Genomic DNA, 110,218 nt, shown 5'->3' with positions numbered 1-110,218 from the left:
CGCCGCATCAACATCGTCGGCAACACCCGCACGCGCGACGAAGTGGTGCGCCGCGAAATGCGTCAGCTCGAAAGCTCGTGGTTCGATTCGAGCCGCCTCGCGCTGTCGAAAGACCGTATCAACCGTCTGGGCTACTTCACGGACGTCGACGTGACGACCATCCCGGTCGAAGGCACGGCCGACCAGGTCGACGTGGACGTGAAGGTTACGGAAAAGCCGACCGGTTCGGTCACGCTGGGCCTGGGTTACGGCTCCGGCGAAGGCCCGATCATTTCGGCGGGCGTGTCGCAGGACAACGTGTTCGGCTCGGGGACGAGTCTTGCGGTCAACGTGAACACGGCCACGACCTTCCGCACGCTGACGGTCACGCAGGTGGATCCGTACTTCACGGTGGACGGCATCAAGCGTATTACCGATGTCTATTACCGGACCAGCGAGCCGCTGTATTACTCCAACGTCACGGACACGAGCTTTCGCATCATCACGCTCGGCGCCGACCTCAAGTTCGGCATCCCGTTCTCCGAATCGGACATGGTCTACTTCGGCACGGGTATCGAGCAGAACCGCCTGGACGTGGACGCCACCACGCCGCAAAGCTATATTGACTATGTGAACTCGTTCGGCCGCGTCTCGGACAACGTGCCGCTCACGCTCGGCTGGTCACGCGACAATCGCGACAGCGCGCTGGTGCCGAGCCGCGGCTACTTCACGCAGTTCAACGCCGAATACGGCACGCCGATCGCCCGCACCAATTACTACAAGGCGGATCTGCAGGCACAGTACTACTACTCGTTTGCGAAGGGCTTCGTGCTGGGCCTGAACTTCCAGGGCGGCTACGGTAATGGCCTGGGCGGCGAGCCGTATCCGATCTTCAAGAACTACTACGCAGGCGGGATCGGATCGGTGCGCGGCTACGAGCCGAGTTCGCTGGGTCCGCGTGACGCGTCGACGGGCGATCCGATCGGCGGCTCGAAGATGCTGGTGGGCAATGTCGAACTGACCTTTCCGCTGCCGGGCACCGGTTACGACCGCACGCTGCGGGTCTTCACCTTCGTCGACGGTGGCAACGTCTGGGGCACGGAAGGCAATAGCGTCGGCGCCAATGGTCTGCGCTACAGCTATGGCGCGGGTCTGGAATGGATCTCGCCGATCGGACCGCTCAAGCTGGATTTCGGCCTGCCGATCGTCAAGCATGCGGGCGATCAGTACCAGAAGTTCCAGTTCCAGATTGGCACCTCTTTCTGACAGCCCTGCCATATTCGACGGGCCGCAGCGCCGCGCTGCACGGCCTGTCGCATTCCTTACTATTTACCTTCATCACATTACGTTTAACCATTCCGACACAGCCTCGCCTTTCGTGGCCGCCTGAACCGTTACCGCTGATTACACAACACCCTCCCGGTAACTCCTCGCAATCACTTCGCCGTTCCCGAGGTGCGGAGAGTTCACCGCGGCACATTACACTCGCACGCATGGCTATTCAAATTCTGGTTGTCGATGACGACGCCGAGCTGCGCGACCTGCTGCGCAACTATCTGGGCGACGCGGGCTTCGAGGTTTCCGTTTTGCACGATGCCGCCTCGCTCGAACGCCGGCTCGAGCGCGAACGTCCCGATCTGATCGTGCTCGATCTGATGATGTCGGATATCGACGGCCTGACCGCGCTGCGCAAACTGCGCGCCACCGGCGACGATCTACCGGTTATCATCCTCACCGCGAAAGCCGACGACGTCGACCGGATCATCGGTCTCGAACTCGGCGCGGACGACTTCCTGGCCAAGCCCTTCAACCCGCGCGAACTGCTCGCCCGGATTCAGGCGGTGTTGCGGCGCCGCACGGCGCCGTCGGCAGCGGCGCCGGAGCAACGCGAGCCGTTCGCCTTCGGCAGCTTCCTGCTCGACTTCCAGTCGCGCACCTTGAGCCAGCGCGGCCGGCCGATCATGTTGCCGGACAGCGTGTTCGCCCTGCTGCGCATCTTCGTGGATCATCCGCGGCTTGCGCTGAACCGCGAACGCCTGCTTGAACTGCTGCATGGCCCGGAATACGACGGCACGGATCGCGGCATCGACGTGCAGGTGTGGCGCCTGCGCCGCATTCTCGAACCGGACCCGTCCGCGCCGCGTTTCATCCAGACCGTGCGCGGCCGCGGCTATGTGTTCGTGCCAGAGGGCAAGGCGCAGGAGCATGCGTCATGAACGCACGGCCATTTCGGTCGAACGCGGCGCGCGGTGTGTCGATGCGATGCGCCTCGTCAAACATTTGTCAAAGAGCGGCCCGATGGTGACAACAAGCTGTAAACGTGGCACTTTGCGCAGTTGCGGCAAATCCCGCTTTCCCGCCTCGGCCCGCCACCCCGAACCGGTCAGATGAACCGCGCCGGGGCAGCAGTGTCAGTAGTTCTTGCCGGTCCAGCCGGGTTGGGCTGGGCCAAATCAATTTTCAATAGCAATAAAAGTTTTCGGAGAAAAATATGAGCGAAGCCGTGTCCACGCAGCCGAAGCGCTCGCGCCTCAGGCTCGTCCTGATCGCGCTCGTCGTACTGGTGCTGATCGCGATCGTGGTGATACACGTGCTGGGCCGGAAAAAGCCCGTGCGTGGAGCGGCGCCGCAAGTGGTGACCACCGCAACCGCGACCCTCGGCTCGATGCCGGAAACCCTGAGCGAACTCGGCACGGTGACCCCCACCGCCACCGTCACGGTACTGCCGCAACTGAGCGGCTACCTGACCGCGGTCGGTTATCACGAAGGCCAGGACGTGCAGAAAGGCCAGTTCCTCGCCCAGATCGATCCGCGCCAGTATGAGATCGACAAACAGCAGGCCGAGGCCACGCTCGCCAAGGACCGCGCCGCGCTCGCCCAGGCCCGCTCCGATCTCGAACGCTTCACGCAGTTGAACGAACACAAGTCGATTGCCGAGCAGACCTTCGTCGACCAGCAGTTCCTCGTCCAGCAGGACGAAGCCGCGGTCAAGTCGGACCTCGCCAACATCGCCCAATTCGACCTCGACCTCGCCTATTGCCACATCACCGCGCCGGTATCCGGCCGCGTCGGCCTGCGCCTCGTGGACCCGGGCAATTACGTGACCGCCTCGTCCTCGCCGGGCATCGTCGTCATCACCACCATGAAGCCGACCACGGTGCAGTTCACCGTGCCGCAGGACTCGCTCGCCAAGGTGCTGCAACGCATGGGCACGGGCGCGAACCTCGCGGTCGCCGCCTTTAGCAGCGACAACTCGAAGCAGATCGCCACCGGCACGCTGTACGCCGTGAGCAACCAGATGGCAACGGCCACCGGCACGGTGACCCTGCGCGCCACCTTCGCCAACGACGACGAGGCGCTGTTCCCGAACGAGTTCGTCAACGTCAAGCTGCTGGTCGACACGCTGCAAAATGCCGTGCTGGTGCCCACTCCGGCCGTGCAGACCGGCGCGCCGGGCGACTATGTCTACCTCGTCAACGCCAACAACACGGTCTCCGTGCACAAGGTCACGCTCGGACCGAGCGACGGCAAGAACACGGTGATCACCTCGGGCCTGTCGGCCGGCAACATCGTCGTGACGGACGGCACCGACCGCCTGAGCGACGGCGCGCCGATCAAGGCCGCCGGCGCACGCCCGGCGGCGGGCGCCTCGGGTGCCGCGGCCGGTTCGGACGCTTCGGAAGCGGGCGCCGCGAGCGGCGCCCATGGCCATCACAAGCGAGCCCAGAACGGCGCATCGGACGCAGCGGGCGCCTCAGGGGCCTCGGGGGCCTCCGCCGCTTCTGTCGACGCCGCTTCGTAGCCGCGGATCCACTCGCCGATGAATATCTCCCGTCTGTTTATTCTTAGACCCGTAGCGACGCTGCTGCTGATGGTCGCCCTCGTGCTGGTGGGCCTCGTCGCGGTGCGCGTGCTACCGGTCTCTTCGCTGCCGAACGTCGACTATCCGACCATTCAGGTGCAGACCTTCTATCCGGGCGCGAGCCCGGACGTGATGGCTACCACGGTGACTGCGCCGCTCGAGGTGCAACTGGGCGAAATCCCCGGCTTGCAGCAAATGACCTCGTACAGCTCGGACGGCGCGTCGGTCATTACGCTGCAGTTCGACCTGTCGCTGAACCTCGACGTCGCCGAGCAGAACGTCCAGCAGGCCATCAACGCGGCCAACAGCTATCTGCCGACCGGCCTGCCCGCGCCGCCGACCTACGCCAAGGTCAACCCGGCCGACCAGCCGATCCTGACGCTCGCGGTCACCTCGAACTCGATGTCGCTCACGCAGCTCGAAGACGCCGCCAACAACCGCCTCGGCACCAAGATTTCCGAAGTGTCGGGCGTGGGCGTGGTGACGACGAGCGGCGGCAACGTGCCGGCGATCCGCGTCGAGGCCGACCCGCAAAAGCTGGCCGCCTACGGCCTGAACATCGACGACCTGCGCACCCTGCTCAGCTACGTCAACGTCAGCCAGCCGAAGGGCAATTTCGACGGCCCGGATCTCGACTACACGATCAACGGCAACGACCAGATCAGCGATCCGAAAGACTACCTGGACACGGTGGTCGCCTACCAGAACGGTGCGCCCGTGTTCATGCGCGACGTCGCCCGCGTCACCTCGGCCGCCCAGGACGTCGAACGCGGCGCCTGGTACAACGGCACGCCCGCGATCGTGCTGAACGTGCAGCGCCAGCCGGGCGCCAACGTGATCGCCACCGTGAACCAGATCATGAAGCAGTTGCCGCAGCTCGAATCGACGCTGCCGGCCGGCATGAAGGTCACGGTCGTCTCGGACAGCACGGGCGTGATCCGCTCGTCGGTGTCGGACGCGGCGTTCGAACTGGTGCTCGCCATCATCCTCGTGGTGGCGGTGATTTTCGTGTTCCTGCGCAACGTGCCGGCCACCATCATCCCGAGCGTGTCGGTGCCGGTTTCGCTGATCGGCACGCTGGCCGTGATGTATCAGCTGAACTACTCGATCGACAACCTCTCGCTGATGGCGCTGATCATCGCCACCGGCTTCGTGGTGGACGACTCGATCGTGATGATCGAGAACATCGTGCGCTATCTCGAGGAGGGCAAAACGCCGCTCGAGGCCGCGCTCGAAGGCGCCGGGCAGATCGGCTTCACGATTCTTTCGCTCACCATCTCGCTGATCGCCGTGCTGATTCCGCTACTCTTCATGGGCGGCGTGATCGGGCGTCTGTTCAGCGAATTCGCGGTGACGCTGGCGGTGACCATCGTGCTCTCCGCGGTGGTTTCGCTGACGGTGGTGCCGATGCTTTGCGCGCGGCTATTGCGCGCCCAGGCCGAGCGCCATCCGAGCCGCTTCGAGCGGATCAGCGAGGGCCTGTTCGAGAAAACGCTCAACGCCTACGAGAAGGGTTTGCGCTGGGTGCTCGATCACCAGATTCTGACGCTGGTGGTGTTCGTGCTCACCCTCGTGCTGACGGGCCTGCTGTACGTGGTGATTCCGAAGGGCCTGTTCCCGGTGCAGGACGTCGGCGTGATCGAAGGCATCAGCGTGGCCGACAACTCGGTGTCCTACAAGGCGATGGTGACGCGCCAGCGCGCGCTCGCCGACCAGATCCTGAAAGATCCGGACGTGGTCTCGCTCACCTCCTACGTGGGCATCGATGGCACCAATTCGACGCTCAACAACGGCCGCTTCCTGATCAACCTGCGCGATCACGACAAGCGCTCGGACACCGCGCAGGAGATCGCGCGGCGTCTGCAGAACGAAGTCGCCAACGTGCCCGGCATCAAGCTGTATATGCAGCCGGAGCAGGATCTGACGCTCGACACCACGGTCTCGCCGAACCAGTACAGCTTCGTGCTGCGCGGACCGAGCCAGCAGGCGTTCCAGAAGTACGTGCCTGAACTGATTGCACGCCTGCAGAAGATTCCGTCGCTCGCCGATGTGCAAAGCGATATGAATAGCGACGGCATGAGCGTGAACGTCGAAGTCAACCGGCAACTGGCGGCGCGCTTCGGCATCACGCCGGCGACCATCGACAACGCGCTCTACGACGCGCTCGGCCAACGGATCGTCTCGACCATCTTCCAGCAGTCGGACCAGTATCGGGTGATTCTCGTCGCCAAGCCGGAATCGCTGCCGAACGTGGGCTCGCTCGGCAACCTGTATCTGCCGAGCCAGACCAGCAGCAGCGGCCAGGTGCCGTTGTCGGCGATCGCCAAGATCCAGATCGTCAAGTCGCCGCTGGTGATCAGCCATCTGGCGCAATTCCCGTCCGTCACCATCTCGTTCAACCTCGCGAAAGACGCGTCGTTGAGCACGGCGGTGAAACAGATCCACGAGGCCGAACAGGCGGTCAATCTGCCGCCGTCGATCACCTCGTCGCTGCAGGGCGCGGCGCAGGCCTTCCAGGATTCGCTCTCGAGCGAGGTGTACCTGCTGATCGCCGCGCTGGTGGCCGTGTATATCGTGCTGGGCGTGCTGTACGAGAGCTTCATCCATCCGGTGACGATTCTTTCGACGCTGCCATCGGCGGGTATCGGCGCCCTGCTCGCGCTGATGATCGCCGGCAGCGACCTCGACGTGATCGGCATTATCGGCATCGTGCTGCTGATCGGTATCGTCAAGAAGAACGCCATCATGATGGTGGACTTCGCGCTCGACGCCGAACGCAATCACGGCAAGCCGGCGCGCGAGGCGATCTTCGAGGCGTCGCTGCTGCGGTTCCGGCCGATTCTGATGACGACGCTGGCCGCCATGCTCGGCGCCCTGCCGATGCTGCTCGGCACCGGCACCGGTTCGGAACTGCGCCGCCCGCTGGGTCTCGCCATCATCGGCGGCCTGACCTTGAGCCAGGTCCTCACGCTCTTCACCACGCCGGTCATCTATCTGTTCTTCGACCGCATGGCCGAGCGCACGCAGCGCTGGCGCAACCGCAACAAGCCGCAGGACCCGAATGAAGGCACGCCTGCAGGCACGGCGGAGGACACGCCTTGAACATTTCGGCGTTATTCATCCGGCGCCCGGTCGCGACGACCCTGCTGGCCGTCGCGATCCTCATCTCGGGGGCGCTCGCCTACTTCCGGCTGCCGGTCGCGCCGCTGCCCAACATCGCCTTCCCGGTGATCGTGGTGCAGGCGCAGATGGCCGGCGCAAGCCCGGACAACATGGCGTCGACCGTGGCCGAACCGCTCGAACGGCGCCTCGGCACGATCGCCGACGTCGAGGAGCTGACTTCGATCAGCTATGTCGGCTCGTCGATGATCGTGGTCGAGTTCGGTCTGAACCGCGACATCAACGGCGCGGCGCGCGACGTCGAAGCCGCCATCCAGGCCGCGCGCGCCGACCTGCCGACCACCTTGCGCGCCAACCCGACCTACCGCCAGTACAACCCGGCCGATTCGCCGATCATGGTGCTGGCGCTGACCTCGGACACGCTCACCAAGGCGCAGCTCTACGACTCCGCGGATTCGGTGATCCAGCAGCAGTTGTCGCAGGTCAACGGCGTGGGGCAGATCACGCTCGGCGGCGGCGCCTTGCCGTCGGTGCGGGTGGAGTTGCAGCCCGGCAAGCTGAATAGCTACGGCATCGGCCTCGAAGACGTGCGCGCGGCAATCGCCGCCGCCAATGCCGACAGCGCCAAGGGCCATCTCGACCAGGGCGAGCAACGCTACGTGGTGCTGTCCAACGACCAGATCAACAAGGCGGCGCCCTACCGCGACCTTGTGGTCGCGTACCGCAACGGCTCGCCGGTGCTGTTGCGCGACGTCGCCCAGGTGAGGGACTCCAACGAAAACATCCGCAACGCCGGGCTCTACAACGGTAAATCGGCGGTGCTGGTGATCGTGTATCCGATGCCGGGCAGCAACGTCGTCAGCACTGTCGCGCAGATCCGCAACGTCCTGCCCGCTATCGAAGCGACGTTGCCGCACAGCGTGCACGTACAGGTCGCCGTGGACCGCTCGGAGTCGGTGCGCTCCTCGGTGGCGGACACCGAACGCACGCTGTTCATCGCCGTGCTGCTGGTGGTGGGCGTGGTGTTCATCTTCCTGCAGTCGCCGCGCGCCACGCTGGTGCCGGCGGTCGCGCTGCCGCTGTCGATCGTCGGCACCTTCGGGCCGATGTACCTGCTCGGCTACAGCATCGACAACCTGTCGCTGATGGCGTTGACCATCGGCACCGGCTTCGTGGTCGACGACGCGGTGGTGGTGCTGGAAAACATCACGCGCCATCTGGAGCTGGGCTTAAGTCCCAGGGAAGCGGCGCTAAAAGGCAGCGGCGAAGTGGGCTTTACCGTGATCTCGATGAGCCTCTCGCTGATCGCGGTATTCCTGCCGATCCTGCTGATGCCGGGCATCGTCGGCCTGCTGTTCCACGAGTTCGCGGTCACGCTGTCGATCGCCATCCTGATCTCGCTCGTGATCTCGCTCACGGTCACGCCCGCCATGTGCGCCTACGTGCTGAGCCACGAGCGCGCCGGCCGTTCGCAGGCGCGCTGGGCCACGTGGATCGAGTCGATGTTCGAGCGCTTCAAGAATGCCTATTCGCGTTCGCTGACCGCCGCGCTCGACCACGCGCTGCTGGTCATCCTGCTGCTGATCGGCCTGCTGGTGGCCAACGTGTTTCTGCTCAAGCTGCTGCCGGGCACCTTCTTTCCGGAGCAGGACACCGGCATCCTGATCGGCCAGATCATCGCCGACCAGAGCATCTCCTTCACGGCAATGGAGAAGAAGCTCGCGCAGTTGCAGGAGATCGTGCAGAAGGATCCGGCGGTGCAGTCGGTGGCGGGCTTTACGGGCGGCCGGGCGTTGAACACGGCGAACGTGTTCGTCGAACTCAAGCCGCTCGCGCAGCGCCACGCCACCGCCACCGAGGTGGTCAACCGCCTGCGGCCCAAGCTGAACGCGGTCTCCGGCGCGCGGCTCTTCATGCAGGCGCAGCAGGATCTGCGCATCGGCGGACGGCAGTCGGCGGCCGAGTATCAGTACACGTTGACGAGCGAGGATTCCGCGGCGCTGTTCGCGTGGACGCCCAAGCTCGTGACCGCGCTCAGCAAGATGCGCGGCGAAGTGCTCGACGTGAACTCTGACCTGCAGCAAAACGGCCTGCAGACCTACATGAACTTCAACCGCGCGACGGCGGCGCGTTATGGCTTTGCACCGAACCAGATCGACAACGTACTGTACGACGCGTTTGGCCAGCGGACGGTGTCCACCATCTACAACGCGCTCAATCAGTATTTCGTGGTGATGGAGGTGGCGCCGGAGTATTGGCAGTATCCGCAGACGCTCAGCCAGATTTATCTGAGCACGGCAGCGGGTAATGCCCTCGGCACGGCGCAGACGCAAATGCCGGGCGGCACGGTATCGGGCGTAACGGCGGCCAGCGCGGTCAGTGCGACGACCAGCGCGTCGACCACCAACGCGCTGAACTCGAACGCGCAGGCCAACGCCACCACCAACAGCATCGCCAACAGCAAGGGCGGCAGTTCGAGCGGCAGCGCGGACAGTACCGCGGCCGAAACCATGGTGCCGTTGCCCGTGCTGTCGGGCTACGTCAACAACCATACGTCGACCCAGGTGAACCATCAGAGCGGCCTCGTGGCGGCGACGATCTCGTTCAACCTGCCGCCGAACGGTTCGTTGAGCACGGCGCAGACGGCCATCGACACGGCCTCCCGCGAGATCGGCATGCCGGCCAGCATCCACGGCGCGTTCGCCGGCGCGGCCCAGGCCTACGCGCAGTCGACCAGCACGATCCCGCTGCTGATCGTGGCGGCGCTCGGAGTGGTCTATATCGTGCTCGGGGTGCTCTATGAGAGCTCGATTCACCCGCTGACGATCCTGTCGACGCTGCCCTCGGCCGGTATCGGCGCCACCCTCGCGCTGCTGATCTTCGGCACGCCGTTCTCGGTGATCGCGCTGATCGGCATCATCCTGCTGATCGGCATTGTCAAAAAGAACGGCATCATGATGGTGGACGTGGCCATCCAGATGCAGCGTAATGACGGGATGTCGGCAAAAGATGCGATTCACGGCGCCGCTGTCGTGCGTCTGCGGCCGATCATGATGACCACCTTCGCCGCCGTGCTGGGCGCGGTGCCGCTCGCCATCGGCATTGGCCAGGGCGCGTCGCTGCGTCAGCCGCTCGGTATTACGGTGATGGGTGGCCTGATCCTGAGCCAGGTCTTTACGCTGTACACGACGCCGGTGATTTACCTGTACCTGGACCGCTTGCGCTCCAGGCTGGTCCAGTGGTCCTCGGGGCTGCCGTGGAACCGCCAGGCGGAACAAATGGGACCGCCGCGGCAATCGGGGCAAACGGATACGAAGGCATGAAGATGAAGATTGACTGCAAACCGCTGGCCAAACCCCTGGCCGCTTTGATCGCCGTGCTGCTGGGCGGCTGCATGGTCGGGCCGGATTACCACCGGCCGCAGGTCAGCGTTCCCGCGACCTACCACGAACTGCCGGGCTGGACCCAGGCGGAACCGGCCGCCACCGCGCCCAAGGGCGACTGGTGGACCGCCTTCAACGATCCGCTGCTCAACGAGCTCGAACCGCAGGTGGTGGTGTCCAACCAGACCGTGCGCCAGTCTTACGCCAACTATCAGGAGGCGTTGGCCGAGGTGAAGATCGCCCGCGCCGCGCTGTTTCCGACCATCGGCGTGACCGGCAGCGGGACTCGCGCCCGCAACGGCAGCGGTGCGTCGAGCCTCGCCGCGAGCCGCGCTTTTGGCGGCAATATTCAGACGGTGAGCAATTCGGCGTCGCTGGAAGCCAATGTGGACTGGACCATCGACCTGTGGGGCTCGGTGCGCCGCACGATCGAAGAGAATTCCGCCACTGCGCAGGCCAGCGAAGCCACACTCGCGAACGCCACGCTCTCCGAACAGGTGACGCTCGCCACCACGGTGATCCAGCTACGCACCAGCGACGCGAATATCGCCCTGCTGCAGGACACCGTGAAGGCGTACCAGCACTTCCTGGAAGTGGTATCGAATCAGGACAAGTACGGCACCGTGGCGCCGTCCGACGTGATCACCGCTCGCACCCAGCTCGAAAACGCCCAGTCCAGCCTGCTCTCGCTGGGCGTGGCGCGCGCGCAGTACGCGCATGCGATTGCCGTGCTGGTGGGCAAGAACCCCGAAGATCTGGATATTCCGTTTAACCCGACCTTGCCGAGCCTGCCGGACGTTCCGGCCGGCGTGCCGTCGACGCTCCTGCAACGCCGGCCCGACATCGCCACGGCCGAACGGCAGATGGCCGCGCAGAATGCGGCGATCGGCGTGGCGGTGGCGGCGTATTACCCGACGGTGTCCATCTCGGCGCTGGACGGCTTCACGCAATCGCCCTTGAGCGGGCTGCTGCATGTCGCCAATTACGTCTGGTCGCTGGGCGGCAACGCGACGGAGACCCTCTTCGACGGCGGCCTGCGCAGTGGTCAGGTGGCGGCGGCCAGGGCAGCTTACGATTCGGCGCTGGCGAACTACCGTGGCACGGTGCTGACCGCGTTCGAAGACGTCGAGAACGACCTCTCCGGCCTGCGCATTCTGGCGCAGCAGTCCAATACGCTGAACGACGCGGTGCGCGACGCGACCCGCGGCACGGAGATTGCCTTCAACGAATACCAGGCCGGCACGGTGGATTACACCACCGTGGCCACGGCCCAGGCCACCCAGTTGAGCAGCCAGCAAACGGCGTTGAACGTGCAGGAGACCCGGCTTGTGGACGCCGCTTCGCTGTTCGGCGATCTGGGCGGCGGCTGGTCGGATAGCGAGCTGCATGATCCGCGTCATCCAGATCAGGCGCCGGTGGCGTCGGGGACTTCGGCGGCTTCAGGTGCGGCGGCGGCTTCGGCGCCGGTCGCGGCAACGCAGGGTCAAAACCAGCGCGTGCAGGCTTCGGCTCAGTAATTCATATTGGTTGCTGATGGCTGGTATGCGGGCGTCATTTCTTGCGAGATGACGCCCGTTTTTCGTTTGATATTTCGGCTCATCCTTCCATTAGCGAAGACCATGGAACGGATCAAATTCGAGCGTCCGTTTTCCAGCCGCTTCAGAGTCTGCGCAACCAGATCACGTATGTGTCCGCCCTGCCGCGTTGGACGTCCTCGCGTGTCGCGCTGAGCGGCGATGCCGCACAGGTCCTTTCGCCATATTTTTAGGCGGACGCAGCCGAAAGACAGGTACGCGAAAATGCCAGAACGATCCGTGGAGATTGCCATAAATATATTATGGATAACGAATCAATCTACTTAAGATCCGCGTTCGGTTCCGCTTATTTATCGTTGCCTAAGGCATTCGGGAATGCCTCGCGTTGAACACTGGAACAGCTCTTGCTGAAACATCCGTCTCTCCACCCTGCACAGAGGCCCTCAGCATGAAACCCTATATTGTCGTTCACATGATGTCGTCGCTTGACGGCCGCAGTCTCACGGACGGTTGGAATCTCGACTTCGCAAGCGATCTGTATGAAAACACGGCGGCCACGTTTAAAGCCAATGCCTGGATCTGCGGGCGTGTGACCATGCAGGAAATCTCGCATGGCTCGGATTATCCGAAAGGTCTGGCCACGCGCCCCATACCTCGCACCGATCATTTCGCCGAACGCAAGGCGGATCAATACGCCATCTCGATCGACCCGCAGGGACGCGTGGCGTGGAAAAACAATACCGCGCTTAAATCGCACGTCATCGAAGTGTTGACCGAACAGGTTGCCGACGATTACCTCGCTTACCTGCAATCGATTGGCGTCTCTTACGTGTTCGGCGGCAAGTCCGAAATCGATCTCGACAAGGTCGTACAAACGCTCGCGCGTGAACTCGATTTAAAGAAGCTGATCGTCGAAGGCGGCTCGCATGTGAGCGGAGCGTTCGTCAATGCGGGACTCGTCGATGAAGTGAGTGTATTGGTCTTGCCCCTGGTGGATGGCCGTAGCGAACATCCATCGTCATTCGAAGTGGCGATGGACAAGTGGCAGGCACCTGCGTATCTCAAACTGACGTCGGTGGAAAAAATGGACCACGACGCGCTTTGGTTGCGGTACACGGCTAGCTGAATGACGCGCGGGCGGCAGCAAACCAGGCGTTCCGCCGGGAATTGCGAATTGCGAATCGAAAATTGCAATTGCGGGTCGCCCACCAATCGTTTTCGCATCGGCAAGAATACCGTTCAAGGACGCGGTCGCCGCACAATAGCCGCCTCGCTCCCTTATCTGTTACATCTTCATACACAATTTCAAAGCACGCACTTATTGCCTTGGCGGCGTGCCGCGCTAATATTCGTCTGACATTTTTTGACACCCTTTCACCGCATTCGCAGCGTCAAACTGCAGCGGGTCACGCGCGCAGAGCAATATCTCGCGCTGTGATCTGTGCTTTCTGCCATTGGTGCGTTAGTGGCAATCTCGCTAACGCATGAAAAATTGCTACGCAATCCTTTACTTCTCGTCGTACTGAGCGGGACATGCTCGCCTGTTCAACGCGAATATGGCTCTAATCAATACACTAATAAGGCAGAAAAATGACAATAAGACGATTCACGAGCGCCCGACCTGGTCGCGTGATACTCGGATGTGCCCTGGCAGCGGCATTGAGCGCCTGCGGCGGCGGGGGTTCAGGTACATCGAGCCAGACCAGTGCCGCCACCTCCGGCGCGACGACACCGGCTGCTGTACCACTGACGTCCACAGCGGACGGCCCGGCCATCTCCACCCAACCCGCGGCGCAGACCGTCTCGGTTGGACAACGAGCCTTCTTTAGCGTCGCCGCAAACGGCGCTACGGCCTACCAATGGTACAAAAACGGCGTGGCCATTTCGGGCGCGACTTCATCGACCTACGAGGCGCCCGCAGCGGCCAGCGGTGACTCGGGCGCGAGCTTCGCGGTCGCAGTGTCGAATGGCACCGGAACCACGGCATCGACGTCGGCAACCTTGACGCTCAACCCTGCCGCCGACGGCTCGCCGCCCGCCAGCTTCTGGGGAAATACCGCGAGCGTGCCCGCCGCGACGCAGGTGATGACGGTGGAATTTCTCAATCAGACAAACGGCAAATTCCCTAATAGCCAGATTTTCTGGCAGATCAGCGGCACGTCCGCGTCCGGCGCGCCGGTCAACGAATTTCACTCGATCGCGGATGCCCCGACGTACGATATGCCCGGCATCAATTCGGCCCGCATGTACTTTTACATTGCGCCGAATATCAACGTAGCGACGCAGACGCCCACCAGCTACTACGATTTCATCGAATTCAACCTCGGCCGAGCCAATGCGAGCGTGCCGTGGAATTTCAACGGCGACACCACGCGGGTCGACGCATTCGGAATCAAACTGGCCATCCGTCTGCAATGCGCGGATGGGACCGACGTCGTGCGCGGAGAGGATTACGGCACGTTTCTCGAAGACCGCTCGATTACCTTCCAGAAATATCAGGCCGAAGTGCCGGCGGAATTTCAATCGACCGCCACCCAATTCGCGCCTTACCGCATTATCGAACCAGGTACAGCGAGCAACTTTCAGACTGGCGGGGCTAATGCAAGCTATTTTGCCAACTATATCGATACCGTCTGGGCCGCCAACGGCATCGATACATCGATCGTGCCGAAACCCACGCCGTTCCTGAGTTTTGCCAACGGTTCGCTTCCTGATCTGATTGCTGCCGTCGAACGTCACGTCGCGGATAAGCCCGGCACCTTTAAATCGGACGGCACCCTCGTCGACCCCAACTTCTGGAGCACGGTGCCGAGCAGTTCCTTCTATGCCGCGTCGCCGGCGAATTACTACGCCCAATTCTGGCATACGCACGGTATTGCGAATCTGGCGTATGGGTTTTCCTATGATGACGTAGGCTCATACTCGTCGGATGTGAGTTGTAATAGTCCGAGCCGGCTTCTGGTGGCGATCGGGTGGTGAGGCAAGTCGATCAGGTTTATTTATTCATGGCTTTAGAACGCGATCAACCGGAGGCACCGGCTCACATCAGTTCGCCATAATGAAAAGAGGCGATTAATTGCAATTTTCATTGCAATTAATCGCCTCGTTAGCTAAATATTTTTAAAATAACCCCACCAACTTGGTCAGCCGAAGTCCGACCAGATTCACGCATTCGTGATCGCAAAGAGGGAAAGCGGGCCTCCCGGTCATCACGCAAGGCGCTATGTAAAACGCTTATCAAAGATACATTTGAAAAGCGCTGGTTGACTCGGGGGCGCGGTGAGATCTGCCCCGCTCGCCCGCACGTTTTCGAGGCTTGCGATATTCTTCAGGCTCAATCCCGCTGGCCGATGCGCGCCCCGAATCCCGCCGAGGCGCATCGCGCCGGCCTTCACCGAGGACTACCATGGCGATCGACTCTTCCGCTTCTCCCGTCTGGTTCATCACAGGCTGTTCGACCGGGTTCGGTCGGGAAATTGCCCAGGCGGTACTTGCGCGCGGCTGGCGTGCGGTCGTCACGGCGCGCGATCCCAGCGCTGTCGCCGACCTGGTGAGCGCGCACCCCGAGCACGCCCTGTCACTCAAACTCGACGTCACCTCTGCCGAGGCCGTGGACGCCGCCGTCGCGCAGGCGAAAGCCGCCTTTGGCCGGATCGACGTATTGGTCAATAACGCGGGCTACGGTTATCTGTCGGCGATCGAAGAAGGTGAAGACGACGAAGTGCGCGCCATGTTCGAGGTCAATTTCTATGGCGCGGTCAGCACGATCAAAGCCGTCTTGCCCTTGATGCGCGAGCAGCACGCGGGGCATATCGTCAATATCACGTCGGTCGGCGGCCTGGTGGGAAATCCGGGCAGCGGCTATTACGCCGCCACCAAGTTCGCGCTGGAGGGGCTCGGCGAAGCCCTTGCGCGCGAGACCGCCGAGTTGGGCATCAAGGTGACGACCGTCGAACCCGGCCCGTTCCGCACCGACTGGGCGGGCCGCTCGCTCAAGCAGACACGCCGTTCGATCGACGCCTACGCGACCATTGCCGGCAAGCGCCGCGCCCAGGTGGCGGCCGATAGCGGACGGCAACCCGGCGACCCGGCGCGCGCCGCCCAGGCGATCATCGCCGCGGTCGAAGCGAAGGCGCCGCCGTCGAATCTCGTGCTGGGCAAACCCGGGCTGGCAGCAGTGCGAGCCAAACTCGAGCGGCTTCAGAACGATTTGAATAGCTGGGAGGCGACGACGGTCGGCGCGGATTTTCCGGACTGATATCGCGTCGGGTGAGGCGCTGTGCGCCTCCCTGCGCAAGCAGGACCTGCGTCACTTCCATCTTGCCGCTCATCCGTCACTCACTTGCCGCCCGTGACATCGAGAAACGTGCCGGTGATAAAGGAAGCCTCGGCGCTTGCCAGCCACAGAATCGCCTGGGCGACCTCTTCAGGCTGGCCGCCTCTTCCCATGGGGATCGAGTCTTTGACGCGCTCCACCCGTCCCGGCTCTCCGCCGCTCGCATGCATCTCGGTATAGATGTGCCCGGGGCGAATGCAGTTCACGCGTATCCCGTCCCGCGCGACTTCTTTGGCGAAGCCGGTCGTGAATGTCTCAAGCGCACCCTTCGACGCGGCGTAGTCGACATATTCGTTAGGACTGCCGAGTCTGGCCGACGCCGACGAAATGTTGATCACCGAGCCGCCGCGCCCATTGTGGCGGTACGACATCCGCTTCACCGCCTGCTGTGCGCACAGAATCGGGCCGATCGAGTTGACCGCGAAAATACGCTGCATCCGCTCGAATTCGAGATCCTCCAGCCGGGACTGCCGGGCGATGATCGCGGCATTATTCACCAGCACGTCGATGCGGCCGAAGGTGCGGTCGATCGCCGCGAAAAGCTGCGCGACCTGCCGCGGATCGGCGCTGTCTGCGCGCATGGCCAAAGCCCGGCGGCCGGCCGCTTCCACGTCGGCCGCTACGGCGAGCGCGGCCGACTCGTTGGAGACGAAGCTGATCGCCACGTCATAACCTTTTGCGGCAGCGAGCCGCGCCGTCGCCGCGCCCACGCCACGGCCTGCGCCCGTTATCAGAATCAGCGGGGCCTGTGCAGCAGTATTCATCGAGTCAGCCTCTACATGAGTGATGGTGAAACATGCGCCAACGCGTCAGGCGCCATCCTTTCAGGCAATGTCAGAGCCCCAGACATACGGCTCCGGCCGCCACGATCACGCAGGCAATCCAGCGCCTGCCGCTGACCGCTTCCCGCAGAAACATGCGCCCGATCAGCACCGCGAACACCACGCTGGTCTCGCGCAACGCCGACACCGCGCCCATCGCGCCCGACTGCAGCGCCCAGATGACGATGCCATACGCGGCGATCGACACGAGGCCGCCGGCGAGCGACGAGCCAATCGCCATGGGCGCGGTCCGCACCGGCGCCCACAACGCCGTGAGCCCACGCGACGCGACGAACAGCACCGGCATCAGCCAGTAGAACAGGAACATCCACGCGGTGTAGGCAAGCGCCTCGCCACCGGATACGCGCACGCCGATGCCATCGAGCACGGTGTAGACGGCGATCGTCACGCCGGTCGTCAACGCCGCGAGCGTACCCGCGCGCGAGACGCGACGCCCCTCCAGCGCAATGGCGATGATGCCGCCCGAGATCATCACGATCCCGAGCGCATGCAAGACGCCGATTGCCTCATGCGCAAAAAGCGCCGCGCCGAGCGTAACGAGCAGCGGCGACGAGCCTCGCGCAATCGGATACGCCTGGGCGAGATCGTTGCGACGATACGATCGCACGAGGGTCACGTTGTAGACGATATGCGTCAACCCGGAGGCGGCGAGGTAGGGCCAGGCGGCACTGGCCGGCCTCGGTGCAACCAGCGCGACGCAGGTGGCGACCACCGAGATGGCGATACTCATCCAGGTCATGGATAGAAAACGGTCGCGGTTGCCGTGCAGCATCGCGTTCCAGCTCGCGTGGAGCACAGCGGCAAAAAGCACGACGCCGCCGGTATAGCTGAGCATCAGGATTCCGGAGAAATGGTGTAACGGAAAGGATAACTATCTTGTAGATCCACTACAAACCAGATAAATTCGTCATTCGTGTTAGATAAACTATTTCGAATGCAACGAACCTTGCCTCCCCTGAATGCCTTGCGCGCCTTCGAAGCCGCCGGCCGCCTCGGCAGCTTCAAGGAAGCCGCTGCGGAATTGCACGTGACGCACGGCGCGGTGAGCCAGCACGTGCGGCTGCTCGAAGAGTGGCTGGGCGCGCCGCTATTCGAACGGCACAACCGGCGCGTGGTGCTGACTCCGGCGGCGCAGACCTACCTGGCGGAGATCGGTCCGTTGTTCGAGCAGCTTTCGCTGGCCACCGCGAGATATGGCGTGTCCGCCTCGGCCTCCCGGACACTCTCCGTGAACGCGTCCGCAACCTTCACGCTGCGCTGGCTGGTGCCGAGACTCGCCAGATTCCGCGCCGGGCATCCTGACGTAGAAGTGCGGGTGGAGACGTCGAACGAGCCGGTGGAGAGTCTGAAGGAGACCTACGACGTCGTCATCCGTGGCGGTCCGGACACCTTCTATGGTTATTCGATGCGGCCTTTTCTGGCCGAGGAGCGACTCCCGGTCTGCAGTCCGGCGCTCCTGCAACGACTACCGCTTAGGATTCCAGACGATCTGCGGCAGCATACCTTGCTGCACACGTCGAGTCTGCCGCGGCTGTGGCCCGACTGGCTGGCAAGAGCTGAGATTCCCGCTCTGCGGCCGGCCGCCACCCTGACCTTCGATCACTTCTATCTGACCTTGCAGGCCGCCATTGACGGCATAGGCATCGCGATGGGACCGACGGCACTGGTCTCGGACGACCTGGCCGCCGGCCGGCTGGTCGCGCCATTTGCGGGCCCTCGCCTGCCCTCGCGCAGCTATTGCACTTACATCCCGGACGGAAAGTCAGCCGATGACGTGATCATGCTGTTCCGCGCGTGGCTTGAACACGAGGGAATGCATTCACAACGGGATTACGCCGGCTAAGGTAAACTACCTGGACTCGTAGGCCGCAGTGCATCTAACAGGCCTCTGTGCCGCTCCACATTAATTCCATTTCAAAACGCACCCATGTAATTCATCCGGACCCTCCTGCCGGTCTGTAACGGCTTTTCAACCGGGGGTTCTCCGGCATGCGCGCGCCCTGTTCGATCCGAACATCGCGATTCGCCATTCGAATCCTTTCGACGCCACGCTTTTCAAAGCGCCGCGTCATTATTCGCCGCATTTCGAGCGCGATGGCTCGTAAGCGCGGTGTGCTTTTTGTGACTGTGAAATACAACTCATGATGATTCAATCGATCCGGCAGCAGTGGCTATCGAACATTCCTGCCAATGTGCTCGCCGGCTTAACTTCGTCATTTGCGCTGGTTCCCGAGTGCATCGCCTTTGCGTTGGTCGCGCAGGTCAATCCGCTGATGGGTCTTTACGGCGCCTTCATCATTTGCGCATTGACTGCCATCTTTGGCGGCAGGCCCGGGATGATTTCGGGCGCGGCTGGCTCGATGGCGGTAGTAATTGTCGCGCTCGTTGTTCAGCACGGCGTTCAATATCTTCTGGCCACAGTGGTGCTGAGCGGCGCGCTGATGATGCTGTTTGGACTATTGCGCCTGGGTAAGCTGATTCGAATGGTGCCGCATCCGGTGATGATCGGATTTGTGAACGGCCTCGCCATTATCATCGCCATGGCGCAACTGGAGCATTTCAAACGCTCCACTCCGCAAGGCAATGTATGGCTGCAAGGAACGCCGCTACTGATCATGTGCGCGCTGGTTATCCTGACCATGCTGATCGTCTACCTTCTGCCGCGCGTGACCAAAGCGGTGCCGCCGGCGCTGGTTGCCATTGTCAGCGTCGGATTGCTCAGCCAGTTCATGCATTTGCCGACGCGAACCTTGGGCGACATGGCGCATATCGCGGGTGCCCTGCCGAGTTTTCATCTGCCGCAGATCCCGCTTGACCTTGCGAGTTTTCGAATTGTCTTCCCCTATGCGCTGCTTATGGCAATCGTGGGTTTGCTGGAAACCTTGCTGACCTTCAATCTCACGGACGAAGTCACCGAAACCCGCGGACGGCCGAATCGCGAATGTCTCGCGCTCGGCGTGTCAAATGTCGTTTCGGGCCTGTTTGGCGGCATGGGCGGTTGCGCCATGATCGGCCAGACCATGATCAACCTGAGTTCGGGAGGACGCAGCCGATTATCGGGCGCGACGAGCGGCGTGATGATCCTCATGTTCATCCTGTTCCTGTCGCCGCTTATCGAACGGATTCCACTGGCCGCATTGGTTGGGGTAATGTTCGTGGTCGCCCAGCAGACATTTGCATGGGGATCGCTGCGGGTGCTCGGTAAAGTTCCGCGTAATGATGCGCTGGTCGTTATTGCCGTGACCGTTATTACTGTATTTACCGACCTGGCGATTGCCGTACTCTGCGGCATTGTCATCGCCGCTTTGAATTTCGCCTGGCAGCACGCCCGCGAAATACGCGCCGAGGTGAGCAACGGCGATGACGGCGCGCAAATCTATTCGCTGCATGGCACATTATTCTTTGCGTCCACCGCTAATTTCCAGGACCTCTTTCAGCCACAGACGGACGCACAGGAAGTCATCGTGGACTGCCAGCACCTGCATGTCGCGGATCACTCCGCGATAGTCGCTTTCGAAACGCTGCGGGACCGTTACAAAAAGGCCGGCAGGCATTTGCGATTTGCGAATTTATCGACGCGCAATCAATCTATTCTTCGACGGGCCGGGGTTTCGCTGATTGGGGTTTGAACCGTTCGACACAACCGGCCGAATCGTCGACAATCCGCCTTCGAAACCCCTACTTCAGAGCGCCGAGGGAAAGATGCGACCAGCGTTGAATCGGATACTGCTGTATGCGAAAGACATGCAGGCGACCTGTACTTTCTATGAACGACACTTTGCGTTCGAATGTACATTCGATGCCGATCGTCGAATAGCCGAGTTGGTTTCGCCTTATGGAGGCGTCGTTATCATGGTTCACCAGGCCGCAAAGGGAATCCGGTCAGGGCAGGCCTCGGTCAAGCTGGTTTTCGACATTGAAGACATTGAGGGTTTCAAGGCTCATTGCGCGAAACAGGGGCTTGAATTCGGCGCATCGCATCGAGCGGACGGTTATAGTTTTGCAAATGCAAAAGACCCCGACGGGAATTCCATATCCATCTCAAGCCGGAGTTTCTCTGCCCGTCGCTAGCGGCAAACGTCGGATGCAGGCATCGTTCGATTGATTACCGGCGCAGAAGCCAACCTTGCCGCCCCTATCGTCACGCACGTCACGCACGTCACGCACGTCACGCACGTCACGCACCTGGATTCGCGTCGTGCCGATTCGTGCCGATGTCCGCGTTATGCCAACTCCCCGCCCCGTCCCCAAGCTCCCCAGCAATAAACTCCACAAACGCCCGAATCCGATTCGACATCTGATGGCGCTGCGAATAAACCGCGAACACATCCGCATTCGGCGTCTCGTGATCGGGCAGGACGCGCACAAGCGAGCCATCGGCCAGATACGGTTTGATATCCCACTCGGCCCGCATCAACACGCCGTGGCCTTCGAGCGCCCACTTCACGGCAATCTCGCCGTCGTTGGTCGTCAGGCTGCCGTTGATGCGCACCGCCTCCGTTTTGCGTGACGCGCCCCGCCCCGAGGTCAGGCGCCACACGCCATACGCCTCGTCGCCCTGGCGGATGCCGATGCAGTTGTGCCGCGTCAAATCATGCGCCGTCAGCGGCAGGCCGCGCGCCGCGAGATACGAAGGCGCCGCGCACAGCACCCGCCGGTTCGCCGCCAGCCGGCGCGCGATCACGCGCGCGTCCGGCGGCTCGCCGAAGCGGATGCAGACATCGAATGCGTCGTCGGTCAGCGGCGGCGGCGTGACCGACAACTGCAGTTGAACCGACATCTGCGGATAGCGCGCCACGAAACGCGAAATGGCCGGCGCGACGTGGCTGCGGCCAAAGCCTAACGTCGCGTTGACCCTCAGCAAGCCTTTGGGACTTTGCTGCGCGCTGCCGAGCAGGCCCGCCAGTTCGTCGATCTCATCGAGAATCCGCCGCGCGCGTTCCAGATACAGCTCGCCCTCGGGCGTGAGGGTCATGCGCCGCGTCGTCCGGTTGACGAGCGCCACGCCCGCGCGACGCTCCATCTGCGTCAAATGCTTGCTGACCGCCGCAGCCGTCAGCCCCATCTCACGCGCGGCGGCGCTCAGGCTGCCGGACGCGGCAAGAGTCGAGAAGAAACCTAGATCGGCTGCCAGGACGGCTTCGGACATGGCCTTCACTTGTGAATTGAAGTTAAGGATGCTTTGAGTTTAGCACCGGTTTTTGCATCCCAAGCGTGGGCAGAATTCACCCATATCGACTCGCGATACCCACGTCACCAAAGGACGCAAACATGAAGACCTACCGGATCGCCACCATTCCCGGCGATGGCATCGGCAAAGAAGTCGTACCGGCTGGCGCGCAGGTTCTGCAGACGCTCGCCCGGACCACGAAGTCGTTCGCGTTCGAGTTCGAAAATTTCGCGTGGGGCGGCGACTATTACCGTCAGCACGGCGTGATGATGCCGGCCGACGGCCTCGACGCCCTGCGCGGCAAGGACGCAATCCTGTTCGGCTCGGCCGGCGACCCGCACATTCCCGATCACGTCACGCTGTGGGGTTTGCGCCTGAAGATCTGCCAGGGCCTCGACCAATACGCGAACGTGCGGCCGACCCGCATCCTGCCCGGCATCGATGGCCCGTTGAAACGCTGCAAGCCGGAGGATCTCAACTGGGTCATCGTCCGCGAAAATTCCGAGGGGGAATATTCCGGGGTGGGCGGCCGCGTCCACCAGGGGCTCCCGCTGGAAGTGGCGACGGACGTCTCGATCCTGACGCGCGCCGGTGTCGAGCGCATCATGCGTTTCGCATTCCGTCTTGCGCAATCGCGGCCGCGCAAGTTGCTCACGGTGGTCACCAAGAGCAATGCGCAACGTCATGCCATGGTGATGTGGGACGAGATCGCGTTACAGATCTCGCGGGAATTTCCCGACGTCACGTGGGACAAGGAACTCGTCGATGCGGCGACCGCGCGCATGGTCAATCGCCCGGCCACGCTCGACACGATCGTCGCCACCAATCTGCACGCGGACATTCTCAGCGACCTCGCCGCCGCGCTCGCCGGCAGCCTGGGGATTGCGCCGACCGGCAACATCGATCCCGAACGCCGTTTCCCGTCGATGTTCGAACCAATCCACGGTTCGGCGTTCGACATCATGGGCCAGGGCCTCGCCAATCCGGTCGGCACATTCTGGTCGGTCGTGATGCTGCTCGAGCATCTCGGCGAAGCCGACGCCGCCGCGCGTGTCATGCAGGCGGTCGAAGCGGTCACCGCCGATGCGTCGCTGCACACGCGCGATCTGGGCGGCACCGCAACCACGGCGCAGGTGACGTCCGCCGTATGCGCGTTCATCGAGAAAACGGCCGTGGCCCCCGCCGACGCCGCATAAACACGAGGCCGCCAATCACGAGCCCGACCGGCTAAACCCCGCCGGCCGGGCTCGTCCGCATGCGCCATCGTCATGGAACGTTCTGAAATGTCAGGGATCGAACCGGTCAATAACGGGCGCCTACCAGCCGTGATTCACCCGCACCGGTCCGTCCGGGTCCAAAGCGTGCTCCCTCATGCAATCGTCAAACGCGCAATCGGCGCGCGGCGAAGGGGCTGACGAACGGTCGTGTGTCGCTCAAATACGGCATCGGCGCCTGGCGCAGTACACTTGACGTATTGAACGCATCGGATCTGGCCCGCACGGGCCTGGGTCCGGCAACCGGTTATCGAACGACGGAGTTATCCATGGCAAATGACAAGATGCTGGCGCAGGTAAGTAAAAAACCGGGGTTTTTTGCGGCGCTCGACCAGAGCGGCGGCTCGACGCCCGGCGCACTGAAGCTCTACGGCATTCCGGAGAGCGCCTACAGCGGCGACGCCGAAATGTTCAAACTGATCCACGAAATGCGGGTGCGCATCATCACGGCGCCCGCTTTCACCGGCGACAAGGTGATCGGCTCCATCCTGTTCGAGGCCACCATGGACGGCCAGGCCGAGGGCAAGCCGGTGCCGTCGTTCCTGTGGGAAGACCGCGGCGTGGTGCCGTTCCTGAAGGTCGATAAGGGACTCGAAGAGGAAGCCGACGGCGTGCAGCTGATGAAGCCGATCCCCGGTCTCGACTCACTGCTCGAACGGGCGGCGAAACTCGGCATCTTCGGCACCAAGATGCGCTCGGTCATCAAACTGAATTCGCAAGCCGGCATCGCGGCGATCGCGCAACAGCAATTCGCGCTGGGCAAGCAGATCGAAGCACACGGTCTCGTGCCGATCCTCGAACCCGAGGTGTCCATCAAGAGTCCGGACAAGGCCGGCGCCGAGGCGACCTTGCGCGCGGAACTGCTCAAGGGGCTCGACGCGCTGCCGGAAACCAGCCGCGTGATGCTCAAGCTGACCATTCCCGATGTGCCCGATTTCTACCAGCCGCTGATCGAGCACCCGCGCGTCGTGCGGGTGGTGGCGCTGTCCGGCGGCTACACCCGCGCCGATGCGTGCGAGCGCCTCTCGGAAAATCACGGCATGATCGCCAGCTTCTCGCGCGCGCTGATCAACGACCTCAAGGTGTCGATGAGCGACAGCGAATTCGACGCGACGCTCAGCGAAGCGATCGACGAGATTTACGAGGCTTCCGTCGACAAGGCCTGATGAAGGCCGTTTAGCTCGAAGCTCACCCGAAGCGCACGCGTGCCGGCGATTTTTTGCACGAGCCTGAATCCAACCGGCACGCGTCTGCGTAATTGGGAAATAGGCGCGCTGCGCAGAAACGAAAGAGCAGGCTCCGCCCGGCCATCGACGCCAACCGGGCGAGCCTCACCGCCGACGCGGTTGGCGCGCCGATGCGATAATGCAATCTCTCTCAGGTTCTGGCACGGCCCTCGGAATAGCCAGAATCTTTAGCCGACCCTAACCCGGTCGGCTTTTTTATGTTTTTCCGCAGGATGGCGGGCCGCTTTGAAACCCGGTTTCGCCACCCGCCGCCATTTTTATCGCATTTTTCCGCCATGCTTGACCGTGCGTCTCAATTTGCGAATTTTTCACTTGCCCATCGGACCTGCGGATTGCCGCGTTGACCGTGCCGGGCGCGATTGCGAAACCAAAACGCCTGCGGTACTGTTGAGCGCTATCACGCACACCGGATCGTCATCATGCGCCACACGCCCTCTTATTTCGCCTTGACCATGGCACTCGGCGCGGCGGCCTTGATGCCCGGAGCCGCTTCGGCCGCGCAGCCGCCTTCGGCGCCGCTGCCGCTCGACCAGTTGCGCCTGTTCGCCGAAGTCTTCGGCCAGATCAAACACGAATACGTCGAACCCGTCGACGACGACAAACTCCTGACCGCCGCCATCAAGGGCATGGTGTCGAGCCTCGATCCGCACTCGGCCTATCTCGACAAAAACGACTTCCAGGATATGCAGGAGCAGGTGACCGGCCGCTTTGCGGGCATCGGCATCGAAACCGGCGTGGAAGACGATCTCATCAAGGTGATTGCGCCCATCGACGACACGCCCGCGTTTCGGGCCGGCATCCGTTCGGGCGACCTGATCACCCGCATCGACGATAAAGCGGTCGAAGGCATGACGCCGGATCAGGCGTCGGCGCTGATGCGCGGCACGCCGGGCACCAAGGTCACGCTGACGATTTATCGCAAGAGCGAAGACCGCACCTTCCCGCTGACCATCACGCGCGCGACCATCAAACTGCAAAGCGTGAAGACGGCGGTGCCGGCGCCGGGCTACGCTTACGTGCGCATTACGAGTTTTCAGGAGCGCACGACGCCCGATCTGGCGGCCAAGCTCGGCGTCATCGCCCGCCAGCAGCCGGATCTGAAGGGCCTGATTCTCGACTTGCGCAACAACGGCGGCGGCCTCGTGGAAAGCTCGGTCGGCGTGGCGAGCGCGTTTCTGCCGCGCAACTCGGTGGTCGTGACCACCAATGGCCAGGTCGAATATTCGAAGCGCGCCTATCGCGACAGCTACGCGTATTACCGGCTGTCGTCCTTTGCGAGCGATCCGCTGCAAAACGAGCCAGCTATCTTCAAGACCGTGCCGATGATCGTGCTGACCAACGCCTATACCGCTTCGGCTTCGGAGATCGTGGCGGGCGCGTTGCAGGACGCGCATCGCGCGGTGATCCTCGGCAAGACCACCTTCGGCAAGGGCTCGGTGCAAACCTCGGTGCCGTTGACTTCGCGTTCCGCCTTGCGCCTGACCACGGCGTACTACTACACGCCGAGCGGCCGCTCGATCCAGGACATCGGAATTCGTCCGGACATCGCCGTCGACCAGTACGCCGACGGCGACCCCGACGACGCGCTGGTGACGCGCGAGGCCGATTATCCGAATCACCTCGCGAACATCCAGGACCCAAACGAGAAGAAGGAACTGGAAGCGCGCCAGCAGGACCGCATCGAACAGATGCGCCTGCTCGAGGAACACAGCGACAAGGAAACGCCCGAACAGCGCCAGAAGGATCGTGACCGCGCGCCGGTGGAATTCGGTTCGAGCGACGACTTCATGCTGCAGCAGGCACTGAATAAACTGCAGGGCAAACCCGTGCTGGAATCGAAAGCGCTGCTCGAACGCCGTCTCGCGCAGAGCGAGCCGCCGCCGTCGCAGGCGGCGTCGGTCGAGCATTGAACGGTTCGCTTCGCAGGTCTCTTTTCACCATCATTCGATGCTACGGGCGTGCGGCGCGCGTCCCGTTTATTGTTCGCCAGTTCCGGCCAATGAATTCGCCTCGCGGGGCATGATTTCGCACGGCCTATCCACTACAGTGCTTTCAGACCTTCCCGCAGCGTAGCGGTGGGAAACCTCCTACCGACGCTCCGACCCGTTCTCTGAAAGGATTCAATCGTGTCCAAACTCACTGGCAAAGTAGCTGTTGTAACCGGCGCATCGAAAGGCATCGGCGCGGCCATCGCCAAAGCGCTCGCCGCTGACGGCGCATCCGTGGTGGTCAACTATGCATCCAGCCAGGCCGGCGCCGACGCGGTCGTGGCCGCGATCACCCAAGCCGGCGGCAAGGCCATTGCCGTAGGCGGCGACGTCTCGAAGGCCGCCGATGCGCAAGGCATCATCAACGCCGCGATCGAAACGTATGGCCGTCTCGACGTGCTCGTGAACAACTCCGGGGTCTACGAATTCGCCGCCCTCGAAGAAATCACCGAAGAGCATTTCCACCGCCAGTTCAACATCAACGTGCTCGGCCTGCTGCTCGTGACCCAGGCGGCCGCCAAGCATCTCGGCGAAGGCGCCAGCATCATCAATATCGGTTCGGTCGTGGCCCGCATCACGCCGCCGGGCAGCGCCGTCTACACGGGCACCAAGGGCGCGGTGGACGCCATCACCGGCGTGCTGTCGCGCGAACTGGGCGCGCGCAAGATTCGCGTCAACACCCTCAACCCGGGCATGGTGGAAACCGAAGGCACGCATACGGCCGGCATCATCGGTTCGGAGATGGCAAGCGGCGTGGTCGCGCAGACGCCGCTCGGCCGCCTCGGCCAGCCTGACGACATCGCCAAAATCGCCGTTTTTCTCGCTTCGGACGATTCGGGCTGGCTCTCGGGCGAGCAACTGCTGGCAAGCGGCGGCTTGCGCTAAACAGTCGCGCCGCGCAATCACACGGCGGCGGGATGGATTGCAGCAGGCCATCCCGCCGTCCGCTCAGTGAGACGCCACGTAGATCGAGCCGGGCGCGGCTTGCGGCAGCGCAAAGCTGTGCTTCATCCGGTCAGCTTCCTCGACCGGGCTGCGTCCGAATAGCCGCTTGAATTCGCGGCTGAACTGCGACGCGCTTTCGTAACCCACCTGGGTACACGCAACCGCCGCCGTCACTTCGTTTCTGACCATCAAGAGGCGCGCCTGGTGCAGGCGCGTCGACTTCAGATATTGCATCGGCGAAGTATTGGTCACCGCCCTGAAGTGCGCGTGAAACGACGGCACGCTCATGTTCGCTTCCAGCGCCAGTTCTTCCACGCCAAGCGGTTCGCTGTAGCACTGATGGATTTTGCGCAGCGCCTTCGAAATCTTGCCGAATTGTCCGTGACGCGTGAGCGCCGCGCGCATCGAGCCGCCCTGCTCGCCGGTCAGGACCCGAAAGTAGATTTCGCGCACTAGTGCCGGGCCGAGTAATTCGGCTTCCAGCGGCACGCTCATCACCTCGAGAAACCGCAGCACGGATGCACTTAACCTCGCATCCAGCGGCGTCGACATCATGCCCTTCGGACGGGCCGCGGGCGCGCTGCCCTGACGCTCGTCGAGCTGTAGCATCAGGTCGGCGGCGACGTTGAAGTCGAGGCGGAAATAGATCGCCAGCATCGGCTCGGCCGCGCTCGCCTCCGTCTCCATCGAAAACGGCACAGGCACCGCCACGGCCAGGTAATGCTGCGCGTCGTACAGATACACCTCGTCACCGAGAAAACCGCGCTTGCGCCCCTGGCACACGATCACGATGCCCGGATCGTAGAGCACCGGCGTGCGGCTCAGCGGCCGGTTCGAGCGGAGAAAACGCACGTCCGGCAGCGCCGTCAGGTTGTATCCCTCCACCGGGGCCAACGCGTCGAGCAAAGCCACCATGCGTTGCTGCGTGGGGATGCGGTCATCATCGTCTGCGGGCGTCATGCGGATGTTTCCCACGTTTCCTGTCAGTCTGCAATGTGCCATCTGTACAGGCGGAAATCCAGCGGCTCATAGGATCAGGCAAGCAAGACAGAAAAACCGGCATTCGCGGCGGCGCCCGCGACTCCTACCATGCAAGCACAGGTTCAGGACGGCTGCGGCCATTGCGGCCGTAGCAGGACGAACCGCCGGCGCGGTTCCCGCCCGGGCCTGTCCCGAATCAGTCACGTTCCAAAGGACTCTCACGCCATGAGCCACACTCCCAGTAAAACCTTCCTCATCACCGGCGTCAGCTCCGGCTTCGGCCGCGCTTTCGCCGAGGCCTCCCTCAACGACGGCCATACCGTCATCGGCACCGTGCGCAACGACGCCGCGCGGCAAGCGTTCGAAGCGCTCGGCGCCGGCCGCGCCCATGCCCTGATGCTCGACCTCACCGACTTCGAGGCGATTGCCCCGGCGGTTGCCGCCATCACCGAACGGGTGGGGCCGATCGACGTGCTGGTCAACAATGCGGGCTACGGCCACGAAGGCACGCTCGAAGAATCGCCGCTCGACGATATGCGCCGCCAGTTCGACGTCAACGTGTTCGCCGCCGTCGCCATGATCAAGGCGGTGCTGCCCGCCATGCGCGTGCGCCGCACTGGCCACATCGTCAATATCACCTCGATGGGCGGCTTCATCACGATGCCCGGCATCGCGTATTACTGCGGCAGCAAGTTCGCGCTGGAAGGCATCTCCGAGGTGCTGGCCAAGGAAGTCGAAGGCTTCGGCATCAAGGTCACCGCGATTGCACCGGGCTCCTTTCGCACCGACTGGGCCGGCCGCTCGATGGTCCGCGCGGGCCGCAGCATCGCCGACTACGACGCGCTATTCGATCCGATCCGCGAGGCCCGCGAGGCCAAAAGCGGCAAGCAGGCCGGCGATCCGGCCAAGGCGGCGCAGGCGCTGCTGAAAATCGTCGAGGCGCAGGACCCGCCAGTGCATCTGCTGCTCGGCAATGACGCTCTCGCACTCGTCAAAGGGAAACTGGCCGCGCTCGGCGAGGAGATCGACGCCTGGAAGGACGTCACGCGTTCGACGGATTTCGTCTAGATTCTTCTGAGTTCCCGAGGCTTCGCTTTTTGCCGGTCGATTGGGCGGCGGCTTGCATGCTTGCCCCGCATTTGCCTTCACATGCACCTTCGCAATCGCCTTCGAGCACACCCGTTTGCCTGCCTGAAACCCCGCCTGCGCCGCTTGCCGGTAAACTATGCGGTTTGGTCGGACGGTTCCGCCACGCGCGCGTGGACCGTCCTTCAGCTAACCACGGGATTTTGGGAATGAAGCGAGTCGTCGTATCAGCAGTGCTTGCGGTTTGCCTCGCGCAGCCGGCCATGGAGGCGGCGGCGCAAACCGTCAGCGATAACTGTTCCGCGCTCGGCGATATCGCCGGGCAAGTCGCGTCGTGGCGCTTGCACAAGAAGACCAAAACCCAGGCGCTCGACCAGGCGGCCAAGTATTACAAGGACGACTCGGACCGTCAGGCCATCGACGCCATCATCGACAAGGTGTACAGCCCCGCCGGCCGGGGCATGACGCCCGACCAGGCCAGCATGATCGCCACCGCGGATTGCGCCAACCAGCAGAAGAAACCGGCGGCGGCTGGCCAGTAAGCCGCGCGCGATGTGGTGGCGCCGACCGGCGCGAACCGGCGCGAAGCCCACGCCGGACTGGAACCCATGCCCGCGCCGCCTGTGGCGCCGGCCACAATCGGCTAAGATTGATCTAACCGCAGTCCATCTCCGGCCGCCAGCAGCCCTTCGCGGCCAATCCTACCCATCAGAGGAACCCAGCATGGCTACATCGAGCTATACCGACACCCGACTCCTGATCAACAACGAGTGGTGCGACGCCGCCAGCGGCAAAACCCTCGACGTCCTCAATCCCGCCACCGGCAAGCCGATCGGCAAGGTTGCCCACGCCGGCATCGCCGACCTGGACCGCGCGCTGGCCGCCGCGCAAAAGGGCTTCGAAGCCTGGCGCAAGATTCCCGCCAACGAGCGCGCCGCCACCATGCGCAAGGCCGCGGCGCTGGTGCGCGAACGCGCCTCGGACATCGCCCGCCTGATGACGCTGGAGCAAGGCAAGCCGTTCGCCGAAGCGCGCATCGAAATGCTCTCGGCCGCCGACATCATCGAATGGTTCGCCGACGAAGGCCGCCGCATCTATGGCCGCGTCGTGCCGCCGCGCAATCTGGCGGCTCAGCAGCTGGTTCTGAAGGAGCCGATCGGTCCGGTCGCCGCCTTCACGCCGTGGAATTTCCCGGTCAACCAGGTGGTCCGCAAGCTGAGCGCCGCCCTGACGAGCGGCTGCTCGTTCCTCGTCAAGGCGCCGGAAGAAACCCCCGCCTCGCCGGCCGCACTGCTGCAGGCATTTGTCGAAGCCGGCGTGCCGCCCGGCACGGTGGGTCTGGTGTTCGGCGACCCCGCTGAAATCTCGAACTACCTGATTCCGCACCCGGTCATCCGCAAAGTCACCTTCACCGGTTCGACGCCGGTGGGCAAGCAGCTGGCCTCGCTGGCCGGCCAGTACATGAAGCGCGCCACCATGGAGCTGGGCGGCCACGCGCCGGTGATCGTGGCGCAAGACGCGGACGTGGCGCTGGCCGTCAAGGCCGCCGGCGGCGCGAAGTTCCGCAACGCCGGTCAGGTCTGCATTTCGCCGACGCGCTTCCTCGTGCACAACAGCATCCGCGAAGAGTTCGCCCAGGCGCTCGTCAAGCATGCCGAAGGCCTGAAACTCGGTGACGGTCTCGCCGAAGGCACCACGCTCGGGCCGCTCGCCAACTCGCGCCGTCTCACGGCAATGGCCAAGGTGCTCGACAACGCCCGCTCGACCGGCGCCACGGTTGCAACCGGCGGCGAACGCGTCGGCACGGAAGGCAACTTCTTCGCGCCGACGGTGCTGACCAACGTGTCGCTCGAAGCCGACGTGTTCAACAACGAGCCGTTCGGCCCGGTCGCGGCAATTCGCGGTTTCGACTCGCTCGAAGACGCGATTGCCGAAGCCAATCGTTTGCCGTACGGTCTGGCCGGCTACGCGTTCACGAAATCGTTCGCCAATGTGCATCTGCTCTCGCAACGGCTTGAAGTCGGCATGCTGTGGATCAACCAGCCGGCCACGCCGACGCCGGAAATGCCGTTCGGCGGCGTCAAGGATTCGGGTTACGGTTCCGAAGGCGGCCCTGAAGCACTGGAAGCGTACCTGGTCACCAAGTCCGTCACGGTGATGTCCTGAGTCCAACTAACTAGCTGAGGCGCGGCGGCGCATCGACACGCGTCGCGTCTCATTCGCTGAAGTCCGGGCGGCCCCGTTTGAAAAGACGGGGCCGTTTTTTTCGGCTTGTGTTTTTTCGGGCCACGGACGCCAGCTACGGGTTCGCGCCATGCGAAGCACAGCGCGTGATCAGATTCCGCAAGCCTCGCCGTCACTCATGCCTAAAGATCTCTGCGCCGCAGCCGTTATGCAGACGAGAGGCGCGCTCGCGTATTTCGAAGAAATGGATCCGGCCGGATTCAGATCGCGCAAACACCGTATCCGATAACAATCTTCGCAAAACGCGAACCGTGGATCGATCTTCGTTCGAACGCCCTCTCGCCTCGCGGCGTGGAGCGCCAGTCAGGACGTTCGACATCATCGTCATGCAAATGCCCGTATGCGGGTGCATGAGGCTGAGCGAAAATGATCCCGTGTACACGCTTGCTAAATGGACGATGACATGCACTGGGGCTTTCCATCCTTGCCGCCGCGGACGCCGCGACCCGTTAGGACACCGGCGCATTCGCAGCGCCCCGCCCGCCGTGCATTTCACGCTGTCTTCCTGCAGCCGCTCGTCATCGCCGCGCTGCTCGCGGGCTGCCTTGCCGCCGCGCCGGCCACGGCTGCGCAGAGCGTGTTACGCGTGCTGGCCTGGCCCGGCTACGCGGATCGCGATGTCGTCAAGGCGTTTGAAACGCGCTTTCATGCCAAGGTGGAAGTGACGCTGGTCGATTCCGACGAAGCACTCTGGGACAAGATGCACGAAGGCAACGCGCCGCAGTTCGACGTGCTCGCCGCCAACACGGCCGAAATCCAGCGCTACACCCAGGAGCACATGCTGGCGCCGCTCGACGTCACGCAGATTCCAAACACGCGTTTGCAATTGCCGCGCTTCCAGGACGTGGCGTCCATCGACGGCCTGACCGCCGCCGGCAAGGTCTACGCGATTCCGTTCACCTATTCGTCGATGGGCCTGATCTACGATCGCAAGCAGATTGCCGTGCCGCCGACTTCGATGACCGAACTATGGAATCCGCGTTATCGCGGCAAGGTGCTCGACTTCAACAGCGCGCAGCACAATTTCTCGTTCGCGGCGCTGGCGCTCGGCTATGCTGATCCGTTTCAGCTGAGCCCTACGCAGACCCGCACGATCGCCCTCAAGCTGATCGATCTGCGCCGCAATCTGCTCACGTACTACACGCTGCCCGAGGAGGCCACGGCATTCTTCGTCCACCACAAGGTCGCGTTGATGTTCGGCAACTACGGCACCCAGCAGCTCGAACAGTTGCGCCGCGCGGGCGCCGACGTGGGCTACGTGATCCCGGACGAAGGCGCGCTGGCGTGGCTCGACTGCTGGGCCATCACGAGCGCGTCGGCCAATCGTCCACTCGCGCAGGCGTGGATCAACTACATGCTTGAACCGGATGTCAGCGGCCTGCTGATCCAGCGCCAGGGCCTCGCCAATACGCTGACGCCGTCGCCCGAAAGCAATGTGAGCGCGCATCTGATCTGGATTCGCCCGGTGGCGAACGTCCGGCAGCGCGAAGCCCTGTGGAGCAAGATCGTCTCGGGCGATCTGCCGGACAGCTTCGGCCCGGAGACCTTCAAATGATGCGTCCAGGCCTGACGTTCAAGCTCTCGCTGCTGCTCGCCTGCATCGGCGTGGTCGCCTCCGGGGCGACCGGCTTCTATGCATATCACGCCAATCGCACCCTGCTCGTGAACGAGGCCGAGGAGAATCTGCTGACCTCCACGGAACTGCTCGGCCAGCGCTTTTCGGTCGCCATCGACGACGTGGCCGCCGACGCCCAGGTGCTCGCCACGCTGCCGTCGAGCGGACAGGTCGCGCGATCCGACGACGGCTCGGCCGCCAACCCCGCCCGCGAGCGCCTTGCCAAGGTGTTCGCCAGCTTCATGGCGAATCATGCCGAGTATCTGCAGATCCGCCTGATCGCGCGCCAGCACTTCGGCCTCGAACTGATCCGCTTCGACCGCAACGCGCAGAGCGCCGTGCGCGTGCAGGCGAGCGGCCTGCAGGAAAAAGGTCAGTTCCCCTACGTTTTCGACACGCTCGCACTGCCGCCGCGCGGCATCTATATTTCGCCGATCACGGTCAATCACGAGCACGGCGCGCATTCCGCCGAGGGCAAGCCCACCTTGCGCCTTGCCACGCCCGTGATCGACACGAACGGCAACGCCGCCGGCGTGGTCGTGATTGACGTGGACCTCGCGAGCCTGCTCAGGCGTCTGCAGGTGGATCTGCCGCGCGGCTACGAGGTGTATCTCGCTAACGAATGGGGCGATTTCCTGATCCACCCGGACCCGACCCAGACCTTCGGTTTCGACCGCGGCCGGCGCATCCTGATGCAGGACAGTTTTCCGGCGACCCTGCCGCTCTTCGAGCAAGCCAAAAACGAGGTGCTGTTGAACGGCCTGATGCGCCCGCAGCAGGCTTCCGGCCGCGTGCTGGCGTTTATCCGCCGGCCGTTCGGCGTGGCGGACGGCAACCGCTTCATCGTCCTCGGCCTCGCCAAGCCGCTCTCGGACGTGCTGGCGGGCGCGACGCTGCTCGGCGAGCGCATCGTGCGCATGGTGCTGATCTCGAGCATGCTCGCCTTCCTGCTCGCCATCCTGTTCGCGCGGGCGCTGACCCAGCCGCTGCATATCCTCGCGCACGCGGCCACCCATTTCTTCGCGGACCATGCGATGGGCGCGCTGCCGGTCAAACGGACCGACGAAATCGGCGTGCTGGCGCGCTGCTTCGACCGGATGCGCGGCGAGATCCGTCTGCAACTCGACGTTCTGCACAACAAGCAGCACGAACTCGTGCATCTGGCCAGCCACGACGCGCTGACCGGCCTGCCCAACCGCATGATGTTCGCCGACCGGCTCGAAGCGGCGATTCACGACGCCGCTGCGAAGGGCGAACGGCTCGCCGTGCTGTTCGTGGACCTCGACCGCTTCAAGCAGATCAACGACCGCTACGGCCATGCCGTCGGCGACCGCGTGCTGGCGACCGTGGCGCGGCGTCTGCAGGCGGTGCTCTCCGAGGGCGACCTGGTGGCGCGGCTCGGCGGCGACGAGTTCATCGTGCTGATCAAGGGCGCGCGCTCGACCGATGCGGCGCCGGTGGCCGCCATCAACATCATCCACGCCCTGAACGACACGCTGCTGATCGACGGCCAGCCGATGCTGGTCGGCGCGAGTATCGGCATCAGCCACTACCCGACCGACGGCACCTCCGCCGAAGCATTGCTGCTCAACGCCGACGCCGCCATGTACGCCGCCAAATCGGGCGAACACGCCTCGTGGCTGCATTACCAGGACGTGCTCGACGCGCGCCGGCGCTCGGCCTCCCGCCCGCCGGACGCGGACGAGCGGGACGGCGCGAACGCGAACGCCGACGGCCTCGAACCAGGCTCGGGACTCGGCAACCCGGACACGGTGCAGTAAGCCGCCTGGCGAGCCCGCGAGGCTCGCCGCGACAACCCATCAAATCAGCCTTGCGGCGAGCGTCGCACACTTCAGCTTGACTCGCACCCAACTACGAAGGTAACCTTATCAGGTAGCCTTTGTAGTTGCCCGGCATTTTTGGCGTCATCTCGCCGCGTTCCGTTTTCCGCACCCCACGTTCTCATCGACGAGCCGGACATGAGCTTCTTCCCCGCAGACCCCGAATCCGCCGAGGCCCTGGCGCTGGCCAGCGAGCTGGGCGCCGTCTTCGGCCAGTTGAAGCGGCGGCTGCGCGAACAGTCGCATTTCGGCGATCTGAGCTGGACGCAGATACGCGTCCTCGGCCGCCTCGAACGCAAGGGGCCTGCCACCGTCACCGCCCTGGCGCGCGACGAAGGCATGCGTCCGCAGTCGATGGGCGAAACGGTTGCCGCGCTGAAGGCGGCCGGCTACGTCAGCGGCGCGCCCGATCCGCGTGACGGGCGACAGACGGTCCTGTCGCTCACACCGTCCTGTGCGGAAGCGATCAGGAGCGGCCGGGCCGCGCGCGAAGACTGGCTGTTCCGCGCCATTCGCACGAAACTCACCGCCCCCGAACAGCGCGAACTGGCGAGCGCCGTCGAACTGCTCAAACGGCTCGTCGAGCCCTGACTTCACAGGCGCTTCCGGACGCCTCCACGCGTCGAACCGCAACCCTGCAAACCTCTGGCCGCCGCACGGCGCGGCCCGTCTCAACCCCACCTTCAAAGGGAATCCATCATGGCCATCACCACGCTCGACCCGAAGACCGCCCTTATCGTCATCGACCTGCAGAACGGCATCGTCGCGCTTCCCACCGCGCACCCCACCGCCGACGTCGTGAAACAAAGCCGCGTGCTGCTCGATGCCTTTCGCGCGCGCCAGTTGCCGGTCGTGCTCGTCAACGTGGCCGGCGTCGCTCCGGGCCGCGCCGACCAGGCGCGTCATAGCGGCGCGTTTCCGGCAGGCTGGACCGACCTCGTCTCCGAACTGAACCAGCAGCCCGGCGATCACCTGGTCACCAAGCACACCTGGGGCGCGTTCACGGGCACCGGGCTCGAACAGCACCTCAAGAGCCGCGCCGTCACGCAGGTGGTGATCGTCGGCGTGGCGACGGCGATTGGCGTCGAATCGACCGCGCGTCAGGCTTACGAACTGGGCTTTAACGTCACGCTCGCCGTCGACGCCATGACCGACCTCAGCGCCGAGACCCACGAAAACGCGGTCACGCGGATCTTCCCGCGGCTCGGCGAAACCGGCACGACGGCCGACATCCTCGCCGTGCTCGGCAAGACCCACGCGTGAACGTGCCGGCCATGCAGGCCGCGCGGCCGGACTCGTCTGCGCTGTCAGGGGGCCGCCCGGCTGCCGCGCGCCTGCAGCCGCTTTGGGATTTTCAGGGCTAGTCCGGTGAAAGGCACTTTCCGCTCGCTGAGCGGCTTTAACTATCGCGTCTGGGCGAGCGGCGCGCTGATCTCCAATGTCGGTACGTGGATGCAGCGCACCGCGCAGGATTGGCTCGTCCTCACCGAGCTGACCCACAAGAACGCGACCGCCGTCGGCATCGTGATGGCGTTGCAGTTCGGGCCCATGCTGCTCCTGCTGCCGCTGACCGGCTTCGCCGCCGACCATCTCGACCGCCGCAAGCTCCTGTTCGTGACTCAGGCGGTAATGGGCGGCCTCGCGCTCGGGCTGGGCCTGCTCACCCTTAGCGGACTCGTGCAGTTATGGCAGGTGTATCTGTTTGCGTTTCTGCTCGGCTGCGTGACGGCGTTCGACTCGCCCGCGCGGCAGACTTTCGTGGCCGAACTGGTGGGCGAGGAAGACCTGTCGAACGCGGTGGCGCTGAATTCAACCTCGTTCAACGCCGGGCGCATGATCGGCCCGGCGGTGGCCGGCGTGCTGATCGCTTCGGTCGGCACCGGCTGGGTGTTTCTGATCAACGCGGCCTCGTTTGCAGCGGTGCTGTGCTCGCTGAAAATCCTGCGGCTCGACGAACTGCATCGCAAGCTCAAGGCGCATCGCGCGCGCGGCAGTTTTGTCGACGGCTTCCGTTATGTCGCGAAGCGGCCCGATCTGAAAGCGCTGTTGCTGATGCTGTTTTTGATCGGCACCTTCGGGCTCAACTTCCCGATTTTCATTTCCACCATGTCGGTCAAGGTGTTTCATGCCGGTGCGAGTCAGTATGGACTCCTGACCTCGGCAATGGCGATCGGCTCGGTTAGCGGCGCATTGCTGGCGGCGCGCCGCGCGCGGCCACGTCTCGCGCTGTTGCTGGTGAGCGCGGCCCTCTTCGGCTTCGGCTGCACGCTGGCCGCCTGCATGCCCACTTACGCGCTATTCGGCGTGACGCTGGCCGTTATCGGCGTATGCACGCAAACTTTTACGACCTCGACCAATAGCCTCGTCCAGCTCTCCACCGAACCCGCCATGCGCGGCCGGGTGGTCGCCATTCTGCTGGCTATCGCGCTGGGCGGCACGCCGCTGGGCGCGCCGATCGTCGGCTGGGTGGCCGATCATTTTGGCCCGCGCTGGGCGCTGGGCGTGGGCGCCGCATCGGGTTTCGCGGCGGCGCTGGTCGGCATTCGCTACCTGCGGAAATACCGCAATCTACAGGTCCGCTTTGCCGGTGGACGCGTGCATGTGAGCGTGGATGAAATCGCGCCTGCCGGGGCGGTGCCGCCCGACGCGCAGGCTGCCCCGGCAGAGGAAGAGAAGGTGCAGTAAGGCTGCCGCTCTGCTTCGCTCAACCCTTGTAAAACTCCGCGCGACGCTGCGTCGTATTCACCACCCGCTGGGTCCACTCCGTCTTGCGGCGCAGAATCGGCGCTTCGATAAAGCGCCACGACAGCTTTGCTAGCAGCAGCGACACACCAAACGAAATCGCAATGCCGCCCACCCGCAGCCAGACCGGCTCGCCCGCGCCGTGAAACAGCGCCTTCACGCGATTGAGCCGCGCCGGGTCCGGCACGAAGTTGTGATACAGATAAAACCCGTAGCTGATGCGTCCAAGCGACGCCAGCCAGGGCGTTTCCAGCACACCCACCAGCGCGGCGCTGCCGCTACACGCCACCGCGCAGACCAGCGCGGCGATGCCGATGCCATAGAGCGCGCACAGCAGCGTATAGACGGCGGCGCTGATGGTGGTGTTCGCCCAGTCCGGTTCGGTGGCGCACAGCGCCATCACGCCGAGCAACAACAGCACGAAGCTCCACGGCCGCGCCAGCATTGCGCGCAAGCGCGAGCCTTCCATGCGCAACCAGGCCCCGCCGATGCCGCCCAGCGCCAGCATCCAGAAGTTCGTCAGCGGATGGGTATAGATGACAATCTCCGGCGTGCCGGTCACGCGCATCCACAGCAGCGACACCATGCCGGCGACGAATACCGCATAGCAAACCCGCAGATGCCAGCGCGCCGGCACTAGCAACAGCAGCGGCGCAAAGAACAGATAGAACTGCTCTTCAATCGACAGGCTCCACAGGTGCGACCACGGCCCTGGCCAGTAACGCAGCACCTCGCCGATCCAGATATTCGTCAGATAGGCGAAATGAAATGGCAAACCGCTTTTCAGTTGCGGACTGACGTGCCCCAGCATCATCAGGACGGCCATAATGACCAGCAGCAGGTAGTAAATCGGAAAAATGCGCAGCGTGCGGCGAAACAGAAAGCGTTTGAGTTCGGTAAAAAAATCGCTTGCACCCGTTTCAATGGTTCTGCGTTGCGCGCTCAAAATGCCGGTAATCAGAAAGCCGCTGAGCGCGAAAAATATCCATACGCCTAGATGGCCGGTCTCGTCACCGGCGCTCAGCACCCGATGCTGTAGAAACACCATGAGCACCGCGATAGCGCGTAGTCCGTCGAAACCTCGAATCCTGTTGTCCATATATGCCGTCGCCCGGTCGATATGCGCGCGGCCAAGCCGCCTTCGGGCCATGATAGGACGCGATGGACGAGAAAAAAACCTTACAGGTACGACGAATCAATTTAAAAAAAATGCTTCGTTTGGCGCGAAATACTTTGTTGTAAAAAAATAATTCCGGTGTATCTCGCGCCACGCCGCCCTATTTTTTATACGCGCTTTACGTAGCCGTTTTACATGCCCAGATCCGGATGCTGGGCCGCCAGTTGCGTAATCCATTCGGTGAATGCACGAACCCGCGAACTCATGCGCCGGTGCGGATAAAGAATGGACAGCGGCGTGGGCGGTATCCGGTACGAGGTGAGAATCTCCTGCAATTCGCCCCGCTCGATCATGTCCGCGACCATGAAGCGCGAGGGCTGGATGATGCCGTAACCGAGCGCGCCTGCGGTGATGTACACCGTGCCGTCGTTCACGGCGAGCGCGCCGTCCAGCGTCACCCTGACCACTTCGCCATTGATCTCGTACTCGAAGGGGAACACTTTGCCGCTGCGCGCGGACACGTAGTTGACGGCGCGATGCCCCTGCAATTCTTCCAGCGTGGTCGGCGCGCCGTGCTCGGCCAGATACGCGGGCGACGCGCAGGTGGTAATGCGCGAACTGCCGATGCGGCGCGCGACGAGACTCGACTCTTCGAGAAAGCCCATGCGGATCACGCAATCGACGCCGTCCTGGATCAGGTCGATATTGCGGTCGGCGAGGCCGAGACGCACTTCGATCTCCGGATACTGCTGGTAGAAATCGCCGAGCGCCGGCAGCAACAGGGCCTTGGCCAGCGTGCCGGAAGTATCGACGCGGATAGTGCCCGCCGGGCTCTGCCGCTTGTTCGACAGCGACGACTCCGCATCCGATATCTCCGTGAGGATGCCGACACACCGTTCGTAGTACAACGCACCATCTTCCGTGACGCTCACCTGGCGCGTGGTGCGGTTCAGCAGGCGGACCCCGACGTGCTGTTCGAGCGCCTGAATCAGGTTGCTCACCGAGCCACGCGGCAAGTCCAGCAGTTCTGCGGCCTTCGAAAAGCTGTTGGTCTCGACCACGCGGGTGAAGACTTCCATTGCCTGGAGGCGGTCCATACGGGGTAATCCTCTTCAGTCACAGTTGGGCGATTGCGGTTAAGCGGCTGGGCGGGCAATGGCGCGCCGTTGCCCGCCATTATGTCCGAGCGTCGGCCCGATGTGTGCTTCTGGAGGCGGGCGAGCAACCCGCTTGCGGCGCTGCTTCCGACGGCTAGACAATCAGCGCATTTGCTGGCACGATAAAAAAGCTGCGGCCCGGGCCGCGCATTCATCCGCATTCATCATTTCGATATCACCGTTTCGCATTCTCGATGAAAATTCAAGCTATTCAAGCCCACGCTCGTTCGATGCGCATGTTCCTGGCAGGTTCTCCCCCCAGGCGCTGAGGGCTTTTTTGCTTCTAAAAAGGGACGCCGCTGGCGTCCCTTTTCTTTTTTGGAGCGGCAATGACATACCGATACATCACCACGCCGATTTACTACGTGAACGACCGGCCCCACATGGGCCACGCCTACGCCAGCGTCCACGCGGACGTGATGGCGCGCTATCTGCGCGCGGCCGGCCATGAGGTCATGCTGCTCACCGGCGCCGACGAGCACGGTGAGAAAATCGCCCGGGCCGCGCAGCAGGCCAACGAGACGCCGCAAGCATCCGCCGAGCGCCACGCGCGGTCGTTCGAAGAGGCGTGGCGGGCTCTCGCGGTCGAGCCGGACCGCTTCGTTCGCACCAGCGCGCCGGATCACGCGCGCGTCGTGTCCCAGTGCCTCACGCGCCTCTTCGACGCCGGCGAGATTTATCTCGCGGATTACGAAGGGCTCTATTCGGTCGGCCAAGAGCGCTTCGTCACCGAAAAAGAGTTGGTGGACGGCAAGCTGCCGGAGGACAAGGAGCCGCCCGTTGTGCGGCGCGAGCCCAATTACTTTTTCCGCATGGAAGCGCACCGCGAATGGATGCGCCAGTTGCTGCTCGACACGCCCGAGCTGATCCAGCCCGCGCAATATCGCAACGAGGTGCTCAGGCTGCTGGAAGAACCGATAGGCGACCTGAGCATCTCACGGCCGGTGGAGCGCCTCGCATGGGGCATTCCGATTCCGTGGGACACGCGGCATGTCACCTATGTCTGGTTCGACGCCCTGCTGAGCTACGTGTCACCGCTGGGCTATCCCGATCGGCCGGAATTCGCGCGGTTCTGGCCGTCGGTGCGGCATGTGATCGGCAAGGACATCTTGCGCACCCACACCCTGTTCTGGCTGAGCATGACGCACGCGCTGGGCATCGCGCCTTATCGGCGCCTGCATGTGTCGGGCCATCTGCTGGGCGCCGACGGCCGCAAGATGAGCAAGTCGCTCGGCAACGGCGTCGATCCGCTCGCGGCGGCCGGCACCTATGGCGTCGACGCATTGCGCTACACGCTGATCCGCGAAGTGAGCTTCGGCTTTGACGGCATCATCAGCGAGGCGGTGATCGAACAGCGCCTGAATCGAGATCTCGCCGACGACCTGGGCAACCTCGCATCGCGGACGCTATCGATGGTGGTGAAGTATCGCGGCGGCCTCGTGCCCGCACCGAAAACATACGAAGCGGCCGAACACGCGCTGATGGCGCGAGCGCGTGAGCTACCGGCAGCCGTTCTCGCTCTCGTCGACGAGATGAAGCCCGGCCGCGCGGTCGAGCAGGTGATGGAGTTCGTGAAGCAGCTCAACGTCTACGTGGCGAACAGCGCGCCGTGGACGCTCGCCAGGGATGCGCGTGCCGCCGGGCGGCTGGATACCGTGCTGTACACCCTGCTGGAGGCACTCTACGGCGTCTCCAACCTGCTCTACCCGGTGATGCCGGGCAAGATGAAAGAACTGCAGACGTGGCTTGGCGTACCTAACGTTTCGGATGTGGCCAGCGGCGCAAGCTGGGATCGGCCGTGGGGTGAAGGCGTCAAACCCGGCACCGTCGTCAGCGAAGGGATTTTGTTCCCCAAGCTGGCGAACTAGCGTTGCGGGCGGAGAGCGAAGAGCGAAGCACAAACGGGCATGGCGAAAAATCGCGCCATGCCCGTTTGCATGTCAGGCCCCGCCTCTACTTAACGCGCGCAACGCTTCAGCACTTCGATCAAGGCCAGCGGATCATATGGCTTGCGTAGCGGGATTGCATGAGGCAGCCATTGCCGCTGTTCCGGCGTCAGCACGAGGTCGTAGCCGGTCAGGAAAATCACCTGCAGATGCGGATGCCCGCGGCAGGCATCGATGGCCAGATCGACGCCCGATTTGCCCTTCAGCCCGACGTCGGTCAGCAACACGTTGACCGGCTGGTCACGCAGCACGCGCAGCGCTTCGAGCTCGTCACCGGCGTCGACGATCTGCAGTCCGAACGTGCGCAGCAATTCGGTGGTCGCGAGCCGCACCAGTTCGTCGTCTTCCACGTACAGAATCCGCAGGCGATTGACGGCATCGGGGTCGTCAGCCGTGGAGCTCGCGCCCGCCTCGCGATTCGCCGCGCCGCCGAATTCCTCGCCGAATTCCTCACCCAGACCCCGGCCGAACGCGCCGAGATTCGCGCCCTGCATTTCCTGCACGCTGGCGCCGGCCTCGTCGAGCGTCAGCCAGCGCTGATTGCGCATCACATGCCGCACCTTGCGCGCCAGCGCCTCATACGTGTACGGCTTGCTGAGCAGTTCGATACCTTCGTCGAGCCGGCCGGCGTGCACGATCGCGTTATCGGTATAGCCCGACGTGAATAGCACCGCCACGGACGGCAAACGCTCGCGCGTCTTGCGCGCCAGCTCCGTGCTGCGCAGTGGGCCGGGCATCACCACGTCGGTGAACAGCAGATGGATCGGCACGCCGCTTTCCACGATCGCCAGCGCGCTTTGCGCGTCTTTGGCCTTGAGGACCGTGTAGCCGAGATCGCTCAGCATCTCGACCACCGTCGAGCGCACGTCTTCGTCGTCTTCGACCACCAGCACGGTTTCTGCGCCACCCTTGGCCGGTCCCGCGTCGACGTGCGTTTCGAGATCCTCTTCCTGACGCACGCGTGGCAGATAGATCCGCACGGTCGTACCGTGACCGGGCTCGCTGTAGATCTTCACGTGGCCGCCCGACTGCTTGACGAAACCGTACACCATGCTGAGTCCGAGCCCCGTGCCCTGACCTTCCGGCTTGGTGGTGAAGAACGGTTCGAAGGCACGCTCGCGCACTTCCGGCGGCATGCCCGCACCGGTATCGGTGAGCGCCACCATGACGTACTGGCCTGGCGTCACTTCCGCATTACGCTGCGCGTAGGCGTCGTCGAGCGAGGCGTTGCCCGCCTCCATCGTGAGCCTGCCATGGCCGTTCATGGCGTCGCGCGCATTGATGGCCAGATTCAGCAGCGCGTTTTCGACCTGAAACGGATCGACCAGCGTATTCCACAGACCGCCGGACACGACCGTCTCGATCTCGATGCCGTCGCCGAGCGCGCGGCGGAACATGTCGTCGAGGCCACGGATAAAGCGGCCCAGATTGACGACCTTGGGCGCGAGCGGCTGGCGCCGGCCGAACGCCAGCAATTGCGACGCGAGGTTGGCGCCGCGCGCCACGCCGGCCAGCGCGTTGCGCACGCGCTGCTCGGCCTTGTCGATGCCGGCCACGTCCTTCGCCAGCAGTTGCAGATTGCCGCCGATCACCTGCAGCAGGTTATTGAAGTCGTGCGCCACGCCGCCGGTCAGCTTGCCGATCGACTCCATCTTCTGCGCCATGCGCAGCGCTTCCTCGGCGTGCTGCAGGGCGTCGGCGGTTTCCTTGTCGGTTGTGACGTCGCGCCCTACGCCGTGGATGCGATCTGTCGGCCGGTCGAACGACAGGGTCCAGGCGATCCAGCGCCACGTGTCGTCGGTCCGTTTCAGACGGCTCTCGTAACGCGCCGGCACGCCGGTGCGTCGCAGGCGTTGCAGTTGATCGGTGACGAGCGCGATGTCGTCGGGATGCACCAGGTCCATGTACGAGTGCGTCATCAGCCAATGCACCGGGTAGCCCAGCACGGCTTGCCACGACGGACTGATCCGCTGCAGCGCGCCGTCGAAATCGGCCACCACCAGAAGATCCTCGCTCAGTTCCCAGAGCCGGTCGCGGTCAGCGACGGCCTCGCTCACGCGGCGCTCGAGTGTCTCGTTGAGCTCGCGCAGCGCGTGCTGGGCCTTGGCGCGCTCGGCGATTTCCGTCTGCGCCGCCTGATAAAGCCTTGCGTTATCAATGGCGATAGCGGCCTGCGCCGCGATGCCCACCACGAGGCGCTCGGCCCGCGCATTGAATACGCCCGCTTCCGGATGGCCGAACAGCAGGCCGCCGAGCACCTCGCCCGTGCGCGAGACCACCGGCGCGGCGAGATAGCTGCGCACCGGCGGATGACCCGGCGGCAAACCGTTGAACGGCGCGTTGCCGCCAAAGCGCGGATCTTGCGTGATGTCGTCGACGCGCACGATGCCTTCGCCTTTGAAGGTCGTCGCGAACAACGGGGTGCTGCGCGGCATCGGCAAGCCGGCGAAAGCCGCGTGCGGCACGCCGGAGAGGGAATAAAGACGGTAACCGCCGTTCTCTTCGTCGCGGCTGTCCGCGCGGTCCTCCGGCTGCGGCCGGTTGTAGAAGAACGAACCGAAAGCGGCGCCGATCAGCTCCGTCGCCGCGTCGGTCACCACCTGCACCGCGCGGCTCAGATCGAGTTCGGCGGCGACCGCCGTGCCGACCCGATTGAGGATTTCCAGCGTGCGCGATTCTTCGCGCAGATTGCGCTCGGTTTCGCGCCGCAGCCGCGCAAGCTGCAGATTGCCGGCCACGCGCGCGAGCAATTCGCGTGCGGAGAACGGCTTGGTCAGATAGTCGTCAGCGCCCGATTCCAGGCCGCCCACCCGCGCTTCCTCGCCGGCACGGGCCGAGAGCAGCAGCACCGGCGTCTCGCGCAACTCGGGGTCGCCGCGCAACTCGCGCAGCAGACCGAAGCCGTCCAGGCGCGGCATCATCACGTCCGAGACGATCAGATCGGGCACCTCGGTGCGCACCGCTTCGAGCGCATCCAGACCGTCGACGGCCACCGTGACCGCGTGTCCTGCCTGGCTGAGAATGCGGCGCATGTAGTCGCGCAGATCGGCGTTGTCGTCCACCACCAGCACGCGTGCGGCCACATGGCCGGCGCCCAGTGCCGCCGATGTTTCAGCGGACTCCAGCGAGGACTGCGGCTCGTCCGGTTCCATCTCGGCCAGCGGCTCGGCGGACGGAATCCAGCGCCGCGCGGCATCCACGTAAGCCAGCGCATCGCGGCTCAGCGCCGCCGGCGTGGCGCGCGCGGAATCCGCTGCGGCGAGTTGCACGGCGCCTGGCGGCAGCACCACCGTAAAGCAGCTGCCCGCGCCGGGCGTGCTTTCCACGTGGATGGTCCCGCCGTGCAGCTTGACCAGCTCCTGCACCATCGCGAGACCAATGCCGCTGCCTTCGACCGAGCGTCCCGGCGAACCGGCCACGCGGTGAAAGCGCTCAAAGAGACGCGGCACCTCGTCGGGCGGAATGCCGATGCCCGAGTCCGCGACGCTCATCTCGATGCTGCCGTCGCGCGTCTGCTTCACTGTCACCTTGATCGTGCCGGTAAAGGTGAACTTGAACGCGTTGGACAGCAGATTCATCACGACTTTTTCCCACATGTCGCGATCGATCGCTGCAATCAGCGGCGCAGATCCACAGTCCACTTCCAGGCGCAGGCCGACGGTCTCGATCGCCGAGCGGAATAGCGAAGCGAGTTCAGTGGTGAAGGCGGCGACGTCGGTCGGCTGGGTGCTGATCTGAAAGCGCCCGGCTTCGATGCGCGAAAAGTCGAGCAGCGCGTTGACCAGCTTGAGCAGACGCTGGCCGTTGCGATGCGTGATCTCGATCAGATTGCGATCTGCATCGCTGGTGGCGGCGGGCCTCGCGAGCAGTTCTTCGAGCGGCCCCAGCATCAATGTGAGCGGAGTGCGGAATTCGTGGCTGATGTTCGAGAAGAAAGTGGTCTTGGCGCGGTCGATTTCGGCGAGCGCTTCGGCGCGCCGCCTCTCTTCCTCGTAAGCATGGGCGTAGCCGATCGCCGCGCCGATCTGCCCCGCCACCAGATCGAGGAAGGCACGATAGCCGTCGTCGAACAGACGGCACGGATTGAGCGCGGCGATCAGCACGCCCGCGCGGGCACTTTCGCCGCCGGGCATGACCGGCAGCACGACCGCGTGGCTCGGTTCGAGGCTCCACGGCCCGCTCGGCAGGCCGCGTCCGAAGCGTTGCGCCAGATCGTTCACCATCACCGCGCTCTGGGTCTTCAGCACTTCCGCGAACGGCCAGGGTCCGGCTTCCGTGGCGTGCATGGAGACCGGTGCCGCAGCATGGCCAGCCGTAATGCCGCTGGCGCCCGCCAGCGTGACGTCGGTGCCGCCGGGTTCGGCCATGTACAGCAGGGCAAACGGGATATCGCGCGCATCGGTTTGCAACGAACGGGCGCTCAGCTCGCAGGCATCGCGCAACAGGCGCGCATCCGCCGTCGCGGCGCCCAGCTCGCGCAGCAGCATCAACTGACGTTCGCCGATCACGCGCGCGGTGTCGTCGCTGTTGGCGCAGATGATGCCGCCGGCGCTGCCGTCGTCGTTGGGAATCGGGCTGTACGAGAAGGTGTAGTACGTCTCTTCGGGAAAGCCGTTGCGCTCCATGATCAGGAGCTTCTGTTCGACGAAGGTGCCTTCGTCGCCCGTCAGCGCGGTGGCAAGCAATGGCGCGATCTCGCTCCAGATTTCGTGCCATACGACTTCGGTCGGCTGGCCGAGTGCGACCGGGTGCTTGCCGCCGACAATCGATTTGTAAGGATCGTTGTAGAAGAACAGCAACTCCGGCCCCCAGCCGATCCAGATCGGCTGGCGCGACGTGAGCATGATGCGGATGGCGGTCTTCAAACCCTGCGGCCAGTTTTCCGGCGCGCCCAGCGAGGTCGAGTTCCAGTCGTATGCGCGGATCAGCGCGCCCATTTCCCCGCCCCCGAGCAGGAAATTCGTCGTCAAACTGGCGCGCAACGCGTCGGCCGTTCGGCTATCCGGCTTCATTAACGCAATCTCCTCGGAGAGTGGTCTCGTTGGGTCTGTGGAAGTTCGCAATCCGGATGAGGACAGGCGCCATAATGGCTGGATGCGAACAGATCAGCTTGGCGAGATTCTCGCATGCACAGACGCAACGCGAACGCGAAAATGGCGGTTTACACGCATGAAAACGTCGTGTTTAGGGCCAACGGGCTCGTCAAATGCCGTGCCTGACTTTTTCCGCTACATTGAAACGGTTCTGCAGCAGATAGCAACGCCTTAAGTCCGGTAAATTGTGCGAGCCGCACCGATCGTTCAGGAGCAAAAATGACCACCGACAGCGCCGCTTCCCAAGCCTATTCCGCCGCCGCGCCGACGCGCGCCGAAGTCGACATGCTCGCAGGCGCAACTGTCCTTGAGTTTGGCACCGGCTGGTGCGGCTACTGCAAGGCGGCACAACCGCTGATCGGCGCGGCCCTCGAGGCGCATCCCGAGGTGCGGCATCTGAAGATCGAGGACGGACCCGGCCGGCCGCTGGGCCGCTCGTTCAGGGTCAAGCTGTGGCCGACGCTGATCTTTCTGCGCGACGGCGTGGAAGTCGCGCGGGTGGTGCGGCCGGCCGAGGCGCAGGAAGTGACGCAAGGACTGCGCGCGCTCGCTTGAGCGGCGCGCCAAAACACATGGCCCGCGCCTGATTGCTCAGGCGCGGGCCATGTCGAGACTGCTTACCGCGTGATACGAGCCGTTATATCAGTTCGTGCGCGCGCTGCCAGCCGTTGCCGGCAGACGGCTCTTCGACGGATGGCCGATGCCGCCTTCCTGCAGCCAGTAGCCGAGACCCATGAAGATTCCGCCGCCCGCCAGGTTGCCGAGCGTGACGAAAATTTCGTTGTGGACGGCACCGGCCAGCGTGATGGTGTCCGGATGCTCGCTCATCAGCGCGAGAGCGAACACGAACATGTTGGCGACGCTGTGCTCGAAGCCGCTTGCGACGAACGCGAACACCGGCCAGAAGATCAGACCGAGTTTGGCGCCGTCGTTATTGGTGCGTGCCGCCATCCAGATGGCGAGGCACACGAGCCAGTTGCACAGCAGGCCCTTCGAGAACAGCGCGAGACCCGGCGCGGACATCTTCGCCACCACCGCCTTGAAGAAGACCTCCGAACCGTCGGTCAACAACACGCCGCCGCCGGCCGCATGCAGGATCGCAGCGAGCACTACGGCACCGATCAGGTTGCCGATCCAGCACACGATCCACACCAGCACCATCCCACCCACGCCCGTCTCACCGCGCAGCACGGCGAACGGCATGTACATCGCCGTACCGGTGAACAGATCCGAACCGGCGAACACGACGATCGTCAGCGCGCAGGCAAACACGGCACCCATGATCAGGTGCACGTAGGCCGGATCGACGTGCGAACCGACCGAAAACATCAGGATGTCACCGAAGCCGATGTAGGCCCCAGCCATTGCCGCGCCGATCAGGAAAGCCAGCGGCGAGCGCAGGATCGCCGTCGCCTTGTGTGCGCCGACCTTGGCGAATTTATCGATACTCTCTGCGTACATCTGTTTGCTCCACGAGTTTAGTCTCCCCTCTTTATTCGCTCGGGGGTGCGTCAATCTGGCGCATATCATAGGGCGAGAGAAATCGATCTTCATCAACAAAGCGGCTCGAAATGGCCTGTTTACGGGCTCAACAAAACTGTGCTCCCGTGGTTAGCCGAGTTCTGTATCCCTTTTTGGCGAGGTTGCACTAAGACGGGGCAAGGCTTGGGCGGTCATGGCGAGTAGCAGACGCTCCGCACCGAGGCCAAAACCGGCGCCCTCACGGTATGCGCCGCCGCCCGCTACCTGTTGTTGCGCGCCAAGTTCGGCGCAGCGAATCTCGAAGCCCTGGCCATTCAGGTAGTAGCTGAGGCCGCGCTTCGCGGCGGGGTCGAGCGTGTAGCGCAGTCCTAGCGAATCGAGAAAACCTGCTGCGAGTTCGCGGCTGCGAAGCAGCGCGCGTGCGGAGTCCGAGGGGCACAGATATTCGAAGCCCAACTGCACGAACTCGCGGTATCTGCCGGCCTGCGGCCGTTCATAGCGGTAGCAGCGTGCAACGTAGAACAGCAGGCGCTCCTTGCGGCGTTCGAGCAGTTCCGCGCAGCGCTCCTGGAACAGCGCGGTAGCTTCAGGAATCAGGCAGCATGGCCGCCCCTTCTTGTCCGGGAAGGCCCACATCTGCCCGATGATTTCGCTGCCGCCGGCTTTTTCAATGAAGGTGTCCTGCGACCACAAGGCCGGGACGATGGCTTCTTCCGCGCCGGCATCAATGAAGGTAGCTCCGGAAACGGTTCTCCAGTGCACGGGCTTGCGCCGCTTCGTCGCCGACGATAAAACGTGTTCCGCGGATCATGGTCATACTGGCACTCCTTGTGAAGTAGCAATAAAAAAAGGCGCCTGAGGCGCCCTGGTCGTTGTGCTGGAAGCAGGAACTCAGTATGTTCCTGACCTCCATGCGATGAGACGTAACGAGCCACGGCGCAACAGACTGCTGCCGTGATGATGATGCGACCGGTTCGGGACGTTACGTGGACTCATGGCGTGGATAGTGACACAGGTATGGCGGTTTGTGAACGCCGCAGCCTAGCGCTCCAGATACTCGCGCAGGATCGCGCACATGCGCCAGCGATGGTCGCGGTCGTGGTCGGCGAGTTGCTCGGCTAGCTGGTACACGTCAATCTCGCTACCGTCCGCGCGAATTCCGACTCGCTCGAAATCCGGCTGTGCAGCGGTCCGCAAGAGGCCGATCAGCCGCTCGCGCAGTGCGACGAATTCTTCGATTGCCTGATCGCCGTTGCGCGCATGGTAGCCGCGTTCCAAGGGCCAGCCGCTGACGTCCATCGGCACGATGTGCGGCCGCGCCTCGCTCAGCACCCTCTCGATGCGCGGTCCATACAAATCGCTTTCACAATCCCGCAGATGCCACAGATGTTCGACGAGCGGCGCGTTGTCGTGCGTGGGCATGCGTGCCAATAATTCACTCGACATACCGGCGAACGAGTTCCGCAGAAACACCGGCATTTCGGCAAGCTGATTGAGCAAATGGCTGTGCTGCGTGTGGGACATAGGCGGCGCTCGCTAATCGTTATAGGGATATCCGGGCCGCCCGGCGGCGTGCGTCAATGCCGCGGTGTCCGTGCTGCACTTCCGCGTCACTTCGTCAAACGGGCCCGGATGGTGTATTCGTTGTCCAGCACGGCGTCGAAATCGGCATCTTCTTCGCCCGGCGCATGAAATTCCGCTGACAGCGGCTCGACAGGATAACCGCGCCGCTCCCACGCGTCGAGGCCGCCCTTGAGCGCCTGCACATGATGAATGTTCTTGGCGTGGAGTTGCGCCACGATCCGCTTGGCAGTGGCTTCGTTGGGACAGACGCAGTAGACCACGATAGGCCGCGACAGCAGTTCAGGATCCAGCGGCTCGGGCGAGTCGAGGTCGAGCGAACGCGCGCCCGGAATCCGATAGGCTTCCTTGGCGCGGATTTCAGGCGGCCGCGCGTCGAGGATGAGCGGCGGCGCGCTCGACTTCATCAGCTCGTCCAGTTGCTCGGGGCTGATGCGGATTTTCGCCAGCCAGCGGCGAAACTGCACGCGCCGCATCCAGCGATAGCCGATAAACAGCACGGCGAACACGCTGAACAGATCGAAGATGGTGCCGCCGTTGTGCCGCACCAGCAGCATGCCTTGCGCGATGTAGTCATGCAGCGCGGCGCCGCCCACCAACCACGCACCGGCCCACAACGAAGCCCCCAGCAAATCCCACAGCAGGAAGATGCGCGGATCGATACTTGTGGTGCCGAGCAGCGGCGCGGCAATCAGGCCGAGTCCGGGGACGAATTTGGATACCGCGAGAATCGGCGCGCCGTGGCGTTCGAAGATATTGCGTGCGGTGCGCACGGTGGCGTCGAACGACAGCGAGAAGCGCACCAGCGAATTCAACATGCGCCGGCCGCGCAGCCGGCCGGTGGTGAACCACAGCGTGTCGGCCAGCGAGGTGGCGCAAACCGCCGCGATGAACACGCTGGAATACGACACTTCGCCCACCGCAGCCATGGTGCCCGCCAGAACCAGCATCGGTGCAGCGGGCACGGGTGCGCCGAGCTGCGTGATCAGCACGCTCATGAAAACCGCCCACGCGCACAACGCCGGGGGAATCGCTGTCGGGAAATGCCACACCTTACCGCTCCTGTGGAAATCGTCGACGATGGTTCACTCACGCCCCCGCGTCCTCTCGGTATCCTCCCGGCATCCTGTTTTCCCTGCAATCTGCATGGAATCCGGTGCACCGGAGGCGCGATTGTGAGTTCGAACCGTCACACGCAGGCAAAGCCACCGCTCACGTGCGGACAGTGCCAAGCGTGTCGTCCAGGACCCGATTCTAAACAAAAACGGCGATTGGCATGGCCGGAGCGGGCACGCCATCACGCACAACGCGTTATTACGACGCGCTACGCGACCGCTTTGGATTGGCACGCAGCGCGTCGATCTCGTCCAGCAAATCGAGCACCAGCGCAATGCCTGGCGGATTGATCTCGAGATCGTGCGCGAGGCGCCGGGCGGTGCGCACGCGGCGCAGCGACGTGCCGCTAAAACGCCACTCGTGCGGCGCGCTTCCGCGTGGCGTAAAAGCGCCCTCGGCGACCCACAAGGTCACCTCGTCCTGCGATGCGCCGCTCACGCGGCACAATTCGACGAGCGTGAACTCCATCTCTTCATTGACAATCTGGCCTTCCAGATAGGTCGTCACGGACTCTTTCATGATGAGGGGTCATCCATAAAAATGCGCGCGCGGGTCGAAGTTGAACGCTTGCCGCATGACGTCATAGGCGGCAGCGGCGCGCTCCGTATCGGCCGGCGGCAAGACGATGTTCAGGATTACATACAGATCGCCCGGCGGCGTCCCCGGAATGCCTTTGCCTTTGAGACGCAGACGCCGGCCGCCTTGCGAACCCTTGGGGACCGTCATCTCGACAGAGCCATCCGGCGTCGGCACATTGATCTGCGCGCCGAGCGCCGCTTCCCATGGCGCGACCGGCAAGTCGAGCAGGACATCGCGGCCGTCGACGCGAAAGCGCGGATGCTCGCGAAACGCGATCTCCAGATACAGGTCGCCAGCCGGCGCGTCGCCCAGCGCGGGACCGCCCTGCCCGGCGAGCCGCAGATGCTGGCCGGCCCGAATGCCCTTGGGAATGGTGACGTCCAGCGTGCGGGTCTGCAGGGCGACGTGGCCTTGTGCATCGAGCACCGGCATCTGCAGCGAAATGGAACGCTGCGCACCGCGATAGGCGTCTTCAAGATCGATCAGCACTTTCGCGTGATGATCCTGGCCGGCCATCGCAGCCGCCGCCTGACGCTGTTGAGCGGCACGCGCCTGACCGAACATGGCCTCGAAGAAATCGTCGAGATTGGCCTCGCCAGCCGCGTCGCCATAAGCACCGCCCGAGCGGCCTGATCCACCCGCGCCGCGGAACTCGAAACCTTCATCCCAGTTCGGTGGCGGCTGGAATTCCTGGCCGCTCTGCCATTCGCTGCCCATCCGGTCGTAGGCGGCGCGCTTTTCAGGGTCTTTGAGCACTTCGTAGGCTTCGCCCACCTCCTTGAAGCGCTCCTCGCCGTCCGCCTCTTTGGTGACGTCTGGGTGATACTTGCGAGCCAGCTTGCGGTAGGCGCGCTTGATGTCGTCCTCGGTGGCGGTGCGCTCCAGTCCGAGGGTCGCGTAATAGTCCTTGTATTTCATGTGAAAGACAGCCCCATAAAAGGTGAGGACGGCACTCCGTTCAGATCCGGCTGCTTCATTACTCTATACGAGTCTGCCGCAACCGTGCCGCCCACGTGTCTTTCTATCTGCACATCACGCGCCTGGCGCGTGCACGGTTCAGGACCGCCAGTTGCTACTCATTGTTCAGATCTACCCAAGGAGCCCGTTATGAGCAAATCTGAAGACACCACGCCGCCGGATCTCAAGCATCCGCCGCAGGCCGTCCACAGCGACAATGAGAAGAGTAAATTGCCCGAGCGCGACGACGAAGCACGTAAGCAGTCGCCCGCAGACCATCCCGGCAAGAAGCCCGGCGAAGGCGAACCCTCGGCAAGTTAAGGCCCGCGGCCTCCCTGGACGGAAACCGTCCCGGGAGGCTGCCGGTTGATGCACCATACGCACGATTGATCAGCGTCATGCGACGCCCGCTGAGGGTCCCGTCCAATGCGGCGACACTGGACACCACGTGAACCCGGCGTTCAACCACCCGCGTAGATATTGCAGAAGCTGACCGGACCGACACAGGTGGACGGCACGACCGTGCGTCCACCGCCCGCAACCGACACCCCGCCCAGCGACGTCCCGCCCACCGCATCGTTAGTGAGGCGCGTATCGTCATTAGCGGCGACCTTGGCTTCGGCAGCCAGAACGTCCGCCGGGTAATTGGCGTTCGCGCCGCCGGACGGGCTATAACCGGCCTGCTCCAGGCGCACCAGATCCGCACGGACTTCGGCACGCGTCACCGGGCCGTCGCTGGTCTGCGCCAAAGCGAGAACCGGAGTGGCCAGAACGCTGGCCGCAAGAGTGAGGGTGGCGAGTAATTTCATGATTCGTTCTCCTTGATGAGCGGCGCCGTCGATCTGTCGACAAAAAACCGCCTGAAAAATCAGTAGATAGTGGCTTAGCTGCCGAAGTACGGTGTGCAGAAGCTGACCGGGCCGACGCAGACCGGCATTGCACCCGACGCCTGACCCGCAGTGTGCGCCGCAACTGCCCGACCCCAAGCGCCCGAGCCTGCCGCAGCGCCGCCGTAGCCGCCTGCATCGGCTGCGGTTTGCTGCATACGCGCCGCCTGTTGTGCAAAGATCGGATTGATGACCGGATACGACGTATCGGTCACGAAGGCCGAGCCGTTTTGTTCGGCCTGGATCAATTCCTGACGCACTTCGGCGCGGGTTCTTTCCTGCGCCGAGGCATTGCTCATGGCGCCCGCCGATGCCAGCACGATCATCGAAAGGGTGATTGCGAATTTGCTATTCATGTCGTACTCCTGAATGATTGGGAAGCCTTCCCGTTCAACTGCATAATTGAAAATTCATACCTGCCTGCTACCACTGTTCCTGCCACGGCGGCGGACGGTTTGCCGGGAAGCGCACAGGCCCTTCCCTTTACTTCACTCACCGCCTGCATCCCACCGCTTGTTTTGTGTCTACATGATGGCAAACACAACACGAGCCGGCTTATTCCAGATTTTTTTGGCGTGGCGCCGAATCGGGGTCAACCGGCCGTGCGCCGTGCCTGCGCGGCCAGCGCGCCGTTCGCTGCGGGCGGACTGGCGGCCGCTTTCGCCGCGCCGGTCAGGCTTTCGATCTGCTTCGCGACGAGTTTCGCCATCCGCGATGCGTCGGCGTCCACGGTCGTGCCCATCGCGCCCAGCGCGCCCACCGCCGTGCCCGCTATCTGCGAGTTGATACCCATGGTCGCTACCTTGCCGGGCGCGGCGCCGCTATTCGAATCCAGATCGAAAGCCAGCACGACAGTCGAGTGTCCCGCCGTGATCGACGAGACCGTCACGTGGGTCTTCAGATCGCTGGCGCCGCTGCCGAAGCCGATCAGCTTGCGCATGGTCTTGTTGCCTTCGTCGATGGCCGTGAATTCACCGTCTACCACCAGTTGCGGCCCGTTGCCTTCAGTCGCTACCGCGGCACCCTTCACTACCTGGGTAACGTGGTCCTTCTCGAGTTGATCGGTGAGCGCCTTTGCAAATACGGTTCGCACATGCTGGGCCAATACTTCGGATGTCGAATCATCGTCTTTCCCATGGCGCGCCTCCCGTTTTCTGTGCAGACGGCCGGCTAGCTAGTTGTCGATCGTGGCGAGATCGGTATGGACGGTGAAGTCGTGAATGACGACCGACTCGTTCGCTGCGATCGGCGCGGCGCCATCGTGCTCGACCCGTTCTATCGTCGCGCCGCCGGTCAAAAAATTGCCGACACTGCTGTTGCTCTGCGCCTGCGCGGATTGAATCTGCAGTGCCGTGGCAAGGAGAGCCACGCTGAGTTGCGTTTTCATCTTCGTTCCTTCGGGAAGCGGGAGTCACGTCGTCGGACAGCCTTGCAGGGCTCGACAACCCGATGCGGAGCGCCGAAGAGAATCTGTTTAGCTGCTGTGACGCTCATGTTCGCGGGTTGGCCCGTCAAGGACCACCGGTTTGCGACGAAGCGGCAAGAAGGAGCGCGAAGTGACGCAGGTCAGGCGCGAAATGAAGCGGTGGACGCGGCCGCTCACGCAAGCGGCCGGTGATGTGTAGAGGGGTGAAACGCTATTCGCCCGGCACGGGCCGCACCGCGGAATGCACAGCTGCCTGCGCGGCGCGCCCGCTGCGTGTCAGCAGGTACGTGGCAATCCGGTCGAGCGCCGTGCACAGCACCAGATACATGAAGCCGACGAACAGGAATATCTGGACGGGATACACCATCAGCCGGTTATTGATCTGAGTGGCGACGAACGACAACTCGCCGACGCCCACGATATAGGCCAGCGAAGTGTCCTTCACCAGCGTGACCCACTGGTTCACGAACGACGGCGTCATGATGCGGATGGCCTGCGGCAGCAGCACATAGCGCAAGGCCTGCATGCGCGTCAGCCCCAGCGACAGCCCCGCCTGCCACTGCCCCGCGCCGACCGCCAGAATGCCCGCATGCACCGAGTGCGCGAGGTACGCGCCGCTGATCAGCGATAACGCGCAGACCACCGCCGCGAGTCCGGGTACGTCCACATGAAACACCACCGGCAACAGGAAGAAGGTCCAGAAGATCAGCATCAGCACGGGGATCGCGCGAAAAAAGCCGATCACGAGCAGGAGCGGCACGCGCGTGAAGCGGCCGGCCATTGCCAGCGCGATACCGCCTGCCATGCCGAGTACAGCCGAAGCCAGCGCCGAGATCACCGCGAGCAGCAACGTTAATGCAGCGCCGCCGAGCGGCCCTTCCGGATAGCGGCCGACCAGCAGATACGGCAAATTATTCACAAACAGCGACCACGAGATCATCAGCGCCTCGCCAACGACAGATCGCGCCGATGCGCGACGGCGTGAGCGACAGCCTCGATCACCGCCACGGCCGCGATATACAGCACCGTTGCGACGCCGAAGGCCGCAAAGGTCTGGAACGTTTCGGTCTCCACCTGACGGGCCGCATACGACAACTCGGCAAGGCCGATCGCCATGGTCAGCGAGGAATTTTTCACGAGGTTCATGTATTGCCCAAACAGCGGCGGCAGCGAAATACGCACCGCCTGCGGCAACACGACATGACGAAACGCCTGCAACGGTGTGAGTCCGAGCGCGGCCGCCGCATGATGCTGACCCACCGGCACGCCGCGCAGCCCGGCCTGAAACTCCTCGGCGATAAACGCCGCCGAATAGCAGGTCAGTCCAAGCCAGCCGGCCACGAATTCGAACGACGGCCAGCGCAGCGCCCATCCTGCAACATGCACGCTGTGCACCGTGTTAAGCCATTGCATGACGGCATCCGGCAACAAAGTCGCGACGCCGAAGTACCAGAACAGCAACTGCACCAGCAAGGGCGTGTTACGAAACGCAACCACGTAGGCGCCCGCCGCATGGCGCAGCGGCCGATAGCGGGCGTGCCGCGCCATCGCCAGCACGAACCCCGCGGCCGTCGCCGCGATGGCCGCGGACAGCGCAAGGCCGACCGTCACGCCGAAGCCTTGCCATAACCACATCAGATACTTTGGAGCGAGCCATGCCTGCATCGTCGGACCTGCCGGATTTCATCGAGCTTTAAAACACCGATGGGCACGCCGTGGCATGCCCATGATCTGTCGATCGAAGCGAGGGCTTCGCGCCGCCCTCGCTCCAATCCCGTGCCGCATGGTTGCGGCGCGTTATACGTGGACCAGCGCCCCTCAGGTCTTGTCGCCGATCTTGAAGATGCGCACGAGCGGCGTCTTCGTCTGCGGACCGAACCAGTGGTTATAGATCTTGCCCGCCGAGCCGTCTGCTTCCAGACCCTTGAGCGTCTCGTTGACGAAGGCTGTCAGGCGCGCCTCGCCCTTCGGAATGCCCACGCCCATATAGTCGTTCGAGATCGTGAATGCGGGAATTTCGTAGTTCTGCTTATCAGGCACATTGGCCAGCAGGCCGACGAGTTTCGGACCGTCCTGGGTGATCGCCTGCACGTTGCCGGCGCGCAGCGCGGCGAAGGCGAACGGCGTGTCGTCATAGGCCACGATCGTCGCCTGCGGGAATTTCTCGCGCAGCGTGATCTCGTTGGTGGTGCCCTTGTCGGCGCCCACGCGCAGACCGTTGATCTGGTCCGGCGACTTCAGCACGCCCTTTTTGGCAAGGAACTGCTGGCCCGACGAAAAATAAGGAATACTAAAGTCGACCTGCTTCGCGCGCTCATCCGTGATGGTGAAGTTGGCGAGTACCAGATCGACCTTGTTCGAGGTCAGGAACGGAATCCGGTTGGCCGGATTGGTGGGCTGCAGTTCGAGTTTGACGCCGAGCTTGCTGGCCAGCGCTTTCGCGTAGTCCACGTCGAGTCCGACGATCTGGTTCGTCGCGGGATCGACGAAACCGAACGGCGGATTGCTGTCGAAGGTGGCGACGCGCAGAACGCCGGCTTTCTTGATGTCGTCGAGGCGGTCGGCGTGCGCGACGCCCGACACCGTGACCATCAACCCCAGGAGCCATGCGGCGAGAGTTCTGGATTTCATTTTTATAGAGACCTTGTTTCGTGTATGCCAATCGTAAATTGCGGCCGTGAATTGCAACCGTGCGTCGCAACCAGGCAGTGTTGCTATAGCAGCGGCATCGCTGCAACGATGCACGAACGCTACCTTAGCAGCCACCCCCGGCCGGGCAGAACCAACAAATGTTCCTGTAGTAAGCGCGATTTCTGCTAAGCGGCGCGCTGATTTGCAAACGTGTATTTGTCGTTTGTCGCGCCCCGTGCGCCTGATTAGCATCGAGGCTCGACATCCAGACAGGAGGGATTTGCCATGTCCGAGCGTGCCTCTTTCAAGCCGCGTGTAATCGAACCGGTAGCCGACAACCAGCCCGACGGTCGCGGGCTCGCGGTCGAGCTATGGCTCGCACACCCCGTCGACGGCATCGCCGGCCATGCCGTGCAAATTCATCTACGCGGCGACGCGCGCATGGCGCAGGCCGAAACGCTACGCGACCTGCTGCATCAATTGGGGACGGATATCGTCGTGACATGACCGACGGACCGGTTGGTCGCGCCGCGGTGCCGTCCGGTCACCGCTAAGCCTTATCCGGTAAGGCTGTCGGGATTGGCCGCCGTTTTGAAACAGTCATTTCGCGCTATCAATACAAAGATTCGATAGTCAGGGTATACACTGCCTCCATCGATGTTGCAGACGAAGCCCTCAGGACCCCGCCGCAACGTCATCCTGAACTGAAGTCGTCACGTATATGGAGTCCGTCATGAAGACCAAGATTATCGCCGCCCTGCTGGTTGCCGCTTCCGCCACCCTCGCCGCCCCTGCATTCGCAAGTGGCTACGGCCCGGCTCCGTTTTACCGTCCGAACGTCGGCGCACCTGCTTCGCAACAAGGCCAGAACGCGCAAACCATTGCGGCTGAACGCGCTGCCGCTAACAGCAACTCGTCGTTCGGTGGCGTGAACGACCAGACTTCGCAGTCCGGCGCTCATCACAGCCCTTCGCGTTCGATTTTTGCCGGCCATTAATCCGGTGGCAACGGTTTAAAAATTTGTTCTAGCAGTCAGTCGACAAAATAAATTTCGGAGGTCAGCCATCATGAAGTCCCTTATTCAAGCTGTTGCCATTGCTGCTGTGCTCGCCGCTCCGGCGGTGTCGTTTGCCCAATCGACCGAATCGAACCAGCAGCCTTTGACGCGCGCACAAGTGCGTGCCGAACTGGTGCAACTGGAAAAGGCCGGCTACACGCCGGCACGTGGCCCGGATCCGTACTACCCGTCGGACATCCAGGCCGCAGAAGCTCGCGTGGCGGCACAAAACGCCGCCGCGCAAGCTGAAACGACCGGTTACGGGCCGAGCGCCAGCGGCACTTCGCAAACAGGTCAGCGCGCCGAAACGTCGGTGAGCAGCTATTCGCCGCCGGTGTACGTGGCGCATTGAGCGGTTAATGTTTGAGTGGGACCGGGCTGGTTCGCCGGTCCCATAGCTAGAGAAATACGCAACCGGCCTACATGATTGATCTATGCGGGCCTGAGTTCAAATACCGAAATCCTCCGTCGCCAGACTTCTGGTGACTTTGCCCAGCCCCCCTGACTGGGCGTTTTTTTGTGCCGGGCGAATTGCGTTGCATACGCAGCCGCCGTCAGCACGTTGGCGCCAATAAAAAGCCAGCCCGAAGGCTGGCTCTCGCTGACACTCTGCCTATTCCACGACTCAAACTCACACCCTCACCGCCGGCGGCACATACCGGCACTCATAGCGTTTCCTGACCGTGCCGTTCTCATCGACACTTTCCAGATACACGTCGAACTGCCACAGCCGCGCCATATGCTTGAGCACCTCGTCGCTGTCGCCCGACAGATGCCGGTTGTCACTCATGAAATGCCGTAGCGTCAAGCTGCGATCGCCGCGCGTATTGACCGACCAGACCTGGATATTCGGCTCGCGGTGATGCATGTCGTACTGCCGCGACAAAGCCTGGCGCACATACTGATAGCCGCTGTCGTCGTGGATCGCGGAGACTTCCAGCGCGTCGCGCATATCGTCGTCCAGCACCGAAAAGAGCCGCATTTCACGGATCAGATGCGGGGACAGGTACTGCGCCACAAAGCTCTCGTCCTTGAAATTGCGCATCGCGTAGTGCAGCGCCGGCAGCCACGGACTACCCGCCAGTTCCGGGAACCACTTACGGTCCTCTTCCGTGGGGTTTTCGCAGATGCGGCGGATGTCGCTCATCATCGAAAAGCCCAGCGCATACGGATTGATCCCGCTGTAGTACGGTTTCGTCACCGGCGGCTGGTACACCACGTTGCTATGCGAATGGAGAAACTCCATCATGAAGCCGTCTTCCAGCTTGCCCTGGTTATAAAGCGTATTGAGCAGCGTGTAGTGCCAGAACGTCGCCCAGCCCTCGTTCATCACCTGCGTCTGGCGCTGCGGATAAAAATACTGGCCCACCTTGCGCACAATGCGGATCACCTCGCGCTCCCACGGCTCGAGTAGCGGCGCGTTTTTTTCCGCGAAATACAGCAGGTTTTCCTGCGGCTCGGGCGGATAGCGGTCGTCGGTTTCCTCGGGCTCCGGGGTGTGCCGGTTCGGCAGCGTGCGCCACAGCTCGTTCACCTGAGACTGCAGATACGCCTCACGCTCGCGCCGCGCTGCCGACTCCTTTTGCAGCGACAGTTTTTGCGGCCGTTTGTACCGGTCGACACCGTAATTCTGCAGCGCATGGCAGGAATCGAGCAGTTCCTCCACGCGGTCGAGGCCAAAGCGTTCCTCGCACCCCGCAATATAGTTCTTGGCGTAGACGAGGTAATCGATGATGGCGTGCGCATCCGTCCACAGCTTGAACAGATAATTACCCTTGAAAAACGAGTTGTGTCCGTAGGCCGCATGCGCGATGACGAGCGCCTGCATCGTCATCGTGTTCTCTTCCATCAGATACGCGATGCAAGGATTCGAATTGATGACGATTTCATACGCCAGCCCCATCTGCCCGCGACGGTAGCTTTTTTCCGTGGACAAAAAGTGCTTGCCGAACGACCAGTGCCGGTAATTCACCGGCATGCCGACGGACGCATACGCGTCCATCATCTGTTCAGCGCTGATGAGTTCGAGCTGGATCGGATACACGTCCAGCTCATATTGCTCTGCAACACGGGCAATATGGGTGTCGTATTCCTCGATCAGTTCGAAGGTCCAGTCGGACGGGCACGGCAAAGGCCGTCTATCGGCTACGTTCATACGGACTTCCCTTTGCCCCTCAGAGGGCGTTCCGGTGTGTCCCCGTGCTGCAACTGCGCCATCGAGACCTGCTTGCGCGTCGACGGCCCTGGCTGCAGCCGCCGCGTCGCCGGCATGCCCGATCGCCTGCGTCGGCACGCCCTGGTCGCGCTCCGGCTGATAGCCGCGCGCTTCATTGTGCAGATGTTGGGTGCTCATGAGGACGCCACCTGCTTTTCAAACAACTCGCGGAACACCGGGTAAATGTCGGCGGCCGTTTCGACCTTTTTCATCGCCATATGCGGCTGCGACAACGCCAGTTGCGCATATTCGAGCCACAGATTCTGCTCTTCGGGCGTTACCTGAATATACGCAAAATAGCGCACCTTCTCGAGAATGTCATCCGCAAGGATTTTGCGGCACTTCGGCGAGTCGTCGGTCCAGTTGTCGCCGTCCGAGGCCTGGGCGCCGTAAATATTCCATTCAGTCGGCGAATAACGTTCTTCCTGGACCTTCTTCATCAGCTCCAGCGCGCTCGAAACCACCGTGCCGCCGCTTTCGGTCGAATGGAAAAAAGTGTCTTCGTCGACCTCTTCGGCACGTGTGTGATGGCGGATGAACACCACCTCGATTTTCTCGTAGTTACGCTTGAGGAACAGGTACAGCAGGATGAAGAAGCGCTTGGCGAGATCCTTGCGCTGCTCGTCCATCGAACCCGAGACGTCCATCAGGCAGAACATCACGGCCTGGCTGGAAGGCGTCGGCTGCTTGACGCGGTTCACGTAACGCAGATCGAACGGGTCGATAAACGGGATGCGCCAGATGCGTCCGCGCAAATGATGAATTTCCTCGTCGAGCGCCTTGATGTCCTCGCGACGATCGCTGGGATCAGCCTTCATCTCTTCGAGTTGCCGTTCGAGTTCATGCAACTCGTTGACGAGCGGCGCGCCGAGCGCGATGCGCCGGCCAAGCGCGCTGCGCAGCGAACGGACCACGTCGATGTTGTTAGGCGTGCCTTCCGCCGCCCAGCCCGCACGAATGCTCTTCCATGTGGGCACCGCCAGCAGATGGGTTTTGACCAGACGCGGCAGTTCGAGGTCGTCGAAGAAATACTGCATGAATTCTTCGCGGCTCAGCTCGAATACGAAGTCGTCCTGACCTTCGCCCTCATTGCTGGCCTGGTTGCCGCCGCCTCCGCCGCCCCCGCCCTGGGGACGCGGAATCTTGTCGCCGCGAATGTAGTCGGCGTTGCCCGGATGCACCATCTCGCGCTTGCCGCCCGGACCATGCCGGAACGAGGGCTCGGCAATGTCCTTGCGCGGAATGGTGATGCTCTGGGTGTCCTGAATATCCTTGATGCTGCGGTCGCGCACCGCTTCCGAGACGGCGCGACGGATATACCCTTTAACACGACGCAAAAAGCGTTCGCGATTTGCAATGCTTTTGTTCTTGCCAGCTAACCTGCGGTCGATGATTTGATGAAGCACATCCGGTCTCCCGTCCCATGCAGCCGCACTCATTTCAGGCGCGAGACGCACGTTGCATCTGCATCACTGCAACGTCATGTCCATACGACGTGCGTCTCACAAGGTGCCCGCGCGGTTTGCAGCTTCCGGCCGCGCGGGCGGCACGCTATCAGCCTCATGACCCGATCACGATCACGATGACTTGCGCACACGCAGATACCAGTCGCACAGCAGCCGCACCTGCTTGGGCGTATATCCCTTTGCGACCATCCGGTTGACGAAGTCTTCGTGCTTGCGCTGTTCTTCGGCCGATCCTTTGGCATTGAACGAAATCACCGGCAAAAGTTCTTCCGTATTCGAGAACATCTTCTTTTCGATCACGACGCGCAGCTTCTCGTAGCTGATCCACGCCGGGTTCTTACCGGCATTGGCAGCCCGCGCGCGCAGGACGAAGTTGACGATCTCGTTGCGGAAGTCTTTTGGATTGCTGATGCCCGCGGGCTTCTCGATCTTCTCCAGCTCCGCATTCAGCGACGCGCGGTCGAAACTCTCGCCGGTGTCGTGGTCACGGAACTCCTGGTCCTGAATCCAGAAGTCGGCATACGTGACGTAACGATCGAAGATATTTTGTCCGTACTCCGAATAGGATTCCAGGTAAGCGGTCTGAATCTCCTTGCCGATAAATTCGGCGTAGCGGGATGCAAGGACGTCTTTGATGAAGGACAGATACTTCTGCTCGGTTTCCGGTGGGAACTGCTCGCGCTCGATCTGCTGTTCGAGCACGTACATGAGATGCACCGGGTTCGCCGCGACCTCGGTTGAATCGAAGTTGAACACCCGCGACAGGATCTTGAACGCGAAGCGGGTCGACACTCCGGTCATGCCTTCGTCTACACCCGCGAAGTCGCGGTATTCCTGATACGACTTGGCCTTTGGATCGGTGTCCTTCAGATTTTCACCGTCGTACACCTGCATCTTCGAGAAGAGACTGGAATTCTCCGGCTCCTGCAGGCGCGTCAACACCGACATCTGCGCCATCATCTTCAGCGTGCCGGGCGCGCATACCGCGTTCGCCAGCGAGGAATTGCGCAACAGCTTCTCGTAGATCTTGATCTCTTCGCCGTAGCGCAGGCAATACGGTACTTTTACGACGAAAATCCGGTCGAGCAAGGCCTCATTGTTGCGGTTATTGCGGAACGCCTTCCACTCAGACTCATTCGAGTGAGCCAGAATCACGCCGTCGAACGGGATGGCGCCGAAGCCCTCCGTGCCCTTGAAGTTGCCTTCCTGGGTGGCGGTCAAGAGCGGGTGCAGAACCTTGATTGGCGCCTTGAACATTTCGACGAATTCGAGCAGCCCCTGATTCGCGAGGCACAGGCCACCGGAGTAGCTATACGCATCGGCGTCGTCCTGGGCGTATTGCTCCAACTTGCGGATGTCGACTTTACCGACCAGCGATGAAATGTCCTGATTGTTTTCGTCGCCCGGTTCGGTCTTGGCGATACCGATCTGCCGCAGGATGGACGGATAGCGGCGCACGACGCGGAACTTGCGGATGTCGCCGTTGTATTCGTGCAGCCGTTTGACTGCCCACGGACTCAGAATGCTCTTCAGATAGCGGCGTGGAATGCCGTACTGCTCTTCGAGAATCGGGCCGTCTTCGTCGTAGTCGAACAGACCCAGCGGCGACTCGTTCACCGGCGAGCCTTTGATGGCATAGAACGGCACGCGTTCCATGAGTTGCTTCAAACGTTCCGCGATGGATGACTTACCGCCGCCAACCGGGCCAAGCAAATACAGGATCTGCTTCTTTTCCTCGAGCCCCTGGGCCGAGTGCCGGAAGTACGCGACCACCTGTTCGATCACGTCTTCCATTCCGTAGAACTCACGGAATGCGGGGTATACCTTGATGACCTTGTTCGCGAAGATACGCGAGGTGCGCGGATCGTTGCGAGTGTCGATCTGTTCGGGTTCTCCGATTGCCGTCAACATGCGTTCGCCAGCCGTAGCGTACGCGGCGGGATTGTCTTTGCAGAGCGCGAGATACTCCTCGAGCGAGAGTTCATCTTCTCGCGTTTTCTCGAAGCGGGTCGCGAAACTGCTGTAGATATCCATGCTACCTCCTCGCCAAAGTCTAGACCGATGTCGTGCGCGGCGCGCTAATCGGAAACGACATCGCTCGAATTCATCCTAAACCCTTTTAAATTTTTTTTCACGGACTACGTGATGAAAATCGTGCCGTGTCACCCTCCCTACATTCCTCACTTGGAAACACCGTTTCGGTCACCTACAATCTTCGACCGGATTGCCCAGGATTGCAGCCACCTGTACTGCTATCTTGCGCGAAACGTCACGTATTCCAGCATGCTTTTACGCACATACCTGATGCATGCATCCCGCCTTGCACCTGCGCATCGCAGACAACGCAGCGTGCTTTTTTCCTCAACGCGCAGCACAGCGTTTTCGTGCACACGGTTCACGCCGTGTTACATCTCTTCGAGCGTGGCCGCAGGTAACGGTGTGTTACCGCGCGTGACACTTCATCGCTTCGTCACCGCTGGGCCGCATTCGTTCACTGCACATCAAACGTGAGGGTACGCTGTCCCGCCAGCGCATGCGATATCCACAACGCCCGCATGGTTGGCCGCTGACATAACGCTATTTCGGCGACTCGCGTGCGGCCTTTGATAGGTGTATACGGGTAAGAGAACAGCCTGGATGCGTCGATGGCGAGAGCGAGGCCGTGCGAACACCGGCATGCGGCGCCGGCACGGCTCGTCGGAGAGTGGCGCTTACATGCCGGATGGATGCTCAGGTCAGCGCGATTTCGACTTCGCCGAGCCCATCGATATGGCCGCGCACGATGCCGGCCTTCGTCACACGATGCGCACCGACATAGGAGCCGGTGGTAATGGTCCATTCGGGTTCGATCGTGATGCCCATGGCCGCGCAATGATTCACGAACCAGACCAGCAACTCGCGCGGATCGCCGACTGGATTGCCGGTGGCCTCCGGCACCAGCGAGGCGCCGTCAAAGCTCAATTCCAGCTCCGGCGAAACGAAATCGAACGTGCGGGCGAATCCCGCGTAAGCCACCGGGTGTCCGGTGATGAGCGCGCCGTTGTTCTGCGCATCGGCCAGTTGCGCGAGCGGCGCGATATCGGGCCATTCGCCAAAGCGGCTATCGACGATCTCGATGGCCGGCAGCACCACGCCCACCCGCGCGAGCACCTCGTCGCGCGCATAAGCCTCGCCGCGCGGCTTGATCGCCTCGTTGAAGCGAAAGGCGATCTCCAGTTCCAGCAAAACGCGGAAAAAGCCACGGTGTTCGATGCGTGCGGGCGACTCGAACACCAGCGAAGCCGGAATCGGCGCGCCCGAAGCCGCCCCGCCCGGCGCCTTGGCGCCGATTTTCCAGGCGCCGGTCGACTCGCCCAGGCCGGCGATCACCGCCTGCTGGATCGCATAAGCCGTGGCCGCGTCGGGCGGCAGACTGTCCGGCGGCGGGGCATCGATGGGGAGGTGTTGCCTGCGCGCTTCAATGAGGCGTTGCGCTAGGTCGTGTGGCGTCATGTCGGTCCTTTCTGGCTGGCGCATCGAAATGGTTCGGATTGGCATGAGCGGAGCCGGGCGATGCCGCACGGCGCAGCGTTTCAGGGCAGGCAGAGCCCGGCGCGGCAGTCGCGCAGAACACCTGGGGCCGCCGAAGTTACCGGCACGCGAGGTAGTCGCGCCCGTCAATGTACCGGATCGCGGCTCGGACCGGGACGCTTACTGCGCTGACAACGAAAAAAGACCACGATTGCATGCGCAACCGTGGTCTTTCGATCGTTCGCTCCAGTCTGCCGTGGCGCGGCTCACGCGAGATGCGCGGCCGGGACGCTCAGAAGGTTTCCCAGTCGTTATCGCTGCCCGCCGCTGCCGGCGTGGAGGCCGGGGCCGCACCGGCGGCTGAAGTCGGCGCCGCCCCCGGTGCCCGTGCCGCGGCGGGGGCTGCCGCAGAAGCACGCGCGCGTGTGCCTGCCGCCGCCGTCTTACGCACCGCGGGCCGGGCCGCCGTGCGCTGCGTCGTCTGCGCCACCGGCGCCGTGTAGGCGCCCTCTTCGAGCTGGAATACCGCCACGGCGGTACGCAGCTTGCCGGCCTGATCTTCGAGCGACTGCGCTGCGGCCGCAGCCTCTTCCACCAGCGCCGCATTCTGCTGCGTCACTTCGTCCATCTGCGTGACGGCGCGCGCCACCTGCTCGATGCCGCTGCTCTGCTCTTCGGAGGCAGCGGCGATCTCGCCCATGATGTCGGTGACACGCTGCACCGCGCCGATGATCTCGGTCATCGTGCGGCCGGCCTGGTCGACCAGCGCGGAGCCGGATTGCACCCGCTCCACCGAAGTGTCGATCAGTTCCTTGATTTCCTTCGCGGCCGCCGACGAGCGCTGCGCCAGGCTGCGGACTTCCCCAGCCACCACCGCGAAACCACGGCCTTCTTCACCGGCACGGGCTGCTTCGACCGCGGCGTTGAGCGCCAGGATGTTGGTCTGGAAGGCAATACCTTCAATAATAGAAATAATGTCGGAGATTTTGGCGGAACTCTGGTTGATATCGCCCATAGTGCCGACCACCTGGCCGACGACCGCGCTGCCCTTGTTGGCGATTTCCGAGGCATTCGCGGCCAGCGCGCTCGCCTGGCGGGCGTTGTCGGCGTTCTGCTTCACGGTGCCGGTCAATTCGTCCATGCTCGAAGCCGTTTCCTGCAGCGCCGAGGCCTGCTCTTCCGTGCGCGAGGACAGATCGAGGTTGCCGGCGGCAATCTGGCGCGTCGCCGTGGCAATCGATTCGCTGCCGCCGCGCACCGAACGTACCGTCTCGGTCAGGCTGCGCTGCATTTTGGCGATGCCTTCGAGCAGCAGGCCCATTTCGTCACGCGAGGTCACGACGACCGGGCGGCGCAGATCGCCCGCGGCGATCGCATCGAAATGTTCCAGCGCGTCCGACAGCGGCCGGCCAATCGAGCGCGTGAGCGTCAGGTACGAAAAGAACGCCGCCAGCAGCCCGACGATCACCGAGCCGATACTCACCAGCCGGAAAGTGGCGAAATTGCTCTGGGCGCTATCGAAGCCGTCCTGCGCCTGGGTGAACTGGAGCTTGCGCAGGGCTTCGTCGGAGGCCAGCAGGTCGTTGTATTTGACTTGCAGGTCCTTCGCCGCCGCCACGACCTTGGACTGATCGGTTCCGGAGACGATCACGGCGAAAGAATCCATCGCCTGGTAGAGCGGCGCGCGCTTGGCGGCGACTTCCTGGGCGAGGCGGTCCTCTTCGGGGCCACGCGGCAGATCGTAATATTTCTTCCAGGCGGCATCCGAGCCGGCGCGCATGCTTTTCGCGCGCTCGACGGTCGCCGCGACTTCCGGCGTGCCGAACAGGAACGCGGCCCGGTCGAGCGCCAGACGCTCGCGCGCGATGAACAGCTCGGCATTGCCGATAGCAACCGCGCTCGGCATCTCGTTGGTGAACGTGTTGTGGTAGGCGTCATTCGAGCGGCTCATGCCCGTCAGACCGAGAACGCCGATGATCAGCAGCAATGCGGCGAGAAAAGCCATCGTCAGGCCGATCCGTGCCTTGATGGTGATGCCCTTGTTCAACATGCTTCTTCCTGTGACGTATGAGGATGTGCTTGCACGGCGTGCGGCCGGGGTCGCCCCGGTCTACCCGGCGCCTTATGAACTGGCGCTCTAACAATCGTTTACGGCATTCGGACGATATTCTTAAAACTTTTATATGGTCTGAAGAAATTTGGCGTAGTAACGGGTATGAATTACAAGCTACGGGAAGGGGACAGGCGGCGGCAATGGCTTACGGAAGGGCGCGGCGCAGGCTGCGCCCGGCGCGCCGGCGGTGTGGATCCGGTGCGGCTTGAAGGGGGTCTCAATGGGAAATGCGGCGCGTTTCAGGATCTTTCACGAAGGCCGAGGTGAAAGGCCGCGCCGCCCTTCACCTCGGTGCATCTGACGTCGCTGTCGCCCGCCGGCCTCGCGCCGGCTAGCTGTACTTATGCCGTGATGCCGCGCCGGCCCGCGTCGGCTCCGGCGCCCGCCCAAGCCTGGGTGGATTCGCGCACGATCAGGCGCGGCGCCACCACCCGTCTGCGCGGCGGCGCGCCTGGCGTGCCGGCGGCGGTGCCGGTGATCCGCTCGATCAGGGTTTGCGCCGCCATCTCGCCGAGCGCGCGCACCGACTGCCCCACCGTCGACAAAGCCGGATAGGTGAAACGCCCCAGTTCGATATCGTCGAAGCCGATCACCGAGCAGTCGCGCGGCACGTTGATGCCGCGCTCGGCAGCCGCGCGCAATGCGCCGATCCCCATCATGTCGTTGCCGGCGAAAATCGCCGAGGGCATCACCGTCTCGAATAGCTGGCTCGCCGCCCGATAGCCGCCGGTGCCGGAAAAATCGCTTTCGACGATCGCGCCCGGTGCGATCTCGATGCCGCGCTCCGCCATGGCGCGGATAAAGCCGTGCACACGCATCGCGCTGACCGCCGTGGCCACCGGCCCGGTGATACAGCCGATCTTCACATGGCCGAGTTCGAGCAGATGGCGGGTGGCCAGGTAAGCGCCCTTTTCGTGGTCGATCTGCACCAGATCCGCCGACAATCCCTCGATATTGCGGTCCACCACCACCAGCGGCTCGTGCGCGTCCGCCAGCGCCTGGGCCAGCACGGCGTCGTCGCCGGCCGAGGCCACGATCAGCCCGTCGATGCGCTTTTCCTGCAACACCCGCAGGTAGTTGCGCTGCTTGGCCGGATCGTCGTCGGAATTGCAGAAGAACACGCAGTAACCGTTGCGCGCGCAACCGTCTTCGATGCCGCGCGCCAGCTCCGCAAAATACGGGTTCGTGCTGTTGGGCACCACCAGCCCAATGGTCGCGGTCGCACGCGCCTTCAGCGACCGGGCGACCGCCGACGGCACATAGTGGAGTTGACGGATCGCATGTTCGACTTTCGCGCGCACATCGGCCGACACCGGCCGTGAGTTGTTCACGACGTGTGAAACCGTCGTGAACGATACCCCTGCCACGGCTGCTACATCCTTGATGGTCGCCATAACCTGTTGCTCTCCTGCCTGTTTTCCCGCCGGCCGGTGCGACCTGCACCGGACCGGGCGTTTGCATCAATGACAGATCCAACCCGCTCGTTCCATGCCCTGCCTGCTGCCTGTTGCTCTGTGCCGGCAAGCGCCGCGCCGCTAGCTGCGCTTGCGCCGGCTTCTGTATGTATCCAGCACCACCGCCACCACGATCACCGCGCCGGTAATGATGCGTTTGGTGGGCTCGTTCGCGCCGATCTGCGCGAGCCCCGCCGCCAGCACCGAAATGATCAGCACGCCGAAAAACGTGCTGATCACCGACCCGCGGCCGCCCATCAGGCTCGTGCCGCCGATCACGACGGCCGCGATCACCTGCAGCTCGATGCCGTCGCCCGCGTTGGGGTCGGCGGCTTCGAGCCGCGAAATCTGGAACAGCGCCGCGAGTCCGGACAGCGCGCCCATCAGCGCAAACACGATCACCTTGTAAGGACGCGGATTGACACCCGCCAGCCGCACCGCTTCCTCATTGGTGCCGATGCCCACCAGATAGCGCCCGAACACCGTGCGCGTGAGCACCAGATGCGCGAGCACCATCACCGCCACGGCGATCACGAAGGCCGGTGAGATACCGAACGCGATCGGGTTGGACAGCACGTCAAAGGCGTCACCGATATAGGCGGTGCGCGAGTTCGTCATCTGATACGCAAGACCGCGCGCCGCTTCGAGCACACCGAGCGAGACGATGAACGACGGAATCCGCCAGCCCACCGTGATCGCGCCCGTCACCGTGCCGCTCAGCGCGGCCGCGGCCATGCCGAGCAAAGCCGCCGGCAGCGGCGGCCAGTGCCACCTGAGCGCCGCCACGCTGACCACCGACGCACCCAGCGCCAGTACCGAGCCGACTGACAGATCGATCCCCGCGATGATCAGCACGAAGGTCATGCCCACCGCCATCACCACCAGATCCGGAATCTGGTTGGCGATCGTGCTGAACGTGTCGTAGGTCAGAAAGTGCGAACTGAGCACCGAAAACAGCGCAATCATCGCCAGCAAGGCGCCCGCCAGCCCCAGGTAATTCGAAAAACCGAGGCGCGTGCCGGCCGGCTTGCCGCTCGCGAGCGGCGCGGACGGATCGGCCGCGGGCGGTTTGACGTCCGTAGCGCCCGCAACGCCATGGGCGCCGCGCTGATGGCCGTCCGGAGGCACCGCTGGTCCGGTCATGACAGACTCCCTGCTTCATTGACGCTGGCGGCGGCGTTCAGCAAGGTCTCGCGCGCCCGGTACCCGGCGAATGCGGCGGCCAGCAGCGCGTCCTGACTCCAGCTGTCGCGCTCGAACACCCCCGTCATGCGTCCCGCCGACATCACGCCGATGCGGTCGCAAATCAGCGTCAGTTCGCGCAGGTCGCTCGATACCACCACGAGCGCGCGGCCCTCGCGGGCCAGTGCGCCCATCAGACCGTAGATGTCGAACTTCGCGCCCACGTCGATGCCGCGCGTCGGTTCGTCGAATAACAGCACCTGGCAATCGCGCGCCAGCCAGCGGCCAATCACCACCTTCTGCTGGTTACCGCCCGACAGCTCGCCGACGATCTGGGCCGGCCCGGAGCTGCGAATCCGCATTGCCGCGATCTGTTTTTGCGCGAGCGCGTTTTCGCGCCCCGCATCGACCACGCCGTGACTTGCCACACTGCCGATATTGCCCAACGACACGTTGGCGGCAATCGGTTGCGGCAGCAGCAAGCCTTCGCCCTTGCGGTCTTCGGTGATCAGCGCGATACCGAGCCGCACGGCGTCCGTCGGCGAGTCGATCCGCACCGGCGTCGGCGCGGCGCCCGGCGTCGTCGCCAGCGATACCGTGCCGCCGTCCTTCTGGTCCGCACCGAAGATCAGCCGCATCAGCTCGGTCCGGCCAGCGCCGATCAAGCCGCTGATACCGAAAATCTCGCCCGCGCGCACCTCGAAGGACACGTCGTTCACCACCTTGCCGCGCGTCAGGCCCTCGACCTTCAGAAGCGGCGCGCCGATCTTGCGCACGCCCAGATCGATCTGTTCGCCGATCTCGCGACCCACCATCAACGTGACGATCTGCTCGCTCGTCAGCGCGTTCATGGCCTCGACCTTGACGAGCCGGCCATCGCGCAGCACGGCGACCCGCTCGGCCACCCTGGCCAGTTCCTCGAGCCGGTGCGAGATGTAAACCAGCGCGACGCCGCGCGACTTGAGCCGCCCGATCTGCTCGAACAGCAGGTCGACCTCGCGTGCGCTCAGCATCGCGGTCGGCTCGTCGAGAATCAGCACGCGGCAGTCGCCGATCAGGTTACGGGCAATTTCGACCATCTGCTGATGGCCGATGCCCAGTTCGCCGACCAGCGTGTCGGGGTCGATCGCTTCGAGCCCGACCTGCGCCATCGCGGCCCGCGCATCTTCACGTAGACGGCGCCGGTCGATCCAGCCGAAGCGCAGCGGACCCGTCTGCGGCAAGCGGTTCAAAAACAGGTTTTCGGCCACCGAAAGGGTGGGCAGCAGATTCAGTTCCTGCATCACCATGCGCACACCGAGCGCCTCGGCCTCGGTACGGCTGCCCGGCGCATACGGCATGCCGCCAAGCTGCATCGTGCCGGCGTCCGGCACGACGAGGCCGCCGATGATCTTCGACAAGGTGCTCTTGCCAGCGCCGTTTTCGCCCGTCAGCGCCAATGCCTCGCCGGCAAAGAGCGAAAGCGCAACGTCGGCGAGCACGGGTTCGGCATACGTCTTGCCGATCCCCGTCACGGACAATACGGCGGGCAGTGCCTGATGAGCGGTCAATTCCATTGCGATCCTGGTTCCGGGGCCGCCTCTTCAGGGCTTCAGACGGACGGCAACCGGCTGGAGCCCGGAACTGGGCGACCACGTGTCATGCCGGCTCAAGGCGGGTTCTGCGCTGGACTTTCCAGCGGACCCCGTCCCGCCGCGTCCGACATGACGCTTATCTCTGGAATAACGGCGGCTGCGCGGCTTTCTTGAGCGTTTATTGAATTGGCGCGAACCAGTCGTGTGAACTTGCCCTGCAACCCGGCCGAACCGGGCGTCCCGGCCGGCTAAACGGGCCTGTCCTGCTGGCCGCGGGCGCGCCGAACTGTGGCGCGAACGCGGCCGTGATTGCAATTGCGATTGCAGTTATTACTGTAAGCCCATGGGCTCTCGGCTTCAGGCGGATCTCAAGCCGGCCTCAGGCTGGCTTAATTCGGCTCCAGGTTGGCCCCCCGGTTGGCCTTCAGCAAGCCTTGGCCGGTTACTTCGTGACCAGATCGACCGGCGTTTCCACCACGCCGGACAGCTCGCCCTGCTTCTTGTGCTCGCTTAAGGCCTTGAGCGCCGTATCGATGCCGAACACCGCCTGCTTGGCCGCGTACTGATCGGCGGTAGCGAGCACTCGGCCGTCCTTGAGCATCGGCTTGATGGCGCCGATGTTGTCGTAGCCGACCACGTACACCTTACCCTGCTTGCCGGCCGCGCGCACAGCCGAGACCGCGCCGATCGCCATGTTGTCGTTGCCGCACAGCAGCGCCTTCAGGTTCGGATATTCATTGAGCATGGCCGATGCGACTGCATTGCCCTTGTCGATTTCCCATTCACCCGACTGCACCGAGTCGATCTTCGCGCCGACCTGCTGCATCGCCGCCTTGAAGCCAGCGGTGCGCTGCTGCGCATTGGTGGTGGTCGATACGCCTTCGACGATGGCCACCTCGTCGCCCGCCTTCAGCTTCTTCGCCAGATACTCGCCGACCTTCTGTGCGCCCTTGGCGTTGTCCGGGCCGACGAACGGCACGTTCAGGTCCTTCGACCTGAGTACGTCCGGGTCGAGCCGGTTGTCGATATTCACGACGATGATGCCGGCGTCGATCGCCTTCTTGACCACCGGCACCAGCGCCTTCGAGTCGGCCGGCGCCAGCACGATCGCATCGACCTTCGACACGATCATCTGCTCGACGATCTGGATCTGGGCCGCCGTGTCCGTCTCGTTCTTGATGCCGTTGGTGATCAGGTCGAACTGGCCGGTGTTGTGCTTCTGATAGTCCTTCGCGCCATTTTCCATGGTGAGGAAGAACTCATTGGCGAGAGATTTCATGACGAGCGCCACGCGCGGTTTTTTGGCGGCTTGCGCATGGGCGGACGAAAAAGGCAACGCAACAGAAGCGGTCAGAGCGACAGCGGCCGTCAGGACGCGGCGGCGAATGCGGTGGTCCATGCAAAATCTCCAGGTTTATAGGCTCGGAATGAGCCTTCGTTTTTCATCAAGCGAAAACGTCTGCGCGGCCCACTTCACATGGAGCCTATCGTCAGTGTCAACGGCCTGCATTGTTGCGACGTACAGGCCGCTCGCCTGCGGCGTGCGGGTATTGCAAATTGCGGCCAGGCCGTTCTGTTCTCGTGCGGGGCGTTGTTCGGAACCAAGTGTAAGCCTGGCTTCAGCATGGACGCCCACGTGGCTTTGACATGGTCTCCCGCCTCGTTTGCGCATGCTGGCCTGCCGCCTGCCCCGTTCGCCGGCGACGGGCCGCTAATGCTGGACCGATATTGCAAGCGATGCAAGTGGGAAGACCGCGCGGGCTTGACGCCAGGGCGTGCGTTCGCAACACGACGCCGCTTGCAGACGGGGCCGGTCGGGCGTCGCAGTGCCGCCGTGCCGCTCGGCTCGGCTCGTCGCCTGGCGCCGCCGCCCTGCCGCCGTGGCCAGGGCCGCGCGCCACCGGCCGCCGGGCGCTGGATCAGAGCCAGCCGGCTTTGCGAAAACGCCACCACAGAAACAGGTCGACCGTGAACATCACGGCGATGCAGATTGGATAGCCGTACTTGTAATGCAGTTCGGGGATCGTCTGAAAGTTCATGCCGTAGATGCCGGCGATCATCGTCGGCACCGCGAACAGCGCGGCGAAGGAGCCGAGGCGCTTGGTCACCTCGCTCTCGGCCAGCGAGATCATGCCGAGGTCGACCTGGATCGCCGTCACGATCATTTCGCGGCGGCCGTCGATGGTCCGCACGATGCGCTCCAGGTGGTCGTAGATGTCGCGGAAATAGGCTTCCATCCCGGAGCACACCTGCGGAACGCGGCCGCCGCTCAGTTTGCTGATGGCTTCCTGCAACGGCGCGACGTGATGCTGCAGGCTCACGAGGCGGCGCTTGAGCGAATACAGGTCCTCGATGATCGCCCGCGACGCGGCCAGGTCGTTCTTGCCGAAGATGCGGTCTTCGACTTCCTCGATTTCCGCGCCGAGCGACTCGAGAATCGGGAAGTAGCGATCGACGATTTCGTCCGCGAGTGCATACAACACGAAGCCCGAGCCTTCCTTGAGCAGATGCGGTTCGCGCTCGCAGCGCTCGCGCACGCTGGTAAAACCAAAACGGGTGCGATTGCGCACGGAGAGCACATAATTCGGGCCGACGAACACGTCCACCTCGCCGATCAGCAACTCGCGGTCGTCGTCCATCTCGACCGTGTGCATGATCGCGAACAGCGAGTCGCCGTATTCCTCGATCTTCGGCCGCTGACGGCCCACCAGGGCGTCTTCGACCGCCAGCTCGTGCAGGCCGAATTCCTCTTTCATCACCGCGAGTTCCTCGGGGCTCGCATCCTTCAGCGCGACCCAGACGAAGCACTCGGGCCGCGCCACGTACTCGCTGATGTCTTCGATGGGGATATCGGCCAGCTTGCGGCCATCCTGATAGGCTGCGCAATTGATCAGCATGGTGTGGATTACCTTGAGGTCGGCGCCGCATCTGCGCACTGTCCGGATTTTCGATCAGGACGGCGGGCATGGGCATGAGGACGCAGAAAAGCTGTCATGTTAGCGGCTTTGTATGTCAGAGATGTCAGTGAATTGTGACCCACGCGGTTGGCCGTTAGTTCGAGCCGGCGTGACGGCGAACCGGTGGGCCGCGAACCGACAATCACGAACCACACGCTATTGAGCGACGCGGTGCAGTTCGATGCGGTGATCGGCGTTGAAGGTAACCGAAGCGCGGTTGCTGTAACGCGGATCAGCCGTGACGATGAAACGCATTTCGACGATCGGATCGAACTGCGTCGAGACCGCGATCCGGTGCGCGCCGGGGCTCAGGTAAAAGGCGACGTGCTCGCCATTCAGCAAATCGGTGACCTGCACGCCGTCCACATAGACGAGCGCATCGCGAAAGCGGATGACCAGGTCGCGCGAGCGTTCGCGCCGCACATCCACGGTGACGAGTCCTTCACCTGGCTGGGTAAAGCCCGGCTTGACGATCCGCTCGGCCGGCACCGGCTTGAACGCCACCGGCTCGGCCGGCTCCGAGGCGCAGGCGGCAAGTCCGGCGAGCACGACGGCCGGCACCAAGGCTTTCCGGATAACCCAAAGGTGCTGCGGCATGTGCGTCTCCCCTTTTTATGGCTGTGGCGTTGCGGCGGGTGTGCCGGACTTATGCGTGGCGTGTCTTACGGCTGACGTATCGCTGTTCAGCCATCATAGCAACGTGCGCGGCGTCCGCCACCCTGGCCGAACGGCCAACGGCATGTTCAGCCGGCGGATGGGTCGAACCAACCGGCTGAACCGGTTGCCGCAAGCGGGGAGAAAGTGTGTGTGAGGTGCAGACGGTCAGCACGCGCCGCTAACGCAAACCGAAAACGCGTAGCAGCGCGGACCGCCAAGTGACAAACGCGAAAGCGCCCAGCTTAAACCGTCGCCAGCGCGTCGAGCGACTGCCCTTCGTACAGTTGGCCGAAACGGTTCGCGAGGAAGTCATGCAGCGACACCTGCTCCTGACGCACGAAGCCCTTGTGCGGCAGCCTGTTCTCGCGGAACAGATCGAGCACCGCGCACATCGCGCCGGCGGTGGTGATCTGGATCGCGCTCATCTGCACGCCGCAAACCCGCTTCGCGAAGATCTTGCGCGTGAACACTTCCTCCACCAGTTGACCGTCGCGCATACCCGTCACGGTGATGAAAACCAGCACGACGTCCTGGGCCGTCGACGGCACCGAGCGGCGCATGATCGACTTCAGGTTGTCGCGGTCGCTCGCGAGACGCAGGTCTTCGAGCAGGAACTTCATCAGCTCGCGGTGGCCCGGATAGCGGACCGATTTGTAGTCGAGCGTCTCAACGCGACCCGCCAGGGTTTCGCACAGCGTGCCGAGACCGCCGGAGGTATTGAAGGCTTCGTACTCGGTGCCGTCGAGCGAGAAATGCTCCAGGCCTTCGAGCGGCTGCACCCACTGCGTGCGGCTGTCGCGGATCGCTTCGCACGGCTGGCAGTATTCGTTGATCAGGCCGTCGACGCTCCACGTCAGGTTGTACTTCAGCGCGTTGGTCGGGAATTCCGGCAGTGCGCCGACGCGCATCTTGACGTCGCGGATTTCGCTGAAGCGGTTCGCCAGTTCATGCGCGGCAATGCCGATGAAACCTGGCGCGAGGCCGCATTGCGGCATGAAGGCGTGATCGGATGTCTCGGCGATGGCGCGGATCGCGGTGGTCGCGCGGACGTCTTCGGTCAGGTCGAAGTAATGCACGCCCGCGCCCTTGGCCGCGGTCGCGACGTTGACGGCCAGGTAGTACGGCAGCGCGTTGATCAGCGCGTCGAAGCCCTGCACGGCGGCGCGCAGGGCGGCGGCGTCGGCGGAATCCACGCGATGGGTCGGGATGCCCTGCCCGGCGAGTTTGTCGAGGGCCTGCTGATCGCGGTCGAAAGCGACGACTTCATAATCGCCGGTTTCACGCAGCATATGCGCGATGGTGTGGCCGATCAAACCTGCGCCAACGATGGCAACTTTCATGTGCTTCTCCTTGTTCTGTGTACGCTGTCTCCAGCTTCGAAAGTACGCGGCGCGTGGCGCTGCGCCCGGCGGGCCGAACCCTTGCGAGACAGTTTAGGGAGAAGCAAAAACAGTTTATAGGCGCAAAGTGCTGCGCTATGACCAGCTATTTCGACGAAATGACGATACAAGACGTCAAAGTGACGAAATTGCGTAAAAGCGGTGTAAACGCACCGGCGGCGAAATCAGGACAGGAGCAAAGGCGCGAAGCCACTGCGCATGCACGCGCCCTCACCCGCCGATCATCCCCCGGTCGATCTTGCGCGCCAGAATGATCGACGTCGTGGTGCGTTCGACGCCTTCCAGCGCGCCGATCTGATCGAGCAGGTCGTTGAGCCGGTCGGGCGAATCCGCGCGCAGCCACGCGACGTAATCGAACTCGCCGCTCACCGCGCACAGCAATTGCACCTCGGGCATTTTGCCGAGACGCTTCTGCACGTCGGGGCCGTGCTTAGGCGCGATGATGATGCCCACATACGCATAGATGCTGGCATCGAGCACGTCCTGACCCAGCCGCACGCTGTAGCCGGCGATCACGTTGGTGCGTTCGAGCCGGGCAATGCGCGCAATCACCGTGGTGCGCGCCACGCCGAGCTGACGCGCGAGGTCGGCCACGCTTTCGCGCGCATTGGCCTGCAGCAGCGCGACGAGGTTGCGGTCGAGGTCGTCGAGTTGATCGAGGCGCGGGGGTCTCATCGATGGCAATCTTGTCTGGTGAGTTGAGCAGCGTGCGGCGGATTATCCCATCCCGTCACGAAGTCACCGGCTCTTGGCAGTCGCCGCCTGCGTTTCCGGTTCGTTTCGGTTGTAAGCGTTTGTCGCAACGTAGTCGTATTGTAGGGATATCGTGTTACTAATAGCGAGCTTGGCAAGGCGGGCATTCCGACCGGCTAATCGGCAAGACGCCATCTGCATGACCCGCGCCTTGACCACGCGCTATCTGCGCTGTATCCGAATACGAACGAACATCAGGAGTTTCGATGAAAAAAGCACTGGTAATTCTGGCTTCCACGCTCGCCATGAGCGGCGCCTTCGCACAAACCGCTGCACCGGCGTCGGCTCCCGCCGCCTCCGCGCAGGCTGGCAAGCACGAACGCAACGTCGAAGACCGCATTGCCTACCTGCACTCGCAGCTCAAGATCACCCCGGCGCAGGAAACGCAATGGAACGCCTTTGCTGATGTCATGCGCAGCAACGGCGACACCATGGGCACCCTGTTCAAGCAGCGTCACGATGCAGGCCCGCAGTCGGCGATCGACGACATGAAGCAATACGCGACCATCGCCCAGGCGCACGCCGACGGCATGAAGAAGCTGGTCGACGCGTTCGAACCGCTCTACAGCAGCCTCTCGCCGGAACAGAAGAAGCTGGCCGATCAGACCTTCCGTCAAGGCCCGAACGCCGGCGCCGGCGGCAAAAAGCACGGTAAGGCGCAGTAATAAAGCCCGCGCTTTATTTGCGTCGTCATTGGCGTCGTTATTGACGCTTCAGCCTGGCTCCGCACAACGCCTGCCCTCACCGGCAGGCGTTGTGCTTTATGCTTCTGGCATGATTCGGCTCTTACCTTTCTGGCGCTCTGCTTCATGATCGAACTCAAGAACCTCGACCTGCGCCTCGATGCGGCCGCGCAACGTGTCGTCAAGGACGAAACCGTCGCCGTCGCCTTCGCCACTGAGGACGGCGAGCTGATGAGCCTCGAAGGTCCGAACCGCTATGTCCCGCGCGATGCGCTGGTAACCGGTTCGACTGGTGAGCGTTGGGTGGTGTCGCGCGATCGTTTCGACGCGAAATATGTTCCTGCGGATGCCGCGCTCGTCCATGGCGAGCCGGGACCGTACCGCAACCGGCCGGCCGTGGTGCTGGCACGGCAGATGAGCGAACCGTTCTCGCTGGCGCGCACCGCGGCCGGCGGCGACGTGCTGCGCGGCAGCGCTGGCGACTGGGTCATGCAATACGCGCCGGGCGACTATGGCGTCGTGCAGGCGGCGCGTTTTGCCAAGGTTTATCGGCCGGCGGATTGATGCCACGGCGCCGGGCGCGCCCGGCAAGTCATGCGAACTGCTCGTCGAGTTCGATCGTGACTTCGCGCGGCACTGCCTCGCCGTTCGCGTACTGCTCCTCCAGCGAGCCGATAGTGGCCTCGACATAGGCACGCAACACCGCGAAACTGCGGCCGCGCTGCCGTGCCGGCATGGCCCGGTAACGCGCCAGCACGGCAGCCGTCATGACGATGCTCACCGTGATGCGGCGCGCCGCCGCGCCGAAGCGCATCGCGACCCAGTGCACCGCCAGGGTCGGCGTGCCGTCCTCGGCCGCACGCTGGATGAATTGCGTCTGCTCGGGGAACAGGTCGCTGATGACCCGCGCCAGCTCTTCGAAGTCAGGGCTCGCGCAGTCGTATTGATAGGCTTCCATTTTTACAGACCGAAGGTTGGAAAATCGCCAGAGAATGGGATGGGTGCGCAGAGTCGTACTTAAGCCCGGGGTTCAGGCGCGAGTCTGGGCCACTTGCGCCTCGCGGCGGAAAATTTTCACCAGCACGCCTGCCACGATCAGCGCCAGTAAGGCATACAGGCCGTCCACCGCGGCGAGCGGCAGGACCTTGGCCTGAAACAGCGCCGCGGGGCCTTCGACGAACGCATGCGCCGCGATCGCCAGCGGCAGGATCCAGCGCCGGCCGGCGCGCACGCCGCGCCACATCAACACCGACAGCCCGATCTGCAACACCAGCGCGGCCACGCGTTCCAGCACGAAAATGCCCGCTGTCTGCGGCGACAGGCTGGCGAGGATCAGGTGAATGCGCATCATCGAATCGACCGGGATATCGCCCAGGTAGGTCTCGAGCTCGCCACGGTTTTCGACCACGGCAAATACGATCCACTGTATCTCGACCAGCACGCCGACAATCCACGCCTCGCCGCCGCCGTGGCCGATGCCGTAGCCGAGCGCCGTGCTATCGCCGGTCGAAGGCGCCGGCGCCTTGCTGAACCGCCTGCCGGCTCGCGGCTCGGCCGTCACCGTGCCCGCGGCGCCGGCCGTGGCGCGCCGCCACATCAACTGCATCGCGACGTAACGCCCCACCTCCTGACAGACCCCGGCCACCAGCGCGCCGTAAATGACGAAGCTGACCGGATTCGACAACCACGCGGCGGTGGTTTCGTTCTGATGCAGCACATAGCCGTTGACGGCGCGCTCGATCACCATCGCGCACAGCGCGAACACGGCGACGCCCGCGATCGAATCGCGGGCGCTCAGGCCGAACGGACGGCGCAATTGCCGGTACAGCATGATCGGTAAAACCGCGACGAACAGCGTCGCGAGGGCCAGACAAGTCAGCGTGAGAGGTGCAACAACCATGAGTTTCCTTGCGATGACCGGCGCGCATTGCCGCGCCGCAGCCCGAATGATCGCAGATCAGCGCGAAGTTGAGGCGCGCACGATCAATTCGCCGGGCAGCAGGCAGTCGCGCGCAGCGCCCTCGACGCCGTCGATACGCTCGTGCAGAAACTCCACCGCGCGATAGCCGATCTGATAGGTCGGCTGACGGATCGTCGTGATGCCGGCGAATTCAGCCCATTCGGGGTCGTCGACGGACAGCAGCGCAACGTGCTCCTGCCAGCTCGCGCCATGGCGCGCATTCAGATGCCGGGCGAGACACAGCGCCACCGGAGCATTGGCCGCGAACAAGGCGACACGGCGAGAGTCCGTAGCCGGGAAGTCCGGCTGAGCCGCAAACACGGCCTCCACCGCACGGTCCAGTTCAGCCAGCGTCTCCTCGAGCGCCGCTGCGTCGCCCAGCTCCAGCACCACCGTATGCCCTCGCGCGCGCGTCTGGCCGTCGAGCGCCGCGCGAAACGCCGCCTCGCGCAGGCGTCGCGAGCTGACCCGCTCGAACGGCTGCACGACGAACCAGATGTCGTCGAAACCGCGCTCCAGCAGATGACGCGTGGCCAGCTCGACCGCCGCCGTATTGTCGAGCCCGACCATATCCGCAACGAGGCCCTCCACCATGCGATCCACCAGCACCGCGGGAATCCCGCCGTCGCCTACCGGCCGCAGGGTTTCTTCGCGCACGCCGAGCGCGTTGACGATCACGCCTTCCACGCGGTATGTGCTCAGCAGTTGCAGATAGCGGCGCTCCATTTCCACCTCATTGGCCGCGTGGCAGATGAGCGGCATATAGCCGAGCGCCTGACAGGCGGCTTCGACGCCTTGCAGCACCCCGACCGAATAGGGATTCGTCAGATCCGCGACCAGCATGCCGATCAGACGGTTGCGGCCGCGCTTCAGGCCGCGCGCCATCTGGTTGGGCTGATAGTCGAGGCGTCCAATGGCCGCTTCGATGCGCGCGCGCAACTCGGGCGACAGCACGCTCAGCTCGCCGTTCAGGTAGCGCGACACGCTGGTCTTGCCGGTGCCGGCTTCGCGCGCCACATCGGTGATGGTGGCGCGGCGCGGGGCGGCCGGGTGAGGATGGCTCACAGCACGCTCACTTGCGCAGGACCTCGCGGTTCACGACGTTACGCGTCAACGTGCCGTCGAGCGCGGCAACGAGGTTCTCCGCCGCGTTCAAGGCCATGGCGTGGCGCGTCTCCGCCGTCGCCGAACCGATGTGCGGCAAGGCCACCACGTTCGGCAGCGACAGCAGCGGCGAGTCGGCCGGCAGTGGTTCGGTGGCGAATACATCGAGACCGGCGGCGTGGATCGTGCCGTCGCGCAGCGCTTCGATCAGCGCGGGTTCGTCGACAGTCGGGCCGCGCGAGGCGTTGATCAGGATCGCGCTCTTCTTCATGGCGCGTAATTGCGCCGCGCCGATCAGATGCTGCGTCTCGGGCGTGAGCGGCACCTGCAGGCAGACGAAGTCGGAGGTAGCCAGCAACTCGTCGAGCTCGACGCGACGCGCGCCGTAAGCCTCTTGCGCGTGCGGATTCGGATTGCGGTTGGTGTAGAGCACGCGCATGTTGAAACCCAGCGCCGCGCGCCGCGCCACCGCGCCGCCAATCCGCCCGAGGCCGACGATGCCGAGCGTCTTGCCCTGCACCTCGACGCCGAATTGCGCCGGCCCCACGCCACCCTGCCATTTGCCGGCCTTGACCCACTCGGCCAGTTCGACCACCCGGCGCGCGGTGGCGAGAATCAGCGCGAACACCGTATCCGCGGTCGATTCCGTCAGCACGTCCGGCGTATGCGCGAGCAGGATGCCGCGCTGCGTGAGGTCGGCCACGTCGAAGTTGTCGAAGCCCACCGAAATCGTCGACAGCGCCTTGAGCTTCGTCGCGCCATCGAGCATCGCCGGGGTGATCTTCACGCTCGCGCCGATTGCGCCGTGCGCGTCCCTGAGAGCCGCGACGAACGCGTCATGCTGCTCCGCATCGACCTGCACTACCTCGGCATGCTTTTGCAAATACGCCAGCACGTCGTCGGGCAGCGGCTTGTAGGCAACGATCCTGTTCATCTGCTTATTTTCCTTGCAATGGAGTGGCGACGCGCTGCGCCGAAACCGGCGGCTGCGGCTTGACGGCGAGCGTCAAAATCACCGCGGCGACGAGCGCCGCGCTCATGAAACCATACGATGCCGCCGGCGACCCGGTCGCACCGTTCAAATAACCCACCAGATACGAGCCGACGAACGAGCCTAGCGCACCCATGCCGTTGATCAGGGCCATCGCGCCGCCCGCGACGTTTTTCGGCAGCAGTTCCGGCACGATCGCGAAGAACGGCCCATACGGCGCGTACATCGACGCGCCCGCGATCACCAGCAGCCCGTACGAGGTCCAGAAATGCGTCGAGCCGACGGCATACGACGCCGCGAACGCCAGCGCGCCGATCAGCAGGAGCGGCCAGACGAATATCTTGCGACGATTCAGTTTATCCGATGCCCACGACACCGCCAGCATGGCGAGGGTCGCGGCCAGATACGGCAGCGCCGAGAGCCAGCCGGTTTCCACCATACCGAGCGTCGAACCGTTTTTCAGAATCGACGGCAGCCACAGCACGAAACCGTACACGCCGATGCTCCAGCAAAAGTATTGCGCGCAGAGCTTGAGCACTGCGGCCGAACGAAATGCCTCGCCGTAGTTGCGTACTGGTTTAAGCGCGGCCTGTTCGGCACGCAGCGTCGCGGCAAGCTGGTCCTTTTCCTGCTGCGTGAGCCATGAAACTTGCGCCGGCTTGTCCTGCACGATGAACCACCAGCACACGGCCCAGATGATGGCCGGCGCCCCTTCGGCGACGAACATGGGGCGCCAGCCGAACGAATGCACCAGATAACCGGACACCACCGACATCCACAGCACCGTCACCGGATTGCCGAGAATCAAAAAGGTGTTGGCGCGCGAACGCTCGGGCCTGGTGAACCAGTTGCTGATGAAAATCAGCATGGCCGGCATCACGGCGGCCTCGACGACACCGAGCGCGAAGCGCAGCGCCATCAGCGAGGCAATATTGCTGACCACGCCCGTGAGCGACGCGCAGCCGCCCCACAGGATCAGGCTCCAGAACACCAGCTTTTTAACGCTGCGGCGTTCCGCGTAGATCGCGCCGGGAATCTGGAAGAAGAAGTAGCCGAGGAAGAACAGCGCGCCGATCAGCGATGCCAGCCCCTTGCCGATGCCGAGATCCTGGTTGATCCCCGCAGCCGAAGCAAAGCCGAAGTTCGCGCGGTCGAGGTAGGCCAGGCTATAGGTGATGAAGACGATCGGCATGATCGTCCACCAGCGGCGGATGGCGCGCGATGAGGTCATGGGCGTTCGACTCCTGGGCTCCCTGCGAAGCGTTCGAGCCTGTCTTTCCGCGGATGGAACCGGTTCCAACCCTTCCGATAAAAAAAGTGCCGAGGCACTTGGAACGTTTACATCGTCCCTCGAATACAGGTCGTCACGCCATAGAGGAATTCCCTGGCGCTCAGCGCAGGCGATAACGCCGCCGCGCCGTCATTTGCGTGGTGGCGTTTTACGCAATGGCAGGCGCAGTTCCCGGCCAGGCGACATTACCGCCGCACACATGCTGACGCACACGCTGACGCGAGAAATAATCCACGCACCACTTTCCGCTTCTGCCCAAGGCTTCGGGACGATGCGCCAGAAACAGGCGCGTGGCGTGCTTTTGCTCCTGGGTCGATTTTTTTACGAGTCCGGTGATGGCAGGATCGCGCCGCAAATGCGTCGGAATATAGCCGATTCCCACATTGCGCCGGATGAGCGCAATGGCCGTCGGAAAATCCGGCACGAAGATGGGCTTCTGCCCGTCGAGCAGCCACGCCTGCATCGGATTGAAATTGACCGCGGTGTCGCGGATGCACACCGCCGGATAGCGGCGCAACTGCGAGTTCAGCAGCGTATGCGTTTCCCCCGCCAGCGGATGACCGCTGCCGACGACGAAATCCCAGGTCAGCAGACCAAGCGGCTCGCTGACGATGCCCTCCGTGCTGGGCACCGCGTGCGGTGCGCCGATCACCAGATTGACCCGGTTGCCGTAAAGCGCATCCCAGCAGCCGTTATAGACCTCCTGTTGCAGGCTGATCTGGGTCGAGGGAAACGTGTGTTCGAAGTCGCAGATGAAATCGGCCATGACGGCTTGCGGCACGATATTGTTGACCGCGACTTTCAGTTCGCGCTCGCCGCCTTCGTGGACCATCTGCACATTGCGCTTGAGGGTGTCGAAATCGTCGAGAATCGCCTTGCTATAGGAAATGAAATATTCGCCGGCCGAGGTCAATTCGATATAACAACCCTTGCGCAAAAACAGCTGCACACCGAACGCCTCTTCGAGCTTTTTCACCGTATAGCTGATTGCGGACGGCACCTTGTTCAACCGCTCGGCCGCCGCGCTGATGCTCTGGTATTTCGCCACCATGTGAATGACACGAATGCTTTCGTCCGATGCCAGCATGCCCGACTCCCTCGCAGAAAAACGTGTTTCGATGATAGACGCCAGTCTGCGAGGAACTGTCAAAAAACATCATCGTGGAAGGACTTACGCCTGCTTGACCCGCTCGCGCGCCGGCGCAAAGCGACTCAAGATCGCGTAACACACGCAGGCGGTCAGGATGGAGTCCAGCGACGGAATGGTGGTCAGGGTGAGTACACCCTTGACGGCCGCAAAGCCCACCACCGAACCCGCAATCCACGCCACGAAGGTCAACGTTTTGATCTGCGGATCGCTGGCGAGCAGTCTTTCGTCATAGCCGCCGCGGCGGTACAGGAAAAAGTCGGCGATATAAATGCCGGCCACCGGCGGTGTCGCAATGCCCAGAAATAGCAGGAACGGAATGAACCACGCCATGATATCCATGCAGCCGACAATCGCCGCCAGCACGCCCAGCGCGATCGTGATCTGCCATTTCGGAAAGCGCGAAAGCAGCGTGGAGACCACCAGGGTGCCCTGAAACATATTGCCCGAATTGGCGGTCAGCGTGGCGAATACCATGAGCAGTCCTGCTGGAACCAGCGCGCCGAACAACGCCATTGCAGTCAATAAGGAGTCCTTTCCGGTTAACGCGCTCGGCGTAGCGCCCGCCCAATAGAGCAGCGGATACGCCAGCAGAAACGTCACCACGGCGGCGGCCACGGCGTGTTTGCGGTTATGGACGAAGCTGCCGAAGTCGGGCAAGGTCGCCACCAGCACGATGATCGTGCCCACCACCGACGACACCGCCACGCCCCGGTTCATGCTGCTCAGATTAGCCGCGACGGCGGCCGTCCCATGCGTCGCAATGTAGAGGTTGTAGCACAGGACCAGCGCAATCACCGGCACGGCAAACTGCGCAACACGCCCCAGGACCTCGAAGCCGAACGCCGTCGACACCACGAAGATGACACAGCCCGCGGCGACCAGAAGCGGCGCAGGGATTTCAAGGCCCAGTTGCGCCAGCAGATCGTGCACCGAATGGCCGAACATGTTGGCAGTGACCGCGATCCATCCGAACAGGCTCACCGCCAGCAGCAGATTGATGGCCACGGCGCCCTTCTCGCCAAAAGGGTATTTGACGATGCCATAGGTGGGCAGCCGCGCTTTCTCTCCGACGGAGATCGTGACGGCTGCCAGCACGGTCAGGATAATGCCACCCATCGCGACGACGCTTATCAAATCGCTGCTCGACAATTTGCTGCCGAGGCTCGCCGACGACAACAACACGGGTGTCGCGGCGATGCCGAGCAGAATCATCGCAATACGCCAGGCCGGAGCCGTGGCGAGATTCACCTCTGTTTCACGCATAGGAAACTCCACTTTCTAGCCGGGATGAACGGCAATTAACGAGAATCAACGGTCGTGCGCTTCCGATCCACGGAAATGCCCGGTGTATTCCCGCCAGCCACCGTGGCCGGTAATCTCCTTTTGCCCTTCGACCAGCCACGGTTCGGCGAGCACGCCGAGCATCTCCGTGCCGTCGATCAGCCGGATCTTGCCAATCGAAAGACCGGCCGGTTCGCTCAACAGCAGATCGGCCAGAGAAGCCTTCGGCAACTGCCAGATTTCCAGCGCGACGGCCACGCCGCCGTCGGCGACGCGGATCATGCCGGGATGCCGGTCATGAATGCTCCATAGCCGGTAATGCGGATCAGTTTTGTCCTCACGAACGAACACGCCGCCCGCGATCGTCATATTCACGTTCAGTTCCAGGCCGCGCATCAGCGTGCCGTTGACTGCCACCAGGGTGGTCGATGTCATAAGAAATTGCCTCTAGATATGTTGTGTGGGTCACCGGACGCGCGCGTCACACGCCGATCCAGGTGCCGGTCTTGTGCAGCAGCGCATCGCGGATCGCGGCCGGGCTGGTGATCAGCCCGCAGGCGTCCTTGCCGTTTGCGTGGCTTTGCGATACGAAGCGCAGGATCGCCTCGACCTTCGGCTGCATGCTCCCCGCGCCGAACTGCCCTTGCGCGATGAGATCGCGCGCCTGCGCCACGCTCAGGCGGTCAAGCCAGCGCTGCTCGGGCGTGCCGAAATTGACCGCGACCTGCTCGACGCCGGTGGGGATCAACAGCAGGTCCGCGCCGAGCTGTCCGGCGAGCAACGCGGAGGCGAGATCCTTGTCGATCACCGCCTCGACGCCGCTCAGGCGCTGCTCTTCGTCGCGCACCACCGGAATCCCGCCGCCGCCGCACGCGATCACCACGCACCCCTGAGCGAGCAATTCCGCAATCACACCGTGCTCGACGATTTCGAGCGGATCCGGCGACGGCACCGTGCGGCGCCAGCCACGCCCGGCATCCTCCATCAGCGTCCAGCCGAGTTCTTTCTGGCGCCGACGCGCCGTGACCTCGTCGAAGAAGGCCCCGACCGGCTTGGCGGGATGCTGGAAGGCCGGATCGTCCAGGCTGACGCGCGTCTGCGTGACGAGCGCGACAACCGGGCGGTTGATGCGGCGCCGGCGCAGTTCGTTACCCAACGCCTTCTGGAACATGTAGCCGATCGCGCCCTGCGTGTCGCCGACCGCGTAGTCGAGCGGCACGGCCGAGACTTCGTCGACCGCCAGTTCGGAGCGCCGCAGGATGAAACCGACCTGCGGCCCATTGCCGTGCGTCAGGACGAGATCCCAACCGGCTTCGATCATTTCCGCGATGTGGCGCACGCTTTCCACCACCGCGCCGTACTGATCGGGAATGCTGTTATGCGAGTCGTCGCGAATCAACGCGTTACCTCCTACCGCGACCACCGCCAAAGGTTTTTTCATGATGCGTTTCCTGGAAATTGTTCGACCTGAGCGGCCAGCGCGCGAATCGCCTCGACAAAGCACGGCATGGGCGCCGTCGTGATGCCCGCGCCGATCTGGCCGATGCCGGCCTGCTTGTGAGCGATGCCGGTATTGATGACCGGCAGGATGCCGCGGTCCACCACCTTGCGTGCGTCGATGCCCGCCGCGGTCGGCGCGAAGTTCAGGCTCGGCAAGGTGAAGGCCGGATTGCCGCCCAGCGTGATGGATTGCATCCTGCGGCTGTGGCCGATCGCATCGGCCGGCGTGCCGCCGACGAACTTGACGATGGCCGGCGACGACGCCATGGCAAAGCCGCCCACCCCCGCGGTTTCGGTGATCGCGCTGTCGCCGAGATCCGCTGCCGCGTCGTCGACGCCGTAGCCCGGGAAAAACAGCCCTTGCACCGGATTCGCTTTGGCCTGGAACCATTGGTCGCCGGTGCCGGAGAGGCGAATGCCGAAGTTCACGCCGTTGCGCGCCATCACCGTGACCATCGAGCTGAACGGCACGTTGGCGGCGGCATCGAGCATCGACTTGCAGGCCGCCATCGACAGGTTGAGGAAAAAGTGATCGTTGCCGGCCATGAAGGCCACGACGCGCTGCAGGTGGTCGAGCGGCAGGCCTGTGGCCAGCAGCGCGGGAATCACCCGTTTCAGGAACAGCCCGGTTGCCGCCGCATTGCGGTTATGGATCTCGTCGCCCATATGCAGCGCCTGGGCCATCAGCGGCTTCAGTTCAAGGCCGCCCAGTTCGCGCAGCGCCGCCTTCAGGGCAGGCGCGAGTTCCTGCTTCATCCAGCGCAGGCGTTGCAGGACTTCCTCGCTGTTGGCGCCAAAGCGCAGCACCTTGCCGAGGCCTTCGTTGAAGTTGCAGAAAGCACGCTCGCCATTGGTCTTGTTCTGCACAACGAACAGATTCATCGACGGGCTGATAATGCCCGCCATCGGACCGACGCACTGATAGTGGTGGCAGGGTTCGAGGTCGACGCCGCCCTCGGCGGCGAGCCGCTGCGCCGCCGCGGCATTGTCGGCCCAGCCTTCGAACAGGATCGCCCCGACGATCGCGCCTTGCACGGGACCGCACATGTCCTGCCAGGCGATAGGCGGTCCGGAATGGAGAATGCGGCGGCTCTGCGCCAGGGCGGGAATCGCCTCGGCCGCCCCCATCACGTCGACCAGCACCGGTTGCGCCGCGAGATACGCCTCGAAGGCGCGCTGGTTGGCCTGCTCGACAAGCGGGTGACGCAACAGCCGGGCGAGCGCGAGGCCCGCCTCGACGTCGCCCAGGGCCGGCGGCTGCCATGCCAGATTCAGCACCTCGCCCCCAGCCAGTTGAAGGTTGTCCGCGAAGCTGGACAAGCCGCAATTGACGACCTTCAGCGGCTCGCTAAATAGTGTGTTCATTCGGTGCCCCGTTATTTTTTCAATTGAAGCTGCGCGACGTGACTCGCCCACAGCGCCGCCTGCGCGTTGCAACCGGCGACGAGCACCCCCGCTTCCTGCAGCGCCGCGATCTGCCGGCTGCGGCCCTGCGGGTCGGCGTCGGTGCCGCATACGTGGGAGATCAGCAGCGGGAAATCCGCCGGCTGAATTTCACCGCTCGCGGCGCGCGCCTCGTTGCGCGCCTGTTCGAGCAGCGCGACCAGTTCGCCGGCGGGCTCGGCCGCCGCGCCGTAACCCAGCACGAGATCAAACAGCACCACGGCTGTCTGCGGATCGCGGCATTCGGCGAGAATCCGTTCGTTGCGCAGGGTGGGATCGATCATTGGATGCGGCCGGCCACGCGTGAAATCGTCGTCGCCAAGATCGACCAGCGTGTGGCCCTCGCTGCGCCAGATATCGGCGAGGCGCGTGTTGCCGTGCACCGGGGTGTTCGAGGCGGCGGCGAGACCCTGTTCACGGCACAGCAACTGGCTTTCGTAACAGAAGGTGCCGCCCGCGAACACGCCGCGAATGAAGCGGCGGCGCGCCGGCATGGCACGCGCGGCTTCGGCGAGGACGGCCGCGTCCGCCGCGCCGAGCCATACGGAGGCCGCCGGCACGCCGGCGCCTTGCGCCAGCGCCACGGCCGCCGCGGCGGCATCGGCGAGCGTGCCGGCCGGCACGATGCCCGGCGCCGTGACGTCGTGCGGCTGGGCGCCGAGGAAATGCACCACCACCGGCTTGCCCGCCGCCTGGGCGCGCGCGAGAATCCGCTCGGCGACCGGCCGGGCCGGCGGCTTCGAAATCAGCACGATGACGCGCGTCTGCGGATCGTCGATCAGCGCGTCCAGCCCGAACAGCATTGAAATGCCGCCGATCTCCTCGTGCAGATCATGACCGCCCGTACCCAGCGCCTGCGAGATACCCGAGCCCAGCTGGTCGATGCGGCAGGTCACTTCCTGCAAACCGGTGCCCGAAGCGGCGACCACGCCGATCGGACCACGCCGGATCACGTTGGCAAAGCCGAGCGGCATGCCGTTCACGATGGCGGTGCCGCAGTCGGGACCCATCACGAGGCGCTGCCGGTTGCGTGCTTCTGTCTTGAGCGCTTTTTCCTGCGCAAGGCTGACGTTGTCGCTGAACAGCATGACGTTCATGCCGAGGGCCAGCGCCTTGAGCGCTTCGGCCGCGGCATAGTCGCCCGGCACGGAGATCAGGGCGAGGTTCGCGCCCGCTACCCGTTCCGTCGCCATTTCGAGGCTGGTGGGCGGCGGCGCGCGTTCGGCGTCGCTCGCGGCTTCGTCGGGACGGCTGGTCAGCCGCTCGTTCGCGAGCGCCAGCGCCTCGTCGCAGGCGGCGGGCTCACCGCGCACCGCCACGATCAGATCGTTGGGTCCGGCGTCCACGCCGTCGTCGAGACCGGCGTCGCGCAACTGCACGAGGTTCGCCGGCGTACCCATCGCCACCGACGCCTGTTCCACGCCCGCGAGCTTGCTGATCTGCGCGGAAATCTGCATCAGGGAAACCGAGTCCTGGTACATGTTCCTGAATATTTTTATTTTGATATTCATAGGGTCACCTGGGATTGTTGTAATTACCGAATCATCGTCAAAGGGTTTCAATATTCACGGAGAGCGCCGCCTGCAATGCCGCAATGCCGTGAATGACGCCTGAAAGGCTGTCCACGCCCGACGCGGAACCCGTCCGCATGACACTTAAGGCCGCATGGTGGATTTCCACGTCATTCGCACTGCTGCTAATTGCGGCTATCAGACGGCTAAGCGGCTCGGAAAGATGTCCTTGCAATGCCATATTCAAATAATGGCGGCTGATATCCGTGGTCGCCTTCAGTTGACCGGTAATCGACTGTTTCAATAATTCAAAATGGCCGGCAATGGCGTCGAGATGCGACCATGGCCTCAAAACAGCGAGATAACCGAGCAGGAAATCGTCGCCGTCGGGCGTGAGACCGGTGCCGTATCCGATGAGCCGCTCCACCTGCGCCTGCAACCGTGGCGGCTCATCGTCCACCGCCAGCGTGATGACACGTCCGCCCGTGGGCCAGTCCGGCAGTAGTTGCAGCGCGCTGTGCAAGCCGTGCTCATTCACATAGCGCCGCAGGTCGGCCGTGAGCGCCTTGTAAAGCGCCGCGGGCGGCGGCCGCTCGCGTGGCGTGAAGGGCGGCGGTTCCCAGCGGACTGCGCGGCCAAGCGCCAAGCGCCACCCGTCTGCATGCAGCGCGCCGTCTTGCAGCAGCACCGCGAGGCCATCCGCCGTGCGGCTACGCCAGTCCCATCCCAGCGGCGCCGCGACGCGAATCGCGGCGGGCGTGTTCCCGTAGCGTGAGTCCAGTAAAGTCAGCAGATCGCCGTCGCCGCGCGTCAGGTTCAGGGCCTGCCGGAAGCGGCTGTGAATCCGGTAGCGCCGCGTTGGCGCAGCACCTTGCGGCACGTGGTAACCGCACGACAACGCCGTCAACGAAACGATCTGCATCGCACTGGCTGCGCGTCAGTCGCGCAGCCCCTCGACAATGCTCGCCGAGTCGCTGACCCAGCCAAAGATCGCGCCCTGCGCCTTGATCATTTCGAGCGCGGATTTCTGGAACTCCGGAAAATACGAGCCCACGCAGTCTTGCGGCACGATGCATTCATAGCCGCGATCGTTGGCTTCGCGCACGGTGGTCGTGACGCACACTTCGGTTGTCACACCGCACACGATCAGTGTCTTGATGCCATGATTCTGCAGAATCAGATGCAGGTCGGTCTGATAGAAAGCGCCCTTGCCCGGCTTGTCGACCACCGGTTCGCCCGGCAGTGGATACAGCTCGGGAATGATGTCGTGCCCGGCTTCGCCGCGCACCAGAATGCGCCCCATCGGGCCATCCGTGCCAATGAAGGTCTTGCCGCCGCGCGTCAGCTTGGCGGGCGGGCAGTCCGCCAGATCGGGACGATGACCTTCGCGCGTGTGGACCACCAGCATGCCGATATTGCGAGCGGCTTCGAGCACTTTCTGGCACGGTCCGATGGCGGTGCGCAGCAGCGAAACATCGTTGCCCAGCGCCTCGCCGAAACCGCGCGGCTCGATGAAATCCCGTTGCATGTCGATCACCACCAGGGCGGTGGTACGTGGATCAAACGGCAAAGCAAAGGGCTGCGCGTTGAATTTCTTGATACTCACTTTTAAACTCCCTGAGCAGAATTCGAAATAAACAAATTAAAAATTGACGATCAGGCTAATAAACATGCATATATAACGGGACGAACGCCATCCTCCCGCAACAGGATCATTTACAATTGACTTATTCGAAACGGAGCGTGCCGATCAATCTGAAAATTAATTGTTTACCCAGACGATCACCCACATTCGATTATCTGAATAAACGTGATTATTTCCCATTTCCAGACTCAATCAACTGGAATTTAGTATAGCAACGGGCAATTGAACCGCAATGAATGTTTTGAACGCGCGCCGACAAATATTTTGATTCTCATTGGTGGGCCGGCGAGCATGTCGGGCCCCGATTCAAGTCCCGATTCATGCCTCCCGCTCACGCCCCTTCGGCATGGGTCAGCTCAAGAAACCGCTCCACCACGCGCGACGGCGCACTGGCATGCGGAATCAGAATGGAGAAGCGCCGCGTCAACGGCTCCGGACCGAGCGAGAACCGGCACAACGCCGCGCTTTCGTGGCGCATCGACATGGCCGAAACGAAGCCGACGCCCATCCCCGCGCGCACGGCTTCCTTCACCCCTTCGACCCCGGCGATCTCCAGCGCGACCCGCATGGGCACGCCCGCGCGCGCGAAGGCCCGCTCGACCATCTGACGCACGCCCGATCCGGCCTCGCGCAGCACCAGCGGATGCGCGCCAAGTTCGGCCAGCTCGATGCGGCCGGCCGCCGCCCCCTCTCCAAAATTGCCGGCAAGCGGATGGCCGCGCGGCATGATCGCCACGATCTCGTCCTCGCGCCACGGCCGCACCGCCGTATCGGGCGGCAGATCGGCACCCACCGGCCCTTCCACCAAAGCGATATCCAGCGAAGCCAGCGCGCCGACAATCTCAGCCGTGTTGCCATCCGTCGTATGCAGCGTCACGTCCGGAAACAGCCGGTGAAAGCCGGCAATCAGATACGGCAGCAGGTAGCTCGCGGGCGTGGTGCTCGCGCCGACCCGCAGCGTGCCGCTCTCCAGCCCGCGCAGCGCATCGCGATAGGCATGGGCTTGCCGCCACGTGTCGCGCAGCCGCATGGCATAGCTGGCAAGTTGCTCGCCAGCCGGCGTCAGACGCACGCCGCGGCCGTCGCGCTGATAAAGCGGCTCGCCGAACTCTTCCTGCAACAGGCGCAGTTGCCCCGACACCGCCGGCTGCGACAGATGCAAGGCGAGCGCCGCCCGGCTGATATTGCGATGCTCGGCGACGGCGGCGAAAGTTATAAGCTGGTCGGGGGTCATGGCGCTTAATTATCAGTTCAGCCGATAGTTTATGTCACAAATGACGATTTTTCATATCGATATATTCAAACTAGGATTAGGCCATCCGATCCAAACCCGCCTACGAGGCGACACCATGTCCACCGCTCAACTGCACGCCACGCCCCCCGCTACTGCTTCCAGCACCCGAGGACAGCTCAACGGCGTCCTGTTCGTCGCCCTGTTCGCCGCCGCCGTGACCCGCATCGCCGCCGTGCCGGCCATCGCCGGGCTCGGCCTCAGCCCGCTGATCGTCGGCATCGTCGCCGGCGCCGTGTACGGCAACGCGTTGCGCGACGGCATGCCGGCCAGTTGGGCCGCCGGCGTCAACTTTTCGGCGCGCAGACTGTTGCGCATCGCCGTGGCGTTCTTCGGCCTGCGGGTCAGCCTGCAGGAAATCGCCCAGGTCGGCCTGCCCGGCCTCGCCGAATCGGTGCTGGTGGTGGTGAGCACGCTGGTCATCGGCACCTGGGCCGGCATGAAGCTGATGAAGCTCGACCGTGACACGGCGCTGCTTACCGCCGCCGGCAGCGCGATCTGCGGCGCGGCCGCCGTGCTCGCCTTCGAATCGACGCTGCAATCGAAGCCGCACAAGAGCGCCATGGCGGTCGGCAGCGTGGTGCTGTTCGGCACCCTCTCGATGTTCCTCTACCCGATCCTGTTCAAGGCCGGCTGGCTGCATCTGGATACCATCGGCGCGGGGCTGTTCTTCGGCGGCACGATTCACGAAGTCGCTCAGGTCGTAGGCGCGGCCAGCAACGTCAGCCCGGAGGCGACCCACATCGCCACCATCGTCAAGATGACGCGCGTGATGCTGCTGGTGCCGGTGCTGCTCGCGATCGGCCTGTGGATCAACCGGCCGGCGCGCCGTGGCGCCACGGCTTCGCAAGCCGCCGGCGAAACCGGTGCCGCGCACGCCCCGCGCAAGCTGGCGATTCCCTGGTTCGCGCTCGGTTTCCTCGGCTGCGTAGTAGTGAATTCGCTGCACGTGCTGCCCGAAGCGGCCACGCAGACGGTCAACACGCTCGACACCTTCGCGCTCACCATGGCCATGACCGCGCTCGGCATCGAAACCCGCATCTCGCAGATCCGTGAGGCCGGTCCACGCGCGCTGACCACCGGGCTGATCCTGTATGTCTGGCTGATTGGCGGCGGCCTGGGCATCACCTGGGCGGTGCAGCGCCTGTTCGGTTGAGCCACGCCTAGCGCGTCCGGCCGCAGTCCCCGCCGGTTGCACGCCGGTTGCAAAGAGCCCCGCCGCGTGCGGGGCTTGATGCGTTTTGGCAGACGGTTTGCCTGCATTTCTCCCCACAACGCGGCGCGCTCGCACGGCATACTGATTGCGGCGCAGTTCGAATCAACCGCAACTCAGCGGAAATCAACCGGGAGAGGATCGATCGATGAGCTTTGAACTCTACTATTGGGACGGTTTGCAAGGCCGCGGGGAATTCGTGCGGCTGGCACTGGAAGAAGCACGCGCGGACTACGTCGAAGTGGCGCGCGGCAGCGAAGCGAAGGGGCTCGGCACCGGCGCGATGATGTCCGTGATGGACAGCCGGCACGAGTCCTGCCCGCCGTTCGCGCCGCCGTTCCTGCGCGACGGCAATCTGCTGATCTCGCAGACCGCCAACATCCTGTTCTATCTCGGGCCGAAGCTCGGCCTCGCCCCGGCCGACGACGGCCTGCGCTACGTCGCCAACGGCCTGCAAATGACGATTGCCGACGTCGTCACCGAAGTCCACGACACGCATCACCCGCTCGCCTCGGGCCTTTATTACGAGGACCAGAAAGAGGCGGCGAAAATCCGCGCCCATGATTTCATCGACCATCGGATCCCGAAGTTCATGCATTATTTCGAGCGCGTGATCACGCAGAACTATCAGAGCGACGCGCATCTGGTGGGCGACAAGCTGACCTATGTCGACCTCTCCATGTTCCAGTTGATCGACGGCCTGCACTACGCGTTTCCACGGGCGATGAAGCATTTCGGCGAGCACTATCCGCTGCTCGCCGCGCTGCACGACGCGGTAGCGGCACGTCCCAACATCGCCGCCTATCTGACTTCGAAGCGGCGCCTCGCCTACAACGAAACGGGCATCTTCCGACACTATCCCGAACTCGACAAGGCCGCCCGGTGAGGGCTCCGACAGGCCTGACGGCGCATGGCGCGCGGCCTCCCCGCCGCGCGCAAGCCCTGATCGCAACGTGGCCGCAGGGCCTGTCCCGCGCGCGTCACGCAATGCTATTCTTGCGCGCGATTGCTCTCCCTTTTTCACCTACCCTGCCGCCGTCGTGCTCTCATTCCTGCTGAAGCTGCGTACCCGCGCGCAAGCGCTGTTTCGACTCTCCGAGGCCCATACGATGCTGGTCTGGTCGGTGGTGGTCGGGGTCGCGGGCGCGCTCGCGACCGTCGCCTTTCGCGAGGCCATCTCGCTGCTGCAACAGGCGATTTCCGGCGACGCCGGCAGCTTCGTCGAAATGGCCCGGCGCATGCCGTGGACCCTGCGCATCTGGCTGCCGGCCGTGGGCGGCCTGATCGCCGGCTTCCTGCTGCTGATCGCGCGGCGCCACGCCGACAAGCACACCCACACCGATTACATGGAGGCCGTCGCGATCGGCGACGGCATCGTGCCGGTGCGGCTTAGCTTCTGGCGCAGCGTGTCGTCGCTCTTCACGATTGCCAGCGGCGGCTCGATCGGCCGCGAAGGTCCGATGGTGCAGCTCGCGGCGCTGTGCGCGTCGCTGATCGGCCGCTGGGTCCACTTCGATCCGCCGCGTCTGCGCCTGCTGGTGGCCTGCGGCGCGGCCGCCGGGATCACCTCGGCGTATAGCGCGCCAATCGCGGGCGCCTTCTTTGTCACCGAGATCGTGCTCGGCTCGATCGCCATGGAGAGTTTCGGCCCGGTGGTGGTCGCGGCGGTGGTGGCCAACATCACCATGCGCGAATTCACCGGTTACCGGCCGCCATACGAAATGCCGATGTTCCCGCCGGTGGCCGGCCTCGAAGTGCTGCTGTTCGTCGCGCTGGGCGTGCTGTGCGGCGCGGCGGCGCCGCAATTTCTGCGCATGCTCGATGTCTCGAAGGCCGGTTTTCGCAAACTGCCGTTGCCGCTGCCGGTCAGGCTCGCGCTGGGCGGACTTGTGGTGGGGATTCTGTCGGTATGGTCGCCCGATGTGTGGGGCAATGGCTACAGCGTCGTCAATTCCATCCTGCATTCGCCGTGGACGTGGACGGCGCTCGTCTTCGTGCTGGTGTTCAAGCTGGTGGCGACCGCCGCCACCGCCGGCTCAGGCGCGGTGGGCGGCATTTTCACCCCGACCCTGTTCGTCGGCGCGGTGGTGGGCTCGCTGTTCGGCCAGGGCATGCATGCGCTGTGGCCGCACGCCACCTCGGCGCCGTATGCTTACGCCATGGTCGGCATGGGCGCTTTCCTCGCCGGCGCCACCCAGGCGCCGCTCATGGCCATCCTGATGATCTTCGAAATGACGCTCAGCTATCAGGTCGTGCTGCCGCTGATGCTGTCATGCGTGGTGGCATATTTCGTGGCGCGGGCGATCGGCAAAACTTCGATGTACGAGATCACCCTGCTGCGCAATCGCGAGGAACAGGAGCGCGTGCGGCTGCGCGCCACCCAGATGCGCGAACTGATTCGTCCGGCGCAAACCGTGGTGCAGCCGGGCGCGACCGTGCAGGAGATGACCCGGGTGTTCCTCGAGTATCCGGTGAAATATCTGTATGTCGCCGACGCGGCCGGGGCGTTTCTCGGCGTGGTCGCCTTGAAGGACATCACCTCCGACCTGCTGGACAAGCGCGACACCGCCGACAAAACCGCCGCCGACTACCTGCAGCCGCACTTCGATGTGCTCACGCCCGATATGTCGCTCGGCGTTGCACTGCAGCATTTCATGGCTTTTCAGGGCGAGCGGCTGCCGGTAATCGAAAGCGTGGCGCATCCGACGCTGGCCGGGGTGGTCTATAAGACTTCGCTGCTTGACGCCTATTTCCGCATGAACCCGACGCGCTGAACCCGCGTTGCGCGAAGTACGGCCACCCGGCTGCCGCATTCCCAGGCGCCCACTCCCGCTTTTCACCGCCATGCGCGCTTTTGTGCGGCAGTTGCAAGATTTGCCGTCTAAGATGGAAGAAGTGCGGCGCGCGGCCAACGCGGCCGCACGAAGCGCGCGCCTCCCCTGCGGCCGCAGGAATGGCACAGCGCTTGCTGCAGTCTCTGCGCTGCATGTGATAGGAGGTCGGGCGATGAAAATCTCGACACTGATAGTCATGGTGACGCTGTCCGCGTCGTGCTTCGCGGCGCCGGTTCATACCGCGCTCGATAACACCGCCAGTCCCGCGCATTCGGCCGTGGAACGGGCGGACGCCGCACCGGTTGCCCCGGTCGCGCCCGGCGCGGCCGTCACGGACGAGAACCGTCCGCAACAGTGGGAGCACATCGCGCTGCCCAAATCGCGGCATCTCGAACGCGGGCTCACCGGGCAGGACGAACATCTGCAAACCTGAGTCCGGCTTTTCTCCTGCATGAGGCAGCGCGCGGCCTTCATGCATCCGCATGACCGCGCAGCATATTGATCACCTAATGAGGAGTACGTGCATGGCCGGCTCGGCTATCCCTGGCGAAGCAATCAACCTGCAACTCGCCGATCTGCTGCGTGAGGCGAAGTTTCCGATCAACAAGGACGGACTCGTCGATATCGCCCGCGAAGCCGGCGCCAGCAACGAAGTGCTGACAATGCTCGACGGCCTGCCCGAGCAGGACTACCCGGATATCGCCTCCGTCACCCCGTTGCTCGCGGGCAATTTCGGGCCAGGTCTCGGCGCCTGATTGATCTGAACCGCCGCTATAGACCGGACGTCTTGATACGCCCGGTCAGTGGCTTCCCTGCTGTTTTAGCCTGCTGCGATGCGCCGCGACCTTCGCGCGGTTGCCGCACGCCGCCATGCTGCACCAGCGGCGCGCGTGGCCCCGCGTGCGGTCGACAAACATCAGCGTGCAGCGCGCCCCTTCGCAGGCCTTCACCTGCGTGAAATCCTCGTCACACACCAGGCTCGCCAGCGCTTCGGCGATAGGCAGCAATAGCGACTGCGCCGATCGCCAGCGCCGCCGCGCGCGCCGCTCCAGCCTCGCCACGCCATCCGTGACTTCGGCGACCACTTCCTCATAGCGTTCGTCGCCTTCGAGCAGATCGTTCAGCGGCGCAAGTTCGCGCGCCTCGACGCCTGACAGCGGGCGCCCCTTGCGCTCGCGCACAAAACCCCTGAACCACTCGCGCAGCTCGCGCGCCTGCCGCGCCACGGCGTCGAATTCGGCCGCCGTCGACTGAGCGCGCAACGCCGCCAGCACGGTCGGCGGCACCATGCCGGCCTGCTCCAGCCAGGCCAGCAGCCCTTCGCCATCGCTAATCCAGTCGACTTCTTCGTCGACCGGCGTGGCGATCGAATTCAGGAAATCGAGACCTCGCGCATCGGCAATCAACATGGGAGGAATCTGACGGTAGTCCATTTTCTGAGACCCATCTGCAATTACGACAGACGAATAGTAACCGTTAAAAACACACTTGACAAGTTACACCGCCGTTGAGTAACCTTTAAAACAACGAAACAAAGGTTACATAGCAAGACGCCGCTGGCGAGGCGCCGGCGGCATCACCCAGGCGGCATCCACTATCTTGAGAGGAGCGGGACATGACATCTGACAATGTGAGCGTCGTGCTGGCGCACGGTGCATGGGCGGACGGATCGAGCTGGCGCAGTGTAATCGAGCGTCTGCAAGGGCAAGGGATCAACACGGTCGCGGCGCCCTTGCCGCTGACTTCGCTGCACGACGACGTGGCGGCGCTCGACCGGCTGCTCGAACGTATCGACGGCTCTGTGGTGCTGGCCGGGCATGCCTATGCGGGCGGCGTGATCGGCGCAACACGGTCCGCGAAGGTGGAAGCGTTGGTGTACGTGGCCGCGCTCGCCCCCGACGAAGGTGAAACGGTGGGCGAGGTGTTCTACCGCGGCGAAGCGCATCCGCAGGCGCCGCAGCTCGCGCCCGATGCCCATGGCCTGATCTGGCTGCCGCAAGCCGCCTTCGGCGCGGCATTCGCCCAGCACGCGACGCCACAGGAACTCGCGGTGCTGGCCGCGACGCAGCGGCCGATTTCCGTGTCGTGCATCGGCGAGGCGGTTGGGCGTCCGTTGTGGAAGGACCGTCCGAGCTGGTTTCTCGTCGCGCAGCAGGATCGCATGATCGATCCGGCCACCCAGCATTTCATGGCGGAGCGCATGAAGGCGCAGGTGCGCTCACACGCGGCCGATCACACGCCGCTCGTGACCGCGCCCGAGGCGGTGACCGACATCATCGTGGAAGCGGTCCGCTCGGTCGTTTCCCGTTAATTTTTGCGCGGATTTCCGCGTGCCTTGTCGCGCGTGACGCAGGCCGTCGCCCGCAACATCCTGATCCCTTGAGGAGAGAAATCATGACTGCTGTTGCTTACCGCCATGCCGACGTCGACGGCTTTAAGGTGTTTTATCGCGAAGCCGGCCGCCCGGGCGCCCCGAAGCTGCTGCTTCTGCACGGCTTTCCCAGTTCCAGCCATATGTTCCGCGACCTGATTCCGCAGCTCGCGAGCCAATTCCATATCGTCGCGCCGGATCTGCCGGGCTTTGGCCAGTCCGATCTGCCGAGCCGCGAAACCTTTGCCTACACGTTCGACAATATCGCCAGGGTGATCGAGCGCTTTACCGAAGTGATCGGCTTCGACCGCTTTGCGGTCTACGTCTTCGATTACGGCGCGCCGACCGGTTTCCGGCTGGCAGTCAGCCATCCCGAGCGAATCACGGCGATCATTTCGCAGAACGGCAATGCCTATGAAGAAGGTTTGAGCGACGGCTGGAATCCGATTCGCGCCTATTGGCAGGACGCCTCGCCCGCCAACCGCGAGGCGCTACGGGCGCTGCTCACGCATGAAACGACGGTCTGGCAATACACGCATGGCGTGCCCGACGCGAGCGCGGTTTCGCCGGATGGTTATTCGCTCGACGACTTCTATATGAGCCGGCCCGGCGCGCACGAGGTGCAACTGGACCTGTTCCGCGACTACCGCAACAACGTGGCGCTGTACCCGAAATTCCAGGCGTACTTCCGTACCCATCAGCCACGCCTGCTTGCGGTGTGGGGCAAACATGATCCGTTCTTTTTGCCGCCCGGCGCCGAGGCGTTCAAGCGCGATATCCCGCATGCCGAGGTGCGCTTCTTCGATACGGGCCATTTCGCGCTGGAAACCCATGCCACGGAAATTGCAGCGGTGATTGCGGAGTTTCTTGGCCGCTCAGAGGGTGCGACGGCCTGACCCAATGCGGCCGTTGGACGGACCACGCAGATCGCGTGGACCCCGCGCGAAAAATAAAGCTGGCGGCTTCAGGCAACGGTAACCGGCACGCGCGGTTCACGGCTGTAGTAGATGTCCCACTCGCTCTCGTGAGTTTTGACGAAGCCGTGCCGCTGGTAGAAGCGATTGGAGCCGCTGCCGCGTAGTGCGCCGAGCCTGACTGGCAGCGCGCGTGTGTCGGCGTCGCTCAGAATCGTGTCGAGCACGGCCGCGCCCACGCCCTTTCCCTGATGCAGCGGCACGATGTAGAAATGGTCGAGCAGCAGATGATCCGGCTCGGGTCTGATCAGCACGAAGCCGGCTTTGATAGCGTCGACGAGGATGTAGCGGCAATAGCGGGCGTCGAACGAGGCGAGAAACCGCTCGCGGGCGCGAATCGGATCGAAACGGCCGAGGTGTTCCAGACTCTCGCGCATCGCCTCGATACGGATTTGCACCAGCGTTTCGACGTCGTCGGGGGTGGTGTCGGCAAAGCTCAGGTTCAATGCGTCATGCTCCCCGAATGGCGTGTGCGGGCTGAGCCGCGGATAGCGGGACGCGTTTCGCACGCATCCCGGCAATCCGTCAGTATCGCCCGCTTGTTGTCACACGCTCAAGGGTATCGCGTGCCGGTTCGTCCGATCAAACCGGCGAGACCTGCTGCGCCTCGCTCATGCGGGTCGACCGGGAGGGCTTGCGCGAAGCCGTGGCCGCTTTGCCGCGCGGTGCGGCGGCTTCGTCTTCCTGATCGTCGAAGTCCAGCGTTTGCGCCTCGCCATCCACCAAGGCGCGCTTCACCTGCGCGGCGCGCGACGCGATCTCCTGCGGATGAACCGATTCGCCCGGCAGATTGTTCGACATCTTGCTGAAGTGCTCGACCAGGTGGTCGATAAAAGTGCGCACCTTGGCCGGCAAATGATGACGGCTCGGGTAAGCAATCGTCACCTCGACCTGCGGCAGGCGATAACCGCCCAGGAGACGCACCAAACGACCCTGTTCGAGATCGCGGCCAATCAGGTAACTCGGCAGGATGGCGATGCCCATGCCGAGCAGCGCGAACTGGCGCAGCATTTCCGTATTGTTGGCGACAATTGCATTGGTCGGCCGCACGCGCACTTCGCCGCTGCCGTCCGCGTTGCTGAACACGCGCTCGTCGCCGCCATATTCGGATGGCAACGAGAGGCTCGGATGATCCTGCAACTGTTCCGGACGGGTCGGCGCGCCATGCTTTTGCAGATAGGCGGGCGTCGCGCACACCGTCATATGGCCGGTGGTCAGGCGCCGCGTGACGATGCTGGCGCTACGCATCTGCCGCGCGATCAGCACACCGACGTCGAAACCTTCTTCGACCAGGTCGACATGGCGATCCACCAGCGTGACATCGGGAATGACGTTCGGATAGCGCTCGGCATAGGACTGCAGCACCGGCGCAAAGTTGTGCAGACCGAACACGACGGGCGCCACGATGCGCAGCGTCCCGACCGGTTCGTGATTGCGCGCCACCACCATCTGCTCGACGCCTTCGAGGTCGTCGAGGATCGGCCGCACACGTTCCAGATAGACCCGGCCCGATTCCGTCAGCGACTGGCTGCGGGTGGTCCGGTTGAGCAACCGCGTACCGAGGCGCTCTTCGAGATCGGCGACATGGCGGGTCACGACGGCGGTGGAAATACCCATCGTGCTGGCAGTACGGGCGAAGCTGCCGAGTTCGGCCACTTTGACGAAAACGCGCATCGACTGCAAATGATTCATGAGGCCACTCCTGCCGCTATTAAAGCCAAGCCAACGAACGCCGACGCGGCGTACAGACGGGGCGTCGACGACTACGCAAGCCGATGACTACAAGCAAGTGACATCGCACCTCGACGATGGACCGGGCGTGAGACCGCGCCGCGAGTCGCTCGTACCAAGGCTTGCCCAACGGGTTCGATTGTATCGATCACTCATGGCCCAACCCTGACCTGAAGATGGCAAAACGGTCAGCTTGGGTCTAACGGGAAATTAAGCGGAGATGCGCGCCGTTCGACGCGCGAAGGCGGCATGGCGGATTGTTCGGGAAGAATTAAAAATGTACCCCATACAGACGGGATTGGCCGCCCAGACCACTAGGTAAAAACCCTAATATGAGGTATGATTGAGGGCGAAAGGAAGATATCGCCATGCCACATCGTTTTCAGATTTTCGAAAAAATCGCGTTTTCACTGGTCGTGTTGTCCGCAGTTGCCTGCTCCGCCTTCATCGCCTACGAAACCAGCCCCGACGTCCGCCAGGTGCTCAGCGCCGGCAAGACCGCCCTGCAATGGAGCGGCGAGTATTCGTTTGTCTGCGCGTCGCCCGTTACTGACGCCTGCGCGAATCTGCCGGTGGATTAACCGTTCATCAGACGATACCCGTCTGATTCGTGCCGGCCGCCCGCAGTGCGCCGGCCCGGTTGCCCGTTCTCACGCCGCCACGTCGCGCCCGAACACCACGCGCGTGAAGAACCCTGCCAGCACGGCCTCCGCGGTATCGCCCGAGACATTTTGCGGGTCGACCGTGTAGAAATACTGCACGCCGTCGCACAATCCCATCAGCCCCAGCGCCAGCGTTTCGGCCGGCAGCGGCAACGGCGTGCCCGCGCGCGCTGAAAACTCGCGAATATATTCGCTCAGCTGCTGCAGCTTTTCGTGCATGAAGGCATTGAATTTCAGCCGGAAACGCCCGTCGCGCGCGGCCAGCAGCTTCGCCTCCGCCCACAGCAGGAAGCACTTGTTGTTGCGGTGCATATTGCTGTAGTACGCCAGCACGCGCGCTTCCATGGATTCGCGCGTCGCCCCCTCCTCGAAGATGCTATCCAGCGCGGCCCGCATCTCTTCATGGTCGCGCCGGAGCAATTCCAGAAACAGCTCCGGTTTGCTGCGGAAGTTCGAATAGAACGCCCCGCGCGTGTACCCCGCCGCCTCCGCGATGTCTTCGACACTCGCGGCGACGAACCCTTTCTTCATAAAAATAGCTTGCGCAGCATCGAGCAGGCGCTGACGCGTCTGGTCTTTGCTCTGCTCGCGTGTGAGTCGTTGGCGTTTCATTCGCGCAAGTTTACCACCGGAAAGAATTCAAATACGACTATACACTCAGATACAGGTGTGTATTAGAATGCAGTCCATCATTTGAAGCAACGGTGTCTTGCACGCATCGTTTCAAACGTGCCCTCGCCGGTCTGCCGCATGGCTCGCCGTGTTCGTTCGCTGTCTCCTGATTGGGGTAATTGTGAATCGTCCCAGTTGTAGCGCATCGCCCGTGATGCGCGCGCCCGCTCATCCGCACGCCCATTCCGCCTCCGCACGCCGCGCGGCCTTCGCTCTCGCGCTGGCCGGCCTTGTCATGCTGGGTGCATGTCATCAACAGCAGGCGGCGGCGCCCGCGCCGCGTCCGGTGGTGGTCGCCGCCGCGCATGCCGACGGCGGCGTGCTGTCGGCATCGCTGCCCGGCGAAGTACAGGCGCGCTATTCGACGCCGCTGTCGTTCCGGATTGCCGGCAAGATCATCGAGCGGCGCGTGCGCCTCGGCGATACCGTCAAGACCGGCGAAGTCGTGGCCCGCCTCGATCCGGCCGACGCGCAGAAGAGCGCCGCCAGCGCGCAGGCGCAACTCGACGCCGCGCAGCACAGCCTCGTATATGCGAAACAGCAACTGGATCGCGACGAGGCGCAGGCGCGCGAGAACCTGATCTCGGCCGCCCAGCTCGAACAGACCACCAACGCCTACGCCTCGGCGCTGGCGCAGCGCGATCAGGCCGCCCAGCAAGCCGCGCTGCAGAAGAACCAGTTGCAATACACCGATCTGCTCGCGGATCACGCCGGCGTGATCACCGCCGAACAGGCACAGACCGGGCAAAACGTCTCGGCCGGCACCGCCGTCTATAACCTCGCGTGGAGCGGCGACGTGGACGTGGTGGTCGACGTGCCGGAAAGCACGCTCGCCGCCCTCGCCGTGGAACAGACCGCCAAGGTCACCATGACGGCGCTGCCCGGCCGCACGTTCAACGCGCGGGTGCGCGAACTCTCGCCCGCCGCCGATCCGCAAAGCCGCACCTATCGCGCCAACCTTACGCTGCTCGAGCCGGGTCCGGATGTCCGCCTCGGCATGACCGCGGACGTCTCGCTAAGCGGTGGCAACACCTCGGCGCAGCCCGCCGCGTCGTTCACGCTGCCGGCCACCGCGCTGTTCCACGACGACACCTATCCCGCCGTCTGGGTCGTGCACGACGGCGACGACGTGCTGCAACTGCGCCGCGTGCAGGTCACGCGTTACGACGAACGCACCGTCGCGATTGCCGGCGGCCTGAAGGACGGCGAGCGCGTGGTGCTGCAAGGCGTGCACACCGTGTCGGCCGGCGAAAAAGTGCGCCCGATCGCGCCTCTGCATCCCGAGGACTTCGCTTCATGAGCACTCCACATGAACACGAAGAGGGACGCTTCAACCTGTCCGCGTGGGCGCTGCGTCATCAGGCGCTGGTCGTCTTCCTGATCGCGCTGGCCACCGCTTTCGGGATCCTCGCCTATACGAAGCTCGCGCAATCGGAAGACCCGCCGTTCACGTTCCGCGTGATGGTGATCCAGACCTTCTGGCCCGGCGCCACCGCGCGCCAGGTGCAGGAACAGGTCACCGACCGCATTGGCCGCAAGCTGCAGGAAACGCCGTATATCGACTTCGTGCGCAGCTATTCGCGGCCCGGCGAATCGCTGATGTTCTTCTCGATGAAGGACGCCGCGCCCGTCAAGGACGTACCGGAAACCTGGTACCAGGTGCGCAAGAAAGTCGGCGACATCGCCGCCACCTTGCCGCAAGGCATTCAGGGGCCGTTCTTCAACGACGAGTTCGGCGACGTCTACACCAACATTTACACACTCGAAGGCGACGGCTTTTCCGCCGCGCAACTGCACGACTACGCGGACGAACTGCGCACGGTCCTGCTGCGCGTGCCGGGCGTGGCCAAGGTCGATTACTTTGGCGACCCTAACCAGCACATCTATGTCGAGATCGCCAATACGCAGTTGACGCGCCTGAACGTGTCGCCGCAGCAGATCGCGCAAGCCATCAATTCGCAGAACGACGTATCGCCGGCCGGCACGTTGACCACCCTGGACGACCGCGTGTTCGTGCGTCCCAGCGGCCAGTTCAAGGACGTCAATGCACTCGCCGACACGCTGATCCGCATCAACAACCGCTCGTTTCGCCTCGGCGACATCGCCACCATCAAGCGCGGCTACGACGATCCCATTGCCACGCAGATGCGTTATGGCGGCAAGGCCGTGCTTGGCATCGGCGTGACCATGCAGCCGGGCGGCGACGTGATCCAGCTCGGCAAGGCGCTCGACAAACAGTCGGCGGTGCTGCGCTCGTATCTGCCGGCCGGTCTCAAGCTCGTGCAGGTGTCGAGCATGCCGGACGCGGTCGCCGGGTCGGTGGACGACTTCCTCGAAGCCGTGGCCGAAGCGATTGCCATTGTTCTGGTGGTGAGCCTCGTCTCGCTGGGCGTGCGTACCGGCATGGTGGTCGTGATCTCCATTCCGATCGTGCTCGCCGTCACCGCGCTGTGCATGTATCTGTTCGACATCGGCTTGCACAAGGTCTCGCTCGGCACACTCGTGCTCGCGCTCGGCCTGCTGGTGGACGACGCGATCATCGCTGTCGAGATGATGTCGGTGAAGCTCGAACAGGGCTGGAGCCGCGCGCGCTCGGCCGCGTTCGCCTACACCAGCACCGCGTTCCCGATGCTGACCGGCACGCTTGTCACCGTCTCCGGCTTTCTGCCGATCGCATTGGCAAAATCAAGTACCGGCGAATACACGCGCTCCATCTTCGAGGTCTCGGCGATCGCGCTGATCGCCTCGTGGCTCGCGGCCGTCGTACTGATTCCGCTGCTCGGCTATCACCTGCTGCCGGAGCGCAAGCGCCAGGAACATGAAGCGCACGACTACGAGCACGACATCTACGACACGCGCTTCTACTCGCGCCTGCGCGGCTGGATTGCGTGGTGCATCGAGCGGCGTTTCGTGGTCCTGACGATTACCGTGGTGCTGTTCGTGGTGGCGCTGCTAGGCTTCACGCTGGTGCCGCAGCAGTTCTTCCCGAGTTCGGACCGCCCCGAACTGCTGGTCGACGTGCGGCTGCCGGAGGGCGCCTCGTTTAGCGCCACCCTGCGCGAAGTGCAGCGGCTCGAAAAGGTGCTGGTGGGCCGCCCCGAGATCGACCACACGGTGGACTTCGTGGGCCAGGGCGCGCCGCGCTTTTATCTGCCGCTCGACCAGCAATTGCAGCAGCCGAACTTCGCCCAGTTCGTGATCACCGCGAAGTCGGTCAAGGAACGTGAGAAGCTCGCGCAATGGCTCGAACCGGAATTGCGCAATCAGTTCCCGGCGATCCGCACACGCCTGTCGCGCCTCGAAAACGGGCCGCCGGTCGGCTATCCGGTGCAGTTCCGCGTGAGCGGCGACGACATCGCCACGGTCCGCTCCATCGCCGAGCGCGTCGCCGCGACCATGCGCGCCGACCATCGCACGACCAACGTCCAGTTCGACTGGGACGAGCCGGCCGAACGCTCGGTGCGCTTCGAGATCGACCAGCAGAAAGCGCGTGAACTAGGCGTCTCGTCGGACGACGTCTCGAGCTTCCTCGCCATGACGCTGTCCGGCTACACGGTCACGCAATACCGGGAACGCGACAAGCTGATCAGCGTCGACCTGCGCGCGCCGAAGACGGAGCGCGTCGATCCCGCGCAACTGCTCACGCTCGCCATGCCCACGCCGAACGGTCCGGTGCCGCTCGGCTCGCTCGGCCACATGCGCTACGACCTCGAATACGGGGTGATCTGGGAGCGCGACCGTCAGCCGACCATCACGGTGCAATCGGACGTGACCGGCAACGCCCAGGGCATCGACGTCACGCACGGCATCGACCAGGCGCTGGCGCAGATCCGCGAGACGCTGCCGGTGGGCTATCGCATCGAAATCGGCGGCTCGGTGGAGGAAAGCGGCAAGGGGCAGACGTCGATCAACGCGCAGATGCCGATCATGATCATCGCCGTGCTGGTGCTGCTGATGATCCAGTTGCAGAGTTTCGCGCGTGTGCTGATGGTGGTGCTCACCGCCCCGCTCGGCCTGATCGGCGTGGTGGCGACGCTCCTGCTGTTCGGCCAGCCGTTCGGCTTCGTGGCGATGCTCGGCGTGATCGCCATGTTCGGCATCATCATGCGCAACTCGGTGATTCTGGTCGATCAGATCGAGCAGGACATCGCCGCCGGACACAAGCGCTTCGATGCTATCGTCGGCGCCACGGTGCGGCGTTTTCGGCCGATCACGCTGACCGCCGCCGCCGCCGTGCTGGCGCTGATTCCGCTGCTGCGTTCGAACTTCTTCGGACCGATGGCCACCGCGCTGATGGGCGGCATTACCAGCGCCACGGTGCTCACGCTGTTCTATCTGCCCGCGCTCTACGCGGCTTCGTTCAGGGTGCGCGGCGACGAACGCGAGCCGCCGCCGGCGGCGACGCCAGCATCGCATTCGGGAAATTGATCATGGCTACTTCTGTTTTCAAACGTGCCGGGAAGGCCCGCACCGCGCTCGTGGTGAGCGGCGGCGCCCTCGCGCTCGCGGCCTGCTCGTTCGGCCCGAACGGCAATCCGCCGGCCGTGCCGCCGCCGGCCCACTACGGCGCCGCACCGCAGCCCACCGAAACCGTCCCCGCGCAAGGCGTCACACAGCAGTTCGTGGTCGGCGCCAAGCCGGTGCCGAGCTGGTGGCGCCTGTATCAATCGGACGACCTGAACGCCCTGGTCGACGAAGGTCTGCGCAATAGTCCGACCCTCGCCGCGACCGACAAGAGCCTCACCGCCGCGCGCGAGCAATTGCGTGGCCAGATCGGCAGTTCGATGCTGCCCACCATCGACGCCCAGGCGCAGGCCGCCCGGCAGCGCGCGCTGGCGATTCCGGAGATCGGGCCGAACACGTTCCTGTACAACGACTTTGTCGGCCAGTTGCAGGCACATTACACGATCGATCTGTTCGGCGCCTCGCGGCTCGCCAATGTCGCGCTCGCCTCGCGCGTGAACGTGCAGGTGTTTCAACTGGAGTCGGCACGGCGCGCGTTGGCGGCCAACATCGTCACGGGTGCGATCACGGCTGCCGCGCTGCATGCGCAGATCGACACCACCGAACGGCTCGTCGAACTGGCCAACGACGACGCCCGCGACGCGGCGCGCCGCTACGCACTCGGCGCGATCTCACATGCGGATCTGCTGAATGCGCAACAAAGCGCGGCGTCGTTGTCGGCGGGTCTGCCGGGTCTTAAGCAGCAATGGACGACCACCCGTCACGCGCTCGCGGTGCTGATCGGACGCACGCCTGACGCCGCGCCGCCCGATCTCGATCTCGCGCAACTGCATGTGCCCGAACAGGTGCCGGTAGTGGTGCCGTCGGACCTGCTGCATGCGCGTCCGGATGTGCAAGCCTCGGAGGCGGCGCTGAAGGCGGCCGCCGCCGATGTCGGCGTAGCGACG

Annotated in this window: 94 protein-coding genes and 1 pseudogene (1 of these 95 running past the window's edge); 43 read left to right on the top strand and 52 right to left on the bottom strand. The window is 63.6% G+C overall.

Features of this window, described 5'->3' with window-relative positions; all coding sequences use genetic code 11:
• The 6 genes from bamA to FQ755_RS02255 form a co-directional block, all read left to right on the top strand.
• The coding region (gene bamA, locus FQ755_RS02280; RefSeq protein WP_144150564.1) for an outer membrane protein assembly factor BamA at positions 1-1,245 on the top strand (1,245 nt) is incomplete at its 5' end.
• A gap of 227 nt (positions 1,246-1,472) precedes the next feature.
• The gene (locus FQ755_RS02275) at positions 1,473-2,195 is read left to right on the top strand and encodes a response regulator (RefSeq protein WP_144150562.1); all 723 of its coding nucleotides are present in this window, start codon (positions 1,473-1,475) and stop codon (positions 2,193-2,195) included.
• A gap of 275 nt (positions 2,196-2,470) precedes the next feature.
• Positions 2,471-3,781, top strand: a complete 1,311-nt coding sequence (locus FQ755_RS02270; protein ID WP_144150560.1) for an efflux RND transporter periplasmic adaptor subunit — start codon at positions 2,471-2,473, stop codon at positions 3,779-3,781.
• Between the two features lie 18 nt (positions 3,782-3,799).
• Positions 3,800-6,943: an efflux RND transporter permease subunit gene (locus tag FQ755_RS02265; protein ID WP_144150558.1), complete on the top strand. Its 3,144-nt coding sequence runs from the start codon at positions 3,800-3,802 to the stop codon at positions 6,941-6,943.
• Entirely contained in the window at positions 6,940-10,284 is a 3,345-nt protein-coding gene (locus tag FQ755_RS02260) for an efflux RND transporter permease subunit (protein WP_144150556.1), read from the top strand. The genes FQ755_RS02265 and FQ755_RS02260 overlap by 4 nt, the downstream gene beginning before the upstream one ends.
• Complete coding sequence (locus tag FQ755_RS02255) at positions 10,281-11,861, top strand: efflux transporter outer membrane subunit (protein WP_409937017.1); 1,581 nt, start codon at positions 10,281-10,283, stop codon at positions 11,859-11,861. The genes FQ755_RS02260 and FQ755_RS02255 overlap by 4 nt, the downstream gene beginning before the upstream one ends.
• Here the strand turns inward: FQ755_RS02255 and FQ755_RS02250 are convergent.
• A complete protein-coding gene (locus tag FQ755_RS02250; RefSeq protein ID WP_144150555.1) occupies positions 11,855-12,172 on the bottom strand; it encodes a hypothetical protein in 318 nt (105 codons plus the stop codon). The two genes, FQ755_RS02255 and FQ755_RS02250, sit on opposite strands and share 7 nt — an antisense overlap.
• Positions 12,173-12,327: 155 nt before the next feature.
• Between FQ755_RS02250 and FQ755_RS02245 the strand changes: the two genes are divergently transcribed.
• From FQ755_RS02245 to FQ755_RS02235, 3 genes are all read left to right on the top strand, one after another.
• The gene (locus FQ755_RS02245) at positions 12,328-13,005 is read left to right on the top strand and encodes a dihydrofolate reductase family protein (RefSeq protein ID WP_144150553.1); all 678 of its coding nucleotides are present in this window, start codon (positions 12,328-12,330) and stop codon (positions 13,003-13,005) included.
• 533 nt (positions 13,006-13,538) lie between these two features.
• Entirely contained in the window at positions 13,539-14,858 is a 1,320-nt protein-coding gene (locus FQ755_RS02240; protein WP_186308395.1) for a beta-1,3-glucanase family protein, read from the top strand.
• A gap of 427 nt (positions 14,859-15,285) precedes the next feature.
• Complete coding sequence (locus FQ755_RS02235) at positions 15,286-16,137, top strand: oxidoreductase (protein WP_144150549.1); 852 nt, start codon at positions 15,286-15,288, stop codon at positions 16,135-16,137.
• An 80-nt stretch (positions 16,138-16,217) separates the two neighbouring features.
• On the opposite strand, the gene FQ755_RS02230 is transcribed toward FQ755_RS02235, so the two are convergent.
• A complete protein-coding gene (locus FQ755_RS02230; protein WP_144150546.1) occupies positions 16,218-16,979 on the bottom strand; it encodes an SDR family oxidoreductase in 762 nt (253 codons plus the stop codon).
• Between the two features lie 70 nt (positions 16,980-17,049).
• Positions 17,050-17,892, bottom strand: a complete 843-nt coding sequence (locus tag FQ755_RS02225) for a DMT family transporter (protein WP_144150544.1) — start codon at positions 17,890-17,892, stop codon at positions 17,050-17,052.
• 99 nt (positions 17,893-17,991) lie between these two features.
• On the opposite strand from FQ755_RS02225, the gene gcvA reads away from it, so the two are divergent.
• The 3 genes from gcvA to FQ755_RS02210 all read left to right on the top strand — a co-directional run bounded on the left by gcvA (position 17,992) and on the right by FQ755_RS02210 (position 21,128).
• A complete protein-coding gene (gene gcvA, locus FQ755_RS02220) occupies positions 17,992-18,900 on the top strand; it encodes a transcriptional regulator GcvA (protein ID WP_144150543.1) in 909 nt (302 codons plus the stop codon).
• Positions 18,901-19,198: 298 nt separating this feature from the next.
• Positions 19,199-20,686 carry a SulP family inorganic anion transporter gene (locus FQ755_RS02215; protein WP_144150541.1) on the top strand — a complete coding sequence of 496 codons (1,488 nt, stop codon included), beginning with the start codon at positions 19,199-19,201 and terminating at the stop codon, positions 20,684-20,686.
• 73 nt (positions 20,687-20,759) lie between these two features.
• The gene (locus tag FQ755_RS02210) at positions 20,760-21,128 is read left to right on the top strand and encodes a VOC family protein (protein ID WP_144150539.1); all 369 of its coding nucleotides are present in this window, start codon (positions 20,760-20,762) and stop codon (positions 21,126-21,128) included.
• A gap of 106 nt (positions 21,129-21,234) precedes the next feature.
• On the opposite strand, the gene FQ755_RS02205 is transcribed toward FQ755_RS02210, so the two are convergent.
• Positions 21,235-22,206, bottom strand: a complete 972-nt coding sequence (locus FQ755_RS02205; RefSeq protein WP_144150537.1) for a LysR substrate-binding domain-containing protein — start codon at positions 22,204-22,206, stop codon at positions 21,235-21,237.
• 122 nt (positions 22,207-22,328) lie between these two features.
• On the opposite strand from FQ755_RS02205, the gene FQ755_RS02200 reads away from it, so the two are divergent.
• From FQ755_RS02200 to FQ755_RS02185, 4 genes are all read left to right on the top strand, one after another.
• A complete protein-coding gene (locus tag FQ755_RS02200) occupies positions 22,329-23,423 on the top strand; it encodes a tartrate dehydrogenase (protein ID WP_144150535.1) in 1,095 nt (364 codons plus the stop codon).
• A gap of 347 nt (positions 23,424-23,770) precedes the next feature.
• Positions 23,771-24,667, top strand: coding sequence for a fructose bisphosphate aldolase (locus FQ755_RS02195; protein WP_144150533.1), 897 nt, complete (start codon positions 23,771-23,773; stop codon positions 24,665-24,667).
• A 533-nt stretch (positions 24,668-25,200) separates the two neighbouring features.
• Positions 25,201-26,658, top strand: coding sequence for a S41 family peptidase (locus FQ755_RS02190; protein WP_260858253.1), 1,458 nt, complete (start codon positions 25,201-25,203; stop codon positions 26,656-26,658).
• A 216-nt stretch (positions 26,659-26,874) separates the two neighbouring features.
• A complete protein-coding gene (locus FQ755_RS02185) occupies positions 26,875-27,621 on the top strand; it encodes a glucose 1-dehydrogenase (RefSeq protein ID WP_144150529.1) in 747 nt (248 codons plus the stop codon).
• Positions 27,622-27,684: 63 nt separating this feature from the next.
• On the opposite strand, the gene FQ755_RS02180 is transcribed toward FQ755_RS02185, so the two are convergent.
• Positions 27,685-28,641, bottom strand: a complete 957-nt coding sequence (locus FQ755_RS02180; RefSeq protein WP_144150527.1) for an AraC family transcriptional regulator — start codon at positions 28,639-28,641, stop codon at positions 27,685-27,687.
• Between the two features lie 246 nt (positions 28,642-28,887).
• Here FQ755_RS02180 and FQ755_RS02175 point away from each other — a divergent pair, with 246 nt between their 5' ends.
• From FQ755_RS02175 to FQ755_RS02140, 8 genes are all read left to right on the top strand, one after another.
• Entirely contained in the window at positions 28,888-29,730 is an 843-nt protein-coding gene (locus FQ755_RS02175) for an oxidoreductase (RefSeq protein WP_144150525.1), read from the top strand.
• Between the two features lie 227 nt (positions 29,731-29,957).
• Complete coding sequence (locus FQ755_RS02170; protein WP_144150523.1) at positions 29,958-30,290, top strand: hypothetical protein; 333 nt, start codon at positions 29,958-29,960, stop codon at positions 30,288-30,290.
• Positions 30,291-30,471: 181 nt separating this feature from the next.
• The gene (locus tag FQ755_RS02165) at positions 30,472-31,914 is read left to right on the top strand and encodes an NAD-dependent succinate-semialdehyde dehydrogenase (protein WP_144150521.1); all 1,443 of its coding nucleotides are present in this window, start codon (positions 30,472-30,474) and stop codon (positions 31,912-31,914) included.
• Positions 31,915-32,383: 469 nt separating this feature from the next.
• Positions 32,384-33,547, top strand: a complete 1,164-nt coding sequence (locus FQ755_RS02160; protein ID WP_260858247.1) for an extracellular solute-binding protein — start codon at positions 32,384-32,386, stop codon at positions 33,545-33,547.
• Positions 33,544-35,388 (top strand): diguanylate cyclase domain-containing protein, encoded by a 1,845-nt coding sequence (locus FQ755_RS02155; RefSeq protein ID WP_144150520.1) that lies wholly within the window; start codon positions 33,544-33,546, stop codon positions 35,386-35,388. The genes FQ755_RS02160 and FQ755_RS02155 overlap by 4 nt, the downstream gene beginning before the upstream one ends.
• Positions 35,389-35,586: 198 nt before the next feature.
• Positions 35,587-36,039: a MarR family winged helix-turn-helix transcriptional regulator gene (locus tag FQ755_RS02150; protein ID WP_144150518.1), complete on the top strand. Its 453-nt coding sequence runs from the start codon at positions 35,587-35,589 to the stop codon at positions 36,037-36,039.
• Positions 36,040-36,147: 108 nt separating this feature from the next.
• Entirely contained in the window at positions 36,148-36,711 is a 564-nt protein-coding gene (locus FQ755_RS02145) for an isochorismatase family protein (RefSeq protein ID WP_144150516.1), read from the top strand.
• Between the two features lie 105 nt (positions 36,712-36,816).
• Complete coding sequence (locus tag FQ755_RS02140; protein ID WP_144150514.1) at positions 36,817-38,133, top strand: MFS transporter; 1,317 nt, start codon at positions 36,817-36,819, stop codon at positions 38,131-38,133.
• Between the two features lie 19 nt (positions 38,134-38,152).
• Here FQ755_RS02140 and FQ755_RS02135 read toward each other — a convergent pair whose 3' ends face one another.
• Positions 38,153-39,289 carry an acyltransferase family protein gene (locus FQ755_RS02135; RefSeq protein WP_144150512.1) on the bottom strand — a complete coding sequence of 379 codons (1,137 nt, stop codon included), beginning with the start codon at positions 39,287-39,289 and terminating at the stop codon, positions 38,153-38,155.
• Between the two features lie 209 nt (positions 39,290-39,498).
• Positions 39,499-40,404 (bottom strand): LysR family transcriptional regulator, encoded by a 906-nt coding sequence (locus FQ755_RS02130; RefSeq protein WP_144150510.1) that lies wholly within the window; start codon positions 40,402-40,404, stop codon positions 39,499-39,501.
• Between the two features lie 389 nt (positions 40,405-40,793).
• Here FQ755_RS02130 and metG point away from each other — a divergent pair, with 389 nt between their 5' ends.
• On the top strand, positions 40,794-42,332 hold the full coding sequence (gene metG, locus FQ755_RS02125; protein ID WP_144150508.1) for a methionine--tRNA ligase: 1,539 nt from the start codon (positions 40,794-40,796) through the stop codon (positions 42,330-42,332).
• Positions 42,333-42,421: 89 nt separating this feature from the next.
• On the opposite strand, the gene FQ755_RS02120 is transcribed toward metG, so the two are convergent.
• Positions 42,422-47,422: a response regulator gene (locus FQ755_RS02120; protein WP_144150506.1), complete on the bottom strand. Its 5,001-nt coding sequence runs from the start codon at positions 47,420-47,422 to the stop codon at positions 42,422-42,424.
• A gap of 300 nt (positions 47,423-47,722) precedes the next feature.
• Between FQ755_RS02120 and FQ755_RS02115 the strand changes: the two genes are divergently transcribed.
• Positions 47,723-48,058, top strand: coding sequence for a thioredoxin family protein (locus tag FQ755_RS02115; protein ID WP_144150504.1), 336 nt, complete (start codon positions 47,723-47,725; stop codon positions 48,056-48,058).
• Between the two features lie 87 nt (positions 48,059-48,145).
• On the opposite strand, the gene FQ755_RS02110 is transcribed toward FQ755_RS02115, so the two are convergent.
• The 6 genes from FQ755_RS02110 to FQ755_RS02085 form a co-directional block, all read right to left on the bottom strand.
• Positions 48,146-48,964 carry a formate/nitrite transporter family protein gene (locus tag FQ755_RS02110; protein WP_144150502.1) on the bottom strand — a complete coding sequence of 273 codons (819 nt, stop codon included), beginning with the start codon at positions 48,962-48,964 and terminating at the stop codon, positions 48,146-48,148.
• A 150-nt stretch (positions 48,965-49,114) separates the two neighbouring features.
• Positions 49,115-49,747 (bottom strand): ATP phosphoribosyltransferase regulatory subunit, encoded by a 633-nt coding sequence (locus tag FQ755_RS02105; protein ID WP_144150500.1) that lies wholly within the window; start codon positions 49,745-49,747, stop codon positions 49,115-49,117.
• Positions 49,748-50,026: 279 nt separating this feature from the next.
• Positions 50,027-50,509: a DinB family protein gene (locus tag FQ755_RS02100; RefSeq protein ID WP_144150498.1), complete on the bottom strand. Its 483-nt coding sequence runs from the start codon at positions 50,507-50,509 to the stop codon at positions 50,027-50,029.
• 86 nt (positions 50,510-50,595) lie between these two features.
• Entirely contained in the window at positions 50,596-51,618 is a 1,023-nt protein-coding gene (locus FQ755_RS02095) for a VTT domain-containing protein (RefSeq protein WP_144150496.1), read from the bottom strand.
• A gap of 262 nt (positions 51,619-51,880) precedes the next feature.
• Positions 51,881-52,201, bottom strand: coding sequence for a chaperone modulator CbpM (locus tag FQ755_RS02090; RefSeq protein ID WP_144150494.1), 321 nt, complete (start codon positions 52,199-52,201; stop codon positions 51,881-51,883).
• 9 nt (positions 52,202-52,210) lie between these two features.
• The gene (locus FQ755_RS02085; protein WP_144150492.1) at positions 52,211-53,179 is read right to left on the bottom strand and encodes a DnaJ C-terminal domain-containing protein; all 969 of its coding nucleotides are present in this window, start codon (positions 53,177-53,179) and stop codon (positions 52,211-52,213) included.
• A 189-nt stretch (positions 53,180-53,368) separates the two neighbouring features.
• Between FQ755_RS02085 and FQ755_RS37095 the strand changes: the two genes are divergently transcribed.
• Positions 53,369-53,539, top strand: coding sequence for a hypothetical protein (locus tag FQ755_RS37095; RefSeq protein WP_186308394.1), 171 nt, complete (start codon positions 53,369-53,371; stop codon positions 53,537-53,539).
• A 140-nt stretch (positions 53,540-53,679) separates the two neighbouring features.
• Here the strand turns inward: FQ755_RS37095 and FQ755_RS02080 are convergent, their stop codons facing one another.
• From FQ755_RS02080 to FQ755_RS02050, 7 genes are all read right to left on the bottom strand, one after another.
• Positions 53,680-54,030 (bottom strand): DUF4148 domain-containing protein, encoded by a 351-nt coding sequence (locus FQ755_RS02080; protein ID WP_409937026.1) that lies wholly within the window; start codon positions 54,028-54,030, stop codon positions 53,680-53,682.
• A 71-nt stretch (positions 54,031-54,101) separates the two neighbouring features.
• A complete protein-coding gene (locus tag FQ755_RS02075) occupies positions 54,102-54,461 on the bottom strand; it encodes a DUF4148 domain-containing protein (protein ID WP_144150489.1) in 360 nt (119 codons plus the stop codon).
• 236 nt (positions 54,462-54,697) lie between these two features.
• Complete coding sequence (locus FQ755_RS02070) at positions 54,698-55,210, bottom strand: DUF4410 domain-containing protein (RefSeq protein ID WP_409937011.1); 513 nt, start codon at positions 55,208-55,210, stop codon at positions 54,698-54,700.
• Positions 55,211-55,279: 69 nt separating this feature from the next.
• On the bottom strand, positions 55,280-55,492 hold the full coding sequence (locus tag FQ755_RS02065; RefSeq protein ID WP_144150485.1) for a hypothetical protein: 213 nt from the start codon (positions 55,490-55,492) through the stop codon (positions 55,280-55,282).
• Positions 55,493-55,742: 250 nt separating this feature from the next.
• Positions 55,743-56,471, bottom strand: a complete 729-nt coding sequence (locus FQ755_RS02060) for an amino acid ABC transporter permease (protein WP_409937009.1) — start codon at positions 56,469-56,471, stop codon at positions 55,743-55,745.
• Entirely contained in the window at positions 56,471-57,196 is a 726-nt protein-coding gene (locus FQ755_RS02055) for an amino acid ABC transporter permease (protein ID WP_144150483.1), read from the bottom strand. Before FQ755_RS02055 ends, FQ755_RS02060 begins: the two co-directional genes overlap by 1 nt.
• A 153-nt stretch (positions 57,197-57,349) precedes the next feature.
• Positions 57,350-58,162: an ABC transporter substrate-binding protein gene (locus FQ755_RS02050; RefSeq protein ID WP_144150481.1), complete on the bottom strand. Its 813-nt coding sequence runs from the start codon at positions 58,160-58,162 to the stop codon at positions 57,350-57,352.
• A 285-nt stretch (positions 58,163-58,447) separates the two neighbouring features.
• On the opposite strand from FQ755_RS02050, the gene FQ755_RS02045 reads away from it, so the two are divergent.
• The 3 genes from FQ755_RS02045 to FQ755_RS02035 all read left to right on the top strand — a co-directional run bounded on the left by FQ755_RS02045 (position 58,448) and on the right by FQ755_RS02035 (position 59,571).
• Positions 58,448-58,669, top strand: a complete 222-nt coding sequence (locus FQ755_RS02045) for a hypothetical protein (RefSeq protein WP_144150479.1) — start codon at positions 58,448-58,450, stop codon at positions 58,667-58,669.
• Positions 58,670-58,895: 226 nt separating this feature from the next.
• Entirely contained in the window at positions 58,896-59,159 is a 264-nt protein-coding gene (locus FQ755_RS02040) for a hypothetical protein (protein ID WP_144150477.1), read from the top strand.
• Positions 59,160-59,229: 70 nt separating this feature from the next.
• Complete coding sequence (locus FQ755_RS02035; protein WP_144150475.1) at positions 59,230-59,571, top strand: DUF4148 domain-containing protein; 342 nt, start codon at positions 59,230-59,232, stop codon at positions 59,569-59,571.
• A 279-nt stretch (positions 59,572-59,850) separates the two neighbouring features.
• Here FQ755_RS02035 and FQ755_RS02030 read toward each other — a convergent pair whose 3' ends face one another.
• The 13 genes from FQ755_RS02030 to FQ755_RS01970 all read right to left on the bottom strand — a co-directional run bounded on the left by FQ755_RS02030 (position 59,851) and on the right by FQ755_RS01970 (position 78,422).
• On the bottom strand, positions 59,851-61,572 hold the full coding sequence (locus tag FQ755_RS02030) for a SpoVR family protein (RefSeq protein ID WP_144150473.1): 1,722 nt from the start codon (positions 61,570-61,572) through the stop codon (positions 59,851-59,853).
• Positions 61,569-62,840, bottom strand: coding sequence for a YeaH/YhbH family protein (locus FQ755_RS02025; protein ID WP_144150471.1), 1,272 nt, complete (start codon positions 62,838-62,840; stop codon positions 61,569-61,571). The genes FQ755_RS02030 and FQ755_RS02025 overlap by 4 nt, the downstream gene beginning before the upstream one ends.
• Before the next feature lie 171 nt (positions 62,841-63,011).
• The gene (locus FQ755_RS02020) at positions 63,012-64,934 is read right to left on the bottom strand and encodes a PrkA family serine protein kinase (protein WP_074299372.1); all 1,923 of its coding nucleotides are present in this window, start codon (positions 64,932-64,934) and stop codon (positions 63,012-63,014) included.
• Positions 64,935-65,630: 696 nt separating this feature from the next.
• On the bottom strand, positions 65,631-66,392 hold the full coding sequence (locus FQ755_RS02015) for a 2-keto-4-pentenoate hydratase (RefSeq protein WP_144150469.1): 762 nt from the start codon (positions 66,390-66,392) through the stop codon (positions 65,631-65,633).
• A gap of 310 nt (positions 66,393-66,702) precedes the next feature.
• The gene (locus tag FQ755_RS02010) at positions 66,703-68,460 is read right to left on the bottom strand and encodes a methyl-accepting chemotaxis protein (protein ID WP_144150467.1); all 1,758 of its coding nucleotides are present in this window, start codon (positions 68,458-68,460) and stop codon (positions 66,703-66,705) included.
• A gap of 404 nt (positions 68,461-68,864) precedes the next feature.
• Positions 68,865-69,917 carry a LacI family DNA-binding transcriptional regulator gene (locus tag FQ755_RS02005; RefSeq protein WP_144150465.1) on the bottom strand — a complete coding sequence of 351 codons (1,053 nt, stop codon included), beginning with the start codon at positions 69,915-69,917 and terminating at the stop codon, positions 68,865-68,867.
• Between the two features lie 141 nt (positions 69,918-70,058).
• Positions 70,059-71,120 carry an ABC transporter permease gene (locus tag FQ755_RS02000; RefSeq protein WP_260858245.1) on the bottom strand — a complete coding sequence of 354 codons (1,062 nt, stop codon included), beginning with the start codon at positions 71,118-71,120 and terminating at the stop codon, positions 70,059-70,061.
• Entirely contained in the window at positions 71,117-72,715 is a 1,599-nt protein-coding gene (locus FQ755_RS01995; RefSeq protein ID WP_144150463.1) for a sugar ABC transporter ATP-binding protein, read from the bottom strand. Before FQ755_RS01995 ends, FQ755_RS02000 begins: the two co-directional genes overlap by 4 nt.
• Before the next feature lie 460 nt (positions 72,716-73,175).
• Positions 73,176-74,132 carry a sugar ABC transporter substrate-binding protein gene (locus FQ755_RS01990; RefSeq protein ID WP_144150461.1) on the bottom strand — a complete coding sequence of 319 codons (957 nt, stop codon included), beginning with the start codon at positions 74,130-74,132 and terminating at the stop codon, positions 73,176-73,178.
• A 520-nt stretch (positions 74,133-74,652) separates the two neighbouring features.
• Entirely contained in the window at positions 74,653-75,630 is a 978-nt protein-coding gene (gene corA / locus FQ755_RS01985) for a magnesium/cobalt transporter CorA (protein ID WP_144150459.1), read from the bottom strand.
• Between the two features lie 216 nt (positions 75,631-75,846).
• A complete protein-coding gene (locus FQ755_RS01980; protein ID WP_260858244.1) occupies positions 75,847-76,287 on the bottom strand; it encodes a DUF2846 domain-containing protein in 441 nt (146 codons plus the stop codon).
• 302 nt (positions 76,288-76,589) lie between these two features.
• Positions 76,590-77,687 (bottom strand): saccharopine dehydrogenase family protein, encoded by a 1,098-nt coding sequence (locus tag FQ755_RS01975; RefSeq protein ID WP_144150457.1) that lies wholly within the window; start codon positions 77,685-77,687, stop codon positions 76,590-76,592.
• A gap of 270 nt (positions 77,688-77,957) precedes the next feature.
• The gene (locus FQ755_RS01970; RefSeq protein ID WP_122155001.1) at positions 77,958-78,422 is read right to left on the bottom strand and encodes an Lrp/AsnC family transcriptional regulator; all 465 of its coding nucleotides are present in this window, start codon (positions 78,420-78,422) and stop codon (positions 77,958-77,960) included.
• Between the two features lie 284 nt (positions 78,423-78,706).
• On the opposite strand from FQ755_RS01970, the gene FQ755_RS01965 reads away from it, so the two are divergent.
• Together FQ755_RS01965 and FQ755_RS01960 are read left to right on the top strand one after the other, a co-directional pair.
• Positions 78,707-79,165 carry a Spy/CpxP family protein refolding chaperone gene (locus FQ755_RS01965; RefSeq protein ID WP_144150455.1) on the top strand — a complete coding sequence of 153 codons (459 nt, stop codon included), beginning with the start codon at positions 78,707-78,709 and terminating at the stop codon, positions 79,163-79,165.
• 144 nt (positions 79,166-79,309) lie between these two features.
• Positions 79,310-79,747, top strand: a complete 438-nt coding sequence (locus FQ755_RS01960; RefSeq protein WP_144150453.1) for a PGDYG domain-containing protein — start codon at positions 79,310-79,312, stop codon at positions 79,745-79,747.
• Between the two features lie 28 nt (positions 79,748-79,775).
• On the opposite strand, the gene FQ755_RS01955 is transcribed toward FQ755_RS01960, so the two are convergent.
• From FQ755_RS01955 to FQ755_RS01890, 14 genes are all read right to left on the bottom strand, one after another.
• Entirely contained in the window at positions 79,776-80,141 is a 366-nt protein-coding gene (locus FQ755_RS01955) for a DUF3022 domain-containing protein (RefSeq protein ID WP_144150451.1), read from the bottom strand.
• A 72-nt stretch (positions 80,142-80,213) separates the two neighbouring features.
• Complete coding sequence (locus FQ755_RS01950; protein WP_144150449.1) at positions 80,214-81,083, bottom strand: YhfC family intramembrane metalloprotease; 870 nt, start codon at positions 81,081-81,083, stop codon at positions 80,214-80,216.
• Between the two features lie 57 nt (positions 81,084-81,140).
• Positions 81,141-82,208: a LacI family DNA-binding transcriptional regulator gene (locus tag FQ755_RS01945; protein WP_144150447.1), complete on the bottom strand. Its 1,068-nt coding sequence runs from the start codon at positions 82,206-82,208 to the stop codon at positions 81,141-81,143.
• 7 nt (positions 82,209-82,215) lie between these two features.
• The gene (locus tag FQ755_RS01940; RefSeq protein WP_144150445.1) at positions 82,216-83,181 is read right to left on the bottom strand and encodes a 2-hydroxyacid dehydrogenase; all 966 of its coding nucleotides are present in this window, start codon (positions 83,179-83,181) and stop codon (positions 82,216-82,218) included.
• Between the two features lie 4 nt (positions 83,182-83,185).
• Positions 83,186-84,469 (bottom strand): MFS transporter, encoded by a 1,284-nt coding sequence (locus tag FQ755_RS01935; protein WP_144150443.1) that lies wholly within the window; start codon positions 84,467-84,469, stop codon positions 83,186-83,188.
• Between the two features lie 208 nt (positions 84,470-84,677).
• Positions 84,678-85,616, bottom strand: coding sequence for a LysR substrate-binding domain-containing protein (locus FQ755_RS01930; protein WP_144150441.1), 939 nt, complete (start codon positions 85,614-85,616; stop codon positions 84,678-84,680).
• Between the two features lie 84 nt (positions 85,617-85,700).
• A complete protein-coding gene (locus FQ755_RS01925; protein ID WP_144150439.1) occupies positions 85,701-86,942 on the bottom strand; it encodes a cytosine permease in 1,242 nt (413 codons plus the stop codon).
• A 45-nt stretch (positions 86,943-86,987) separates the two neighbouring features.
• Positions 86,988-87,395, bottom strand: a complete 408-nt coding sequence (locus FQ755_RS01920) for a glutamyl-tRNA amidotransferase (protein ID WP_144150437.1) — start codon at positions 87,393-87,395, stop codon at positions 86,988-86,990.
• 46 nt (positions 87,396-87,441) lie between these two features.
• Positions 87,442-88,401: a carbamate kinase gene (locus FQ755_RS01915; RefSeq protein WP_144150434.1), complete on the bottom strand. Its 960-nt coding sequence runs from the start codon at positions 88,399-88,401 to the stop codon at positions 87,442-87,444.
• The gene (locus FQ755_RS01910; protein ID WP_144150432.1) at positions 88,398-89,825 is read right to left on the bottom strand and encodes a DUF1116 domain-containing protein; all 1,428 of its coding nucleotides are present in this window, start codon (positions 89,823-89,825) and stop codon (positions 88,398-88,400) included. The genes FQ755_RS01915 and FQ755_RS01910 overlap by 4 nt, the downstream gene beginning before the upstream one ends.
• 11 nt (positions 89,826-89,836) lie before the next feature.
• On the bottom strand, positions 89,837-91,414 hold the full coding sequence (gene fdrA / locus FQ755_RS01905; RefSeq protein WP_144150430.1) for an acyl-CoA synthetase FdrA: 1,578 nt from the start codon (positions 91,412-91,414) through the stop codon (positions 89,837-89,839).
• A gap of 37 nt (positions 91,415-91,451) precedes the next feature.
• Entirely contained in the window at positions 91,452-92,336 is an 885-nt protein-coding gene (locus FQ755_RS01900) for a DUF2877 domain-containing protein (protein ID WP_144150428.1), read from the bottom strand.
• 15 nt (positions 92,337-92,351) lie between these two features.
• On the bottom strand, positions 92,352-93,020 hold the full coding sequence (locus FQ755_RS01895) for a cysteine hydrolase family protein (protein WP_144150426.1): 669 nt from the start codon (positions 93,018-93,020) through the stop codon (positions 92,352-92,354).
• Between the two features lie 370 nt (positions 93,021-93,390).
• Positions 93,391-94,293, bottom strand: coding sequence for a LysR family transcriptional regulator (locus FQ755_RS01890; protein ID WP_144150424.1), 903 nt, complete (start codon positions 94,291-94,293; stop codon positions 93,391-93,393).
• Between the two features lie 115 nt (positions 94,294-94,408).
• On the opposite strand from FQ755_RS01890, the gene FQ755_RS01885 reads away from it, so the two are divergent.
• The 5 genes from FQ755_RS01885 to FQ755_RS01865 all read left to right on the top strand — a co-directional run bounded on the left by FQ755_RS01885 (position 94,409) and on the right by FQ755_RS01865 (position 99,152).
• Positions 94,409-95,506 carry a YeiH family protein gene (locus tag FQ755_RS01885; protein ID WP_144150422.1) on the top strand — a complete coding sequence of 366 codons (1,098 nt, stop codon included), beginning with the start codon at positions 94,409-94,411 and terminating at the stop codon, positions 95,504-95,506.
• A gap of 205 nt (positions 95,507-95,711) precedes the next feature.
• A complete protein-coding gene (locus FQ755_RS01880; protein WP_144150420.1) occupies positions 95,712-96,449 on the top strand; it encodes a glutathione S-transferase in 738 nt (245 codons plus the stop codon).
• Positions 96,450-96,603: 154 nt separating this feature from the next.
• The gene (locus FQ755_RS01875) at positions 96,604-98,337 is read left to right on the top strand and encodes a ClcB-like voltage-gated chloride channel protein (protein ID WP_186308393.1); all 1,734 of its coding nucleotides are present in this window, start codon (positions 96,604-96,606) and stop codon (positions 98,335-98,337) included.
• 232 nt (positions 98,338-98,569) lie between these two features.
• Complete coding sequence (locus FQ755_RS01870; protein ID WP_144150416.1) at positions 98,570-98,830, top strand: hypothetical protein; 261 nt, start codon at positions 98,570-98,572, stop codon at positions 98,828-98,830.
• Between the two features lie 91 nt (positions 98,831-98,921).
• Complete coding sequence (locus FQ755_RS01865) at positions 98,922-99,152, top strand: DUF2795 domain-containing protein (protein WP_144150414.1); 231 nt, start codon at positions 98,922-98,924, stop codon at positions 99,150-99,152.
• Between the two features lie 45 nt (positions 99,153-99,197).
• Here FQ755_RS01865 and FQ755_RS01860 read toward each other — a convergent pair whose 3' ends face one another.
• Positions 99,198-99,830, bottom strand: a complete 633-nt coding sequence (locus FQ755_RS01860; protein ID WP_144150412.1) for a CGNR zinc finger domain-containing protein — start codon at positions 99,828-99,830, stop codon at positions 99,198-99,200.
• Positions 99,831-100,012: 182 nt separating this feature from the next.
• On the opposite strand from FQ755_RS01860, the gene FQ755_RS01855 reads away from it, so the two are divergent.
• Together FQ755_RS01855 and FQ755_RS01850 are read left to right on the top strand one after the other, a co-directional pair.
• The gene (locus tag FQ755_RS01855) at positions 100,013-100,708 is read left to right on the top strand and encodes an alpha/beta fold hydrolase (RefSeq protein ID WP_144150411.1); all 696 of its coding nucleotides are present in this window, start codon (positions 100,013-100,015) and stop codon (positions 100,706-100,708) included.
• 83 nt (positions 100,709-100,791) lie between these two features.
• Positions 100,792-101,664: an alpha/beta fold hydrolase gene (locus tag FQ755_RS01850; protein ID WP_144150409.1), complete on the top strand. Its 873-nt coding sequence runs from the start codon at positions 100,792-100,794 to the stop codon at positions 101,662-101,664.
• A gap of 68 nt (positions 101,665-101,732) precedes the next feature.
• Here the strand turns inward: FQ755_RS01850 and FQ755_RS01845 are convergent, their stop codons facing one another.
• Together FQ755_RS01845 and FQ755_RS01840 are read right to left on the bottom strand one after the other, a co-directional pair.
• Entirely contained in the window at positions 101,733-102,188 is a 456-nt protein-coding gene (locus FQ755_RS01845; protein ID WP_260858252.1) for a GNAT family N-acetyltransferase, read from the bottom strand.
• Positions 102,189-102,542: 354 nt separating this feature from the next.
• Positions 102,543-103,434: pseudogene (locus FQ755_RS01840) on the bottom strand (LysR family transcriptional regulator); the annotation flags it as partial.
• 407 nt (positions 103,435-103,841) lie between these two features.
• Between FQ755_RS01840 and FQ755_RS01835 the strand changes: the two are divergent.
• Positions 103,842-104,054 carry a hypothetical protein gene (locus FQ755_RS01835; RefSeq protein WP_144150407.1) on the top strand — a complete coding sequence of 71 codons (213 nt, stop codon included), beginning with the start codon at positions 103,842-103,844 and terminating at the stop codon, positions 104,052-104,054.
• A gap of 69 nt (positions 104,055-104,123) precedes the next feature.
• On the opposite strand, the gene FQ755_RS01830 is transcribed toward FQ755_RS01835, so the two are convergent.
• Complete coding sequence (locus FQ755_RS01830) at positions 104,124-104,747, bottom strand: TetR/AcrR family transcriptional regulator (RefSeq protein WP_144150405.1); 624 nt, start codon at positions 104,745-104,747, stop codon at positions 104,124-104,126.
• A 214-nt stretch (positions 104,748-104,961) separates the two neighbouring features.
• Here FQ755_RS01830 and FQ755_RS01825 point away from each other — a divergent pair, with 214 nt between their 5' ends.
• The 3 genes in view from FQ755_RS01825 to FQ755_RS01815 are tightly spaced (at most 2 nt apart) and all read left to right on the top strand, a layout consistent with a single transcriptional unit that may run on beyond the window.
• Complete coding sequence (locus FQ755_RS01825; RefSeq protein ID WP_144150403.1) at positions 104,962-106,107, top strand: efflux RND transporter periplasmic adaptor subunit; 1,146 nt, start codon at positions 104,962-104,964, stop codon at positions 106,105-106,107.
• The gene (locus FQ755_RS01820; protein WP_144150401.1) at positions 106,104-109,235 is read left to right on the top strand and encodes an efflux RND transporter permease subunit; all 3,132 of its coding nucleotides are present in this window, start codon (positions 106,104-106,106) and stop codon (positions 109,233-109,235) included. The genes FQ755_RS01825 and FQ755_RS01820 overlap by 4 nt, the downstream gene beginning before the upstream one ends.
• Positions 109,236-109,237: 2 nt before the next feature.
• Positions 109,238-110,218, top strand: partial view of an efflux transporter outer membrane subunit gene (locus tag FQ755_RS01815; RefSeq protein WP_144150400.1) — the 5' portion only. Its footprint extends 537 nt past the window's final position; the window shows 981 of its 1,518 coding nt (coding positions 1-981); the start codon lies at positions 109,238-109,240; its stop codon lies beyond the right edge, outside the window.

This window comes from Paraburkholderia sp. BCC1885, assembly GCF_900996235.1.
Lineage (GTDB): Bacteria > Pseudomonadota > Gammaproteobacteria > Burkholderiales > Burkholderiaceae > Paraburkholderia.
The sequence above is the reverse complement of the archived record's forward strand: the minus strand, read 5'-3'. Positions and strand labels throughout refer to the sequence as shown.

Coding starts and splice junctions, on each gene's coding strand:
- FQ755_RS02145 (WP_144150516.1), top strand. CDS start 36,148: ATGGCCATCACCACGCTCGACCCGAAGACCGCCCTTATCGTCATCGAC.
- FQ755_RS02040 (WP_144150477.1), top strand. CDS start 58,896: ATGAAGACCAAGATTATCGCCGCCCTGCTGGTTGCCGCTTCCGCCACC.
- FQ755_RS01990 (WP_144150461.1), bottom strand. CDS start 74,132: ATGGACCACCGCATTCGCCGCCGCGTCCTGACGGCCGCTGTCGCTCTG.
- FQ755_RS02000 (WP_260858245.1), bottom strand. CDS start 71,120: ATGACCGGACCAGCGGTGCCTCCGGACGGCCATCAGCGCGGCGCCCAT.
- FQ755_RS01965 (WP_144150455.1), top strand. CDS start 78,707: ATGAAAAAAGCACTGGTAATTCTGGCTTCCACGCTCGCCATGAGCGGC.
- FQ755_RS01865 (WP_144150414.1), top strand. CDS start 98,922: ATGGCCGGCTCGGCTATCCCTGGCGAAGCAATCAACCTGCAACTCGCC.
- FQ755_RS02110 (WP_144150502.1), bottom strand. CDS start 48,964: ATGTACGCAGAGAGTATCGATAAATTCGCCAAGGTCGGCGCACACAAG.
- FQ755_RS02085 (WP_144150492.1), bottom strand. CDS start 53,179: ATGAAATACAAGGACTATTACGCGACCCTCGGACTGGAGCGCACCGCC.
- FQ755_RS01920 (WP_144150437.1), bottom strand. CDS start 87,395: ATGACATCGACCACCCTGGTGGCAGTCAACGGCACGCTGATGCGCGGC.
- FQ755_RS01885 (WP_144150422.1), top strand. CDS start 94,409: ATGTCCACCGCTCAACTGCACGCCACGCCCCCCGCTACTGCTTCCAGC.
- FQ755_RS01915 (WP_144150434.1), bottom strand. CDS start 88,401: ATGAAAAAACCTTTGGCGGTGGTCGCGGTAGGAGGTAACGCGTTGATT.
- FQ755_RS01830 (WP_144150405.1), bottom strand. CDS start 104,747: ATGAAACGCCAACGACTCACACGCGAGCAGAGCAAAGACCAGACGCGT.
- FQ755_RS02205 (WP_144150537.1), bottom strand. CDS start 22,206: ATGTCCGAAGCCGTCCTGGCAGCCGATCTAGGTTTCTTCTCGACTCTT.
- FQ755_RS01825 (WP_144150403.1), top strand. CDS start 104,962: ATGCGCGCGCCCGCTCATCCGCACGCCCATTCCGCCTCCGCACGCCGC.
- FQ755_RS02235 (WP_144150549.1), top strand. CDS start 15,286: ATGGCGATCGACTCTTCCGCTTCTCCCGTCTGGTTCATCACAGGCTGT.
- FQ755_RS02115 (WP_144150504.1), top strand. CDS start 47,723: ATGACCACCGACAGCGCCGCTTCCCAAGCCTATTCCGCCGCCGCGCCG.
- FQ755_RS01960 (WP_144150453.1), top strand. CDS start 79,310: ATGATCGAACTCAAGAACCTCGACCTGCGCCTCGATGCGGCCGCGCAA.
- FQ755_RS02050 (WP_144150481.1), bottom strand. CDS start 58,162: ATGAAATCCAGAACTCTCGCCGCATGGCTCCTGGGGTTGATGGTCACG.
- gcvA (WP_144150543.1), top strand. CDS start 17,992: ATGCAACGAACCTTGCCTCCCCTGAATGCCTTGCGCGCCTTCGAAGCC.
- FQ755_RS37095 (WP_186308394.1), top strand. CDS start 53,369: ATGAGCAAATCTGAAGACACCACGCCGCCGGATCTCAAGCATCCGCCG.
- FQ755_RS02055 (WP_144150483.1), bottom strand. CDS start 57,196: ATGCAGGCATGGCTCGCTCCAAAGTATCTGATGTGGTTATGGCAAGGC.
- FQ755_RS01955 (WP_144150451.1), bottom strand. CDS start 80,141: ATGGAAGCCTATCAATACGACTGCGCGAGCCCTGACTTCGAAGAGCTG.
- fdrA (WP_144150430.1), bottom strand. CDS start 91,414: ATGAATATCAAAATAAAAATATTCAGGAACATGTACCAGGACTCGGTT.
- FQ755_RS02010 (WP_144150467.1), bottom strand. CDS start 68,460: ATGTTGAACAAGGGCATCACCATCAAGGCACGGATCGGCCTGACGATG.
- FQ755_RS01860 (WP_144150412.1), bottom strand. CDS start 99,830: ATGGACTACCGTCAGATTCCTCCCATGTTGATTGCCGATGCGCGAGGT.
- FQ755_RS02275 (WP_144150562.1), top strand. CDS start 1,473: ATGGCTATTCAAATTCTGGTTGTCGATGACGACGCCGAGCTGCGCGAC.
- FQ755_RS02195 (WP_144150533.1), top strand. CDS start 23,771: ATGGCAAATGACAAGATGCTGGCGCAGGTAAGTAAAAAACCGGGGTTT.
- FQ755_RS01855 (WP_144150411.1), top strand. CDS start 100,013: ATGACATCTGACAATGTGAGCGTCGTGCTGGCGCACGGTGCATGGGCG.
- FQ755_RS02060 (WP_409937009.1), bottom strand. CDS start 56,471: ATGATCTCGTGGTCGCTGTTTGTGAATAATTTGCCGTATCTGCTGGTC.
- FQ755_RS01870 (WP_144150416.1), top strand. CDS start 98,570: ATGAAAATCTCGACACTGATAGTCATGGTGACGCTGTCCGCGTCGTGC.
- FQ755_RS02090 (WP_144150494.1), bottom strand. CDS start 52,201: ATGAAAGAGTCCGTGACGACCTATCTGGAAGGCCAGATTGTCAATGAA.
- FQ755_RS02265 (WP_144150558.1), top strand. CDS start 3,800: ATGAATATCTCCCGTCTGTTTATTCTTAGACCCGTAGCGACGCTGCTG.
- FQ755_RS01975 (WP_144150457.1), bottom strand. CDS start 77,687: ATGAAAGTTGCCATCGTTGGCGCAGGTTTGATCGGCCACACCATCGCG.
- corA (WP_144150459.1), bottom strand. CDS start 75,630: ATGCTGATCAATTGCGCAGCCTATCAGGATGGCCGCAAGCTGGCCGAT.
- FQ755_RS01995 (WP_144150463.1), bottom strand. CDS start 72,715: ATGGAATTGACCGCTCATCAGGCACTGCCCGCCGTATTGTCCGTGACG.
- FQ755_RS01820 (WP_144150401.1), top strand. CDS start 106,104: ATGAGCACTCCACATGAACACGAAGAGGGACGCTTCAACCTGTCCGCG.
- FQ755_RS01980 (WP_260858244.1), bottom strand. CDS start 76,287: ATGCCGCAGCACCTTTGGGTTATCCGGAAAGCCTTGGTGCCGGCCGTC.
- FQ755_RS02005 (WP_144150465.1), bottom strand. CDS start 69,917: ATGGCGACCATCAAGGATGTAGCAGCCGTGGCAGGGGTATCGTTCACG.
- FQ755_RS02120 (WP_144150506.1), bottom strand. CDS start 47,422: ATGAAGCCGGATAGCCGAACGGCCGACGCGTTGCGCGCCAGTTTGACG.
- FQ755_RS02150 (WP_144150518.1), top strand. CDS start 35,587: ATGAGCTTCTTCCCCGCAGACCCCGAATCCGCCGAGGCCCTGGCGCTG.
- FQ755_RS02270 (WP_144150560.1), top strand. CDS start 2,471: ATGAGCGAAGCCGTGTCCACGCAGCCGAAGCGCTCGCGCCTCAGGCTC.
- metG (WP_144150508.1), top strand. CDS start 40,794: ATGACATACCGATACATCACCACGCCGATTTACTACGTGAACGACCGG.
- FQ755_RS02075 (WP_144150489.1), bottom strand. CDS start 54,461: ATGAATAGCAAATTCGCAATCACCCTTTCGATGATCGTGCTGGCATCG.
- FQ755_RS01890 (WP_144150424.1), bottom strand. CDS start 94,293: ATGACCCCCGACCAGCTTATAACTTTCGCCGCCGTCGCCGAGCATCGC.
- FQ755_RS02030 (WP_144150473.1), bottom strand. CDS start 61,572: ATGAGCACCCAACATCTGCACAATGAAGCGCGCGGCTATCAGCCGGAG.
- FQ755_RS01850 (WP_144150409.1), top strand. CDS start 100,792: ATGACTGCTGTTGCTTACCGCCATGCCGACGTCGACGGCTTTAAGGTG.
- FQ755_RS02255 (WP_409937017.1), top strand. CDS start 10,281: ATGAAGATGAAGATTGACTGCAAACCGCTGGCCAAACCCCTGGCCGCT.
- FQ755_RS02130 (WP_144150510.1), bottom strand. CDS start 40,404: ATGGACCGCCTCCAGGCAATGGAAGTCTTCACCCGCGTGGTCGAGACC.
- FQ755_RS01835 (WP_144150407.1), top strand. CDS start 103,842: ATGCCACATCGTTTTCAGATTTTCGAAAAAATCGCGTTTTCACTGGTC.
- FQ755_RS02035 (WP_144150475.1), top strand. CDS start 59,230: ATGAAGTCCCTTATTCAAGCTGTTGCCATTGCTGCTGTGCTCGCCGCT.
- FQ755_RS02170 (WP_144150523.1), top strand. CDS start 29,958: ATGAAGCGAGTCGTCGTATCAGCAGTGCTTGCGGTTTGCCTCGCGCAG.
- FQ755_RS01930 (WP_144150441.1), bottom strand. CDS start 85,616: ATGCTGGCATCGGACGAAAGCATTCGTGTCATTCACATGGTGGCGAAA.
- FQ755_RS02225 (WP_144150544.1), bottom strand. CDS start 17,892: ATGCTCAGCTATACCGGCGGCGTCGTGCTTTTTGCCGCTGTGCTCCAC.
- FQ755_RS01940 (WP_144150445.1), bottom strand. CDS start 83,181: ATGAACAGGATCGTTGCCTACAAGCCGCTGCCCGACGACGTGCTGGCG.
- FQ755_RS02155 (WP_144150520.1), top strand. CDS start 33,544: ATGATGCGTCCAGGCCTGACGTTCAAGCTCTCGCTGCTGCTCGCCTGC.
- FQ755_RS01925 (WP_144150439.1), bottom strand. CDS start 86,942: ATGCGTGAAACAGAGGTGAATCTCGCCACGGCTCCGGCCTGGCGTATT.
- FQ755_RS02180 (WP_144150527.1), bottom strand. CDS start 28,641: ATGACGCCCGCAGACGATGATGACCGCATCCCCACGCAGCAACGCATG.
- FQ755_RS01880 (WP_144150420.1), top strand. CDS start 95,712: ATGAGCTTTGAACTCTACTATTGGGACGGTTTGCAAGGCCGCGGGGAA.
- FQ755_RS02020 (WP_074299372.1), bottom strand. CDS start 64,934: ATGGATATCTACAGCAGTTTCGCGACCCGCTTCGAGAAAACGCGAGAA.
- FQ755_RS01935 (WP_144150443.1), bottom strand. CDS start 84,469: ATGACCTCATCGCGCGCCATCCGCCGCTGGTGGACGATCATGCCGATC.
- FQ755_RS02100 (WP_144150498.1), bottom strand. CDS start 50,509: ATGTCCCACACGCAGCACAGCCATTTGCTCAATCAGCTTGCCGAAATG.
- FQ755_RS01900 (WP_144150428.1), bottom strand. CDS start 92,336: ATGCAGATCGTTTCGTTGACGGCGTTGTCGTGCGGTTACCACGTGCCG.
- FQ755_RS02045 (WP_144150479.1), top strand. CDS start 58,448: ATGTCCGAGCGTGCCTCTTTCAAGCCGCGTGTAATCGAACCGGTAGCC.
- FQ755_RS02190 (WP_260858253.1), top strand. CDS start 25,201: ATGGCACTCGGCGCGGCGGCCTTGATGCCCGGAGCCGCTTCGGCCGCG.
- FQ755_RS02200 (WP_144150535.1), top strand. CDS start 22,329: ATGAAGACCTACCGGATCGCCACCATTCCCGGCGATGGCATCGGCAAA.
- FQ755_RS02215 (WP_144150541.1), top strand. CDS start 19,199: ATGATGATTCAATCGATCCGGCAGCAGTGGCTATCGAACATTCCTGCC.
- FQ755_RS02210 (WP_144150539.1), top strand. CDS start 20,760: ATGCGACCAGCGTTGAATCGGATACTGCTGTATGCGAAAGACATGCAG.
- FQ755_RS02245 (WP_144150553.1), top strand. CDS start 12,328: ATGAAACCCTATATTGTCGTTCACATGATGTCGTCGCTTGACGGCCGC.
- FQ755_RS02015 (WP_144150469.1), bottom strand. CDS start 66,392: ATGACGCCACACGACCTAGCGCAACGCCTCATTGAAGCGCGCAGGCAA.
- FQ755_RS01950 (WP_144150449.1), bottom strand. CDS start 81,083: ATGGTTGTTGCACCTCTCACGCTGACTTGTCTGGCCCTCGCGACGCTG.
- FQ755_RS02160 (WP_260858247.1), top strand. CDS start 32,384: ATGGACGATGACATGCACTGGGGCTTTCCATCCTTGCCGCCGCGGACG.
- FQ755_RS02065 (WP_144150485.1), bottom strand. CDS start 55,492: ATGAAAACGCAACTCAGCGTGGCTCTCCTTGCCACGGCACTGCAGATT.
- FQ755_RS01970 (WP_122155001.1), bottom strand. CDS start 78,422: ATGAGACCCCCGCGCCTCGATCAACTCGACGACCTCGACCGCAACCTC.
- FQ755_RS02250 (WP_144150555.1), bottom strand. CDS start 12,172: ATGGCAATCTCCACGGATCGTTCTGGCATTTTCGCGTACCTGTCTTTC.
- FQ755_RS02230 (WP_144150546.1), bottom strand. CDS start 16,979: ATGAATACTGCTGCACAGGCCCCGCTGATTCTGATAACGGGCGCAGGC.
- FQ755_RS02165 (WP_144150521.1), top strand. CDS start 30,472: ATGGCTACATCGAGCTATACCGACACCCGACTCCTGATCAACAACGAG.
- FQ755_RS01910 (WP_144150432.1), bottom strand. CDS start 89,825: ATGAACACACTATTTAGCGAGCCGCTGAAGGTCGTCAATTGCGGCTTG.
- FQ755_RS02135 (WP_144150512.1), bottom strand. CDS start 39,289: ATGGACAACAGGATTCGAGGTTTCGACGGACTACGCGCTATCGCGGTG.
- FQ755_RS02175 (WP_144150525.1), top strand. CDS start 28,888: ATGAGCCACACTCCCAGTAAAACCTTCCTCATCACCGGCGTCAGCTCC.